Genomic DNA, 115,343 nt, shown 5'->3' with positions numbered 1-115,343 from the left:
GTGTAACGATTAAAACGCCTTGGGAAATTTTTCCTCACGTAATTGTGCATCCTCGATTAGAAATTCAATACCACAGTATCCATTATGTGGATTTAATTCGCTCATTTTTAGGTAATCCTGATAGTGTATTGGCTAAAACATTGAAACATCCTGCTAAGAATTTATCATCATCTCGTAGTACGATTTTATTTGATTATGGAGATATTTTACACGCGGTAATAAACACTAACCACGACCACGATTTTGGTGCTAAACATCAAGAAAGTTATATCAAATGGGAGGGAACAAAAGGCGCAATTGTGGCTAAAATAGGTTTGCTGATGGATTATCCTCACGGAGTGCCTGATGTTTTTGAATATTGTATTGTAGAAGAAGGTAAATCGCCCGAATGGCAAACGGTTAAATTAGAGGGATCTTGGTTTCCAGAAGCATTTATTGGTACGATGTCTAACTTAATGAGGTATAATGAAGGCTCAGATAAAGTATTAAATACTAGTGTAGAAGATGTAATTAATACAATGGCGGTTGTAGAAAGTGCTTATATTTCAAGCGATAATGGTGGGGTAAAAGTGAGTGAACAATTAAAATAATAAATTGAGCGTCATTGCGAGGAGGTACGACGAAGCAATCTGCTAAGAGCGCTGGGTAAATAAAATACAAAACCCACCACACTTTCAGAAGTATCGGAGCAAGCCCTCACAATGACGACACTAAATAAAAAATTATGTATTTCAAATCAACATTTTTTGAAGATTACCAGTTAAACGAGAAACGTGTAACCTTGGGTCGCACCATTACAGAAACTGATTTTGTGGTTCATGCTGGTCACACAGGTGATTTTTTTCCTCATCATATGGATGCAGAATGGTGTGCAACACAACCGTTCAAGCAGCGTATTGCTCACGGTACAATGATTTTTAGCATCGGAATTGGATTAACAGCATCAGAAATAAACCCTGAAGCCATGTCTAAAGGTTACGATAAATTACGTTTTGTTAAACCTGTTTTTATTGGCGATACCATTCATTCGGAAGTGACCATTTCAGAAAAAGCAGAAGCTAAAAAACCAGAATACGGAACAGTAACCGAACACGTAGAAATCATCAACCAACGCGGAGAAATCGTTTTAGTATGCGACCATCTTTTAGTTGTGAAAAAGAAGTAGTTCATTTGTTCATCAGTTCATTGGGCAGTACGCATATTAATGAACAAATGACACTAATGAACTATTGAACCAATGACACCATTGAACTAAACAAAAAACCAAAATATGAACCACACCAATCAACCTGAACTAATTACTGCTGATGAAAACTCATCTGGCAAAAAGTATTTATTGCCCTTTATCCTTGTTATCAGCCTGTTTTTCCTCTGGGGAATGGCACATAACTTAGATTCATTTCTAATACCTCACTTAAAAAAAGCCTGTGATTTAAATAACAGACAATCTACCTTGATAGATACGTCTGTTTTTTTAGCTTATTTCTTGATGGCAATTCCTGCCGGGATGATTTTAAAAAGATTCGGCTACAAAACGAGTATGATTGCAGGAATATTAGTATTTGCTACAGGAGCATTTTTATTTGTACCCGCTGCTAACTCTCTTTCATATATAACATTCTTAATAGCTTTATTTATCATTGGTTGTGGCTTAACTATTTTAGAAACAACAGCAAATCCATATGCTGCTGTTCTTGGAGAACCAGCTAAATCCACTTGGAGATTGAATTTGGCGGCTTCATTTAATGGTTTGGCTGCACCTGTCGCAGGCTATGTAGGTGCCACTTTTATCTTATCAGGAAAAAGTTACTCCAAAGTGGAGTTAGCTGCAATGACGGAGCTTAATCGAAACTCTTATTTTATGGAGGAAGCGTCGTCTGTGAAAATGCCATATATTGTATTAGGTAGTGTTTTAGTAGTTATTGCGTTAATTTTTTGTTTTATCAATTTTCCAGAAATAAAGACAAAAAGTATTGATGGAGAAGCAAAGGGTAGCTTTATTGGTTCACTAAGACATAAGCATTTAAGGTCAGCAGTTATTGCACAGTTTTTTTATGTAGGTGCTCAAGTATGTGTAACTAGCTTTTTTGTTAGAATGGCACAACAAGGGGGGGGCTTAGATGAAAAAACAGCAGGTTATTATTATGCTGTCTATGGAACTTTATTTATGGTTGGCAGATTTGCAGGAACTGCTTTATTAAGGTTTATTGCTTCACAAAAGCTACTTTCAATTTATGCTGTTGTTTCTGTTGTGCTTTGCTTAATTGCAATTCTTGGTCAAGGTCAATATGTTGTTTATGCCCTGGGAGGTTTGGGTTTCTTTATGTCTATTATGTTTCCAACTATTTTTGGTTTAGGTATTGAAGGCATTGGAGATGATACAAAACCAGGGTCATCTTGGTTAATCATGTCAATTGTTGGTGGTGCTATTATTCCCCTAGGAATGGCAACTTTAATAGATATGAATAATGATAACATCCAAATTGGTTACAGTATTCCATTAGTTTGCTTTTTAGTTATTCTTTATTTCGGATTAAAAGGTTATAAAATCGCTCATAAATAGTACAACTTCGTCATTGCAAGGAGGAACGACGAAGCAATCTATCCAGCAAGAAAGATTGCTTCGGGCGATGAAAAATCGACCTCCGAAGTATCGGAGCAGGCTCTCGCAATGACGATATATTTAAATAAAAAATGAAACCAACGTTTAGCAAAATTTTCTTATTCCTTCTGCTTTGCGTCTTTAGCTTTAAGCTTAATGCACAGCAGAATGATAATGCTAAACCTTGGGTTTTTTGGTATTGGGTACAATCAGGTATTTCTAAAAAAGAAATTACAGCCGATTTAGAAGCAATGAAAACCAACGGAATTGGCGGTGCTTACCTCATGACTATCAAAGGTGGGAAATCATCAACTCCTTCATTATATGAAAAACCAGTAGAGCAATTAACGCCCGAATGGTGGGAGATGGTAAAGTTTGCCATGGATGAAGCCAAACGCTTGGATTTGAAATTAGGCATGCACGTAAGCGATGGTTTTGCCCTTGCTGGCGGACCTTGGATTACGCCAGAACTATCTATGCAAAAGGTAGTTTCATCGAAGATAACTGTCAATGCATCAGATACTAAAATTAAATTACCTCAACCAGAAACAAAGGAAGGTTATTATAAAGATATCGCTGTTTATGCTTATCCTTCACCGATAGGAACAAACCAATCTACACGAACAATTATTCCGAAAATTACAGCTAGTAATGGTGCGGATGCAAGTGGATTAGTTAAGCAAGGTAATAAACAAAACTTTGGTTCAAGCGAACCACTTTATATTCAGTATGAATTCGAAAAGCCTTTCACTTGTCGCACAGTTAAGATTAAGGTAAGCGGTAACAATTACCAAGCACAGCGATTAAAAATTGAAGTAAGTAATGATGGTAAAACCTTCCGTTCAATTGGGAGACTAGAACCACCAAGACATGGTTGGCAAGATACTGATGAGGATGTAACGCATTCCATCGTGCCAACTACAGCTAAAATTTTCCGTTTTGTGTATGATAAAACTGGTTCTGAACCTGGCTCAGAAGATTTAGATGCTGCAAAATGGAAACCTTCTTTAAAATTGGTAAACCTAGAATTATTTGCAGAAGCTCAAATTAATCAGTTTGAAGGTAAAAATGGCTCAATTTGGCGCATCATTAGAAGAACAACAAACGAGCAATTGCCAAATAATTTATGTGTGCCATTAAATAAAATGATTAACCTAACTGCAAAGTTAAAAGCTGATGGCAGTTTAGATTGGAAAGTGCCTGCAGGTAATTGGACAATCTTAAGAATTGGGCATACCTCAACAGGGCAAACAAATGCAACTGGTGGTGCTGCAATAGGATTAGAGGTTGATAAATTTAATCCGACAGCAGTAAAATTACAGTTTAACAAATGGTATGGAGAGGCTTTAAAACGTGGTGGACCAGAAATAGCTTCTAAAGTTTTAAGCATGTTCCATGTTGATAGCTGGGAATGCGGTAGCCAGAATTGGTCAAGTAATTTTAAGGCTGAGTTTTTAAAGCGCAGAGGATATGATTTAACGCCTTATCTTCCTGTTATGACTGGTTTACCTGTGCAAAGTGCTTCAGTTTCTGAAAGCTTTTTATATGATGTGAGAAAGACCATTTCTGAATTGGTTGTCGACCAGTTTTACAAAACCCTTGCAGCTTTAGCTAAAGAAAAAGGTGTAACATTTACCGCAGAAAGTATTGCGCCAACAATGATGAGTGATGGTTTATTACATTACAAAACCGTAGATGTGCCAATGGGCGAATTTTGGTTGAACAGTCCAACTCACGATAAACCAAATGATATGTTAGATGCTATTTCTGGTGCTCATATCTATGGCAAGAACATTATTCAAGCTGAAGCTTTTACCACGGTAAGAATGGACTGGAATGAAAGTCCGATGAATATGAAAACCTTGCAAGACCGAAATTATGCCTTAGGAATAAATAAATTGGTTTATCACGTTTTTACGCATAATCCCTGGATGGATAGAAAGCCAGGAATGACTTTAGATGGTGTTGGTCTGTATTTTCAACGTGACCAGACTTGGTGGAATGCTAGTAAAGCTTGGGTTGATTATGCTACAAGAACACAAAATTTATTACAACAAGGTAAACCTGTAGTTGATATTGTTGTGTTTACAGGAGAAGAACTGCCTCGTCGCTCAGTATTGCCAGATAGATTAGTTTCTACTTTGCCAGGTCTTTTTGGAGCCGATGTAGTTGAAGCTGAAAAGAAACGTTTAGCAAACTTTGGTGAGCCTTTAAGGTCAATTCCAGCTGGCGTTTCTCATTCGGCTAATATGGCCGACCCAGAGAATTGGGTAAACCCATTGAGGGGTTATGCTTATGATAGTTTTAATCCTGATGTTTTAAGCACAGCAACCGTAAAGAATGGGGAAGTTGTATTTGCTAGTGGTGCATCTTATAAGGTTTTGGTTATTCCAGGTGATATGAAAATGAACCCAAATTACCAATATATGAGCTATGAAGTGGTAAAGAAATTGGTAGAGTTGGTAAAGGCAGGTGCAAAGATTATAGTTGGAGAAAAACCATTATATCAAATTGGATTAAAGAAAGTTAGCGATGTTGAGTTTAATGGTTTAGTTAATCAAATTTGGGGAGGAAAGTTTATTGAAATTAAGAAGGATTTTAAAGATAATTATAACTCAACTTTAGAAAAAGTAATCGGCTCTGGGAGAGTAATTCTAGCACCTTTTAAAAGGTCAAGTTTTATTGATATTGGAATAGAACCGGATTTGTCGGTAACTGAGGGCTGTACTTCAGAAATGATAACTTTTGTTAAAAACATTGCTTATACTCACCGGAAAGCCATAGATAAAGATATTTATTTTATATCTAATCAACTAACAGAAGGAAGAGCAGTTGATTTTACTTTCCGAATTAAAGATAAAATTCCTGTTGTTTTTGATGCAGTTAGTAATCAGAATACTGAAGTAAAAGAATGGTACTCTTTTGGTGAAGGTACAAGATTTAGAATGAATTTGGTTCCTAATCAATCTCTGTTCGTATTTTTTGAAAAGCCAACAGCTGATACTTCATATAATACTGGAAATAATTGGAAAATCTTTAAACCCATCCAAAATCTTTCTACAAACTGGCAAGTCAAATTCAATCCATCTTATGGTGGTCCATCAACACCTGTTGAATTTAAAACTTTAACCGACTGGACATTAAATGCAGATAGCACCATCAAATATTATTCTGGTAGAGCAACTTATACCAAAACATTCAACTTTGAAGCTAAAACAACCAATAAAGTTTGGATAGATTTAGGTGCTTTCTCCAGCATCGCTGAAGTAAAAATAAACGGAATTGATTGTGGTACTTTATGGACTGCACCATTTGAATTAGAAGTAAGCAAGGCTTTAAAACAAGGCGAAAACCAAATCGAAATACAAATAACAAATACTTGGGCTAATCGTTTAATTGGAGATAGTCATTTGCTTGTTGATAAACGAATTACAAATACTACTGCACCTTTTCGTTTAGGTGGAAAACCATTAAATCCCGCTGGTTTATTTGGGCCAGTTACCCTTAAAATTGAAGAGAAATAATGATGAAAAAACTTTATAGAAACTACGGACTTTCTGTCTTTCCGACTTTCCGACTTCTTTCTTTTAACCGCAAAGGCACAAAGAACACAAAGATTTGTTATTCAACTTCCCGACTTTCGGTCTTTCCGACTTTCGGACTAATAATATTACTCTCTCTAGCGATAACCTCCAACGCCCAACAAAACGCCATAACCTACAATACCAATAGTCCTTACGCTAAATTGAAAAGTTTAGATATGAAGGATGTAACTTGGACAAAGGGTTTCTGGGCAGACCGTTTTAAGGTGGCAACTGAAACTATGGTGCCAAATATGTGGGCAATTTATAACGACCCTAAAACCAGCCACGCTTTTAAAAACTTTGAAATTGCTGCCGGATTAGATACTGGAAGCCATAAAGGACCCTCTTTCCATGATGGCGATTATTACAAAACCTTAGAAGCAATGGCAAGTTTGTACGCTTCAACTGGTAATCCGAAATTGAATGAAATGATGGATAAAGCCATTGCGGTTATTGCTAAATCACAACGTGAAGATGGTTATATCTACACCAAAGCAATGATTGAACAACGCAAAACAGGCTCAAAAAACCAGTTTCAAGATAGGTTAAGTTTCGAAGCCTATAATATTGGGCATTTAATGACAGCTGCTTGTGTGCATTACCGTGCTACGGGGAAAACATCTCTTTTAAACGTAGCTAAAAAAGCAACAGAATATCTGTACAATTTCTATAAAACAGCATCCCCAACATTGGCTCGAAATGCAATTTGTCCTTCTCATTATATGGGTGTAATAGAAATGTATCGCACTACGAAAGAGCCAAGATATTTAGAACTGGCCAAACATCTCATCGCCATTAAAGGTAAAATTGATGATGGAACTGACGATAATCAAGATAGAATTCCATTTCTTCAACAGAAAAAAGCCACTGGTCACGCTGTTAGGGCAAGTTATTTATATGCTGGCGTAGCCGATTTATATTCAGAAACTGGAAACGATAGTTTAATGAAATCTTTAAACTTGATGTGGAATGATGTAAATAGCCACAAAATGTATGTAACTGGTGGATTAGGTTCTTTATATGACGGAACTTCGCCAGATGGAACTTCTTATAACCCTAATGACGTACAAAAAATACATCAGGCATTTGGTAGAGATTATCAATTACCAAACTTTACGGCTCATAATGAAACCTGCGCCAACATTGGTAATGTACTTTGGAATTGGAGAATGTTGCAATTAACAGGCGATGCAAAATATGCTGATGTAATGGAATTAGCTTTGCATAACAGTGTTTTATCGGGCATCAGCCTAAATGGCAAAAACTTTTTATACACCAATCCGCTAGCGCAAAGCGATAATTTACCTTTTAAACAGCGCTGGTCTAAAGATAGGGTTCCCTACATTTCTTTATCCAATTGTTGTCCGCCAAATGTGGTGCGTACAATTGCCGAAGTAAGTGCTTATGCTTACAGCGTATCCGATAAAGGAATTTGGTTTAACCTGTATGGTGGCAACAAAGTAAATACTAAACTGGCAGATGGCGCTAAAATTAGCCTTTCTGAAGTAACCAATTATCCTTGGGATGGAAATATTAAGGTTTCGGTTAATGAAACTGCTGGTAAAGCTTATTCGATGTTTTTCCGCATACCAGGATGGACGAGCAATGCGAAAATCAACATCAATGGAAAACCTTCAAATATCGTAGCAAAATCTGGAACCTATGCAGAAGTAAATAGAACCTGGAAAGTTGGCGATGTAGTTGAATTGATTTTACCAATGGAAGCTCAATTAATCGAATCAAATCCATTGGTTGAAGAAAATAGAAATCAAGTAGCTGTTAAAAGGGGGCCAGTTGTTTACTGTCTAGAATCTAATGATTTCCAAGGAAAAAATATCTTCAACGCTGTTATCCCTTCTTCAATAATGTTAAAAGCAATGCCAATTACTATTGATGGCGCACAAATGATGAGCTTGGAAGGGTTTGCAAAATTGAGAGCAAAAACAGATTGGACAAATACACTTTATCATCCAATTTCAAAAACTAATGAAACCACTCCAATAAAACTTGTTCCATATTTTGCTTGGGGCAATAGAGGTCACTCAGAAATGTCGGTTTGGTTGCCGTTAAGCAGATAAAAAATGGAAAGAATTACCGCTACATATTACATAGAAACACCGCTTGATATAGAAAAAGCTGCGCAAGTTTTGGCTGGTGAGCAATCATCAGGCACTTTTATAGCCGTTCCTGGTGAAACTGAAGAGCTGAAACAACGCTTTGCCGCTAGAGTTGAGTTTATTGAAAGATTAGATTCTTCTAGTGAACCATCAATTCCAAGCGTAAAATTGAAACCTGGCACTTACCAAAGAGCAATGGTTAAAGTTTCCTGGTCGATAGAAAATTTTGGTTACAACTTACCAGTTTTGGTTTCTACCTTACAAGGTAATTTATACGAATTAACTCAATTTACCGGCTTAAAGCTGATGGATATTGAGTTTCCTGCATCTTTTGCAAATGCTTATAAAGGTCCGAGATTCGGAATTGAAGGATGTAGGAAATTAACGAATGTTTACGAGAGACCATTAATTGGCACCATCATTAAACCAAGCATCGGAATGTCTCCTGAGCAAACTGCAACTTTGGTTAAAACATTAGCAGAAGCTGGCATCGATTTTATCAAAGATGATGAATTGTTAGGCTCATCAGCAAATTCTCCTTTTGCAAAAAGGGTTGATACAATTATGGATGTAATTAATGCACAAGCTGATAAAACTGGTAAAAAAGTAATGTACGCTTTTAATATCAGCGATGAAATGGACCAAATGCAGCGGAACTATGAGAAAGTTGTAAATGCAGGAGGAACATCGGCAATGATTAGCTTAAATAGTGTTGGCTTGGCAGGAGTCAAGAAGATTTGTGACAATGGACAATTGGCCATTCACGGACATAGAAATGGTTGGGGAATGTTAAATCGTCATCCTCTGTTAGGGATTGAGTTTCCTGCTTATCAGAAATTGTGGCGTTTATCAGGTGTTGACCAAATTCACGTGAATGGCATTCAGAATAAGTTTTGGGAGTCTGATGATTCAGTAGTGACTTCAATTGAAGCTTGTTTGAAACCATTTTTAGGTGGTTCAGTTTTGCCTGTGGTTTCTTCTGGGCAATGGGGCGGACAAGCGCCTGAGACTTATCGTAGAACGAAAACAGTTGACCTATTGTACATGGCTGGAGGCGGAATTATGGCTCATCCAGACGGGACAACTGGTGGTGTTTTGGCATTGCAACAAGCTTGGCAAGGTGCGGTTGAGGGTTTGTCTATTGAGCAAATCGCAGCTAAACATCCAGAATTTAATAGTTCAGTAAGGTTATTCGGTAAAAAATAATGGAGAACTCAACAAATAGATTGTTAATTGCTTACTACGGAGATGATTTTACGGGCTCAACTGATGCCTTAGAATTTTTGAGCAGAGCAGGAATTAAAACAATGTTATTTATTGAAGCACCAACACTAGCTCAGCTTAAAAACTATCCAGATTTACAAGCAATTGGTGTGGCAGGAATGAGCAGAACGATGTCTCCAATAGAAATGGAAGATATACTAACTCCAGCATTTGCTGATTTAGCCAAACTTAATCCCAAACACGTTCACTATAAAGTTTGCTCAACTTTTGATTCATCACCAACGATTGGAAGTATCGGCAAAGCCATAGAAATTGGTGCTGCTGTTTTCAAATCTAAGTTCGTTCCTGTATTGGTAGCAGCACCAGTTTTAGGTAGGTATATGCTGTTCGGCAACCTGTTCGCAAGAATGGGAATTGGAAGTGCAGGCGCTATTTACCGCTTGGATAGACACCCATCGATGAGCAAACATCCTGTAACACCAGCTGATGAAAGTGATATCAGGATGCATTTAGCGAAACAAACGGATAAAAGCATTGGCCTATTCAATATTTTAGATTTACATCAATATCAAGAAGCGCCAAAAGATTTAGAATTTACAAATGATATTGTCCTTTTCGATGCATTAGAAGAACAGGATTTAGCTTCAATTGGAGAAATAATTGAGGCACAAACTAGTCAAGAAAAGATACTTTTTTCTGCTGGTTCATCGGGCATAGAAATGGCATTGGGTGCTTATTGGCAACAAAGTGGATTGTTAAAATCAGAACAAAAATGGGAGATAGTCAAAGTTGATGGTCCCATTCTAATTGCTTCCGGAAGTTGTTCTGCAGTTACCTCAACGCAAATCAGCTTTGCTTTACATAAAGGATTTGCAGAAGTGGCAATTGATACAGTTTCTTTAGCTAATCTTGTTGTCTCATCAGATTTATCTGAGAATATGGATGTGCTAAAACAGGTTGCAGAAACCTATGCATCCAGAGTTGTCGAGCTGTTTAATAAAGGTAAAAACATCATCATCCATACCAGTTTAGGAACCGATGATAAACGTGTTTTAGAAACAGATAAATTATTTATAAATAAAGGTTTACACAAATCAACTACAGCTAAACTTTATGGAACTTTGTTAGGACAAATCGCAACATTGGTTGCTGAAAAAACTTCCTTAAAAAGAATTATTGTTGCTGGTGGAGATACATCCAGCTATGCTGCAAGAGCAATGGGAATAGAAGCGGTAGAAATGATAGCTCCACTTTCACCAGGAGCACCATTGTGTAAAGCTTATGCATCAAATACTGCAATTAATCATTTACAAATCGCATTTAAAGGCGGACAAGTTGGGAAAGAAGATTTCTTCCTTATGGCCGCAAAAGATATAGATTCAAACCAAATATAACCGTTATGAAAAAAACACTTGGACTTGTCCATACCTCAGCTACATTAGTTCCAGTTTTTCAAAAATTGTGTAGTGAATATTTGCCAGATGTAAACGTATTCAACATTGTTGATGATAGTCTAATTAAAGATGTAATCACTAGAAATGAGCTTACAAAACTAACAGCTAGAAGAGTAGTAGATTATGTAGGTTCGGCAGAATTAGCTGGCGCTGATATCATTTTGGTAACCTGTTCATCAATTGGTGCAGCAGTAGAGGCATCGGCAGAACTAACGACCGTTCCTGTTTTACGTGTTGACCAGCCAATGGCAGATTTAGCTGTAAAAACTGGAAAAAGAATAGGAGTGATTGCTACTTTACCAACCACTTTAGGGCCGACGAGTGATTTAGTAAAACGCAGAGCTGCAATTGCTGGGAAAGAAATAGAATTAACTTCTAAGTTATGCGAAGGTGCTTTTGAAGCATTGATGGGTGGTAATCCAGAAATACACGATGAAATGGTAGCCAAAGCATTGATCGAACTCTCTGCTCAAGTAGATGTAATTGTGTTGGCACAGGCATCAATGTCTAGAGTGGTTGATACCTTACAAGAATCACAAAAGAAAGTCCCAATTTTGGCTAGTCCGACATTGGCCATACAGCACATTGCGCAACTTTTAAATAGCTGATGATGTATCAATTCAGAAGGCTTTGTTTGTTAATTAGTATACTTGCTGGCATCGCATTAGTGATTGGTGGGTTTACAGGCAACCTCCATATTTGGCAACCTGCAGCTGTAACATTGGCTGTAAGTTTAGCCATTGGAATTGGAGCGCTGGAAAGTTTAAAAAATTACCAGTACACAGCGTGGATAATAACGGCAGTTGTTGCAGGAATGATTTATCCAATTGCATTTTTAAAATGGGGCAGTTTCGATTTAAGAAATAAATGGCTAATTCTAGTTGTTGTCCAGTTCGTAATGTTTGGTATGGGCATACAAATGGGATTAAAGGATTTTGCAGGTTTAGCCAGTAGTGGAAAAGGTGTGATTATTGGCTTGTTATGCCACTTTTCTATTATGCCTTTAATGGGTTTATTGCTCGTAAAGGTTTTTCATTTCGAAACGGAAATAGCTGCTGGCATCATTTTGATAGGTTCTTGTTCTAGCGGATTGGCCTCCAATGTGATGGTTTATATCGCCAGAGCAAATTTGGTATTATCTGTAGCAGTAACAGCAATAGCAACGCTGATAGCGCCATTTATGACTCCCTTATTGATGAAGTTATTAGCAGGGACTTTAATAGAAATTAAGTTTTTTAACATGATGTTGGAAATCATCAAAATTGTAATTGTGCCAATTGGTGCTGCTCTAGTTCACGATTATTTGAAAAGGGCCACCCCAAAAGGAATTAGCACAATTAAAATAATTTCTATTGCTTGTGTTATTTGGCTAGGGGCGTTGTATTTTGGCTTATGGGCTACTTTGGAGCAAACATTTGTCAATCAAGAGGCGATGGCATCTGTAGAAATTTTTAGTTTCTTCACAGGCGCATTTTTAGTTGGTGTGATTTATCACCTCATTACCTTAAAAATAAAAAACCTTGATGATATAATGCCTTATATTTCTATGTTTGGTATTGTGTATTTTACAACGGTTACAACAGCGGCAGGCAGAGAAAATTTAATGAAAGTTGGGTTTTTATTATTTTTAGCATCAGTTATTCATAACGGAGCTGGTTATTTGTTTGGCTATATATTAAGTAGAGTATTTGGGTTGGACAAAAAATCCTCAAGAACAGTGGCTTTTGAGGTAGGTTTACAAAATGGAGGTATGGCATCTGGACTAGCGGGTTCAATGGGTAAATTGGGTACAGTTGGTTTAGCGGCTGCGGTTTTTAGTCCTTGGATGAATATTTCAGGGTCTATCTTAGCTAACTATTGGAGAAAACAAGCATTAAAAGAGGAAGAAAATGAACAAAAAAATTCTTAATTCATTTGTAATTGTTGGGTTATTGGCATTGTCATCAACGGCGTTTGCTACAGTTAAACCTGCATCAATTTTTACCGACCATATGGTTTTACAGCAACAAAGTAATGTTGCCATTTGGGGATGGGCAAAACCATCATCAACTGTTAAAATTACCACATCGTGGAATAAAAAACTCTATACGGCATCGGCTGATGCCACAGGAAAATTTAAAATCAAAGTATCAACTCCTAAAGCTGGCGGACCATTTGAAATCAGTCTTAATGATGGCGAATTACTGGTTTTGAAAGATATTTTAATAGGAGAGGTTTGGTTTTGTGGTGGGCAATCTAATATGGAAATGCCATTGAAAGGCTTTAAAAATCAGCCCATTTTAGGTTCTAATGAAACCATTCTAAAATCTAAGAATCCTAACATCAGAATTTATACCGTACCGCGTTCATCACTTACAACCAGACAAGAAAATAGTAAACCATCAGATTGGAAAGTTGCAGGACCAGAAGCGGTTTCGAACTTCAGTGCCACTGCCTATTATTTTGGTTCGCTATTGAGTGAGATGTTGGACGTGCCAGTAGGTCTTATAGGCGATAGTTACGGCGGTTCAACTATAGAAGCTTGGATGTCGTCAGATGATTTGAAAGCTTTTCCAGAAGTTAAAATCCCATTACCAACAGACACTATTAAAGAGGTGAGCAGAACACCAACTACTTTGTACAATGGTATGTTGCATCCAGTAATTGGTTATGGCATTAAAGGCGCAATCTGGTATCAAGGGGAGTCTAATGTAGATAAGCCAGATAGGTATGAAGATTTATTCCCAGCAATGGTAAGCAATTGGAGAAAAGCTTGGGGAATGGGCGAATTTCCCTTTTATTATGCACAAATAGCTCCAAATAAATATAAGCCGATTGTTAATAACCCAAAATCAAATTCAGCTTTTTTAAGAGACGCACAGCGAAAATCCTTAACCAAAATTCCAAATAGCGGAATGGCAGTTTTAATGGATATCGGAGATGCTAACACAATTCATCCTGCAAACAAAAAAGATGTTGGTTCACGCCTTGCTTATCAAGCTTTAGCGCAAACTTATGGTGTAAAAGGATTTGGTTTTGCAAGTCCAGATTATCAATCTATAACCATTGATAAAGATAAAGCCGTAATTAACTTCAAGAATGTTCCAAACGGATTAACTTCATTTGGAAAAGATTTAACTTTATTTGAAATAGCAGGAGAAGACAAGAAGTTTTACCCTGCTACAGCTAAAATCACAGGAAGTAGTGTTACAGTCACATCATCAGAAGTTAAGGCTCCAGTTGCTGTTCGGTATGCTTTTAAGGACTTCTTAATTGGAGATTTGTTTGGTAATGATGGTTTGCCAGTTTCATCATTTAGAACTGATAGTTGGGATTATTAAAAATGAAGGTATTTACCACAAAGACACGAAGAAGATATGTTTTGGGATATAAAATCTTATATTCCCTTAAATGCCTTATATGGTTTATAACTCAGGTACTAAAATCTTTCTTTGCGTCCTTTGCTTCTTTGCGGTTAAAAACGCTCTCTGTGCTCTTCATTTCTCTGTGGTTCATAACTCAAACACAAGCACAACAACAAAACGTAATCTGGACTAGTCAAAGTAAAAACTCATCAGAATCTATGCCTGTTGGAGGTGGGGATATAGGGGTAAACGTTTGGGTTGAAAATGGAGCAGTTTATCTTTATCTATCGCGAAGCGGAACCTTCGACGAAAATAATACATTACTAAAATTAGGCAGAGTAAAACTGAAATTAAGTCCAAATCCTTTTGAAGGAAAAACCTTTAAACAAGAATTGATTTTAAAAGATGGATATGTTCAAATTACTGGGGTAAAGGATGATTTAAATGCTCAAGTAAATGTTTGGGTAGATGTTTTTAAACCTATTGTAAATCTTGAAGTTAAAGCAAATAAAAATATAATTGCTGAAGCTAGTTACGAGAGCTGGCGTTTTTATGATAAATTAACAAAAGGAAGAGAAAATCAACAAAATTCTTACAAGTGGGCGCCACAAGGTGATGTAAAAACACTAAAAGATAAAATTGCTTTTAAAGGAAATGAAATTCATTTTTATCATCAAAACACAAATCAAACTGTGTTTGATGTCACTGTAAAACAGCAAGGTTTAGAAAGTTATAAATCCACTATGTTTAATCCATTGAAAGGATTAATTTTTGGTGGTTCGATGAGCGGAAAAAATATGATCACATCAGGAATGTATGATGGCAATTATTTGGGAACTCCATTTCAAGCTTGGAAGTTAAAAAGCGCAAAACCTGCAAAATCTCATTTGGTTTTAATTGCTTTAAACATATCAAACAACTCAATTGACGAATGGAACTCAAACTTGGATGATTTAAAGTATAAATCAACTGCAAATTATCTAAAAGCGCAACAGACAACTAAAACTTGGTGGAACAATTACTGGAACAAAAGTTTCATCTACATCAATTCATCAGATACTTTAGCCAATCAGGTTGGCAAAAATTACCAATTGTTTAGGTATATGTTGGGTGCAAATGCCAAAGGTAATTGGCCTACAAAATTTAATGGTGGGCTTTTTACTTATGACCCAATACTAACCGATACCTCATTTAAATTCACACCTGATTTTAGAAATTGGGGTGGAGGAGCGCATACCGCACAAAATCAACGTTTGGTGTATTGGCCAATGTTAAAAAGCGGCGATTTTGAAATGATGAAACCTCAATTTGATTTCTATTTAAACATCCTTAAAAATGCAGAAATTAGAACAGAAGCAGCTTGGGGCCATAAAGGAGGAAGTTTTACAGAGCAAATAGAGAACTTCGGTCTGCCAAATCCCACAGAATATGGATGGAAACGCCCAGCAGATTTTAACAAGGGAATGGAATACAATGCTTGGTTGGAGTATGAATGGGATACTGTGTTAGAGTTTTGTATGATGATTTTGGAAACCGAACGTTATAATGGGGAGAATATTCAAAAATATATGCCCTTGATAGAAAGTAGCCTTACTTTTTTCAAAGAGCATTACACTTATTTAGCTAAACAAAGAGGAGCGAAGGCATTAGATGCAAACGGGTACTTGGTTTTATATCCAGGTTCTGCTGCAGAAACGTATAAAATGGCTTACAACGCCACCTCAACAATAGCTGGATTAAAAACTGTTTTACAGCGATTAATAGAATTAAAATCAGCTTCTGAAGAACAAAAGCAGAATTGGAAAGCGATGCTAAATACCATTCCGCCAATTAGTTTTAGAGAGTTTAATGGAAAACCAACTATTTCTCCTGCAAAGCTTTGGGAGCGAATTAACAATGCGGAAAGTCCACAGTTGTATCCTGTTTTTCCATGGGGGATTTATGGGGTTGGTAAACCTGGATTAGATACCGCAATAAACACTTACCAATTAGATACTGATGTTTTGAAATTCAGAAGTCACATAGGTTGGAAACAAGATAATATTTTTGCGGCTAAACTAGGTTTAACAGAAGAAGCAGCTCGATTAACAATTTTGAAATTAAAAGACTCAGGAAGAAGGTTTCCAGCTTTTTGGGGACCAGGATATGATTGGACACCAGACCATAATTGGGGCGGTTCTGGAATGATTGGCTTGCAAGAAATGTTAATGCAATGCGATGGAGCAAAGATTATGCTTTTTCCTGCTTGGCCAAAAACTTGGGATGTACATTTTAAATTGCATGCACCATACCAAACCACAGTTGAAGGAACTTTAAAAAATGGGAAAGTAGAAAGCTTAAAGGTTATGCCAGAAGTAAGAACAAAAGATATAATGCTAATGATAGAATGATTGAATTTTGAATGAGTGAATTATTAATCGTCATAAATATTCACTCATTCAATCAATCTCTCATTCAATAATTTCAAATATTATGAATTTAAACTTAAAAGATAAAGTAATCATCATTACTGGTGGTGCAAAAGGAATTGGAAAAGCAATGGCAGAGCTATTTGCTATGGAAGAAGCAATTGCTGTAGTTGTTGGTCGTAAAGCAGCTGATAACTTAATAGTTACCGATGCCATTAATGCAAATGGAGGTAAAGCTTTTCAGTTTGTAGCAGAATTGGCTAAACCCGAAGATTGTGAAGCCGTGATTAAAGCGATTATAGCGCAGTTTGGTAAAATCGACGGCTTGGTAAACAACGCAGGAGTTAACGACGGCGTAGGTCTTGAAAATGGTAATTACGAAGATTTTATGTCGTCGTTGCATAAAAATGTGGTGCATTACTATTTAATGGCTCACTATGCTTTGCCAGAATTAATTAAATCTAAAGGTGCAATTGTAAACATTACTTCAAAAACTGGAGAAACCGGACAAGGAAATACTTCAGCATATGCTGCGGCAAATGGAGGTAGAAATGCATTAACAAGGGAATGGGCAGTCGAACTATTGAAATACGGTATTCGTGTAAATGCAATCATGGTTGCCGAATGTTGGACACCTGCTTATGAAACCTGGATTGAAACTTTACCAAATGCCCAAGAGAAATTGGCAGAAATTACTGCTAAAATTCCGTTGGAAAATAGAATGACAACAGCTGAGGAAATTGCAAATATGGCTGCATTCTTAATGTCTGATAAATCTAGTCATACCACTGGACAAATTATTCATGTTGATGGCGGTTATGTGCATCTAGACAGAGCATTGGCAAACGCGTAACTTATTGTTTTGTCATTCAGAGCGCAGCGAAGAATCTATTCAGAAGATTTAAATTATCAGATTCCTCCAAAATTGGAATCACACAAAATACACCAACAATCTAGCAATAATACAATATAACAATCCATACCAATGAAAACCCTAACCTGCACAACTCCCGGTACTTTCGAATATTCAGCAACTGAAAAGCCTCAGTTAGAAAAAGGTCAGGCCATTATTAAAATTAAGCGCATTGGTATCTGCGGAACTGATTTACACGCATTTGAAGGTACACAGCCATTCTTCAACTATCCAAGAGTTTTAGGTCACGAACTTGCTGGAGAACTAGTTGAAGTTGATGGCAATGACGATTTTAAAGTTGGCGAAAAAGTAACTTTCATCCCATATTTTAATTGCGGCGAATGTATTGCTTGCAGAATGAACAAGCCAAATTGCTGTGCAAAAATTCAAGTTTGTGGCGTTCATGTTGATGGTGGAATGCGAGAATACCTTTCTGTTCCTTCTAAAACATTACTACATGGAGAAGATTTAAGCTATGATGAATTGGCTTTAGTTGAGCCTCTAGCAATTGGTGCTCATGGGGTTCGAAGAGCCGGAGTTCAACAAGATGAATTTGTTTTGGTAATTGGTGCTGGACCAATTGGTTTAGGTACAATGGAATTTGCCAGAATAGCAGGGGCGAAGGTAATCGCCTTAGACATAAACAACGATAGATTGGCGTTTTGTAAGGATAAATTAAAAGTTGCTCACACAATTAATGCCTTAGATACAGATGTGGTTGAGCAATTAAGCAAGATTACCAATGGCGATATGCCAACCGTTGTAATTGATGCGACAGGAAACCAAAAGGCAATTAACAATGCCATTAATTACATGGCTCATGGAGCAAGATTTGTGTTGATTGGTTTGCAAAAAGGCGATTTAATATTTAATCACCCAGAGTTTCATAAACGTGAATCTACTTTAATGAGCAGCAGAAATGCAACCATTGAAGATTTTGAACACGTCATAGCCTCAATGAAAAAAGGTTTGGTTAACCCTACGACTTACATTACGCATCAAGTTGATTTTGATAATGTTAAAGCTGAGTTCGCCAATTGGCTCGACCCAAAAAATGGAGTAATTAAAGCGATGGTGAAGTTGGATTAAAATATGCTCCTTGGCTGGTGGCTTGATCAGTAAGAAATAAATCTTTAAATTTCGAAAACGATTGCCACTGCTTTTGGCTAAACCTGCCCCGCTTTCCATTGCAACCAAATAAGAATTTGGTTTACATTACAATCAGGTTTATTTTTTAAAGCAAGTGGTTCTTGGCGCTTAGCAACCGAACAAAAGACCCACCAAACGCTAACCTATAAACCTTTCCCGATAGCTATCGGGAGAAACGGAAACCCCGACCTTTTCGGGTTGAAGTGGAAAGAAGGACATCTTTTGCCACGAAGATTCGCCATTTTTTTTTCAAATTCTTAATAAAATTTGTTTAGTCGAGATTGCAAATCCAGACTAAGGTTAGATTAATGAACAAAAAAGGCGATAACCAATTAAGATTATCGCCTTCTATATTATAACAATTAAGCTACCAGAACTTAACGTATATCAGCGTAATCATCAATAAAGTAATTACGATTAATACCAAAGTAGAAGGTGCAACTTTAAACATCGATTTGTCTAATTCGAATGCTTTAGGATTAACTTTAGGACCTAATAAACTCAATCCTACCATTACAATCATGGTAAACATAAAAGATAAACCCATACAAATTAAGAATGGAATTTCGTAAACGCCATCTTTATTAATGTAAGCGGTGTACAAGAAATTATCTGGTCCAAACCAAGTTGGTGCATAGTTATTAAACACTACCGAAAGTAAAAATCCAGTAACTAAACCAGCAATTGCTGCGGTTCCTGTGGTACGTTTCCAGAACATACCTAAAATAAACATCGCAAATACACCAGGACTAATAAAACCAGTATATTTTTGGATGAAAGTAAATCCTCCTTCGCCACCAATTCCTAATAAATCGTCCCAAGTTAATATTACAGAAATAATAATAGCTGCTAGGATACTCCATCTACCAACAACAACAAGTTTTTTATCATCCGCTGCTTTGTTGATGTATTTTTTGTAAATATCCAACGTCCAAATGGTAGAAATACTATTTGCCTTACCGGCCAATGAAGCTACAATTGCTGCTGTTAAGGCTGCCAATGATAGACCTTTTAATCCAGTTGGTAAAAAAGTTAGCACAGCCGAATAAGCATTGTCTGCAATTACTTTACCATCTGGTGCCATTTCGTGTTGTAGCGCCCCATTTCTGTGTAATACGTAAGCCGCAATACCTGGTAACATTACAATAATAGGCATACCTAATTTCAAAAATCCAGCAAATAAAATACCTGTTCTAGCAGTTTTTAAATCTGCACCTAATGCTCTTTGCGTAATGTATTGATTACAGCCCCAGTAGTTTAAGTTCACAATCCACTGACCAGCAAAATACATGGCAATACCAGGCAATGCTAAATATTTGTTTACATACTCTTGAGTAGAATTTGCATCAGGCTTTGCCAAAACCATTTTAAAGTGGTCTGGCGAATCTTTCATTAACATTTTGAAACCCGCAATTGCATCTCTACCCAATCCAAAGTGGTCACTTACCATAGTTAAGGCGATGTAAGTTGTAACTAAACCACCTACAATTAATACCACAACTTGAATTACATCGGTAAAGCCAATTACTTTCATACCTCCAAGCGTAATTAACAAAGAGAAAGCAGCCAAACCAATTACAATGTATTTGAAATACATTGGGTCTACCATGCTACTTATAGCTATAGAACCTAAGTATAAAATTGAGGTTAGGTTAACAAAAATGTATAAAAACAACCAAAAAACGGCCATAATTAAACTTACGGTCTCGTTATACCTCGTTTGTAGAAACTGAGGCATGGTATAGATTTTATTCTTTAAGTAAACAGGTATAAACCAAACAGCCACAATAATTAATGCGATTGCTGCTACCCACTCATAAGCTGCTACTGCGATACCAACTTGAAAACCCTGACCACTCATACCGATAAATTGTTCGGCCGAGATATTTGATGCAATTAATGATGCTCCAATTGCCCACCAGGTTAAAGAACCTTCGGCTAAGAAGAAATCATGGCTGCCAGATACTTCCTTGTTTTTTTTGCGACTGTAAATCCAATATCCGTAGCCAGATATTAGGATAAAGTAAAAGATAAATACTGCGTAATCTATCCCTGTTAAATTGTTCATAATTGGTTTAAATTTGGTTTAAGTTTAGTTATTTATAAAATACTTCATTCCAGTGAAGCTCATTTCTAAATTGATTGATTTTTGTGTCTGCACCAATATTGATGTATTCTAAACCAGCAATATTTGCAAAATCTAATAAATGTTCGGTTGTTAAGTTTTGACTATAAACTGTATGGTGAGCACCACCAGCATAAATCCAAGCTGCACAACCGGTTTTCATATCTGGTAAAGGTTTCCATAAAACTCTAGCTACTGGTAAATTTGGTAAATCATTTTCAGCTTCAACCGCTTCAACTTCGTTTACCAACAAACGGAAACGATTACCCATATCAATTAAAGATGCATTTAAAGCACTACCTCCAGCCACGTTAAATACCAAACGAGCTGGGTCTGCTTTACCACCAATGCCTAATGGATGCACCTCTAGACTTGCTTTTCCTTTTGCCAAAGAAGAATCAATCTCTAACATGTGCGAGCCTAACACCATTGAGTTTGATGGATCGAAATGATAAGTATAATCTTCCATAAAAGCATTACCACCTGCTAAACCAGCACCCATTACTTTACAAGCACGTACCAAAGCAGCAGTTTTCCAATCGCCCTCTCCTGCAAAACCGTAACCATCTTCCATTAAACGTTGTGCAGCAATTCCAGGTAACTGAATCATCCCGTGTAAATCTTCAAAAGTATCAGAGAAACCTTTAAAATTACCGTCTACCAAGAATTTTCTTAGGCCGATTTCTATTTTAGCTGCATCATAAACTGAGGAATGTCTAGTACCACCAGTTTTTAAATCGTCTGCCATTGTATAAGTTGCCTCATATTCTGCAACTAAGGCTTTAACATCAGCATCGCTTACTGCGTTAATTAGTGCTACTAAATCGCCAATACCGTAAGTGTTTACCGAAAAGCCAAATTTCATTTCAGCTTCCACTTTATCGCCATCGGTAACAGCAACATAACGCATATTGTCGCCAAAACGAGCAAACTTAGCACCTTGCCAATCGTTCCATCCAGCTGCTGCTCTTGCCCAAGTATCAATCTGACCAATAACTTCTGCATCTTGCCAATGTCCAACTACCACTTTACGGTCTTTGCGCATACGCGAAACCATGAAACCGAATTCTCTATCGCCGTGAGCACTTTGGTTTAAGTTCATGAAATCCATATCGATGGTACTCCAAGGAATATCACGATTGAATTGAGTGTGTAAGTGCAATAAAGGTTTTTGAAGGATGTTTAAACCTCTAATCCACATTTTAGCAGGAGAAAAGGTATGCATCCAAGTAATTACGCCAATACAATTTTTATCAACGTTAGCTTGTTGTAAGGTTTCAAATATCTGGTCTGGTGTTTTTACGATAGGCTTGTAAACCACAGACACTGATATTTTTCCTTCTTTATTTAATGCTTCAGCTACTTGTTGAGCGTGTATTGCAACCTGTTTTAAGGTTTCTTCTCCGTATAAATCTTGTGTTCCAGTGATGAACCAAACTTGAAGTTTCTTTAAATCAATCATTTTAATTTTATATTGGTTATTAGTTTTTTAATCTTTTTTTGAAAAGCAGGTTCCTTTTTTCATAGGTTCCTATAGTCCTGCTTTCCGTTTTACTTCTCCCGATGAAAAATCGGGATTCGTGCTCACTCCAATCAGGTTTATTTTACTTAGTCAAGCTTTTCAAACCTAAACCCGACAGGAGCGATATACTTTTTGTCATTCCAAGCGTAGCCGAAGTGAAGGACAAAAAGATTTAGCGACTGGCGGGACTGCTGTAAGTGAAAACCACTGTCCTTGCTTTACAAATATTTATTAACTCCAATCTCTCATCTCCAAACTTATTCCTGTCCATAATAAGCGCCAGCACCGTGTTTACGCTCAAAATGCTTTTGTATCAACGAATCTTTTAATCTAGGTGCACTTGGATTAATCTGTTGTGTTAATAATGCCATTTGCGCTACCGCTTCTAAAACTGCACTGTTGTAAACTGCTTTTTCTGCAGATTTACCCCAAGTAAAAGGAGCGTGGTTACCCACTAAAATCATTTCCACCTCTTTATGACTTAATTCTAGGTTTTTAAAGTGATTGATGATTTGGAAACCAGTTTCATATTCGTAATTACCTTTAATCATTTCATCATTCATTGGCGGTGCACAAGGAATATCAACTGTTAAGTGGTCTGCATGTGTTGTGCCGAAAATTGGAATAGGCAGTTGAGCTTGTGCCCAAGCTGTTGCGTAAGTAGAATGTGTGTGAACAATTCCACTAATGTCATTCCAGTTTTTGTATAAAACAGCGTGAGTTTGCGTATCCGATGAAGGCCTTAAATTTCCTTCAACCGTGTTACCTTCGAAATCTACAATCACCATTTTCTCTGGCGTTAAATCTTCATAAGGTACACCACTTGGTTTAATGGCAAATACGCCCCTTGCTCTATCAGCTGCGCTAACATTACCAAAGGTGAATAATACTAAATTCAATTTTGGCAATCGCATGTTAGCGATATAAGCTTCTTCTTTTATGTCTGTATAACTCATGATAAATAAGGATTTGCTTCCTTTTTGTTATATTTTTCTATATGCCTACCTAAAGTTTGATATTGAAGGTAATGGTGACGATACATTTTTCTCTTTTTAAGATTTGGCAGGTATTCTTTTTCAAAACCAGTGCCCATTGCTTTCATTGCAGCTTCTACATTTGGATAAATTCCCGCTACAACTGCCGCAAACATAGCAGCACCCAAAGCACAAGTATGCTCAAAACGATGAATTCTGATAGGCATTTCTAAGATATCAGCCATCATTTGCATGATATAAGGCGATTTTTTAGCTACACCACCAATGCCTATAATTCCTTTTACAGGAACATGTTGTTCTTTAAAAGTTTCTACTATGCTTTTTGCACCAAAACACGTTGCTTCAGCTAATGCTCTAAAAACCCTTGGTGCATCTGTTCCTAAGCCTAAGCCTGTAATTGCTCCTTTAAGTTCTTGATTTGCATTTGGCGTTCTTCTACCATTTAACCAGTCTACGGCAAGTTCTGCATAATCATCATCTGTTAATGCCTCAGCTTGTTTGCTTAAGGTTGATATGATTTTACCTTCAACTTCTTCTCTTAACGCGTTAGCTGTTGTTTCATCAATAATTAATGAATTATTTAATAAATTATTTAACGGCCAACTAATTAAATTTTTAAACCAAGCATACACATCGCCAAAAGCAGATTGTCCTGCTTCTAAACCAGCCATACCAGGTATTACAGAACCATTAACTTGACCGCAAATACCGCCAACTAATTTATTCTTCATATCCTTATTAGGCGCAACAAGAATATCGCAAGTACTTGTACCCATAACCTTGCTTAGGTAGTAAGGTTCAATTTGCCCACCAACGGCACCCATGTGCGCATCAAAAGCACCTACTCCAATGACAACATCAGTACTTAATCCTAATTTATTTGCCCATTCTGCACTTAATTTACCTGCTGGGATATCTGAAGTATAAGTTTCTTTGAAGGCTACCTCTCTATAACCTTTTAAAAGTGGGTCTAATTTGGTGAAGAATTCTTCTGGTGGTAATCCACCAAATTCTTCTGCCCATAAAGCTTTGTGACCAGCCGCACAACGACTACGTTTTAAATTATTTACGTCGGTTTCACCACAAAGTAAAAAAGGAATCCAATCACATTGCTCTACCCAAGAAACTGTATTTTTTCTTACAACTTTATCTACCCTAAGAATGTGAAGTAATTTTGACCAAAACCATTCTGATGAATAAATTCCACCCACATAACTTAAATAATTTGTAGGGAATTTAGTAGCGTGTTCGTTTATTTCATTAGCCTCTTTAACTGCTGTATGGTCTTTCCAAAGTACAAACATCGCATTTGGATTTTCTTCAAATTCCTTTGTTAATGATAATGGAGTTCCAGTTTTATCAACAGCAATAGGAGTAGAGCCTGTTGTATCAATAGTAATTCCTTTTATAGCGCTTGCAATGTTGCTACCTCCAGCTTTTACAATACATTCCTTTATGGTATGCTCTAAGCCTTCAATATAATCTAAAGGGTGTTGCCTAAATTGATTTTGTGTAGGATTGCAATACATACCTTTTTTCCATCGCGGATAAAAGAATACAGAAGAGGAGATTTCCTTTCCATTAGCGGTGTCTACCAATACGGACCTTACTGAATCGGTTCCATAATCTACGCCAATAACATAGCTCGTTTCGTTCATACAAATAAATAAATGTCTAATTAACGTTTATTTATTCAGAATAAAAAATTTATGTATGAATTTCTTATTGAATTTTAGAATACGCTTATCAAGAAATAGCTAATTTTCTGTAATGGGAAGTTCTACAAAGAAAGTTGTTCCAGAGCCCGGCAGGCTTTCAAACCAGATGTTGCCATTGTGTGCCTCTATGATTTGTTTTGAAATGGCCAATCCCAAGCCAAAAGATTTCTCACCATCTGTTCCTTCTCTCTGAACCTCAGCATCCATGTTGAACAACTTATCGGCTAGTTCTGGAGGGATTCCAATACCATTGTCTTTAACAGAGATGATTATGCTTAAGGGCTTTTCTTCCATGCCAACTGCAATGGTTGTACCATGTGAGCTAAACTTTATGGCGTTGGAAATAAGATTGCTCATTACCCTCCATATTTTCTCGCGACTAATGTTTATCTCTATTGGAATTGTTTTTATGGTGAGGTGCTGACTTTTTTCCTTTGCCTTGCTCTCTAACAAGGTAATGCAATATTTCAACAAAGTGTGCATCTCTACTGGTTCCTTTATCAACTTTGTTTTGTTGTGCTGAACCTGCAAAAGGTCATTGATGAAATTCAGGGTGTCTGCGCCAGAGGTATTAATCATGCTTAAAATTTCACGCTGTTCTTCATTCAAGTCATCTTCCTCAAGCATAAGAGAAGTTAGTCCAATAACACCTGCAATTGGGGTTCGCATGTCATGGGCCACAACCTGCATCATGTGTGTGTTTTCTTCCTGACTTTGTTCTAAGGCTTCCAGTGTTTTTTCCATCATCTCATTGTGACTGCTTATTTTTGCATTCAGAATGGTTAGGCTTTTCACATTTTGTTTAGTGATAAGGGCATTTCTATAAAGTAAAAAAATACTCAATGCAGAAAGCAAGGTAAGTCCAATCGCTAAAATCAGATAAACTGATTTCAATTCATCTTTTTTCTTCAATACTTCAATTTCATTAGCCTGAGCTAATTTTATAAATTCCTTGTTGAAATCTTTTTTTGCCAGATTGTTTCTTGCCAAACTTGTTGAGTCTCTAACTGCATCAAACGCTTTATAACTATAATAAGCATTCTTAACATCTCCAATCTTCTCATTATATTTCCAAATTAACTCTTTCAACCTTGTGTCAACTTCATTAAAATATTTCTTGAGTTTACTTTGCTGTATTTCTACTTTATGAATTATTAATGGTACTAATGAGCTTCTACCTGTTTCTAGATAAAGATGCCCCAATTTAATCAAGTTATATACGGGGTCTTCATTATAGGCTGAATTATCGTTTTTCGAAAGTTCTAAACTCTTTTTTAGATTAATTTCTGCCTCATTATATTTCTTTTGTTTTAGTAAGGCTGAACCAAGGTTCCCATAAATTATTGCTTTTGTTATATTGATAGATTTAATTTCAGTTGGGTATTTATCTTTTGTATTTTCAATGAAATTCAATAAGTGTAAGTGAGTTATAACAGCACTATCTAATAGATTTGATTTTTCATAAACAACAGAAACATTATTTAATGCTTGATAGATGGGGACAAAGTATTTGTCATAATTTTTATTGCCCACCTTAACACTAAATTGATAAGCTTTTTTATAGTAAATTAAAGCTTCAGGCAATTTGTTTTGATTGTATAAGACATTGCCAAGATTAATATTGATAGTAGCAATTTGCCCATAATTTTTACCATATTTAATCAAGTCATTTGCCATATAAAGATACTTGAAGGCATCATCGTAGTTATATTGGTATAGGCAAACATCAGCCTTAAGGTTATAAGCTGACGCTAATGCGTCTTTGAAATCTTTCTTATTATCATAGAATAAGTTCACTCCACTATCCGCATACTTGGTTGCACCTATATAATCTCGCTTTTGAATTAACAAATATTCACAATAAAACTTAAACCTTCTAAATAAGTCTTCCTTACTTGGGTTTGGAAATGCATTGTAAGCAGAATCTAAAGTTTTAGAAGCTAGTTTGAAATTATGATTTTGCTCAACTTGGGCTTTATTAATTACCTTATCAAAATACTCAGGATGCGCCTTTTCTTCTTCCTTAAAGTTTTGACAGGAAAAAAATAAAATGGAACAGATAAAAGATAGATATGCTAACCTTAATTTCATTTAAAAGAAATTTGTGTTTAGAAAGTTAATAAATTAAACTGATAATAAAATATTTAAGAAAGCGCTTAAAAAATTTACCGCATTAAAGAAATCACTTATTTATAGATTTTAATTATGATAAGGCTGCCTAATGCCAATTTAGTGAGTCTTAATGGCTACATCCCTAAACATAAAAAGATTATCACTTATCCTTAGCGGTTTCTTACTGGTTGTGATAATATTTTTTAGAATCACTTCCTTGGTTTTAACATAAGGGAATTTTTCTTGATATATACTGTCTTTCATTTCAGGATTGAAATTAGCGAAGATGGCTGCTCCTTTGTAATTCTCAGGATATTTAGAGTCATCGATTTTGAAATTTTCAATGATAATTGGTTCTGGCATATAGCATGTATAACCAAAGTCATGCTGACCAGTGTTGGCTCCACTAATGATTGAAGCACTAACAGGTTTGCCAGCCGCAGGTATAAATTTGCAGTTGCGAATAATCAATTCTCCCTGCCAAGTACTTCCGTAATCCGAACGTAGATTAACAAAACTACGTGAACGGACTGTAGAGTTCTCAATGGTTAAGGTTCCAGACCCAATTGCATTGATTCCCATATGTCCAAGTGTAGAATTTCTAATGGTGGCATTTGCAACACCTTGGTGGGCATCAAACCTAGAAAGTATGCAACCATCATAGAGTAGGTTTTTGCAAAAATTTGAACCTAAAATCCCCCAGTACTTACTATCGTCTATATTGTTGGTTTGGCTACAATTGATAAAGGATATATTAACGGCACGGTTCACAGAAAGGTCATAAGTACCCATAGTAACAGGTTTGCCTGCCGAACCAATAGTGTTATAGGCAAGGTGTCCGGTAAGTAAGGTGTTTTTTACAGTTACATAAGCGCATTCTCCGATGTTGATGAAACCTCCATAAGGTGCACCGTGTTCTCCTTCTTCCTTGATATAATGCTTGAGTTCCACAATAAGCACATTAGACCTTCTAATTGCAATATTTCGATTATAATAGTTGTATTTTGATTCTTCCTTATTGGCTATTGTAGTAAAACTGCCACCTGTGATTTTTAGCTCTTTCTCATCGATAGGTAAGGCTGTGATATCGGTAATTTGATCGAAATCCCAGATAATTGGCGCTTTCATATCTACCTTGCCATTTTTGTCCACAAGAAAGATGTCTGTTTTTGAAGAGCCATTGTTTTGGTTTAATCCGAAACGGATGTATTGTTTCACATTTGTATCAGTTGCCGTTATCAAACACGGACCAGGTAATGGCACATCAATTTTGGTTTGATTTTTCTTGAGCGAGGTGATCGTTTTCAGTTTAAACGATTTGAGGGAAGAACTTATAGTGAAAACAGGTGCATTACGGTTTTTTACATCGGTATCATCAATGATGAAATTTGCAGTTCCAAAATCTGTATTAGTTTGAATGATAGCGGTTCGTTCCTTTCCTCCAATATAATAAGTAGCACCAGCATCAGCTTTAACCAGAAGGCCATTCTGGTTGGCGAATGTATGTGTTGCAGCAATAGCATCTATATCATCAGTCCTTCCATCGCCTTTAGCACCAAAGTCACTGTAGCGAACCATTCCAGCTGCTTTAAACTTTAGCAAATCCTTTGGAGATACGTTTACCTGTAATTCACCATTTCCATCGCTATAAGCTTTGGTTTGCTGATCATGATTTGTAATTACAATCTTATTTTCTAACGGATTTTTTTGTTGAGCTTGTGTGTCTGTTAGTAAGGTTAAAAAAAAGAGGATTTGCAATGTATACTTCATCATAAGGATTTATTTGGTATTCAAATGGTGTGAACGTGTTTATTGGATTAAGATATGTAAAATTTGATATAGTGCAATTTTGACTGCTACTAAAATAAACATTCTAAAACTTGATGTATAAAAAAAGCCTCTAGTTTTCACTAAAGGCTTTAGTTTATGCGGAGAGTGGGGGATTCGAACCCGCGGACCCTTTGACAAGTCAACAGTTTTCAAGACTGCCGCAATCGACCACTCTGCCAACTCTCCGCGACAAAAGTACAAATCCTGTTTAAATCTGCAAACTGTGAATGAATGTTTTTTTAAAAAAGATGCTAAGCGCCTAAAACAGAGCAATAAAAAATTACGTTTTGCTTAGTTTTTCATCAACAGGAGTTGATTTTTTGAACAGATTGAAGTTCGGTCTAATGATTTTTACGCTGCGTTTTGATAAATCTACACTTGCATTTAGCTCAAAACCTACTAATAAAATCAAAGAATTTAGATAAAGCCAAATCATTACAACAATTAAAGTACCGATTGAACCGTAGATTTTATTGTAAGAACCAAAGTTGTTGATGTAGAAAGAAAATCCCCAAATGGTTAAAAAAGCAAGTATGGTAGCAAACCAGGAACCAGCACTAAAGAATTTCCATTTTTTTGCATGGGCTGGTCCGTAACGATATAAAATGGAAACTGTGATGAAGTATAATGTGCCTAATAACAACCACCTAACCACATCAATTGCAAACAACGTAATACCACCTTTATAATGTAACTCTCTTTGCAGGTAGTTTAATACAATTTCGCCCATGGCCATTGCTACAATACACACAATAACAGATAAGGCAATTACGACCGTTAAAACTACAGCTACCATTCGTTGTTTTACCCAAGTTCTGGTTTCTACTACGAGAGACGATTTGTTAAAGGCAACCATCAATTTATGAACGCCATTGGTTGCAAAAAACAAGGATAATACAAAACCCACAGAAAGTAAGCTGCCGTTTTGAATGTTTACAATTTCAATGATTGTCGTTTCAAAAGCTAAATAAGCATTATTTGGTAATACTAAAGCCAACAAATCCATCAGGGTGTCCTGAAAACCGATGCTTTTTGGTATGTAAGGAATTAAGGTAAACAAGAAAATGATGGCAGGAAAAATTGCCAGCATAAAGTTATAGGATAATGATGAAGCCTTGTTTACTAAAGCTTCTTTTCCTATCTCTTTGAAAAAGAATGTGGCAACTGTATAAAGTGGTAGAGGGCTAAAACCAGGCAATACACAAACTTTTGTCCACTCGATAAATAACGAATAGATTCTGAGTTTTAATAACTGTTTATGTACCCAATTCATTTTTTATATAAAGTATTGCCTTACGTTCTCCATAAAATTTGGAGGTGGTTGGCAAGGTCTTCTTGTTGATTTATTTACAAATACTAAAACCGTTTTACCTATATTAATTAACTCATTTGCCTCATTATAAATTTCATAATCTACAGTTAATTTTATAGAAGGTTTTTCCTTAACAATAGATTTGATGGTTAATGTTTGATTATATAATGCTGGCTTTAAAAATTTAGATTGCATCTCCAAAATCGGCAACATTACTCCTTCAGCCTCCATTGTTTCGTAGGTCATGCCAGAACAAGCTTCAAAACATTCGGTTCTTGCAACTTCGTAATATTGGGCATAGTTACTATGATGAACAACACCCATTTGGTCGGTTTCTACATAGCGAACCTTAACTTTGCTTTCAAATACAAACATTATTTATAGATATTACGTTTGTTCATTGCTGCTCTATATTTATTCGCATTAATCTCATGTTGTTCTCTTGTCTCTGCAAAAGCATGATAACCAGAGAAATCCTCCTTGGCACACATATAAATATAGTTGTTGTTTTCTCTGTTAAGAACGGCGTCAATTGCATTGATACTTGGCATCATGATTGGTCCAGGAGGCAAGCCAGCATATTTGTAGGTGTTGTATCTAGAATCTAGAGCCAAATGTGAGTTAAGCACACGTTTAATGGTAAAATCATCATTTGCAAAAATCACTGTTGGGTCTGCCTGCAATAAGATACCTTTATTTAAACGATTTAAGTATAAACCTGCAATGGTTGGCATTTCTTTGTCGTAAAGTGCTTCGGAATCTACAATAGAAGCTAAAATTGAAACTTGAATAGGCGTTAGGTTTAATGCTTTTGCTTTGTTTTTACGCTCTTCAGTCCAGAATTTGTTGTATTGTTTTACCATTTTCTCAAAAAACTCTGTCGGACTTACATTCCAATACAATTCGTAGGTGTTAGGAATGAATAGGGTATAAACATTTTCTGTCGTAAAGCCATATTTTTCTACCAAAGCTGCCGAATCTAATACTTTAATGAAAGACAAAGAATCGGCTTCCATATTTTTAGCTAAGTAAGCCGCAAAATTTTCCTTTTTTCTAATATTTTGAAATTTCAGTTTCACCGCATCCTGATTACCTGCCTTTAACTTATTGATTAGGGTACGGTTATTCATTCCTTCCTTTACAGCATAACGCCCAGGCTTTAGGCTCTTCGGCAAGTTCATCTTTTCTGCGGCCTCTTTAAATGCGTCAGGATTTTTCAATATGCCTTTTTCCAATAAATTGTGCAAAAAACCATCATAATCCATACCTGTTTTAACGTAAATGTATTTCTGGTTTCCTGTGATGTTTCCTGCTAAATAGGTTTTATAAATATTTAAACCAAAATACCCGCCTACAGCCAAGGCAACTAATATAATGGCCAATATAATTTTTGTGCTTTTTTTTGCTTTTTTATCGTGTTCTAAAATCATTTTTAATACTAATTTTTTGGTTTGTTTGAAAGGGTAATGTTTACAGGTGTGCCAATTTTAACTTTTACTAAGGTGTCTGCCACTAAAGGGAATTGGGTTACTACAATCGCAGTAGCAGAATCTGTTACTGGACCTTCCCAAGTTATAGTTCCTAGGGTTAACATAGAACCTCTTAACGCGAACTTGGCTTCATCAATTGTAAAGCCTTCTAAATTAGGTAGTTCTATATCTTCTGCGCCTCTTCCATCGCCAAGTGTTAAGTTAATTCTAGAGCCTGTCGGTAAAACTTCACCACTTCTAATTAATTGACCACCAAAATAAGCTTCTAATACTACATCTTTAGCAACATCAGGTTTGTAAGTGGTATCGCCCAATTTTAATCTATAGCTTTCTAAAATGGCTTGTGCTTCTCTTAAGGATTTATTCTCAATATCTGGGAATTTTACATTTGGCGCTTGAGCTGTATTTATAGTCAGGTAAATAGTTCTGTTTCCTTTAACAAAAGTATTGGCATCAGGGTCTTGGTCGGTCACAATCCCTGGAGGTTTATCCATTACATAAACAGAGTCTATTTCATAACGTAAACCTAAATCTTCTAATTTACTTACAGCTTGAGCCAAAGGCAAGCCTTTTAATTCTGGTACATTTAAACCTTCGCCGTGTTTGGTATAATATCTTAAACTAAAAAAGGCAATTAATAAAATACCTATAACGGTACCAATTGCCGCAATGAGATTGTTTCTAAAAGACTTTGTTTTAAGGTAGGCAATAAAGTTGCTCATTTATTTTTCTCGTGATAGATGTATAACGTTCAAATTTAGTTTAAAAAAATATTTTATCTCAATTAAAATCAAATCTGCATCAAACTAATTTATATTTTTGGATGTATATTTTTAATAACATGAAGAAAACTATTGCATTATTAACTGGCGGAACTACTGGAGAATGGGTTGTATCTGTTAAAAGCGCAGCTACCATTGCTCAAAATCTAGATTCAGATAAATTTGAAGTTTATAAAATAATGCTAAACGAAAGTGGCTGGTTTTACGAACCAGCAGACTCTGTTAAAGTAGCGATTGATAAAAACGATTTTTCATTAACCATTGCTGGCCGTAAAATTAAATTCGATGGTGTTTTTATTGCCATCCATGGTTCCCCTGGTGAAGATGGAAAATTGCAAGGGTATTTTGATATGATTGGCTTGCCATATACAACCTGCAATGCTTTAACATCTGCAATTACGATGAATAAAGGCTATACAAAAGCAATTGTAAATGGAATAAAAGACCTAAATGTTGCCAAGTCGGTACAGATTTTTAGAAACACAAGTTTCGACATCACTAACATTAAGGCTGAATTAAAATTGCCTTATTTTGTTAAGCCAAATAGTGGCGGTAGCAGTATCGGAATGACAAAAGTTAAGCATGCTGATGATTTGGAGCCTGCTTTAGAAAAAGCTTTTAAAGAAGACGACCAAATTTTAATTGAAGAATTTGTAGAAGGTCGAGAGTTTTCTGTCGGTGTTTTTAAAGCGAAAGGCGAAATAAAGGTTTTACCTGCTACGGAAGTTATTCCATCAAATGAGTTTTTTGATTTTGAAGCAAAATATACACCTGGTGCATCCGAAGAAATTACGCCTGGGAGGATGACAGATGAAGAGAAAAATAGGGTAGAGGAAGTCGTTAAGGCGGTTTACGAAAAATTGAATTGTAACGGTGTAGTGCGTATAGATTACTTTTTAGAACACGAAACAGGTAAATTCTTTTTTATAGAAATTAATACCATTCCCGGACAAACCATCACTAGTTTTATTCCTCAACAAGTTGCCGCTTACGGTATGCAATTAAAAGATTTTTATACGCAGATTGTAGAAGAGTCTATTTAATTAGGTTATTACACTGAACAAATATTTTTCTTTTTTTTGAAAATGAAAGGCAGTGGTTCTTAGCTAATAAAGCCCTGCTTTTCGTTGCAATCTTTTTCCTTAAATCCCTGAAGAGTGCTTTGGAAAATGGATTTCCACTGCTCCCGATAGCTATCGGGACTGGTTTATAAACAAAGTTTTTGCATAAACCTTTGCACAATTGCTATTGTAAGCTTGCATAGAAAACTTGCCAAGAACTACTGGCTTTGTTATATAAACCCCTGCCTGCCGGCAGGCAGGCGACAAATGGCGGGGCTATAATTGCCATAGCACACTGGCATTGTTTTTCAAATCTAAACGCCTAAAAAAAGGAATCCCAAGCAATATTTACTTGAGATTCCTTTTTAATTTTCTAAACCACTTTATGCTTCCATTTACCTTTTTTAAATAAGATAAAGGCAGCTAGCGTAATTCCGACCTCTGCAGTTGGTACAGCAATAAAAACACCTGTTGGGCCTAAATCTAAGTACTTAGCTAAAAAGTAAGCAAAAGGAATTTGAAAAAGCCAAAAGGCAATTACGTTTATCCTCGTTGGTGTCCAAGTATCGCCAGCACCGTTAAATGCACTTATTAAAACCATCCCAACTCCATAAAGTACAAAACCATAACTTAATGTCCTTAAAGCTTCAACTGCAACTTTTTTAATTGCTTCATCATTAGTGAAAAATGAAGCGAAAATTGGTCCACAGGTTAAAAATAACACGGTAACTGTTGCCATGAAAATGGTGGTATATTTCATTGTTGTAAAAACAGATTTTTCTGCTCTATCCATATGCCCAGCACCCATATTTTGCCCAACTAATGTAGCTGCAGCATTACTTAAGCCCCAAGCAGGCAACATAAAAAACATCATTAAACGTAAAGCGGTCTGATAACCAGCAGAAGCATTATCTCCACCAGTTGTTGCTACTAATTGCGCTAAAAATATCCAACTACATGAAGCAATTACGAACTGCAAAATGCCCGGAGCAGCAATTTTAATAATGGCTTTCATTTGTTCCCAATGAGGTTTAAAATAAGCTAACTTAATTTTAAGTGAACTATTTCCTCGTACTAAATGGAAAATCTGATAACTCACTCCAATTCCTCGACCTAAAGCCGTAGCAATTGCAGCACCAGTTAGACCGAAAGCAGAAATTGGACCTAAACCCCTAATAAATAATGGACACAGAATACAATTTGCAATATTGGCAATTAATAAACTTTGCATGGCGATAGATGCATTGCCAGCACCTCTAAAAATACCATTGATTAAAAATAGAAGCATAATTACTGTACTACTTCCCATCATGATTTTAACAAAAGTTGTTCCTTGTGTTGCTGTTTCTTCTGATGCGCCCATTATCAACAAAATATTCTTCGCGAATATTACGCCTACAACACTGATGATTACATTGATAATCATGGCCAAAACAATGGTTTGCATGCCAGCTTTTGCAGCAGCTTCTGGATTTTTTTCTCCAATTCTACGAGCAACAACAGCGGTTGCTGCCATACTCATGCCAATTGCAAGAGAATAAATAATGGTAAGTACAGATTCTGTTAAGCCTACTGTTTGCATGGCGTGACCACTGTTAGGTAAGTGACCTACAAAATACAAATCAACCAATGCAAAAATTGATTCGAAAATCATTTCTAGCATCATCGGGATTGCTAACAGCACAATTGCTTTTCTGATACTGATAGCTGTATAATCAGTTTCTTTGCCAATAATTGCTTGCCATAAAACTGAAAAAAAATTAGAAAGACCACCCTTGGTCTTAGAAGATTGTAACATTTGAAAAATATAAGATATAAACCATAAGATGCTTATTGTTTTAAGCATCAATTATTTGATAAAAGACTGTGGATTTAGCTGTTAACAGCCAAATTTTCCCCTCGATACTATCATGGTTCAATAGAGTTTGATGTTGCAAAAATATAAAATAAATTTAAAGAGAAAAATTTAACTTGATTATCAGTTTGTTAGGCTGACATTGGAGGTGTTATAGTTTAACGAGGTACGTTAGTAAATTATATAGTTATGTTTAATCATCCTAAAGCGACGAAGTCAACATCTAAATACTATAAGCTTTAATCATTTCGTCAGTAACCTTGCAAGAACGTTGAGTGGTTAAATCTATCATTACATATTCAAAAATCCCATCAGAAGATACTTTTCCGGTAGCTTTATTGATGATTTCGAATTGAACATTACTTCCTTTTTCGTTCATTTCTAAAATGCCTGTTCTTACCAACATTTGGTCGCCTAGTTTCAATGGGCGTTTAAAGTTGATGATAACTTTTGCTACAACCCAACCAAAACCTTGTTCCGTAAAAGTTTGCCAGCTCATTCCGTAAAATTTATCCATTTGCTCATAACGAGCAGCCAATACATAATCAAGGTATTTGCTGTTATGCACATGGTTAAACATATCTATATCGTCTGGACGAACATTTAACTCTGTTTCGAAGATGCTGAATTGATTTTTTTCCATCGTTGCAAAAGTAAACGATTTTATGATTTAGAATGTCAAAATAATGCATTTTCACCGTCGGCTCTCCGTCAAGTCACCGTCGGTTTACCGTCGAAAAGCCTATATCGACGGTCAACCGACGGTATACCGAGCTTATACGGACGGTTAAAGGTTGTGTGAAATTCCATTAGATGTTTGGGAAACAAGCCCTTTAAAAGAACTTTTACCTTTGTTAAATAAACCCCTGCCTGTCCGGCAGGCAGGCGACTTAGCGAGATGCCGCCTTCACGGCAGAAGCTAGGGCGGCACTGTAATAACCTAAAGACTTACTGTTTCTGATTTTCAAATCTTTAACTTAAAAGTAGACATCGGATGAAAATTGGAAAACTGCATATATCCATCCGATGACAGCACTTGTTTTTATACTAAACTTACCTTATCTTTGCGCTCAATTAATTAATTATAAACTTTAGTACCATTCAAGAATGTATTTAAGTCCAGAAAAGAAAGCCGAAATCTTTAAACAACACGGCGAAGTAGAAACCAACACTGGTTCTGCAGAAGGTCAAGTAGCGTTATTTACATACCGTATTGCGCACTTAACAGAACACTTAAAGAAAAATCGTAAAGATTTCTCTACTCAGTTGTCACTTCAAAAATTAGTAGGTAAACGTCGCGGTATTTTGGCGTACTTATTTAAAAAAGATATTAATCGTTATCGTGCTATCATCAAAGCTTTATCGCTTAGAGATATCATCAAATCGGTGTAATGTTAATAAAAGCCATTCTTTTAGAGTGGCTTTTTTTCGTTTAATACTCGAAGAAAATATATATAAACTCGATCTGTTCGAAAGAGGAAAAGCAGATCACAACAATTAAATATGAATGTAATAAAAAAATCGTTTGATTTAGGCGATGGAAGAATTGTAGAAATTGAAACAGGTAAATTAGCTAAACAAGCTGATGGTTCTGTTGTAGTTAAAATGGGAGATACCATGTTGTTAGCAACAGTTGTATCTACTGTAGGTGCCAAACCAGGTACAGATTTTTTACCATTATCGGTAGATTATCAAGAAAAATATGCGGCTACTGGCCGTATTCCAGGAGGATTTTTACGTCGTGAGGCAAGATTATCTGACTATGAAGTGTTAATTTCTCGTTTGGTTGATAGAGCTTTACGCCCTATGTTCCCTTCAGATTATCACTCTGATACACAAGTAATGATTTCATTAATCTCGGCTGATAAAGATATCATGCCAGATTGTTTAGCTGGTTTAGCAGCATCTGCAGCTTTATCAGTTTCTGATATTCCTTTTAACGGTCCAATATCTGAAGTACGCGTAGCTAAAATTGATGGCAAATTGGTAATCAACCCATTAGCTAGCGAATTAGAACGTGCAACTTTAGAATTTATGGTTGCTGGTTCGGCTAACGATATAGGTATGGTTGAAGGTGAGTGTGATGAAATTCAAGAAGACGAGATGGTTGAAGCTTTAAAATTTGCACATGCTGCAATTAAAGTTCAATGTGCTGTTCAAGTTGAATTAACTGAAGCTACTGGCAAAACTGTAAAACGTGAATACAACCACGAAGATCACGATGCTGATTTAAAAGCTAAGGTTTACGCTGATACTTACGATAAAGTTTACGCAGTTGCGAAATCTGGTTCTAATAAAGATGAGCGTAAAGTTGGTTTCACTGCAATTATTAATGATTTCTTCGCAGCAATGCCAGAAGATACTGCAGATTTAACTAAAGCAATGGCTAAGCATTATTACCATGATGTGCAGTACGATGCAATTAGAAATCTTTTATTAGATGAAGGAATTCGTTTAGACGGGCGTAAAACAACTGAAATTCGTCCAATTTGGAGTGAAGTAGGTTATTTACCTGCAGCTCACGGTTCTGCAGTATTTACTCGTGGCGAAACTCAATCTTTAACATCGGTTACTTTAGGTAGTAAAGACGATGAGCAAATGATTGACGGTGCTTTCTTTAATGGTTACAATAAATTCTTATTACACTATAATTTCCCTGGTTTCTCAACTGGTGAGGTTAGACCTAATAGAGGTGCTGGACGTAGAGAAATTGGTCACGGTGCTTTAGCTCAACGTTCGTTGAAAAAAGTGTTACCAGAAGGAGCAGAAAATCCATACACTATCCGTATTGTTTCTGATATTTTAGAATCAAACGGTTCATCATCAATGGCAACTGTTTGTGCTGGTACTTTAGCATTAATGGATGCTGGTATTAAAATCAAATCTCCGGTTTCTGGTATTGCAATGGGTTTAATTACTGATGAGAAAACTGGTAAATACGCTATCCTTTCAGATATTTTAGGTGATGAAGATCACTTAGGAGATATGGACTTTAAAGTAACAGGTACTAAAAATGGTATCGTTGCTTGTCAAATGGATTTAAAAATCAACGGTTTATCTTACGATGTGTTAACTAAGGCTTTATTACAAGCTAAAGAAGGTCGTTTACATATTTTAGGTGAAATGGCTAAAACCATCGCTGCACCTAATGAAGATTTAAAACCACACGCTCCACGTATCGTTTCTTTAAGTATTGATAAAGAATTTATTGGTGCGGTAATAGGCCCAGGCGGTAAAATCATTCAAGAAATGCAACGCGAAACTGGTGCATCTATCTCTATCGAAGAGGTTGGTAACAAAGGTATCGTTGAAATTTTTGCTGATAACAAAGCTGCAATTGATGCTGCCGTTGCACGTATCAATGCAATTGCTGCTAAACCAGAAATTGGTGCTACTTACCAAGGTAAAGTGAAATCTATCATGCCATTTGGTGCATTCGTAGAAATCATGCCAGGTAAAGATGGTTTATTACACATCTCTGAAATTTCATGGGAGCGTTTAGAAACTATGGATGGCGTTTTAAAAGAAGGCGATAAAATAGAAGTTAAATTGTTAGATGTAGATAAACAAGGTAAAATGAAACTTTCTCGTAAAGTTTTGTTGCCAAGACCTGAAAAACCTACAGCTCCACAAGCATAACCCCTAAATTCCCTAAAGGGAACTTTAATATACTAACCCTTTCAGTTTTACTGGAAGGGTTTTTGTTTTTCATGTTTGTCATCCAAGACTTGTACCGATTTTACATCGGTAGCGATAGCGAAGAATCTAATAGAGAGATTCCTCGTGCCTCGGAATGACAAAATTTGATTAATGGAAATTAGACCTTATCGGTTTTTTGAAAGATTTTTTGTTTTTTAGATTTGTCATTCAGAGCGAAGCGAAGAATCTCGTTTTACTGTTATCATTTTTTGAAAAGCAATTTTAGCGTTTTATAGCAATGGTAGTCTGGCTTTTCGCTGTATCTTTTTAAATTGTTCGCTTCGCTAAAAAACAATTTAAAAAGGATGCCGCTGCAATCCAGTTTATTTAAATAAGGTTTGCTAAAATTTTAAGCTTGTCATTACAAAGTTCCCTACTTCTTTTGTAACTTGCATATATTGATATGAAAAGCAAAACTAACATAGTTGAAGAACCATTAGCTGATTATAAAAAAGCTGAAGAGGACTTATTGCTTAAAGCTTTATCCAGTTCTTATACAGAGCGTTTTCATACCATGGCAAGGCTAATGAAAATGAACGTAATATTGAAATCTGCGAAGATTATCCATAAAAAAATGGATTAATTTATGGATGTTTTTGATGATGAGATACTGAAATTATGGCGCTCACTTTTAGATAATAAGGTAGAGTTCATAATGATTGGGGGAGTAGCTACAAATTTACATGGCTTTCATCGTACAACTGATGACATTGATATTTGGATAAAAGATAGCCTAGAAAATAGAAAAAACCTAAGAAAAGCTTTTAACTCGTATGGATTAGGAGATTATAAATTGTTAGAAACAATGGAATTTATTCCAGGCTGGACCGATTTTCATTTGGATAACAGTCTAAGAATGGATATAATGACATCTGTTAAGGGGTTAGAAGAATATGGTTTCGATAAAAGTTTTGAATATGCTTCAATTGCTACAATTTATGATTTAGAAATACCATTCTTACATATCAACCAATTAATTGAAGCTAAAAGAGCTGCAAATAGACCAAAAGACCAAATTGATATTATTGAACTTGAGAATATCAAAAAATTAAGAGAAGATACAAACCAATAAAATGAAACACATCATAGCTCCATCTATACTCTCTGCTGATTTTGCTAATCTGCAACGCGATATTGAAATGATAAATAATAGCGAAGCTGATTGGTTCCATGTGGATGTGATGGATGGTGTATTTGTGCCGAATATTTCTTTTGGTTTCCCTGTATTAAAAGCTGTTAAAAAGTATGCTAAAAAACCATTAGATGTTCATTTAATGATTGTAAATCCTGAAAAGTACATTCAAGAATTTGCAAATGGAGGTGCAGCTATCATTACCGTTCATTACGAGGCTTGTCCGCATTTACACAGAGTGATACAAATGATAAAAGCCGCTGGTTGTAAAGCTAGTGTGGCGCTTAATCCGCATACTCCTGTAGGTTTGCTAAAAGATATTTTGGCAGATTTAGATATGGTTTTAATCATGTCGGTAAATCCAGGTTTTGGCGGACAGCAATTTATCCCTCAATCCTTAAATAAAATAACAGAACTGAGGAAGCTGGCTAATGAAATCAACCCGAATTTAATAATTGAAGTTGATGGAGGAGTAAGCGTTTCAAATACAGCAAGTTTAATAAAAGCCGGTGCAAATGCCTTTGTTGCTGGTAATGCCATTTTTGCAGCAAGCAATCAAATCCAAATGATTGCTGATATGAAAAATATCGATGTAAGCTTACAAGAAATTTAATTAATCTTTAAATGTTGAGGGCTTATCTGTTAATCTTGACTTTACTTTTGAGCTTTACTTTGGTAAATGCTCAACCTTTGATTAGGGTTACAGGTAAAATTCAAGATTTAAAATTTAACCCGCTACAACAAGTTACAGTTGCTGTTTTAGGTCAGCAAGAAAGTACATTAACAGCCGAAGATGGCAGTTACACCATCTATTCTAAAACTACTTCATTTACGCTTAAATACAGTTTGCTAGGTTATAAACCTATCAATATAAAAATCAATGAAAAGGTTGCTGGACGTATCATTAGAGATGCCATTTTAGTACCGAATATTAACGAATTAGAGCAAGTTACTGTAACCAACAAACAAAATCAGTTAAGTAATACAAGCACCATTAATATTGCTGATTTATCTTCTTTACCATCCGTCTCCGGTAACTTTGAAGCCATTTTAAAAACACTTCCTGGAGTTTCGACTAATAACGAATTAAGCTCCCAATATAGTGTTAGAGGCGGTAATTTCGATGAAAACTTAATCTATGTAAATGATATTGAGATAAGTAGACCAATTTTAATTAGAAATGGTCAGCAAGAAGGTTTAAGTTTTATAAATGGAGATTTAGTAACCCGTGCAAAATTTTCTGCAGGAGGTTTCGAAGCTCGATATGGAGATAAGTTATCATCGGTTTTGGATGTTAAATATGATAAGCCCGATAGCAGTCAATTGGTGTTAACTACAGGTTTTTTGGGAACATCTTTAAGCTCTAAATATGTGGCTAATAAAAGTTTTCTTTTATTAGGACTAAGATATAAAAACAATAGTAGTGTATTAAATAAGCAAGATAACAAGGGTAGTTATAATCCAAATTTCGGTGATGCTCAGCTTCTTTATCAGTATAATTTTTCTGATAAATTTAGTTTAAGCGGATTGGCAAATTTTAATCTCGGGCAATTTAAATTAGTGCCAGAAGATAGGGAAACGCAGTTTGGGACATTAGACACTCAACTTAGGTTAAATATTGCTTACAATGGGCAAGAAATTGATAGCTATAGAACTGCAGGTGGTGCAGTAACTGCTATTTTCAGTCCGAAACCTAATGTAGTTATCAAATGGATAAATAGTTATTTTAATACAAAGGAGAGAGAAAGATTTGATATTGAGGGAAGATATATTTTTGATGAATTAGAAACTGGCTTTGCATCAGGGGGTTTTTCTACAGTTCGAGTAAATAGAGGGATTGGGACATACTTAAATTATGCGAGAAATAGTTTAAGTTCTCAAACATTTAGCTCGGAAATTAAGGCCGACCAAAGTTTTGAAAATCATACTTTTTCTTGGGGTGTGAGGTTTGAGCAAAATAAATTTAAAGACGACTTAAATGAATACCATCTAACAGATTCTGCGGGTTATATTTTGCCATACGACTCAAAGAAGTTCTTCTTAGAACAGTCAATCAAAATATCCAACAATGTTGATATAGATAATTACACAGCATATATCCAGGACAGTTATAACATTGCAAAAAATACAGACTTGCAATTAGGAGTGAGGGCGAGCTACAATTCATTGTCGGAGCAAATTTTAATAAGCCCGAGGTTGTTATTAGCTTATAGACCAACCAGTAACAATAAAATTTTACGTTTCTCCGCTGGTGTTTATCAGCAACCGCCAACTTATAGAAGCATAAGGGCTTATGACGGAATTTTAAACCTTAATCAGAAAGCACAACGTTCTTATAATACATCTGCAGGTTTCGATTATGCTTTTGATGGATTAGGAACGCGATTAAAATTTAGCTCGGAAGTTTATTTCAAATACATAGATAAATTAATTCCTTATGTAATTGATAATGTAAGGGTTAAATACTTATCGTCCGAAACCGCAAAAGGAAGAACTTTAGGTGCTGACTTTAGCATAGGGGGAGAGTTTGTGAAAGACTTGGTTTCTTATTTTAGGCTATCGTTTATGAAAGCTGAACAAGACATCTTAGGTGATTCTTACTACAGCGGTCAAAATTTAGTTTTTCCAGGTTATTTAAAAAGACCTACAGACCAAAGGGTTAATTTCTCAATGTTTTTTCAAGATAGGTTGTTAAAAAGCCCTACTTATAAAGTGCACTTAAATATGCTTTATGGTTCTCGTTTGCCACTTGGTTCTCCTCAAAGTGACCATTACACTGATAATTTTCAAATTCCAGCTTATAAACGAGTAGATATTGGTTTTTCTAAAGATTTTTTAGACGATTATGCACTAAGAAAACCAAAATTATTAGATAAATATTTTAGTTCGTTCATCGCTTATTTCGAAGTCTTTAATTTGCTCAATATCAATAACACAGTATCTTATTTGTGGTTAAAAGATGTAGACAATGTTCAATATGCTGTGCCTAACTATTTAACAGGCCGACAGTTCAATTTTAAATTAATTTTAAAGTTCAAAAACCATCAATAAGTCCTACTAATTTACTAGATTTACCATCATAAACCGAGCTTGCGAGCTCATTAATGCCTTTAAAGAAAAATTGAACAACAATTAATAAAACTTAATATATAATGAGACATAATTTTGGTGCAGGCCCTTGTATTTTACCACAAGAGGTATTTAAACAAGCTTCTAGAGCTGTTTTAGATTTTAAAGACGGTTTATCAATTTTAGAAATTTCGCATCGTAGCCCTGAATTTGAGGAAGTGATGGCAGAAGCTAATAAATTGGTAAAAGAACTTTTAAATGTACCATCTGGATACTCTGTTTTATTTTTACAAGGTGGCGCAAGTTTGCAATTTGCAATGGTTCCAATGAACTTATTGCCAGAGGGAAAAACAGCTGCTTATTTAGAAACTGGTGTTTGGGCAAACAAGGCGATTAAAGAGGTTAAAAATTTTGGAAAAGCAAATGTAGTTGCTACCTCTAAAGAAGCTAATTTTACTTTCATTCCTAAAGATTACGAAATCCCAGAAGATAGTGTATATTTTCATTACACTTCAAATAATACCATCTACGGGACAGAATTGTTCAATCTACCAGAGACTAACGTTCCTATAGTTTGCGACATGTCATCTGATATCATGAGCCATGTAATTGATGTCTCTAAATACGATATAATCTATGCTGGAGCTCAAAAAAACATCGGCCCTGCCGGATTAACAATTGTAATTGTTAAAGATGAAATTTTAGGCAAAAGTGGAAGAGCAATTCCATCTATGTTAGACTATGCATCTTACAAGGATAACGATTCAATGTACAATACCCCACCTGTATTTTCAATTTATGTGGCTATGCTAAACTTAAATTGGTTAAAATCTAAAGGTGGCATTGCCGAAATTGAAAAAGAAAATAAAGCAAAAGCTGATGCTCTATATAAAGAAATAGATAGAAATCCATTATTTAAAGGAACTTGTGCTGTTGAAGACCGTTCTAGAATGAATATTTGTTTTGTAATGGAAAATCCTGAACTAGAAAAGTCATTCTCCAAATTTGCCGATGATAATGGTTTTGAAGGATTGAAAGGGCACAGAAGCGTTGGTGGATTCAGAGCATCAATGTATAATGCACTTCCTATTACCAGCGTTCACGCTTTAATAGATTTAATGCAAACTTTCGAAGAAAATTATAACAAAAGCAATAAGTAGTTTAATTAAGTTTTGGAAGGTAATTGCTGTAAAAACAATGTCCTTCCAAATGAAAACATAAAAAAGATATGATTAAGATACTTGCCAACGACGGCATAGACCCAATTGGGAAACAATTATTAGAAGATGCAGGTTTTCAGGTTGATACACAAACAATTCCTCAAGACCAATTAGCCGAAGCATTATTAAATTACGATGCAATTACTGTTCGTAGCGCAACTAAAGTTAGAGCAGCATTAATTGATGCTTGTCCGAATATCAAATTAATTGGTAGAGGTGGTGTTGGAATGGATAATATCGACGTTGATTACGCTCGTGGTAAAGGTGTAAATGTAGTAAATACACCAGCTGCTTCATCTTTATCAGTAGCTGAATTGGTTTTTTCACATTTGTTTACTGGTGTTCGTTTCTTGCAAGATGCAAATCGTAAGATGCCAGTAGAGGGGGCAACCAAATTTAACGATTTGAAGAAAGCTTATGCAAAAGGTATCGAGCTAAGAGGCAAAACAATTGGTATTATTGGTTTTGGTAGAATTGGAAGAGAAACAGCAAGTGTAGCTTTAGGTTTAGGAATGAATGTTTTAGCTTATGATTTATTTCCATTTAGCGGCAACATTACTTTAAACTTGCAAGGAGGAATTAAAGTAGATATTCCTGTACAAACTGTAAGCTTAGCTGAAGTTATTGCACAGAGTGACTTTATATCATTGCATACACCATTTGCAGATAAGCCAATTTTAGGCGCTGCAGAATTTGATGCAATGAAACCAGGCGTAGGAATTGTAAACTGTTCTCGTGGTGGTACAATTGATGAAGAAGCTTTAATTAACGCTTTAGATTCAGGTAAAGTAGCTTTCGCTGGTCTAGATGTTTTCGATAACGAACCAACGCCGTTAGCTGCATTATTAACTCACCCAAAAATATCTTTAACTCCTCATATTGGGGCTTCAACTAATGAGGCTCAAGAAAGAATTGGAACTGAATTGGCTAATTTAATTATTGACCATTTTAAGAAAGACTAAAGACTAAAGACCAAAGCAAAAAGACTAAAGCGTAATTGTAACCTCCTAGGTGCTTTAATCTTTTTGCTTTAAGCTTATTATTCGAGTGAATTCATCAAAGCCCAATATTTAAAACCTAAAACCGCCTTTTGAAATGTGGTTAATTTCATTGGGTCTTTCTTGTAGTAACTTGGCAGTAAAACCTTATTCAACTTTACTAAGAGCTTAAATGCTTGTTTTTTCATATCGCTTTAGCAATTTAATCTTTTGATATAAAACATAAGCTAATGCAATACAGCCAATTAAAAAGATAAACATAAAAATATGAGCAATGCTACTTGCGCCTTCTGCTTTAGCTAAATTATCACTTAGTGTCTGATTTTGGTCTTGTAAATCTTTGATTGTCTTTCTATAGTTTAAAATACTTTCCGAAGTTGTATTTACTGCGGTTTTAACTTGCTCAACCTGCAAATCCTTGTAGTCTAATAAAATCTTAAGTTCCTTAAAAATATCATTATCATTTAATGCTATCTGTCGTAGAATTTCATTTGAGTTTCTAATATCTCTTTTAGTTTGAAAACCGAAAATACCCGTCCTAGCATTCAAGCTAGCATCATATTGCCCGAAATTTGCACTTCTTTGAGCCAGTAATGCATTTATTTTAGCACGCTGAATTTCATACGCAGACGTATCTTGTGCATTTATTTTTAAAGTTGATAAAATGATTAGCGTTAAAAAAAATAGTTTTTTTATCATCATGATGTTTTTATTGTTCTAATAAACTCCAAGCTTCGGCTTTACTACTGAAATTTGGTCTAACTTTTGCCCATGTTTCTATAAACAAATTAGACTTTCTATAGTTTTCTAAATCATCAGCACTTTGCCATTTACTGATCGTAAAAAAGATGGTTTCATCCGTTTCGTGTTGCAATAACTTAACACCTTTGCATCCCTCAAAATTTGATATCAATAGTTTGATGTTGTTAAATAGAATCTTAAATTCATCAACATAAGCAGGAGTGAAGTGCATTTTTACAATACGAACTAGCATATAATATATTAAGTTAATGTCAGTCTGAGCGAAGCTGTCCCGATTTCATCGGGAGTCGAAGACCTTTAATTAAACACTTCGACTACGCTCAGTGTGACTAACATATATGCTTTGGTCTTTCTGCTTTAGTCTTTTACCTTTTAAGGATGAAACTCAACCCTTACAATATCGCTTAGATGTAGGCCTAATAAACCACTAGCTTTGCCTTTGTTAATGGCAATTTCTAAATGGTTACTAATACCAAATAAACACAGCTTTTCTCCCTCTGGAACTTCGTTATAATGCCAGCTTAATTGAGTGATGGTTTCGCTTTTTCTAAAGTACAGAGTGAAGTCTCTATTGCGTTGTATCTTGGTAAAAAGGTCCTTAGTAATATTTGTAATTACATTACAAAAAGTATCAATATAAATTACGCTTCCTCTTATGATATCTCGCTCTATAACAGGATGTAGAAGCATCCTTTGCTCAATATCTCCTGTAGGTACGCCAATCTCTTTTAATTTGCCACCTTTAGCTAAATGAATGGCCGCTTTTACAAAAATATCTACTAATGGAAAGTGTAAATATTTTAAATCTTGCATGATATTTAACTCCACTAATTCATCAGGAGCTTCATCCAATAATAAAGAAAATATCCCGTTATCGGCACCAACAAAATAGTGGTCTTTATAACGCAAGGCGATGTATTTTGTATTCTCGCTAAATACCGAATCAATACCAATTAAGTGAACTGTATTTTTAGGGAAATATGGATAAGCATTCTTTAAAACAAAGGCAGCATAAGAAATATTAAATGATGGAACTTCATGGGTAATGTCGACAATATTAGCTGTAGGCAAGATATTCAGGATACTACCTTTCAAAGCAGCCTGATAAAAATCTTTGGAACCTAAATCTGTTGTTAAAGTTATTATCGCCATTAAAAATTCAATATTTATTCTTATTCTTGTGTATAGGCAAATCGCCTACAAATATTCAATTTTTAAATCAAAATATACACTCCTAAATAAAAATACAATATTTTGAACGAACTAAAGCTAACATTAGAAACAACAGACCAAGTACAATTTTGGGGTGCCAACAATGAGCATTATGAGTTAATCAAATCTGCTTTCCCAAAATTAAAAATTGTAGCAAGAGGAAATGACGTAAAAGCGTTGGGCGATGAGGCTGAGCTTAAGGCTTTTGAGCAAAAGTTCGAACAACTAGTTGCTCATCTTGAAAAGTACAGAACGCTTTCACATAACGATGTAGAAGCTATTTTAGGTTCTAAAAAAACTGCTGCAAAACCTGATGATGCTCCAACGGCAGCCAATACAGGTGAGGTTATCGTTTTTGGGAATCATGGCTTAATGATTAAAGCTCGTACAGCTAATCAGCGTAAAATGGTTGATAGCATAGGTAAAAACGATGTGCTCTTTGCCATCGGCCCTGCCGGAACTGGAAAAACCTATACAGCTGTAGCTTTAGCAGTAAGGGCTTTGAAGAATAAGGAAATCAAAAGAATCATTTTAACGAGACCAGCTGTAGAAGCGGGAGAGAGCCTTGGATTTTTACCAGGCGACCTAAAAGAAAAGGTAGACCCATATTTACGTCCACTTTATGATGCTTTGGACGACATGATTCCGCCAGAAAAACTAAAACTATACTTAGAAAACAGAACTATCGAAGTAGCGCCTTTGGCATTTATGCGTGGGAGAACTTTGGATAACTGTTTTGTGATTTTAGATGAGGCACAAAACTCGACAGATTTGCAATTAAAAATGTTCTTGACCCGTATGGGGCCAACAGCAAAATTTATTGTAACTGGTGATGTGACTCAAATAGATTTACCTAAAAAAGCACAGTCTGGCTTGCATAATGCGCTTCGTATTTTAGAAGAAATTAAAGGCATAGATATCATTTACTTAAATGGAGATGATGTGGTAAGGCATAAATTAGTTAAAGCAATACTTAAAGCTTACGGAGATATTCAGTAAGCACAAATTTTTTAGAGAGATCCGAAGAAAAGAATGTAAGTTTTTTCTTCGGATTTTTTGTTTTAAAGCTAATACTTTGGACTTCTTCTTTCCGACTTTTGCTCTTTGTTTTAAGTTAAGTCCTTGATAATGTATTAAACACAGTATTTGCAAAGGAAGTCTCATATCTCATATCTCACATCTCATATCTTTTTCATATTTTTATACCCGATGAAAGCAATCAAAGAAACCCATTTTAATTTCCCGCAACAAACCAATTTTTATAAAGGTAAAGTGCGTGATGTTTATACGATAGACGACCAATTGATGGCAATGGTTGTAACAGACAGGATATCAGCATTTGATGTTGTTTTGCCAGAAGCAATTCCGTTTAAAGGACAAGTTTTAAATCAAATTGCTGCTAAATTTTTAGCTGCTACAAAAGACATCGTTCCTAACTGGGTTTTATCCACACCTGATGAAATGGTTACCATTGGCAGAATATGTGAGCCTTACAAGGTTGAAATGGTAATTAGGGGATACTTAGCTGGTCATGCTTGGCGTGAATATAGCGCAGGTAGACGAAGCGTTTGTGGGGTTGAATTGCCAGAAGGACTAAAAGAAAACGATAAGTTACCTACACCAATTATCACTCCAACCACAAAGGCTGCTGTTGGCCATGATGAAGATATTTCTAAACAAGATATTTTAGCAAAAGGAATTGTCTCTTTAGTTGATTACGAAAATTTAGAGAATTATACCCAAGCTTTATACAAAAGAGGTACAGAAATGGCCGCAGAGCGAGGATTGATTTTGGTTGATACCAAATATGAGTTCGGTAAAGTTGGCGATACGATTTATTTGATTGATGAAATTCATACGCCAGACTCATCTCGTTATTTTTATGCTGATGGTTATGAAGAAAGACAAAACAATAATGAGCCTCAAAAACAATTGTCTAAAGAATTTGTACGCAAATGGTTAATTGAAAATAATTTTCAAGGTAAAGACGGGCAATTTATTCCTGAAATGACACCAGAGATTGTGAATTCAATTTCAGAGCGTTACATAGAATTATACGAGCAAATTGTTGGCGAAAAGTTTGTTAAAAACCCATCATCAAGTATTGTAAATAGAATAGAACAAAATGTGATAAATGCTATTAAGGATTTATTATCAAATTAATAATCGTTACTTTCGTTTAAATAAAATACCATATCATGAAATTCTCTACAGATAAACACGAAAAATATGTTGTTCTAAAATTGGACGAGCCAAGGTTCACCAACGACAACACGCCTGCATTAAAATCAGAATTTATTTTGTTAAATACTGAAGGCTATCGTAATATAGTTTTAGACTTATCTGTTGTAGAAGAATGTAATGATTCACAGGATTTAAGCTGTCTTTTAGTAGGAGATAGACTTTGTAAAAGTGCTGGAGGTGTTTTTGTTGTTACAGGGGTTAACAATTCAATTGCAAAAATTGTTAAGATGTCAAACCTTCATAATTCAGTTACGTTTGTAAATAAATTAGATGAAGCCACAGATTTAATCTTTATGGAAGAAATAGAGAAAGAATTACGTGGAGGTGTAGATAAAGGATAACTTCTAATGAAATTTGAAGTAACCATTTTGGGTAGCAGCTCGGCTACTCCGGTTCACAATAGAAATCCAACAGCTCAATTATTAAATTGTAATGAAAAGTTTTATTTAATTGATTGTGCCGAAGGAACGCAACAGCAGTTAATTAAGTTTAACCTTAAAGCTTCTAAAATTGACTATATTTTTATTAGTCACTTACATGGCGACCATTACTTTGGGTTAATTGGATTGCTTTCTAGTATGCATCTAAATGGTCGTATAAAACCTCTTTACATTTATGGCCCTGCGGCTTTACAAGAAATACTTGAGCTTCAGTTTAAACATTCAGATACACATTTGAAATATGAGCTGGTATATTTTTATACGGATACCACTCAAAGTGGTGTAATTTTCCAAAATAATGACGTTACTGTAGAAACGATTATTTTAAATCACCGCATTCCTTGTACTGGTTTTAAGTTTACTGAGAAAAAGCGATTAAGAAAACTCTTGATTGATAAATTGGAACAAGATAATATCCCTGTAGAATTATATCCATTATTAAAACGAGGGGTTGATTTAGATTTGCCCAATGGTGATGTCATTAAGAATTTAGATTACACTACAGATTCTGCAGAACCAAAATCTTATGCATATTGTTCGGATACCTTATTTGATGAACGCTATTTCGAAACCATAAAAGGTTGCGACACACTTTATCATGAGGCTACATTCTTGCATGAAATGTTAGATAGAGCAAAAGAAACACATCACACAACTGCACTACAAGCAGCAGAAATCGCTCAAATAGTTGGTGCTAAGAAGTTGCTGATTGGACATTTTTCATCAAGATATAAGACTTTAAGTGAGTTATTGGATGAAGCAAAAACAGTATTCCCTAAAACTGAGCTTGCTATTGAAGGATTAACCTTTGAGATATAATTTAACGAACAATACTTCTAAAGGTTAAATTAACTCTTGGTTTGTTGATCAACTTTGTTGGCGGTAAGCGATGCAGCCAATTGGTTTGAGTTTCATCCTTCATCACCAGTAAACTTCCATTTTCTAAGATTAAAGAAACAATTTGTTTAGTCTCTTTATGTTTAAATGCAAATTTCCGCTCTGCGCCAAAACTCATAGAACCGATGGCTCCATTTTTCTTTAAATCCTTTTCCCCATCGCTATGCCAAGCCATTCCTTCATCACCACTGTGATATAAATTTAATAAACACGAATTGTAGGTTTCACCAGATTTATCCTCTGCCAGTGCCTTTAATTCTAATAATTCTTTAGTCCAAATTAAAGCCTGTTTGGTTACATTAGAGTAAGTATATTCGAATGGATAATCTCCATACCAAGCCACTTTTCTTTTGGTAAGGATATGTTTTCCAAAAATCACAGCTTCATCATTTTTCCACTCAATGGTTTCTAAAAGACAATTATAATAATGATTAGCCTGTTGATTAGACATAATTTTTCCATAATAATTTACTGTTCCACCTTCTGGTAAAAGATTAATGTTTTGAGCAGGTTGAGTGTTGAATAAATCCATTTTAGAGACAAATTGTCAAACTTTTTTAAGGCAGGTTATAAGTTTGACAAAGTTTAAAATTTTTAATTAAAGAAACCATCTGTTTTTAAGACAAGGCATTGTGAAATATAATGCCCAAAGTATAACGTTCGCCGCTATGCAATTCACTTACACCATGTTTCATAATTGCTCTATAATATCCCTTTGAACCTTTAACAGGTCTAAAGTTTGTCGTGAAGATTAAAATATCACCTCTTTTAGGTTTTAAAACAATCGCTTTCGATTGTGCCCTTACATTTTGTTGAGTCAACACAAATTCTCCCCCAGTATAATCAACATCTGCATCGTTTAAAAATATAACCATTTGTATGGGAAAATAGATGTCGCCATATAAATCTTGATGAAGCGTATTAAACCCACCCTTTCCATATTTTAAAATTAGAGGAGTTGCCTTGGTTTGTCCGTTATCGTGACAGCGTTTTAAAAAATCATTATAAACTAACGGATATGAGGTATCTATGTTCAATACTTTCATCCAATTATTTGCTATTGGAGCGAGTAATGGATATAAGCTGTTTCTTAAGTTGGTAATGATGTTAGGTAAAGGATAATTGAAATATTTGTATTCGCCCAAACCAAAACGATAACGTTCCATTACTACAGTTTTTCGATATAAATCAGCTTGATTATAGTTTGCAATCAACTCATCGCATTGCTCATTGGCTAAGCTATTATTAATGATTGCATAACCATTCTGATTCATTGCTTCTGCTAAAGCATCTCTATCAATGCTTTTTATATCAAATAAAGCTTCCATGATTACAATTGTGCTAAATTAGTTTGGGCTGCTTCCCAACCTAGCATTGCAGTTTTACGAACACTTCCCCAGTGGTACTGACCAAAATTGCCAGACGATTGAATAACGCGGTGGCAAGGGATTAGAAAGGCAATGGGATTGCTGCCAATAGCTGAACCAACTGCCCTTGATGCATTTGCATTTCCAATTTTTTGGGCAATTGAACCATAGGTTGTAAAGCTTCCTTTTGGAATTTTTAACAGCATTTCCCAAACTTTTAATTGAAAAGGTGTGCCTTTTAAATGGAGTTTAAGACTTTTTGTTTCCTTCCAATTGCTGCCGAAAATCTGTAAGGCATCTTCTTGATTTTTATCAGTTAGTTTATTGAAATTTGCTTTTGGCAGTTGTTGATGAAGTTCTCCAAATGCTAAAGCTTCATCATCGGCAAATGCCATGTAACAAACACCCTTAGCTGTAGCTGCGATTAATAAATTACCAAAAGGAGTATGGTGGTAATTGTAATTTACGATTAGATTTTCTCCACCATTTTTAAATTCGCCTGGAGTCATCCCTTCAATGTTTACAAAAAGGTCATGGAGTCTTCCTGTTCCAGATAAACCTGTTTCAAAAGCTACTTCAAACAGTGTTGCTTGCTCATTTTTGAGCATATTTTTAGCATAAGATAAACTAAGGTATTGCAAGAACTTTTTCGGACTAACGCCTGCCCATTCAGTAAATAATCTTTGAAAATGAAATGGACTTAAATTTACTTTCTCTGCTATTAAATCTAAATCTGGCTGAGTCTTAAAATTCTCTTGTAAGTAACTAATTGCTTCCGCAATGCGATGGTAGTTTAACTCCTCTTGTGTGTTCATTTGATTCGTTTTGATACATACAAAAGTAGGGGATGCCTAAGTGGTATAAAACCCGATACTTGCTAATATTATAAGTCCAATAAACTTGTAGCCTTATCATCAACAAACCAATCTAGATTGCCATCAACAGGTTTAATCAGTTGCGCTGGATAAATAAAATAATCTTTTTGTTCATCTCCAATTACGTGTCTTAGGGCATTTGCTTTATTATCTCCGAAGGTGATAAAGGCAATGTTTTTAGCTTTATTGATTAGCGGTGCAGTTAAACTGATGCGATAGGTGTCTAATTTTTCAACCCAAACAGATTCTACTGTAGGGTGAATGCTTTTTATGAGCTCAGTATTTGGGAAAATTGAGGCTGTATGTGCATCATCACCCATTCCTAAAAGGATTAAATCGAATATAATTTCTTCTTCGCCAAAATGTTTGTCTAAGGCTGCTTTATAAGCTTTTGCAGCATCTGCAGCAGGTAAAGTGGTGTCGAAATAAAAAATGTGGTCTTCTGGAGTTTGTAGGTTATTAAACAAGGTTTCCTTTGCCATTAACCCATTGTAATCTTTATGGTCTGGCAAAACATATCTTTCATCACCAAAAAAGAAATATACTTTGGTCCAATCTATTTGGTCTTTAAACGTGGTTGATATCTCTTTATAAAGTTCTTTAGGAGAGTTTCCGCCAGTTAAAACAAAATCAAATCTGCCTTTTGTTGCTATAGACTCATTGGCAATTTCGATTACGTATTTAATTAAGTTCTCGTTAAGTTCAGCGATCGATTTAAAGATGTGTAAGTTCATTATTCTAAAAAAAGGTAAACGCAAAGAACGCCAAGACTTTCGCGAAGAAAATAAGCTCTTCTTCTTTGCGTAATTCTTTGTGCTCTTTGCGGTAAAAATATTATTTATCCTTTAAAGGCAAAGTAAACCAGTGGAAACCATCCTTAGCAATTAGTGCCTCAGCATCTTCTGGTCCCCAGCTATCTGCTGGGTAGTTAGGGAAGTTTAGTGATTTTTTGCTTTCCCAAGTATTGATGATTGGCATAACTAATTCCCATGCCGCTTCTACTTGGTCGCCACGCATAAATAAAGTTTGGTCGCCATTCATTGCATCTAAAAGCAAGGTTTCGTAAGCCTCAGGTGTATCAGTATCATAAGTTCCTTTGTAATCGAATACCATATCAACAGGATTTAAAACCATTTTAACACCAGGTCTTTTCGCTTGAACTTGTAAACGAATACTCATTTCTGGCTGAATGCTAATAATTAGGCGATTTTGTTGCCAAGTTTCTGTAGCTCTTGATGAAAAGATATGATGGGGAACATCCTTAAATTGGATAGTAATAATTGAAGAAGTTTGGTTCATCCTTTTTCCGGTACGTAGGTAAAAAGGAATTCCCTGCCAACGCCAGTTATCTATAAAAAATTTAACGGCTGCGAAGGTTTCTGTATTTGAATGAGGGTCAACACCTGTTTCGTGTCTATATCCTGGTACTTCTTTTCCTTCTACCCAACCTTTGCTGTACTGACCTCTAACTGCATTTGAACTAATTTCTTCAGGTTTAAATGGGCGCATTGCTCTTAAAACCTCAACTTTTCTATCTCTAATTTCATCTGCATTAAACGAAATAGGAGCTTCCATTCCAACTAAACAAAGCAATTGCAATAAGTGATTTTGGATCATGTCTCTTAATGCACCCGCTCCTTCGTAATAACCACCACGGTCTCCAACGCCTAATTGCTCTGTAACTGAAATTTGTATGTGTTCTATGTAGTTTCTATTCCACAATGGCTCAAATAACGAGTTCGCAAAGCGGAAAGCCATCATGTTCTGAACTGTTTCCTTACCTAAATAATGATCTATACGATAGATTTGTTTTTCAGTAAAGATTTTGCTCAACAATAAATTTAGTTCTTTGGCACTTTCTAAATCATTACCAAACGGTTTCTCTATTACAATTCTGCTATTATCTTCATTCTGAGTTAATTTATATTTGCATAAACATTCTGCAATTAATGGGAAGAAATTTGGTGCAACCGCTAGATAAAATATAACCTGAGTATCAGCGCCAAATTCAGACTGATACTTTTCGATCTCTGTTTTTAAACCTTCAAATGTTTCTGGAACAGTAACATCTGTTGAGCAGTAATGGATATTTTCTTCAAAACTATCCCAATTTTCTTTTTTAACCTTGCCATTTCTAGAAAATTGATTTACATTTTCTAAAATAACTTCTTGATATTTTTTATCAGTAAATTTTGTTCTTCCAGTACCAATTATTGAAAACTTTTCTGGCATATAACCTTCCGTAAATAAGTTATATAAGGCAGGGGCGAGTTTTCTTTTATTTAAATCTCCTGTGCCACCAAAAATTACAAATATGGTTGGATTAAGTTTACTTTTTTTCTTCATTTTAATAGGGATTATGAGTTCTTTTGATTCCAATCTGCGTGGAAAATTCCCTCGCTATCAATTCTTTCAAAAGTATGTGCACCAAAGAAATCTCTTTGAGCCTGTGTTAAATTAGAAGGCATTCTGCCAGTTTTTAATGTGTCAAAATAGGTTAGGGCAGAAGTGAAACAAGGAGTGGCAATACCAGCATTAATTGCAGATGAAACCACATTTCTTGTACCTTTTAAACTTTTTTTGATTTTAGCTTGAACACCAGCATCGGCAAATAAATGCTCTAAATCTGGCTGTTTTTTATAAGCTTGATAAATATCTTCTAAAAATTCTGCTCTAATGATACAACCACCACGCCAGATTTTGGCGATTTCAGATAAGTTTAATTCGTATTTATATTCTATGGATGCTTTCCACAATAAGTGCATTCCTTGTGCATAGGCATTCGCCATTGCAAAATAGAATGCTTCTTCTAAATCATCAATAAAATCTGCACTGGCTTTAATTTTTTCTGAAGCACCGTAAGCTTCTTCAAGCTGAACTCTTAATTTCTTAAGTTTTGATAGATTTCTAGTGGAAACAGCCGCATCTATACTTGGAATTGGTGTTTCAACATCCATTGCAACTTGTGAAGTCCATTTTCCAGTTCCTTTAGATTTTGCTTCATCTTTAATTTCATCCACTAATAAATTACCAGTTTTCACATCCTTAAATAAGAAAACATCTTTGGTAATTTCCATTAAAAATGATTTTAAACGACCATTGTTCCATTTCTCGAAAACTTGTTGGATTTGGTCATTATCATAATCTAAACCATTTTTCATGATTTCGTAAGCCTCTGCTAATAATTGCATAATTGCATATTCGATACCATTATGTGTCATTTTAACAAAGTGACCAGAAGCACCTGGACCAATGTAAGTTACACAAGGGTCGCCATTTGCTTTTGCAGAAACAGCCTCTAACATATCCTTAACTACAGCATAAGCTTGTTTATCTCCACCAGGCATCATACTCGGACCAAATCTAGCTCCTTCTTCACCTCCAGAAATACCCATTCCGAAGAAATGAATTCCTTTTTCGGCTAATTCAATAGATCTTCTGCTCGTATCAGTAAAGTAAGAGTTTCCACTGTCGATGATGATATCGCCTTTGGTTAATAATGGTTGTAGTTCTGAAATTACACTGTCAACAATGGCTCCGGCAGGTACTAATAAAATAATAGTACGTGGACTTTGTAAGCTATCTACAAACTCTTGTATATCTGAAAATCCTTTAAGGTCATGTGCTTTACCTTCTTCTTCAAATATTTGGAGCATTTTTTCGCTCTTGTCATATCCAGTTACAGCAAAGCCATTATCGGCCATATTTAATAGCAAGTTGCGCCCCATGGTTCCTAAACCAACCATTCCGAAAGCGAACGTAGCTTTTTTATCGTTACTCATTTTATGATTTATTTATACTTTCTAAAATTGTTTTACTTTCTTCAAATTCTTTGTGTACGAAAGCATTAAAGCCTAATTGTTTAGCAATTGAAACGTGAATTGCCCTATCGTCAAAATACATGCAGTGTTGAGCTTCTTCTTGCGCAATGCCTAGTGCAAGTTTGAAAATTGAAGGGTCTGGTTTTGAGAATCCTACTTCACATGATGAAATAAATGCATCGAATACTTGATGAAGGTTGAATTTCTTAATTCGATAATCATTAAACTCTTTTCCTTCATTATTGATAGAAAAGATTTTAATCCCTGTTCTTTTTTTCCACTCCGCTAACCAAGGTAAAAAATCTGGAAGTTCTGTAGTTCTAGAGAACATAAATTGTTTAAAATCTTCCTTTGTGAACGAGCGTTCAGCGTTAAATACAACGCAATCTAGGTATTGGTCTAAAGTTAATTTTCCGTTTTCGAATAACGTAAAGGCCACAGAATGGTCTTTTTGAAATTGGATAGGTTCTAAGTCGAATTTTTCAATGGCCAGCATTCTTGATTTATGATTCCAGCCATCGCTTAAAAGAACACCTCCAATATCTAAGAAGAGTAATTTAATGTTTGTCATTATTTCTTATTAGGATATGTAGTATGGATATGATATTTTTCTTTGGCAAGCCATAATTTTGCTCCGCCCTTAATACCGTCTTTATTAGAAACCAATTTGATATTTTTTTCTAGTTCAAAATTGATTTCATTTGAGTTTCCGCCGCCAATATACAATTTATCGTAATTAAAAACAGTTTTATATATCTCAATTAAGTATTGTAAACGTTTGTTCCACTTCTTTTTACCCACTTTAAGAAAGCCTCTATCTCCAATAAAATCATCATAATCATCGGTTTTACTAACAGGTAAATGAGCCAATTCTAAATGAGGCAATAATTCTCCGTCAAATAGTAATGAGGTTCCAAATCCTGTACCTAATGTAAATACAATCTCAAAGCCCTTGCCACTTACAATGCCTAAACCTTGTTGGTCTGCATCGTTAATTAAACGAACAGGTTTGCCGAATAAGTTGGCCACCTGTTGTGCCAAGTTTACATTTATCCATTTGTTTTCTGCAAGGTTAGGAGCGGTTTGTACAATGCCCATTTTCACATAGCCTGGAAACCCGATTGAAACCTTCTCAAAAGCTTTAAAATCGGCACAAAGTTTTTTAATAGCTTTTAAAACTTCTTCAGGAGTAGAATTTTTAGGCGTAGGTGTTTTTTTAAAATCTGTTAATAATTTACCTTTTGGACTTAGTAAACATGATTTAATATTGGTGCCACCAATGTCTATTGATAAAATATCGCCCTGTGGAACCTTGGTTTTTGCTGGCATAAGCTTTGAGTTTTAGGATAATTTTTTGATTTACCAAAGAAACAAAAAATGCAACAAATAGGTTACTTAAGACGTAATAATTGTGTAATAACTTCAGCGTTAATTATCAACAAATTTAAATAATGTTGATTAAACTTTACAAATAGCTAAGCCACCATTGTGTATGTGTCGATTTATATTTTGAAACCAAACGCAAGGACGATAAAGTATAGCTACAATACTTAACCAAATCAAATAAACGATAGGTAAAACATATCCAAAAGTTGCAGGACGGAATAAAAATGGAATGTTAGGATCTGCAATGTCTTTAGTCCCATAACCGTGGGCAAAAAAGCAAATAACCACTATAACATGGATAACATAAAAATGTAACACATAATAAAAGAATGGAACTTTGCCATAAACCATCATTATTCTGGCAAATCTGTTTTTCACATTTTCTATAACAGATAATAACATTAAAGCAGGACCTAATGTCATTCCCAAATACTGTAAGGATGGTGGATATTTGCTTACGTTTAAAAAGTCAAAAAAGTTCTTCAAGGCATCTCCATAATCTTTTCTTGGCTCTGGATTGCCGTATAAGCTAAAATACCTTAATACTAGAAAAGATACAAAAAGCCCTAAGCCAGAATAGAATAAATAACGTTTTCTTTTAACTTCATCAAACGCAGCGCTGTACCATTTGCCAATAGCAAAACCTACAAACATAACTCCTGTCCAAGGTAAAATAGTGTAAAATACACCTATAATATGTTGGTCTCCTATTGGGATGAATTGAGCTCTTGTAGTAAGCGTTAAATCAATAAAACTACCAAGAAATGTTTTTGGGTCTATTGAAATATAGTTGAGGATATTATGCCCAAAGAATAAAATCAATCCAATAACTGCTACCAAGCGATAAGAGATTCTGCTCAATAGACCTAGCAAAATCATACTCCAACCTATAGACCATATTACTTGAAGGATAACGAGATTATAAAAAGGATTAAAGGTTAAGCCAAAGGTGATAATAACAATCTCTACAAATAATAACCAAAAACCTCTTTTAATTAGAAATAAGCTGGCTTGCTTAGGGTCTTTGTTTTGCGATGATAAATAGGCAGAAATACCAGAAAGGAAGACAAAAGTTGGTGCGCAATAATGAGTAATCAACCTGGTAAAAAACAAAGGTATTGTTGTTCCGTCTGGATTCATTGGGTCGCTCATACCACTTGCATGAAAGAAATCACGAGTGTGGTCTAGGGCCATGATAACCATTACCAATCCTCTTAAAATATCAATAGATAGGATGCGTTTTTTTTCAGTTGTCATAATGGGAGCGATTTGATTTAACCTAAAATTACGATAATCAACTAAAAATTAAAACTTTAGGTTTTTTATTTATCATCGTACCAATGAGTTCTTCTGTTTCTATATTTTTGAAATATAAGGGTGATGAACCCTTAAGCTGCTTTTTGAGACAATAGTAATGATGTAAACAGTTTATCCAATTAATGGCAGCAATTTTATCTTTCCATATTTGCGGATATAGAAAAACTGTATCACTTTCTAACCTAATTACATTTTTACTTTCTAAGGCTGTAACGTTAGCAATAATTTGTGCGGTCTGTTGGGCTAAATTTCCTTTGAGATTTACTTTTTTGTTAGCATAAATCATGGTGATGAATTTTGAGCTAAAATAGGCAATCAATTTAAATCATAGGTTATCTAGTTTGCTTAGAAATAGTAAATAAATCAGATGTGTACAATTTGATGATTCTTTTGTCTTATTTGATATTTAATTGAATTTATGATAATTCTTATGGTAGGATAATTTAATATGAAACATATCGAAATTCATAAGAAATATTAAATAATCATAAAATGAAAGTTAAAATAATGTTAAAGATGTATTTTTTGGGATAAAAATATCAAATTGCTACAGGATGGCGCATAACTGGTAAGGAGCACTCATCAAATAGTTTAGACTAACTAAATATATTTAAAATGAGAAAAAATCTTTACAAATCACTGTTTTGCAGGTTGTTAAGTTTGGTCTTCCTTTTTATTATTTCTATTGGCACAGTTTCATCCCAAGAGGCCATAAGTATAATAAGAGGAAATGTTTCAGATTCGATGGGGCCACTTGCTGCTGCCTCAATAAACATTAACGGAACAAAAAATGGCACCACTGCAGATGCCAGCGGTAATTACACTTTAAAGGTACAACCAGGTAATTACACCATAACGGCCTCTTTTGTGGGTTATGGAAATGTTGCTAAACAAATTAAAGCAACAGCTGGAGCTGAAACAATTGTTAATTTTAAGTTAGAAGGTTCAACAGAACTAAAAGAAGTAACGGTAACGTATGGTAAGCAAAAATCTCGTGAAGTTACAGGTTCAATCGCCACTATTAACGCTGCTAGTTTGCAAGATATGCCTGTTGGCCAATTTGCACAGCAATTGCAAGGCAAGGTAGCTGGTGTGCAGGTAATGCAAAGTAGCGGTCAGCCAGGTAGGGGCGTAGAATTTCGTATTAGAGGTGCGGCATCATTTTATGCCAATAACCAACCCCTGTTTGTAATAGATGGTGTACCAATAACAGGAAGTATAAATAACATCAATCCTTCTGAAATTGAAAGTTACAGTATTCTGAAAGATGCATCGGCAACTGCTTTATACGGTTCAAGAGCCTCCAATGGTGTAATTTTAATTACTACCAAACACGCCACAGGCGGAGAAACTAAAATTGAGTTTAACAGTAATTACGGAATTCAGAAAATCCCAACTGGAAAATTGCCAAAAGCAATGAATGCAAGGGAATTTGCAACTTTCATGAAAGAACGTTGGGATGATGGTGTTAAATACGACCCAGCTTATACGGTGGCGGCAGATTATAGAGCTGCCTATACAGACCTAACCCAATATGGCGAAGGCACCAATTGGTTTGATTTGTTAACTAGGTCTGCACCAATTCAAAATTATGATTTGACCCTTCAATCTTCAAAAGAAAGGTCTTCATCAACCTTAATTGCAGGTTTTCAAGAACAGCAAGGAGTAGTAATCAATACAAGTACAAAACTATACTCGGTTCGTTTTAATCAAGACATCAGCCTTGCAAACAACAAACTTAAAATTGGATTTAACTTAGCACCAAGCTATCGTATAGACCATAACAATAGATTGGCAACTGATGGTGTGGGCGGTTTGTTCGAACGCTTTTTCGAGGCAAGTCCTCTGATTTCTCCCTTTGATGCCAATGGAAATTACATTAGAAATGTGGCTTCACCTGGAATGACTACCTATGTTAATCCTTTAGCTACGCTGAACCTAACTAAAGACGATTATAAGACGACCAGAATTATTGGTAACGCTTATTTGAACTTAGAAATATTAAAAGGGCTAAGCTTGAGAACGAATTTAGGAGTTGATAAAGGTGCAGAAACAAATGATTATTTCCAGTCTGGCCAAGTAACAGGTACAGCTGGACAAACGACTGGTACAAGTAAATCTGCAGATAACGGTTCTTATACCGCAGAGGCAAATTTAAACTATGCTAAAACCTACAAAGACCATACTTTCGAAGCATTGGCTGGTTATTCAATTCAAGAATATAGTGGTACAAGTAATACATTAACTGGGCTTGGTTTTGCAAGTGATGATATTCCATACCTATCTGCGGCAACGAGTTTAACCGGGGCCAGCGGATATAATGCTTACCGTTTACTGTCTACGATTGGACGTTTAAACTATAACTACAAAGGGAAATACCTATTATCAGCTGCTATTCGTAGAGATGGTTCTTCAAGGTTTGGTAAAAACGAGCAGTTCGGTAATTTCCCTTCAATATCTGCAGGATGGATTATTAGTGATGAAAGTTTCATGAAGAGTATCAAATCTATTGATATGTTAAAATTACGTGCTAGTTATGGTATAACAGGGAATAATTTCTTTGTTGGTAATTACGATGCTCAAGCAACAATTGGGAATTACTACTATGATTTTAACGGAGTAATTACTCAAGGACAAACGATTAACAGATTGGCAAATAGCGAACTGAGATGGGAAAGAAATAAACAGTTTGATATTGGTTTAGAATTAGGCTTACTGAATAACAGAATCAGTTTCACCTATGATTATTACCATAAAATATCAGACGGTTTAATTCAGCAAAGACAAATTCCAAGAGCATCTGGATTTACTCAAATTTTATTCAACGTTGGTGAAGTGGAATTCTGGGGTCATGAGTTTACCATTAACTCTACAAATACAACAGGCAAATTAAAGTGGAATACCAACTTAAATTTTTCAGTAGATAGAAATATCATTAACAATTTGGTCGACCCAGGTTTTATCAGAAGAAACGTAACCGTTACCTCAGATTATTATCGCCAACAAGTTGGACATAGCCTTGGCGAGTTTTATGGTTTCGTTTTCCAAGGACTATATAAAGACGCTGCAGATTTAGCAAATTCTGCGAAGTATTTAGCTACACCAGCAAATCCAAATGGTTCATCAGACATTGGCACCATAAAAATGAAAGATTTAAATGGCGATGGTGTAATTGATGATATTAATGACCGTACTTTCATTGGTGACCCAACTCCGAAATTTAGTGGTGGTATAACGAATAACTTCAGCTACAAAAACTTCGATTTAAACATAAATATGTCTTTCTCGGTTGGTGGCAAAATCTTAAATGCGGCTAAGTGGGCTTATCAAACCAATATGGATGGGTCTCGTTTACCATTAGCAGCAGTTGTAGACCGTTGGAGGTCTGTTGAAAATCCAGGTTCTGGTGTTTACCCTCGTACAAAAACTGGTACTACAGCAATTGGGCGTTCGGTTAACACACAGTGGTTAGAGGATGGTTCTTACTTAACGGCAAAAAACATTTCATTTGGCTACAAATTTGCTCTTAAAGACAATTTGGTTATTAAAAACCTTAGGGTTTATGCTTCAGTTCAGCAAGCTTTTGTAATTACAGGTTTCTCTGGCTTAAATCCAGAAGTAAACTTAACAGGTTCAGATGCAACACTTGGAATTGGTGTTAACGAAGAGGCCTATGCTGTTCCAAGAACATTTTCTATTGGTATTTCAACAACATTTAAATAATCACCTACAAAATGAAAAAGATATTTATCATCATTGCCTTAATAACTTTTACGGCAACATCTTGTAAAAAAAGCTTTCTTGACTTGGCTCCAGAAGATGCTTATACAGATGAAACATTTTATAAAACCGAGGCACAATTTAAGTCGGCTGTAATAGCTGCTTATGCGCCACTTAGAGATGTGTTATTGAATGATTATTTCACCTCAGAAATGCATTCAGATAATACCATCTATCAACCAATTCCTTCAAATAGGGGAACAAATTATCTAGAAAGAGAAAACATCTCAGATTTTAGAAATACATCTACCAATGCTTATGTTGCCGCAACTTGGCAACACAGTTATACGGGTATTTCTAGGTGTAATATCGTAATCGAAAGGTTAAAAACGGCTACAGGAATTCCTGCCGCTTCAGTAGCGAATATAGACGGACAAGCTAAGTTTTTAAGAGCTCTAAATTATTTCAAATTGGTTCGTTTATTTGGCGGTGTTCCTTTGTTTTTAAAAGAAGTAACCAAAGCTGATGATGCTTTTTTACCTCGTTCATCAGAAGCAGAAGTTTATGCTCAAATTATTGCTGATGCAAAAGATGCCATCACAGAACTTTCAAATCCTGTATTCACAGCAAACAAACAAACTGGTGAAGCTACAAAAGGAGCAGCAACAATGTTATTGGCCGAGGTTTATGCTACTCAGAAAAAATGGAAAGATGCAGAAGATTTATTGCTTACCCTTGCCCCAATGTGCTATGCCCTGAATACTAATTATGCTGATGCATTTACCGTTGCCAATAAAAACAGTAGAGAATCTTTATTTGAAGTTCAGTATTTAGAAGGCACAACCACAGGTACAACGCCTAATATTATTCCAACTCACTTTTTGCCTAGAGCCTCTACAAACACGGCTTTGGTAACTGGTGCTGCAGTAGCAAATAATGGAACAGGTGGTTGGAATACACCTTCAACAGATTTGATAAATACTTTCGAGCCAAATGATAAAAGATTAGATATTTCAATTGGTATAGTAGAAGGTACTTATAATGGAAGTGATTTATTGGTTTACTCGGCGAATAAAAGCATTGTTGGTTATGTGCCAGCAGCCGGCAAAATTGGCGTACCATACATTAAAAAATACCTACTAAATACATTTACTGGCACTACTGGCTCAAGTGTTAATTTTCCAATTTATAGGTATTCAGATGCTTTGTTGTTATTGGCCGAAGTACAGAACGAACAAGGGAAATCTCCTTTAACTGCTTTAAATGCAGTGAGATTTAGAGCAGGTTTGCTAAATACAACAACAACAGACCAAGGGGTTTTACGCACCATTATTGCGCATGAAAGAAGGGTAGAGCTTGCTTTTGAAAACCACAGGTGGCACGATTTAGTAAGGTCTGGTAATGCTGTAGCTGTGATTAATGCTTTTGGTGTAACAACAAGAGCGCAATTGACTTATTTGGCCTCAGATGCTTATGTTGTAGATGCACACGATTTGTTGTTTCCAATTCCGCAAACAGACATTGGCTTAAACCCTGCGTTGATACAAAACCCTGGTTATACTAATTAAATGTGATAAGAGCCATTCGTTCTTAGATGGATGGCTCTTTTTTAGAAAAGCAAATGTTGAGAAATATTCGTCATTGCGAGGATCGATTTTTCATCGTCCGAAGCAATCTCCCTTTTTCAATTTCACAATAAACGAAAGTAGATTGCCTTTTACCTCACGATGCTTTGAATAAAGGATTTAGGACCAAAAAAAATGTGCAATTATTAAGGGTTGCATAGCTCAAAAAAGCGATATGTACAATCTGTTATTTTGAATAGACTTTTTGATATTATTTAGCACAATTAACAAATGTTGAGGATTCGTTTTTTAGATTTACGTTACATGTTCTAAACTAACCAAATTATGGACACCTTTCGTAAATACATAAAATCTGATTTTGAAACCGATGAGCCACAACCCGATTGGGGAATTAAAGTGCTTGATGTTGGTCATTATATTCATCCAGCAGGTAAATCTTATCCAGATGCGCAACATCCTGAAGATTACTTTTTTGAATGGAATAAGGGTAGGGTTTTAAAAGAGTATCAATTGGTTTACATCGCTGCTGGCAAGGGCACATTTGAAGCAAAGGGCATAGGACAAGTTGATGTGCAACCAGGTACTTTATTTTTCCTTTATCCTGGAACTTGGCATCGGTTTAAGCCAGATTTAGATAGTGGCTGGACAGAATATTGGGTAGGCTTTGAGGGGCATTATGCTAATCACTTAATGAATCAGGCTTGCTTTAACCCAGAAAAGCCATTGTTACACATGGGATTTAATGCAGAGTTCATTAACATTTTTATCCAACTGATAGACACTATTAAGTTTGGTGGTTTGGGTAGTAATCAATTGGCGGCTTGTTTAACCATTCAACTTTTAGGATTAGTTTATGCATCAGCTTTGCTAAAAAACCAGTCTAACAACCGTAAAACACAATTAATAAATAATATAAAATACAGTATCCACGAGAATTTAAACAGCGATATTTCTCCTGAAGAGTTGGCTGCTAATCACAATGTAAGTTATGCTTGGTTTCGCAAAGCCTTTAAAGAAATTACAGGGCAATCTCCAGGGCAATATCAACTCAATTTAAAAATACAAAAAGCCTGTAGAATGTTAAGTGAGACAGATTTAAGTATATCAGAAATTGCCTATCAAAACGGCTTTGTATCTGAATATTATTTCTCAAGAATTTTTAAAAATAAGATGTTCAAATCTCCATCAAACTACAGAAAAGAAATTTTACCAAAAACAACAGTATAAATGACTAAACATAATTTAAAGATTGGATTATTCGGCATCGGATTAGATACTTACTGGCCACAATTTGAAGGATTAGAAGCCCGATTAAATGGCTATGTAAATGACGTAGAAAAGCGTTTGAGCAGTTTTGGTGCTGAAGTTTTAAACTTAGGTTTAGTAGACAATGCAGAGAAGGCATTTAATGCTGGTCACGATTTTAGGAAAGGCGATGTTGATGTGATATTCCTATATGTAACTACCTATGCACTTTCATCAACCGTGTTGCCTGTAGTAAGAAGGGCAAAGGTGCCTGTTATTATTTTAAATCTCGCTCCGCAAAAAGCAATCGATTATAAAAATTTCAATCAGCAAAACAACAGAACAAAGATGACTGGTGAATGGTTGGCATTTTGCTCGGCTTGCCCAGTTCCAGAAATTGCCAATGTATTTAAACGTTCTGGAATTCAGTTTCAACAAGTAACAGGTGTTTTAGAAGACGAAAAAATATGGACAGAAATTGGAGAATGGGTAGAAGCCAGTAAGGTTGCAAATATCATGAACCACAATACTTTGGGTTTAATGGGCAATTATTACAGTGGTATGTTAGATATTTATACGGATGTAACCCTCCAATGCGCTGTTTTTGGAAACCATATAGAAATTATAGAACCTGATGAACTTTCCGCTTTGCGTGATGAAGTTGCTGAAACTGAAATTGACACTAAACTAGCTGAGTTTGCCTCAGTTTTTGAAATAGATGAGTCTTGCATCCCATTTGAATTAGATAGGGCAGCAAGAACTGCAGTTGCATTGGATAAACTAGTAGCAAGATATGATTTAGGCTCAATGGCTTATTACCACAAAGGTACAGGAAATGTAAACGCAGATACGATGAGTTCTATCATTTTGGGCAATTCGCTATTAACTGCTAAAGGCATTCCGGTAGCAGGAGAGTACGAAGTTAAAAACGCACAAGCCATGAAAATAATGGACAGCTTTGGGGTTGGTGGCTCTTTTACAGAATATTATGCCCTGGATTTTGAAGATGACATTGTTTTAATGGGCCACGATGGTCCTGGGCATTTGGCAATAGCAGAAGGTAAAATTAAGGTAAAACCTTTGCAAGTTTATCATGGCAAAGTTGGAAGTGGCTTGTCTGTAGAAATGTCTGTTAAACACGGCCCCGTAACTTTACTATCTGTGGTAGAAGATAAGGGAAAATTATTCTTTTTAATAGCTGAAGGTGAATCTGTAGCTGGTCCGATTTTAGAAATTGGAAATACAAATAGCAGGTATAGGTTTTCTATAGGCGCAAGAGCTTTTGTTGAGAATTGGAATAATCAAGGCCCTGCACATCATTGTGCGGTAGGCGTTGGCCACATCAGTACTAAATTAATAAAACTGGCTAACCTGTTAGGGATTGAAGCCGTGAAGATATGTTAGCACTAAACTATTAATCTAACCAACTATATATTTTAATCCTGTTATGAAATATTATCATTTAAATTTTAAGGCTTTAAAATCCTTCAAAATCTTCGCAATTGTTATCATTTTTTCTATAACAAATCCAATCTTTGCACAAATTAAGCCGTTAACTATTAATTGGAAAACACCAACTTTTACATCTAACACAACGCCAACGCTACAGGTTGTAGTTAATCCGATGTTAAAACGTGGAGCATCCATTCATCAGTCTTCTTTTCAAGCATTAAAAGAGATGGAGGCCGATTATGTGCGTTTTGTGCCTTGGTTTCCCTATCCAAAAGCAGCAGTGGTAGAATTGAAAGAACCAACCAAAACAGAAACCTTCTGGGATTTTCAATATGCAGACCCTATAGTAGAAGATTTCATGTTCGCTACTAAAGGGCATCCAGTAGTGATGAACTTTAGCACCATTCCAGTATGGATGTTCAAAAATCCTAAGCCGGTTATCTATCCAGAAGACCCAGACCTTCCATTTTGGGAATATAACCAAGGAAAAGAACTGCGAGACCCAACTTTTAAAGAAGTAGCCAACTATTTTGCAAGGTTATTTAGTTGGTATACAAAAGGTGGTTTTACAGATGAGTTAGGGAAATTTCACGCTTCAAAATATCATTATAAATTCGATTATTGGGAAGTGCTAAATGAACCAGACTTAGAACATAAAATTTCTCCCGAACTGTACACCAAAATTTACGATGCTGTAGTTTTGGAACTTAAAAAGATTGCTCCTGAAACCAAATTTATTGGTATTTCTGTGGCTTTAGAAACTAATCCGCAATGGTTCGAACACTTTTTAAATCCTGCTAACCATAAATCAGGTGTTCCCTTAGATGGTATTTCTTATCATTTCTATGGCCGGCCAGCCTCAAAAAACCAAACTATCGATAGTTATCAATATTCATTCTTCGACCAAGCCAATGGCTTTTTAGATAGGGTAAGGTACATTGAAAATATACGTAAAAGATTAGCGCCAAAGACCATCACCCATATCAATGAAATTGGAAATATCTTAGAAAACAGGGATTTTAAAGGAGTTATTCCAGAAGATTACTGGAATTTATCAGGCGCCATGTTTGCCTATATTTTTGTTGAGCTTTCTAAAATTGGAATAGAGGTAGCTGGAGAATCGCAATTAGTAGGTTATCCAACTCAGTTTCCAGATGTAAGTATGATGAACTGGAAAAATGGCAAACCAAATGCAAGATACTGGGCTCTGAAATTGCTTAAGGAAAACTTTGGTGTGGGCGATAAATTATATACTGCAAACTCAAATAATCCAGAAATTATAGCGCAAGCCTACATAACCAAAGCTGGTAAGAGGATTTTGTTGATTAACAAAACCAATAAAGAAATGACCCTGCCATTAACAGAATTGAATGGTGCTAAATTTGAAACGGTAGATGTAACAACTGGGGACAACCCCATCGCAAAAGGAGAAATTAAAGGCGACTCATTCGTTGTAAAACCATTTGCTGTAACTGTAATAAAATTATAAATGAAAACTTCTAGAAGAAAATTCATCAAAATAGGTTCAGTGGCTGCAGCAAGCATTCCGCTACTAAATTTAGAGAGCAAAGCTGAATTGTTTGTTGAACCTACATCAAAGTATCCTGTGGTTTCTGGCTTAGAAAAAGGTTTTTTAAGTCCTCCTCAAGCGACAAAATCTGCTTGTTATTGGTGGTGGTTTAATGCAAGGGTAGATAAAGAAGGAATTACCAGAGATTTAACTGAGTTTAGGGAAAAAGGAATTGCTGAAGTGGCCATGATTAATTCGGCAGGTGGATTAAGTGGTGTTCCTTATCCAGCTGGCGTACCTTTTTTAGGCGAAGAATGGAAGGAATTATATCGCTTTGCGATGCAAGAAGCCAAACGAGTTGGAATAGATGTCGGTATAAATCTATGCTCTGGTTGGTCAATGGGCGGACCATGGATTAAGCCTGAATTTTCTGGGAGATGGTATTTACAATCGCAATTAACGGTAACTGGTCCTCAAAAATTTGCAGCTCAATTGCCATTGCCAAATCCTAGAGACAGGTATAACAACGTTTTCAATCCACCGGGTTATAAAGATTATATCGATTTACCTTTAGATAAATTGGATTATAGAGATACAGCTGTAGTTGCATTTCCAGTAACCGATGAAATAAATAATCAGATTACAGGTGAGCGCTCTTTTGTATTGCCTGCAAAAAATAACCATCGTGATGCTACAAGTTGGTCAAGGGCTTCAGATTCTATCGGACCAACTTTATATCCTTGGCAAAATCATCCAGCAGATAAGCCTATTCCTGTTTCACAAGTCATTGATTTAACTGCTAAATTTTCAAAGGATGGAACTTTAAATTGGGATGTTCCTCCGGGGAAATGGGTAATTGTTAGAACTGGACATAGGATGACGGGTTCTAAAGTGATGGTTGCTCAGCCAGAAGGCGATGGTTTATCTATTGATTGGTTTGACCATAAATCGGTTGAGATACAGTTTGAAAACCTAGGAAAGGTGTTTATAGAAGAAGCTGCAAAAGTTGGTGCCAAGCCAAAATATTTCTGCGATGATAGCTTTGAAGATGGTTTTCCAAATTGGACAGCGAACATTGTAGCTTTTTTTAAGAAATATAGAGGTTACGATCCAGTTCCATATATGCCAGCTTTATTAGGCTATATTATTGGCAGCGCCGAAGTTTCTGACCGTTTTTTACATGACTATAGAAAAACATTGGCCGATTGTATGGCTGATGAACATTATAAACGTTTTGCGGATTTATGCCATGAGCAAGGAATTTTAATGCAAAATGAATCTGCAGGCCCAAGCCGGTCTTCAACGGTAAGTATAGATGGTTTAAAAAATCTAGGCAGAAGCGATTTCCCAATGGGAGAATTTTGGTTAGGGATTAACCACGATAAGGAAGGTGGTTTAAGTGAAGATCTTTCTTTTGGGGCAACCAGAATTGTTGGAGGTGCAGATGGGCAGAATTTAACCACTAAAATGGTCGCTACTGCTTCGCATATTTATGGCAAGGAAACGGCATCTGCCGAAGCTTTTACAAGTTATAGGCATTGGGTGGATGCGCCTGGAACATTAAAACAAGCGTTAGATAGAGCCTTTTGTGAAGGAATTAACAGAATCGCCCTGCATACCTCAACAGCTTCAAAACCTAGTGATGGTAAACCTGGCTATGAATATGGTGCAGGAACACATTTCAATCCAAACGTAACTTGGTGGGAAAAATCGGGTGCCTTTTTTAAATATGTGGCTCGTTGCCAATATTTATTACGCTCAGGGAAATTTGTAGCCGATGTACTTTATTATAACGGAGATTGGGCACCAAACTTGGTTGATGTAAAAAAAATCAATCCAGATTTGGGTAGTGGTTACGATTATGATGTTTGTAATGAAGAAGTGCTTTTAACTAGGCTAAATGTTAAAAACGGTCGCCTTGTTTTACCAGATGGAATGTCTTATCGCATTTTAGTTTTACCAGATACCAAAAGAATGCCTTTAGCTGTTCTAAAAAAGTTAAAAGAATTGGTAAAAGGTGGAGCTACAATTTCAGGTATTAAGCCAGTCATGGATACTGGTTTGAGAAGCTATCCGCTTTGCGACCAAGAAATTAGACAAATTGCTACTGAACTTTGGGGTAAAATAGATGACAAGAATAAAGTAAACCATTACGGTAGTGGTAGAGTTTTCACTGGAGTTACTACAAGGAACATCTTGTTAAAAGATGGTGTAACACCTGATTTCAGATTTACAGGCAGTACCAATTTTATAGATTTCATTCATCGTACTACAAAAGAAGCTGAGGTATATTTCTTAACCAATAGGCATAACAATAAGGCTAAAACAGAAGTTATTTTTAGAATTAAAGGTCGTAGGCCACAACTGTGGGATGCTGTATCGGGCGCCATTATGAAAGCTCCAAAATATGAAAGTCATAACGAAGGAGTTTCCTTATCCTTAGAATTTGACGCCTTTCAGTCTGTTTTTGTAGTGTTTCCAAAAGATGCATCAGCTTTGCCAAAAACCAACGATTGCTTATTGTTTCAAAACAAATCAAGCTTATCAGCCTTGCAAGAACTTAATGGCGCTTGGCAAGTTAATTTTGACACTAAATGGGGCGGGCCAGAAAAGGTAACTTTTGAAATTTTACAAGATTGGAGTTTAAGCACTGACGAGCGCATCAAGTATTATTCTGGTAAAGCCTTGTACACTAAAACATTCGATTTAAATAAACCTTTTCAAAAAGGACAAAGGTTGTTTATAGATTTAGGTATAGTTAAAGACATTGCAGGTGTTAAATTAAATGGTAAAGATTTAGGCACAGTGTGGACAACACCTTGGATGCTTGAAATTACTACTGAGGTTAAACCAACGGCCAATTTGTTAGAAATTGAAGTGATTAATCAATGGCCTAATCGTTTAATTGGAGATGTGGCACTGCCAGTTGAAAAAAGATTAACCAACACCAACATTGTATTTAAAAAGACAGATAAATTATTGCCTTCGGGATTGTTAGGGCCAGTTATTTTAAAGGTAGACTATTAATTATTAGCATATTATCATATATTCACTATTAAAGTAATCATTTATATACAATACCGACATAACAGTACATAACAGTTAAATTTCAATCAATTTCTACATTAGACAAACCAAATATAAATAATTTATGCAAGCAATTTTAGGTGTTTTCTTTCATTTTATCGGTGGCTTTGCCTCTGGTAGTTTTTACATTCCGTACAAAAAAGTTAAAGGCTGGTCGTGGGAAAGTTATTGGATAGTAGGTGGTATCTTTTCATGGTTAATTGTTCCACCATTGGCAGCTTATTTAACTGTTCCAGATTTTACAGACTTTTTAAGTAGCACAACTGGAAGCGTTTTATTGCTAACTTATTTCTTTGGTGTTTTATGGGGTATTGGAGGATTAACCTATGGATTAGGCGTTCGTTACCTTGGTGTTTCACTGGGTAGTTCTATTATTTTAGGACTTTGCATGGTGCTAGGTTCAATATTACCATCAATATATTTTGATGTTTTCCCAAAAGAAGGTAAAGACACTTTTACGATGTTTTTGACAACGGATTGGGGTCAGATGGTACTATTAGGATTGGTAGTTTGTGTGATAGGAATTATCATTTGCGGTAAAGCCGGAATGATGAAAGAAAAACAGTTAAAAACAGCTGTTACCGATCCTCATGGTTTAGAAGTTAAAACTGAATATAAATTCGGATTAGGTTTATTTGTAGGTATCGTTTCAGGTGTATTAAGTGCTTGTTTCAATTTTGGTATCGAAGCTGGAAAGCCAATTTCTGATGCCGTAAATACGGTTTGGAAAGCAGCTAATCCTACTGAAACCACTAATTTCCTTTATTCAAATAACGTTACTTATATCGTTATCCTTTGGGGTGGTTTAACAACCAACTTTATTTGGTGTATGATTTTAAATGCTAGAAATAAAACTTTTGGAGATTATACCAATGCAAAAACTCCATTGTTAAAAAATTATATCTTTTCAGCATTAGCTGGAACAACATGGTTCTTACAATTCTTCTTTTATGGCATGGGCGAGAGCAAAATGGGTAATGGTGCAAGTTCTTGGATTTTGCACATGGCGTTCATCATTTTAATTGCAAACGCTTGGGGGCTAATTTTAAAAGAATGGAAAGGTGTGTCAAAAGGTACATTAATTACAATTATAGTAGGTATAGCTACGATTATCTTATCTGTATTAATTGTAGGTTACGGAAATTCAATTAAGGTTTAAAAAAATAAAAATTATATAAAAATGTCAATCGATACAAAGAGTTATAAATACGTAAGTTATTTATGGGATGATGCTGAGGCTGCAAAACTAGCAGGTGATGAAGTTGCCTTATTAATTTATCGTTCTAATTTATTAGGTGCAGATTTACGCTTAACCAATTACGGTGGTGGTAATACTTCTTGCAAGTTGCAAGAAAAAGACCCATTAACTGGTTTAGAAACCGAAGTAATGTGGGTTAAGGGTTCTGGTGGCGATTTAGGTACTTTGAAAAAAAGTGGCTTAGCGGCACTTTACGTTGATAGATTAAGAAGTCTTAAAAATATTTATCGTGGTGTAGAACACGAAGATGAAATGGTTGAATTATTTAACCACTGTATTTTCGATTTAAGTTCTAAAGCACCTTCAATTGATACGCCACTACATGGGTTCTTGCCTTTTGCGCATATCGACCACTTACACCCAGATGCAGCTATTGCAATTGCAGCAGCTAAAGATGGTAAGGCAATTACGGAAAAGCTTTTCAATGGTACAATTGGTTGGGTTGAATGGAAAAAACCAGGCTTTGAATTAGGTCTATCTCTAAAGAAATGTTTAGATGAAAATCCAGGCATTAGAGGTATCATGTTAGGTTCTCATGGTCTATTCACTTGGGGTGATACAGCTTACGAAAGTTATATCAATACTTTAGATGTAATTGAGATTTGCTCAGAATACCTAAATGAGAATTACGGTAAAAAAGGTCCAGTTTTCGGAGGACAAAAAATAGAAAGTGCCGCTGAAGATTTACGTAAAAAACAAGCAGCTGCTTTAGCACCAGTTTTACGTGGTTTATGTTCTTCGAAACAACACATGATCGGTCACTTTACTGATGATGCTAGGGTATTGGAATTCATTAACTCGAATGACTTAAGTCGCTTAGCACCAATGGGTACTAGTTGCCCAGACCACTTCTTACGTACAAAGATAAGTCCGTTGGTTTTAGATTTAGCTAGCGATGCAGATTTATCTGATGTTGCTGCTTTAAAAGCAAGTTTAACACCAGCTTTTGAAGCTTACAGACAAATGTATACGGATTATTACGAGACCTGTAAACATCCAAATAGCCCTGCTATTCGCGATACCAATCCTGTAGTAATTTTATATCCAGGTATTGGCATGTTTACTTTTTCTAAAGATAAACAAACAGCAAGGGTAGCTGCAGAATTCTATACCAATGCCATTAACGTAATGAAGGGTGCTGAAGCAATTTCTGAGTACACCTCATTGCCACATCAAGAAGCATTTAACATCGAATATTGGTTGTTAGAGGAAGCTAAATTACAACGTATGCCTAAGCCGAAACCGTTAACAGGTAAAATAGCCTTAATTACGGGTAGTGCAGGCGGAATTGGAAAAGCAATTGCTAAAAAGTTCGTTGCAGAAGGCGGTGTTGTTATTTTAAATGACATGAACGCAGAGCGATTGGAAGAAGCAGGAGCAGAGTTCTTAAAATTATATGGTAAAGATGCTTACAGCACAGCGGTTTTAAACGTAACTAGCGCTGATGATATCAATACAGCTTTCGATTCAGCAGCTTTAGCTTTCGGTGGAATTGATATTGTAATCAATAATGCAGGTTTATCAATCTCTAAATCAATTGCTGATCACGGCGAAAAAGATTGGGATTTATTGTATGATGTATTGGTGAAAGGACAATTCTTTGTTACTCAAGCTGCTACAGCAACAATGAAAAAACAAGATATTGGTGGCGACATCATTAACATTGTAAGTAAAAATGCTTTAGTAAGCGGACCAAATAATGCAGGTTACGGCAGTGCAAAAGCAGCTCAATTACATTTAAGTAGGTTAAATGCGGCAGAATTAGGTGCGGATAATATCCGTGTAAATGTGGTAAATCCAGATGCTGTAATTAGCGATAGTAATATTTGGGCAGGTGGCTGGGCAGAAGGTAGAGCAAAAGCATACGGCATTACCGTTGCAGAATTGCCTGCTTATTATGCAAAACGTACCTTGTTAAATCAAATTATATTACCAGATGATATTGCAAATGCTTGTTTTGTATTTGTAGGTGGCTTGCTAAGTAAATCTACAGGAAACATGTTAAATGTTGATGGTGGCGTAGCAATGGCATTCGCTAGATAAATTTCCAGTCCGTCATTTCGAACGAGGTACGAGGAGAAATCTCTAAGTTTGTTACCACATACCAGTGGTGAAATTAACAGATTTCTCGTCGCTTCGCTCTGTCGAAATGACGATATTTTTTAAAAACCTAATAACCAAACCGTACTCATGAACATTGAGAAAAATCAAATAGAACAACACAACGACGCTCTTTCAAGCACTCATCAACAAAGATTTAATAACTTAAAAAGTGAGTGGTCACATATCGATATTGAAGCAATCCTTAAAAAACTAGTAGATTTTCAGATTGCTATCCCTAGTTGGGCTTTAGGAACTGGAGGTACACGTTTCGGACGTTTTGCAACTGGTGGTGGTGAGCCAACAAATTTGGAACAGAAGATTGAAGATGTAGGTTTATTGCATGCTTTAAATAACTCAAGTGGTGCAATTTCTTTACACATTCCATGGGATATCCCTCAAAACCCTGAGCAAATTAAAAGTTTGGCAGCTGGCTACGGATTAAAATTCGATGCAGTAAACTCAAACACATTCCAAGACCAACCAGGTTCTCCAGTAAGTTATAAATTTGGTTCGTTGCAACATGTAGATAAAGCAGTTCGCAAGCAAGCAATTGAACATAACATCGAAGTAATTAAACAAGGTGTTGCATTAGGTTCACAGTCTTTAACCGTTTGGTTAGCAGATGGTTCTTGCTTTCCTGGTCAATTAAACTTCAGACAAGCTTTTGAGAACACTTTAAGCAGTTTGCAAGAAATTTATGCAGCATTACCATCAGATTGGAAAATGTTTGTAGAGTATAAAGCTTATGAACCTAACTTCTATTCAACAACTGTTGGAGATTGGGGTCAATCGTTATTATATGCTAACAAATTAGGCGATAAAGCTTATACCTTGGTAGATTTAGGTCACCATTTACCAAATGCAAATATTGAGCAAATTGTTTCTTTATTGTTAATGGAAGGTAAGTTAGGCGGTTTCCACTTTAACGATTCTAAATATGGTGATGATGATTTAACCACTGGAAGTATCAAACCTTATCAATTGTTCTTAATCTTTAATGAATTGGTTGAAGGTATGGATGCAAAAGGTATGGACCACGCAACTGGCTTAGGCTGGATGATTGACGCCTCTCACAATGTGAAAGATCCTCTAGAAGACTTATTACAATCAATTGAAGCCATCATGATTGCTTATGCACAAGCATTATTGGTTGATAGAAAAGCCTTGGTAGCTGCACAACAAAACAACGATGTGGTTGCTTGTCAGGAGATTTTACAACACACCTTCCGTAGCGATTTAAGAGCATTAGTAGCTGAAGCAAGATTAAGAGCAGGTGCAGCCTTGTCTCCATTAAATTTATATCGTAGTTTAGGGTGTAGAAAAACATTAATCCAGCAACGCGGACAAAATACCGTAGCTACAGGTTTATAAGAAAAATAACATGTCTAAACCCGTAATAGCAATCTTTGATGTCGGAAAAACCAATAAAAAGTTATTCCTGATTGATGAAGAGTATAACATTGTTTTCGAAAGAGCGGCTCGTTTTATAGAAACAGAAGATGAAGATGGCGAGCCTTGTGAAAACTTGGATAGCCTGATATCTTCAGTTCATGATTCTTTGGCGCAAGTGATGCAAATGAATGAGTTTGAAATTAAAGCGATTAATTTCTCTACTTATGGAGCAAGTTTTGTTTACTTGGATGAAAATGGAGAACCATTAACACCACTTTACAATTACTTAAAAGCTTATCCAGAAGATTTGCAACAAGAATTTTATGCCAAATATGGAGGTGAAGAAAAGGTTTCCCTAGAAACCGCTTCTCCTGTTTTAGGTAGCTTAAATTCTGGCTTACAGCTGTATCGCATTAAAAAAGAGCGACCAGAATTATACAATAAAATAAAATACGCCCTTCACCTGCCACAGTATTTAAGTTATTTAATTACAAATAAAGCAGTTGCTGATATTACTAGCATCGGTTGCCATACCCACTTGTGGGATTTTAGCAAAAACCAATATCACCAATGGGTAATTGATGAGGGTTTAGTTGAGAAGTTTGGCGAATTTACACCTGGAGATACAAGCTCCATAACCGAATATAAAGGTGAGAAATTTAACGTAGGGGTAGGGCTTCACGATAGTTCTGCTGCCTTAATTCCTTATTTAGCTAACTTTGATACGCCATTTGTATTGCTTTCTACTGGAACTTGGTGTATTGCTTTAAATCCTTTTAATCAAGAGCCATTAACTGCCGAACAATTAAAAAAGGATTGTTTGTGTTACATGCACTTTAAGGGGAAGGCAGTAAAAGCATCAAGGATTTTTGCAGGAAACGAACATGAGCAACAGTTAAAAAGAATTGCAGAGCATTATGACAGGGCTGCTTATCTTTTTAAGCACCTGAAATTTAATCCAGGTTTGTTCTTGAAGCTAAGCACCAAGTTGCCTGAAAATGCCAACCCACAAACAGAGTTCGCAGCAGTTTCCGCATTTGTTGCTAGGGATTTAAGTTTGTTTAAAACCGCAGAAGAAGCTTATCACCAGTTGATTTTTGATTTAGTGAAACAGCAAACCTATTCATTGAAGTTGATTTTAAATGAAGGGGTAAAAAGGATTTTTGTGGATGGTGGTTTTGGTAAGAATGCTATTTACATGCACTTATTGTCAATCGCATTCCCTCATATAGAAGTTTATGCTTCATCGGTTTCGCAAGCAACAGCAATTGGTACAGCATTAGCCATTAACGATGTGTGGAACACTAATCCAGTACCAACAGACATTATTCAATTGAAATATTATTCGGCCATACAGCGAACGTTGTAAGGTATAAACTTTTCGTCATTGCGAGCTGAAGCAAGGGTGTTTAGAAATGGGGAGCGAAGCAATCTCCCTGTTATTGGAACTGACTATAATGCAATCATACCTGTTAAAATAATCCCCAAAAGGAGCAAAAGCTAATTTTGTTCCTTTTGGGGTTCCATAAAACTATTAAGGCTGAAGCAAGTGATTTCTTTATTAGAAAAGCATCTTCAGTGGTTCTTAGGATAATTGAGCCCTTCTTTTCATTCCAAGTCCCGATGAAACCTGTGAAACAAGCAAGCACACAATTAAAAACAATGGATAATTGAGCTTAAATCGGGAGCTTTCCATTTCTCCCGATAGCTATCGGGAAAGGTTTATATAATAAAGTTAGGAGTTCTTGGGATGTGGTAATGCCTTAACATCATCTCTATGAAGGTTGGCTAAAGCAGAACCGAATGAATAGATTAAGGATTTCATTGCCGTTGGCTTTAGCCAACGGATAATAAAAAAATAAATTTAGGCTTTAGGCCACATTCTTTAACCGATATGCAACCTTAAATAGTAGCAAAAGCCTGCATTAAATAAACCTGCCTACCGCAGGCAGGCGGGATAGTAGCGAAAATCCTTTTTGTTTTTAGCCGTAGTGAAGCGAAGGCACAAAAAGATTGCAGCGTATGAGCCCGACTACAGTTAAAAAGAGCCGCTGTTCCTGATTTTCATATAACCTCAAAACAAAGCAGATTGCCACGGGCTATGAAAAATCGACCTCGCAATGACGGAGCAGGCTTTCTCAATGACGAAGTCTTTAAATCCTAAAATTTACTTACCTTAGGGAAAATATAAATACTTTGAAACCAGAAGATTTAATAGCACATATCAGCGTTGATGAGTACTCATCGACACCTAAATATAAGCAGTTAACCAACGCCATCTTATCTGCTATAGCAAGTGGTAAGTTAAAGAAAAACAGCCTTTTACCTTCTATTAACGAGCTAAGTTTCCAATTAGAAATTTCTAGGGATACCGCAGAAAAGGGCTACAGGCACTTGCGTAAATTAGGTGTGGTAGAATCTGTTCCTGGTAAGGGTTATTTTATAGTGAATACGGATTTTGCCAGAACATTAAAGATTTGTTTATTGTTCAACAAACTTTCTACACACAAAAAAATCATATACGATTCATTTACAAAAGCAATTGGGGAGCAAGCGGTAATCGATTTTTACATTTACAACAATGACTTCGCCCTGTTTAAAAAATTGCTGATTAGTAAAAAGAGCGACTATTCTCATTTTGTCATTATTCCACACTTTAATGAGGGAGGAGATAATGCACCAGATATCATTAATACTATCCCAAAAGAGAAATTAATTATCCTTGATAAGTTATTGCCGGGTATTACAGGAGAATATGGTGCAGTGTACGAAAACTTTTCTCAAGATATTTATGCGGCATTAGAGCAAGCCTTAAGTAAATTATCTAATTATCATACCTTAAAAATCATTTTCCCTAAAGACAGTTATTTCCCAAAAGAAATTTTAACAGGCTTTTATAGGTTTTGTCAGCAGTATGCCTTTAACCACAAGGTGATTCATAATATTAAGGAAGAAGAAATTAATGTGGGCGAAGTGTACATTAACCTAATGGAAGACGATCTGGTGATTTTAATTGAAAGATTAATCGCCCTACAACTAAAAATAGGGAAGGATGTGGGCGTGATTTCTTATAACGAAACGCCATTAAAACGCATTATACTGGATGGTGTAACTACCATCTCTACAGATTTTAAACAATTAGGTGAACAAGCCGCAAACTTGATATTAGAAAACAAGACAGATAAGATAGAGGTTCCATTTTATTTGAATTTGAGGAATTCTTTGTAAGCCATGGTAAAGCCGCAGATTCGCAGATTATCGTTTTCGGCTAGAAATATGCGTTTCGTCATTGCCAGCTCGACCGGCAATCGTAATGCGTTCGCTAGGTAAATAAGAATGCAATACGGTTTAAAATGCCTAATCGAATGGGCACATCCCGCACAATGAAGATATATAGTAATAAAAAAATCCAACCAATGGGGCGGGTACTTATCATGTTTAGAGCAAATTGTTTATTTCAGCGTATAATTCCAAATAGTCCTGCAATCGCCACTGGCTGTCCATTCCCTAGTACCACCTGCACTTACTAAATATACTGAACTATATCCATCGGTTGTAGTGACTGTAGCATTACCCCAAGGACTAATTGTACCTTTATAATATCCATCAACATATACTCTGATGTAAAGTCCAGTGTAATTATCAAATTTTATGGTACAACCACCTCTGGCTTTTGCAATAGGAACATCAACAGCAGGAATGTCGCTTTTAATCTTTGGATTTGCACCTCTTGATTTTACAACCGCTGTAGATTGTATCTCAACTTTCTTTATTTGCTGACCAAAAACATTAGCTCCTAAAAGCATCATGATAACAGTTAACCAGATTTGTAAGTTATTCTTCATGGTTTTAATTTAAAAATAATCTCCCAATAATTTAACAATAAAAAAGTCCCAACCATTAGGCGGGGACTTCTTTATGTTGAGAGCGAACTCGTTTATTTCAACGTGTAAACGTATGATGTTCTACAATCTCCACTTGCATTCCACTCTCTAGTACCACCCGCACTTACGCAGTAAATAGTAGTATAACCATCACCAACAGTAACTGTTCCAGCACTCCAAGGACTTACAGTACCTTTGTAGTAACCATCAACGTAAACTTTTACATAAAGTCCAGTGTAGTTGTCAAATTTAACGCTACAAGCAGCACCACGAGATTTAACTACTGGTTTAGCATCAGAAGCTTGCGCATCTACTTTAATTTTAGGGTTCGCACCTCTAGATTTAACAGCTGCTGTAGATTTAACTTCTACTGTCTTTTGAGCAAACGCACTGGTTGATGAGAATGCTACTGCCATAAATGCGATCATTGCGCATACAATTAAGTTTTTTGTTTTCATTTTTTTGTTCTTTAAAGTTTAGCTAAAACTACAGCCTATTTTCACCAAAAAAAATACCCACTTCTAGGTATTTTTGTAGGATTATTAATAAGTATTTTAGCTTTAAAATTTACCCATAAAAGCATAAAATCCTATCTTGCGGCACAATCTATTTTAATAGCCTTCAAATTGCAACAACATGTTTAAATACCTTTTTAAAAGAGACACTTTATTTGCCACTATCGCCGTATTTATAGTGATGGGCTTTTTCTCTTTTATTCCTATCAATACCCATTTCTTGGATCCTATTCATTTGGCGCTGAGCGATTTCGATTATAATGATTTAGCCTATGCTAAAATGCATAAAAACGAAAATACGCCAACAGATACCAATATCGTGATTGTTAATGTTGGCCAAGGTAATAGACAAGACATAGCGGCAATGATTGTTGCTGTTGATGCACAAAACCCAAAGGCAATAGGCGTTGATATCTTGTTTAATGACAAAAAGGATGCAGTTGGAGATAGTCTATTATCAAAGCTGTTTAGCAACAATAAAAAATTAATAGGCGCCTATAATATCAATGCACAAGGTGGAAGAGGATATTTCTATAAACAAAGTGCAAATAAAGGTTTTGCCAATTTTGTTGGTCAGGAGGAAGGAGTAATTAGGCATTTTACGCCTGTTGATAAAAAAGAACAAGTGCCTGCATTTGCTGTTGCTGTATTAAAAGTTGCAGATCCTAATAACTATAAAGGAATCTTAAAACGCAAAAGCACCACAGAAATCATTAATTACAAACGCAAAGCGGATAAATACTTAATTATTGATGGAATGGATTTAATTGCTGGCAAAGCAGTTCCAAGTGTGTTCGCTCATAAGATTGTGTTGTTGGGTTATGTTTCTAACAGTGTAAATGATGTAGAGGATAAACACTTTACACCAATGAACGAGAAATATACTGGTAGAGCATTGCCGGATATGAATGGTGTCTTTATACACGCTAATATCATCGGTATGGTGCAAGATCAGGACTATATACATAGGATGCCAGCTTGGTTGATGTGGAGCATAGCCTTTTTGCTTTGCTGGTTGCACATGTCATTATTTATTAAGGATTATTTAGACAACCATATTTGGTTTCATTTGTTAGCTAAAATAGCGCAAATCATCTCGGCGGTGTTTTTTGTGTATATTGGATTGTTGTTCTTCCATCAGTTTGATACGCAGATGAACATGACCGCTACATTAGCTGCTATTATTTTAGCGGTAGATGTATTGTACTTCTACGAGGCATTTGCTACTTGGTTACATAAGAAAAAAGGATATAAAACCATTTTTACGCACAAACATGATTAGTAAAATTTTTAGGCTTTTGCCCATCTTATTGATTTGTTTCAGTTTGCAATCACTTGCAGACGATCCTGCTTATGTTGTTTTTTATAACAGTGGCAAGGCAGCTAAAATAGTTTTAGGTAAAGCCGTTATCCTTAAAAAGGGCGACCAGCTTTATAAAACAGACCAGATTTCTATTCCAGATCAAACACAATTGGCTTTGGTTTGTGCAAACTTCTCTGTGGTTCAGTTAAAAACCAAGATGAGTAAATCAGTAAACGATTTACCTTCTTGTGCCAAACAAAGTACATCAGCTTCTACAGCTTATTTTAAATACATCTGGAACTCTTTTGCGCATAAACACATAACGCCAGATAAAGACCCAAGGTCTTATATGAAAACTTATGGTGCAGTAAGTAGGGGCAATAGCTTTTCGAAATTATATATCGACACGATTTATTACAATAATGGTCCATTAAAACTCTATTGGAAACAAGGTAGAATAGCCGAGGTTGAAGTTTACAATGCCGCACAAGATGGTGATGTGATTTTTAAGAGCAAGGCCGCTAAATACGCTAAGCTTGATTCTATTGCCTTAAAGCTAAAAAAACCAGGTAAGTATTATTGGGACTTCAAAGGTGAGCAAAGTGCGAATAAAAAAGTGTTTATCTTTTTAAATACTGTTGCTTATCAGAAATTGCGTAATAAAGTGTTGGCTAATGTAATTACTACAAGCCCTGCAGAAACTGCCTATTTAAAAGCATTCATGCTAGAAGAGAATCATTTGTTAACTGATGCTGCTTATTATTACAAACTGGCTACGCAACTGGCGCCACGTAACGAAGCTTATGCTGCTAGTTATGCTAAATTTCTTCCTTAATTGACTATAAATCAATATCAATAGCTTTTTAGGCTAGTTAAATGACTGATAATTTTAAAAATATTTGAAAATTATCCTTCAGAAATTATATCTTTGCACCATTAAATAGAATGATTTATCGTTTTGTTTAATTATGCATCCATAGCTCAGCTGGATAGAGCACCGGTTTTCTAAACCGTAGGTCATAGGTTCGAATCCTATTGGGTGTACAAAAAGCCTGGTGCGTAAGTGCTAGGCTTTTTTGTTTCTAATGCTTCGACTCCTGCACTGGGTAAAATTAGAGCTTTTTGAAATTTGCTAAAGGTTTGTGATATCTCACAGATTTGGAAGTGTCCATGGCAAACAAAAACAGTATTGAGACGCATTATACAAAAAGGTGCTTAGTATGTGCTTCATGTATGCTTCACGTATGAAACTGGTAACCATGAAATAACCCGCTTTTTATTACCCATCCCAGCCCAAGGTATTTAATAAAGAACCATCATAATTTCTATACAGACATTTATTATCATAGATCAATGGAGAGATAAAATTTGGGCACTACTTTTGAAGCTTAAAAGGTTCAAGAAATCAACCTGATTATTAATAAAATTTTAAGCTATGAGAAAATTATTTTTTGCGCTACCGGCGCTACTTTTACTCGCATCTTGCGGAGGCTCTTCAACTGATAGTGCGAAAACAACTACGGAGCAAACAGCTGCAGCACAAAAAGGTGAGACCTTAACACTAGACACTACTGGTACTTCAGTTGATTGGAAAGCTACCCACAAAGGTGGTCTAGCTCCACGATGGGGAAAAATTACCCTCAATTCAGGTTCTATCTCAGTTGATAAGGATTCATTAACTGGTGGAGAGTTTATCGTTAACTTAGGTTCGCTAAAGGTAGATCCAGCTTCTGTTACTGAAAAAGATAAAAAAGTGAGTGATTTGGAAGGACATTTGAAAAGCCCTGATTTTTTCGATGTAGCTAAATATCCTACTGCAAAGTTCGTGATTACCAAAGTTGAACCGTTTACAGGCGCTCAAACATCCAACTTGTTAGCTGACCCTAACTATTTGATTAGTGGAAACCTGACCCTGAAAGACAGTACTTTGAACATCACATTTCCAGCCAAAGTAGAAGTTTCTGCTACGGGTGTTAGTGCAACTGCTAAGTTTGTAATTGATAGAAGTGCCTGGGGAATTAATTATAAAGCCGAGGGAAGTCCTGAAAACTGGATGATATCAAAAGACGTAGAAATTGGTTTGAACCTTAAGGCTAAAAAATAAAGTACCCTTGTAAGAACAAGTAATTCTAAGATAAAAAGGCGGTGGTGAGCGTAACAGGAATTATATACTGGTCTTACAATAAAATGACCACTCTATAAGTACAATGCTAATATATTTGCTCCCGAGAGCGTTAATTTAGATAAGCGGTAGCTGGAACTCGTTTCTAGGTGTCGCTTTCTTTTTTTACGTTTAGCTTGTTAAAAACTAAAAATAGATTTAACTATCTTCTTTTAATAATCTTCATCTCATCTCCAATGCGTAATAAGCCTTGGTTAGTATGCATTATATTTTGTCCGAATAGTATTTTTTGACCAAAATTCCTGTAGGTAGCCAATGTTTTTAATGGCTCTTGACCTTTTTCTCCTGTCTGTTGATTTACGGTGATCAGCACACATCGGGTACAAGGTTTGGCGCTATAGAATTGAACTTCACCAATAGAAAATTCAGTTAGCTCATCTTCAAGGTGTGCATCACCACCAGTAAAGACGAGGTTAGGGCGAAAACGATCCATGCCAATTTGATGCGCTAACTTTGTATTCAATAGGTCTAATGAAGATTCTCCGATGATAAGGTTAGGGTAGGCGTCTGCAAAACCCACGGTTGCTTCATGCAAGGCATATCTCCGATCAACTATACGTTTTTCTGTTTGTAGCATTTTTACTAGTTTGACATCCATTTGTAGGAAGATCGAAAACCATTGGCTTACCTCGGTATTAACTTCAAAAGCTGTGCAATGATCATCCCATACAGTTACTGCGATGGGCAAATCTAGGTGTTCGGCTATCGGAAAAGAAATGTTTTGATCTGGGTGGTGTTTATGTTGCACAGTAACTGTGGTAGCAGTCATACTTGTTTGAAGGAGCGCAAGCTGGTGGTGTTTTCGTTGAGTAATGAAAGTGCCTTCTTGATCAATCAGCATCCATTCTCGGTCATGTTCAAGTCCACGAGTACTGATATTGCCCTGCTGAAGCGCAATGCCCCCCAGTGATTTGATTGGGTAGACGAATAGCTGTGAAAGGTAAAGTTTCTCCATTTTTAAAGATAAACAAGATTTGGTAGAAATAGCTTGAGTACATTCACACAAATAATTTAATGCTCATTTGTCATCCAAAAATAATAAGAAATAATAACGGAACAATCGTTCCGAATTAGATTATATATTTGTGGAACGATTATTCCAATAAGGGAATGAAGAATGTAATATGAAAAAATTAGAAAATAAAATAGCCGTAATTACAGGCGCATCAAAAGGTATTGGTGCAGGTATCGCTAAAAGTCTTGCAGCAGCAGGAGCAAGTGTAGTTGTAAATTATGCTTCGGCAAAAGCTGGTGCAGATCAGGTTGTTGAAGAAATTACTGCAGCAGGTGGCAAAGCAATCGCCATTCAGGGTAACGTAAGCAATGCAACAGATCTAGCCAAATTATTTGATGAGACCAATACGACTTTCGGTCCGGTTGATATCTTGGTAAATAATGCAGGAGTTTATCAATTTGGTGCCATCGAAGAAATTACGGCAGAAGACTTCCATCGACAGTTTGACACCAATGTACTTGGTTTGTTGTTAAGCACACAAGGCGCATTGAAACATTTCAATACAGCTGGTGGTAGCATCATTAACATTGGATCGGCTGTAACCGCCATTACACCTGTACAAAGTTCAATTTATACCGCAACCAAAGGTGCAGTTGATTCGATTACGCAAGTATTGGCTAAAGAACTAGGTACAAAAAATATCCGTGTAAACTCCATCAATCCAGGTATGGTAGAAACTGAAGGTACACATACTGCTGGTTTTATTGGTAGCGATTTTCAAAAAGAAGCCATTGCATCAACGCCTCTTGGTCGTGGTGGTAACCCAGATGATATTGCTGATATCGCAGTGTTTTTGGCATCGGAAGATGCTCGTTGGTTAACTGGAGAAATCCTGATTGCAAGTGGTGGTGTAAGGTAAATGCCTTTCATTTACAAGAATTAATTTAAAATGAATAGCTTTGCTTTATTAAGCAAAGCTATTTCTGGTTATGGCAAGAACGAAAGATTTTGATGAGAATGAGGTGCTGACCAAGGCAATCCAACTTTTTTGGCACAAGGGCTACAATGCTACGTCTATGCAAGATTTGGTAGATGCACTGGGCATTAGTCGCTCCAGTTTGTACGACACCTACAGTGATAAACACACGCTATTTCTAAAAGCATTAGAAAGCTACCAGTTAGCTGGAAATGCAAAAATTAATGAAATTATAAATCAATCTACTTCTGCAAAGGAAACGGTGATTAAATTGATGGAATTGGCCACTAATGATTTAGTAGGTGATAAACAGCAGAAAGGTTGTTTCCTGGTTAATGCTGAAGTAGAAGTAGCGCCACATGATCAACAAGTAAGCAAACTGGTTTGCCAAAACGAACGACAAATGGAAAGCGCTTTTTTTCAAGTAATTAAAAAAGGGCAGGAGCGTGGAGAAATTAAAAATACACAAGATGCGTTGATACTGGCTAAGTTTATTTTCAATGCGATGAAAGGTATGCAGGTTACAGCAAAAACGAGCGCAGATGCTACTAGTTTTGGGAATATTATTAGGTTGACGGTAGCTGTGTTGGATTAATTAGTTTTAAATCATCTATAAATACCCATCTTTCTGTCTAAGAAATATCATTGAGAGTTGCAATCCCGCAAAATAGATAAGTGATATTTCGACCATATCTGGTCTAATGATACTATGTAAACCATCAGGTATTTTAATTAATTTAGGCTAATGGAACCACTTTTTCTTTCTAAATCTCAAGCTCGTAAAATTATCCTCGATGCTGCTGGACTTGCCAGAAGGGGGCAGTTTGGTCTTGGTATTGATGCGGTATATAAGTTTATCAACCACTTAGGCTTTGTACAGTTGGATACCAATTATGTGGTAGAGCGTGCGCACCATCATGTGTTGTTTGCAAGGGTTCCAGATTATGAAATAAACTGGCTTGCTGAACTTTGTGAAGATGGTCGTGTGTATGAATACCTGACTGCTGATGCTGGCTTTTTACCTATGGACGATTTCAGGTTTTCCCTTCCCATTAAAGAAGCTTTCGGCTTGAAGGATCGACCCGTGGATAAAAGGATGGAAAATCTAATGCAGGAAATTTTGGATCAAGTGGAAAGGGATGGCGCTGTGATGGTGGGGAATTTTGAGAACGACCGGGCTGAGGCTAGCACTGGATGGTGGGACTGGCGGCCTGCAAAGGTGGCACTGGAAAGATTGTATCTAGCCGGAAAACTGATGGTGAGCCGTGACCGGAAGTTTCATAGGCGATATGACCTGCCGTTGAACTTTGTTCCGCAAGATATAGATCAGACCATGCCGACTGCTGAGCAGTTTGCCAAGTTTACGATTAGTAGGACACTTGGTGCTTTGGGAATAGCTTCGGTAAAGGAAATAGCGTGGCGAGCAAGGAGGGTTAAGGGGAACCTAGTGAAACCTGAACTGGAAAAAATGGTGGCAAAGGTTGAGGTTGTTTCAGTTAACGTTGAAGGGATAAAGGGCCCTTTGTATATGATAGCAGGGCAGGATGTAGATATTGAAGTCTCAGGCGATGTTTTTATCCTTTCGCCATTTGATATACTGAATGTGTTCCGAAATAGGTTACGTGATTTTTTTGATTTTGATTACCAGATTGAGTGTTTTGTGCCAGCACCAAAACGTTTGTACGGTTATTTCTCCCTTCCAATACTTGCTGGTGATGTATTTATTGCCAGAATGGATTCTAAGGCCGACCGAAAGAATAAGGTATTATTAGTGCATAACATTCATTTCGAGGAAGTGGAGCTGAGTAGCGAAACAATCGATAAATTTATAGCAGCGCTGAAAGATTTTGTAGCTTTCAATCAGTGCTACGATATCAGGTTTGATAGGACAAATAAGAAGGAATATTTGAAAATTATTGTTAAGGGTTTTTCTTGAAAGATGTGCTAGTCTGCCGCAATCTTTGAACGGAAATGAACTTTTATCTATTGTTCTTTTCCCGCTTCAGCATATTAATACAGCAGGTATGTTACGCCTTTGAATACGCCAAAAAGGTATAAAATTAGATAAATCACTTGTCTCTTTTAAATGGATTGGCTACATTGTTCAACTCAAAATATGAATAGTAAATTTTCTGATAACAGCCAAGTTGGAATCGTTTCAACATTCGATGAATTAATAAATACGCGATTTGAAGGAGCAATGAACGCAATTTGCTGGCAGAGAAGTTTGATAGGAGATTTTAAAGAGATTGTAACTAAGCTTCAGTTAAAAGAAAATGTGACTGATGTTTCTATTGAAGATCTTTTAACCTTGACATTATCACCAGAAGGTAGTATGGCTAGGGATATTATCTTAAATGATTTTAATTTATTGACAGATTTGGGTGCATTGCCGACTCTTAATTTACTTAAACATTATGAGCGAGATGAAGAATTTGACTTCATTTCAACTGATGTTTATTCTTTTCACGTAGATCGTTCGCCTATTGCTGCTGATACCTTTTTATGCACCTATCATGGCGCTGCCAGTGATATTATACCTAATGATCAAGTTGAGCAGAAAGTGTTAATTCCTGAAATCCGCCAAAAACTTCAGGATTTATATAAGGGCCCAGCAGCAGGTTTTGAAAGATTTTTGAAAGAAAATTTCTTCGACTTGCATTATCAATCAAAACCCAATGCTGATTCACTAAATTTAGGGCAAGGTCATCTATGGAAATTGGCAGTAGATCATCCTGAGCAAAAGGTTTTACCTTGTGTTCATCGAGCACCTATGGAAAACGAAGGTGAATACAGGCTGCTTTTGATTTGTTGATGAATAAACTCAAGAGCTAGCCATTCTTAATCTAAACATTTTTCCTTCGCAATCGATCTGCTTTGATGGTTCCTCTAATACAATATTCACAAATACAGGGTTTTCGGTTGTGGCTATCTGGCATATAACGCCATCCTATATTTTGGGGTAGTAATTTTATTTTAGTGATCTCTTTTGCTTCAATTTTCCTATCAATAATAAGCTCGTAACCCAAAGGATCTTTAATTTCCATTATTTCTGCTATAGCTTTGCCCAATGTAATATGCTTGTGGTTTTGACCATATTTACCAGCATAAACCAATTCATCAGTGTTAATTTTGAAATACACACCTACTAAAGTTTTTATCCCTGTTGATTTAAGTTCTCTAAGCCATTGGTGAGTTACATAAAAATCTGGCAAGACAGGCATACAGTAAATTCCATGGCTATATTTACCAGGCTTTATTCCATTCTTAAGAATCATTTTAGTTTGTTTTTCGTCGGCGAAGTGGATGATCGTTGGCATAGCTTGCTAATGAACTTGCAAATTAAATTTATTTTTTAAATCGGCAAAATGAGGAAGAATTTGTTATCCAATGGGAATTGAGATCGTAAAAGTTGAGCCAAGACCTGGTTTGCTATCAAGCGTTATGTTGCCATTATGTCTTGCCATGATAGAATGGGCTAGGTACAATCCGATACCAAAACCGCTGAAATGATTTTCGGCCTTGCCTTCTACACGGTAAAAACGTTCGAAAATTTTATCATGCTCTTTTTGATCTATGCCTATTCCTTGGTCAGCAACACTGATTGAAACTTTTTCTTGTTCTTTTTGAAAAATGGCAATGTTAATGGGGCTATTTTCCTTTGAGTATTTGATGGCATTAGAAATTAGGTTAATTACTACCTGAGCAATTTTATCTCTGTCAATTTCGGCAAAGAAATCTCCATCCTGATAGAGTTCGATTTTTCTAGAAGGATTAGTCAGTGTAAAATCTTGTACCACTTCCTTAACAAGTTCATTGATATCTTCTTGTTTTTTCTTTAAATCTAGTCTAGCAGATTCGATTCTACTCAAATCGAGCATGTCAGAAACTAAGTTGGTGAGTTGCATAACCAGTCTATCAACACGATCAAGTGATTGAACAAACTTTTCTGGTTTGAAGGTGTCGCGAGTAATCTCACGTTGCATAAGTTGTATGTACCCTTTTATAGAGGTAACTGGCGTTTTAAGCTCATGACTCAGCATACTGATAAAATCCGCCTTGCGCTGTTCTTCATCTTTTAATTGCTGAATATCAGTAGTAGAACCAACCCACATAGAGATGTCTTCATTTTCATCGAGTATTGGCGAGGCGATGTTAAGGTGCCAAATGTACTTTCCATTGGTATCCTTAAAACGCATTTCCATAACGAGTGGTTTCTTCGTTTTTGCAGCTTCTTGTAACTTTTGTTGGAACTCATCAATTTCATCAGGATGCATCATTTTATGATAGCCAAAATCACGAAGTTCCTCAAAACCCATTCCTGCAAAATCTAGCCAGTGTTGGTTAAAAAAAGTGACTTCGCCAGAAGGTAATGCATTAGATATTTTTGAGGGTACAAGATCGGCCAAATGGCGAAAATGGCTTTCGCTTTCTTCAATCTTTTTTCTTGCAATAACTTGCTCTGTAACTTCGAATACAAAGTTGAATACACCATCTACCTTATCGTTAATATCAAACCTTGGCAGAAAATTAAAGGTAAAGTAACGGTCTACGGTTGGTCCGCCTTCATATTCTGATATGGGGACATGTAGTTCGTGCACTTCCCAAGGAACTCCTTGATTATAGGTGTCTTGCATGGCCTTAATTAGTGGCGCTCCCTTAAGTTCGGGTACAGCTTCTAATATGGGCCTGCCAAGAAGATTTCGACCAGGTAAAATAGACTGATAGGTGGGGTTGATGAGTTCGTAAGTAAGTTCTGGCCCAGACCATACACAGATTCCGGCAGGTGCTTTCAGGAAAAATTCGTTGAGCTTGTCACGCTCTTTTTCGATAATGGATTTAGCCTCAGCAACTTTTTGTCGTTCTATAACTTGTTTGGTATTTTCAAGAACCCATACCGCAATTTTTGAAATTCCTCCATTATTATTCTTAACAGGGGCATAAACAAAGGTAACAAAAATATTTTCTGGTTTTCCGTTACGAATAAGCATAAGCTCAACTTCATCGGCGTAATAGGCATTTCCAGTTTGAGCAACACTCTTAAGTGCATCTTCGTAGTAGATACGTGCTTCTGCAAAAGGTTCCCAATACCATTTACCGATAATTGCATCCTTTGGCTTACCTGCAATCTCCAAGAACTTTTCGTTGAGTAGTTCAGCCACAAAGGTTGTAGCATCAAGAATGCAAATGCCAATTGGTGCACTTTCTACTACTAGGTTAAGATTTGCATTGTCTTGAAACTCCATTTATTGTATTGTTGTTGGCAATGAATTTACGGATATTATCTTTCAGTTTTTAGGGTCTTGCCTCACATCGCCTTACAAAAGCACTAAATTTTTATGATTATAGCTTATAAGAATGCAAAAGCCCTACATTTCTGTAAGGCTTTGATTTATCAAATAACATGTAGCGATTGTTCCAAACAAGTTTTAGTTACCTTCTGTATCAATACCTGTCACCACATTTATTTTACGCGTAAATTTACTGCCAGCTGCATCGGTAACGGTGAATTGGAAAGAACCCAATCCATCCTTAGTGGGTGTAAATTGAGCTAATCCATCCTTGTTAATTGTTACCTTTCCATTAAGCACAGCTGATGTGTTATATGTTGGTTGATCTATGTAAGCTTTACTTAGTTTTTTGAGGTCGATAGTTGATACTTTATTAACCGATGCAGTTACATATGATGTAGCCATCCATTCGAGGTAATTATCTAAGTTGGTAAATCCATCATGGTCAAGGTCAGCATTGGCATCACTAAAATCACCAATTTTTGAGTTAGGATTAAGTTTATGCAATTTTTCCCACCAGTTAGGTAAACCATCATGATCACTATCAAATGTTGCAGCACGATGTAATTCAGGGTAATTCTCCAATCCACCAACATCTTCTTGCGAATCTGGTAAGCCAGGTTTGCCAGACTTGCTTCCCGAATAGGTGTAAGTGCCATTTAATGTTTCATTAACGATTCTTATATCATGATCGTCAAAAATTGGTTGATTGCATCCTACATCAGACAATACATCTTTATAAGCATTTAAAGCGCTTTGAGTAGTAACATAGGGTTCAAAAAATGGCTTGTCTACAAAAGTTTGATAGTCGACTTTTTTGCCACTTTCGGTTCTGCCCGCTGCTTGGTTCTTTTCGTCAAATTTACCAGGCATTACATTGCCGTCAAAAAAGTAACGTTGCATGCCACCGCCATAACCCTCATGTTGTGCATTTAAAGCATACATGTAATGAGTGGCTGCGCCAGGTTTGTAATAATTTCCCACAAAATTAACTTCACGAGCTCCACCATCTGTAGTGCGGTGATCCCAGTTATAAACTACATTGTTTCTGATGTCCATTTTACCAAGGTAATCGCCATCTCCATTTACACCACCAGCTAAGCTCCAGTTTCTGCCTGCGTTGTGTGCCAACAGGTTATGGTGAAAACTACCCACTTCGCCACCAATACTGGCTGCGAATCCATGTGATTTTCCTTTTTCATAATTAGCATGACCCGCAACATTTAAAGCTTCTGATATAAGGGTGCGTTGCAAGGTAATGTTGTGCGCACCACGCGAACTGAAGCCTTCGTCTATGGTCCAGCTAATTGAACAATGGTCTACAATGCTATGATCAGCACCAGTTATGCCCATCCCATCATAAGTAGATCCACCGCCTAATCTTACTCTTACGAAACGAATGATTGCATCATCGGCCACAATGCCTAATGGTGCTCTTGAGATACATATTCCTTTTCCAGGTGCAGTTTGCCCAGCAATGGTTACATAAGGTTGACTAATGGTTAACCTCGATTTTAGCTGTATGATACCTGATACGGCAAACACAATTGTACGCGGACCAATGTTTTTGTTCAATGCTTCACGAAGGCTACCAGGCCCATCATCATTTAAGTTGGTTACTTCTACAACTTTGCCACCTCTGCCACCTCGAGCAAAACGGCCATAACCTTCTGCATCTGTAAAGGCAAGCTGCCTAGGTCTAAAATACCATAGCTTTCCTTTTGTTATTTTTCCAGCAGCATTAATTTCATCCACTCTCCAATAATAGGTTAGCATGGCATATAGCCCATCCACCTGATGGGCTGTAGTTTTAATGTTTCCTTTGAAAAGAGTTGAAGAATGGGTTGCAGCAGCAATAGCATTAGAATCTGTTCCGAAATATAAATCATGCGATACCGCATTTGCGGCAGACTTCCATTTTAATGTCATCTTGCCATTGTCGGCAGCTGCATGCTCATCGCCAAGTGTAGGACTAGGTAGACGGGCTAAGTCAATCGCGTTTGGAGTGTTCAGCTCAAAGCCATTAATGATGATGTTTTTATTGTTTGCTACTGTTGAAAGGTCAGCTTCAAAACGAATCACGATGTCCTTGCCTTTTTGTGCATTTAATTGCAGATAAGCTGTTTTGGCCTCGCTGTTCTCATGAATCCTAAACGTAGGTGCTAATTTGCCAACTTGTAATTCCCCATCTACGTAAATATTAATTGGACTAAAAACATCAGTTTTTTTACCATCTATATTGTTATGAAAAGTAAGTAGGGTTTGAGGTCCGGCTGGTAAACCGCTAATTCGCATTTCTATTTGCGCACCAGTACTACCTTCCTTAACCGATAGACCATCGCTTACTAGTCTGGCATAATTTGGTGCCTGAATACCTGTTTTATAATAGTTTGAAGTAAGTGTAGTACCAGCTTCTCCTTTTTTACTAAAAGTGATTTTAATTCCTTTATAGGTATTTTGATATGATGACCCGCTTTTGATGGCCCAAGGATTGTAGCCTAATTCATTCACTTCAGCCTGACGGCGTTCGGCGGTATTAAGGTCAATTTTTAATACGGGTTTTTGTGCGATGGCCATGGCTGGTATACAGCAGACTAAGACAAATAAGTTAGCGTAATTGGTTTTCATTTGGTTTATATTTTTATTTTTTAACCACCAAGGACCAAAAATACAAGGTGAATTTTTATGCGATTATTGTTCCTTGATGTTTTTTGCAACTGTTGATTGTTCAGTGTTTTTTTGCCGTTAGGCAAATGTTCATAAACGAAAGGTAACCAAATATTTTCTTGATTTACTTATATATAATGGTAACATTTATATATAAATTTTAATCTGTTAATGATATCTTATGGAATGTGATTTTATCGTAATCTAAGTTTTGCAATTGTTAAACTTAATTGTTACAATAATTAAGCAGGTGTTTATTTATATTTAAAAGCGAAATTTATAAATGAACACAATTATAAACCAAATATGAAAAAGAATACATTCCAGCAAATTTTCTGTACAAGTTTACTTTTGCTAATCTTTTTATGCCCATCCTTAGTTGTAAATGCACAGAATGTTGCTGCTACACCTGAAGCTGGACAAATACCCCCACATCCACCACGTTTACCTGAAACGGTTATTCCTGCATTTCCTGGCGCATGGGGAGGAGGTATGTTTACAACTGGCGGAAGAGGAGGTAAAGTAATTGCAGTTACCAATCTAAATGATAGTGGTGTAGGTAGTTTGCGAGCGGCACTTGAAGCGGAAGGTCCACGCATTGTTATTTTTCGAGTAGCGGGAACGCTTAAAGTAGAAGGAGATTTAAATATCAATCACCCTGATATTACTATTGCAGGTCAATCTGCTCCTGGTGACGGTATATGTATTGCAGGCACACTGAATATCAACACCCATAACGTTATCATTAGACACCTGCGTGTACGAAGAGGTGTTCCTGCTGGTGGGCAAGGCGACGACAACATTGGCGGTAATCCGCATCATCATATCATCATTGATCATTGTTCTACAAGTTGGGGTATGGATGAAAATATTTCACTTTATCGCCACATGAGGCCATCTTTCGATGGAAAAACACAAATCAAAGATCCTGCGGAAAACATAACTATACAATGGACTATTTCTAGTGAAGCGTTAGATGCAAAGGGCCATGCTTTTGGTGGTACTTGGGGAGGAAACCCTTCTACATTCCATCATAATCTTTTTGCAAGCAATACTGCCCGAAACCCATCGATAGGTATGTCTGGTGCGTTTGATTTTAGATACAATGTTGTTTTCAATTGGCGCCACCGTTCTATAGATGGTGGAGATGAAACTTCGATGGTTAACCTGATTAACAACTACTTTAAACCAGGTCCTGCTACTAATGAAGATATGAAGGGTGTTCTTGCTCGTATCGAACAGCGAAGCATGTATTCGCCTGGAAGTGCTTGGGCAGAAGGTAACTGGTATACCAAGGCAGCAAATCGCCCAGGTAAATGGTATGTTGCAGGTAATATCATGTACAATAACCAAGAAATAATCAATAATAATTGGGCAGGGATGAAGGGGCCAGAAAAACTCGCACGTGTAAATACAGCTTTTGAAGGCTGGCCAGTTTCGCCACACCAAACTGCCGATGTAGCATACGAGTCTGTATTAGCAAAGGCTGGAGCAACCTTACCTAAACGTGATGCTGTTGATATTCGCGTTACTGAAATGGTACGTACGGGAAAACCATTGACTACAACTGGAATCATTAAGGATATTGCAGAAGTTGGCGGCTATCCAACACTAAAGTATGATGCAGCTAAATTACTGGTAGATAGTGATGGCGATGGTATGCCAGATGCTTGGGAAGTTAAAAATAACCTTAACCAAAAAGATGCCAAGGATGGTGCTTTAGATACGGATGGGGATGGTTATACCAATGTTGAAGAATACTTGAATGGTACCAATCCAAAAGAAAAAATCAATTACCGCAATTTGGGGAATAATGTAGATACAATTAGTTAGGTAGAACGATTAATAATTGGTACCAACTAAAAGAGCCTAGCATCTTCATGATGTTAGGCTCTTTTAGTTTAAATATGTTTTTTCTAAAACTGATATAGGAATTGAATATCAGCTTTGCTTAAGGCTGTGCTAATCCATAACCATTGGTAACTTTTCCCTTCGATTGTCTGATGGTTTCGGCAGGAATTGGCCAATAATATCTTGGTGGATCGCCGGCAGCAGTTATTCCAGAAAGAAGGTTTCTTTTATAAGCAGCTTCATAATTAACCAGTTCAATTGCCCAATTGGTTTTTACATATCCACTAGCCTGTAGCGCAAGAGCTTCTGCACTTGTTGGATTGATATAGCGGAATAAACCTTGGATAGAGACATTATGATTGGTGCCCACAACCTTACTCGCAATTGTAGGAAGTGTGCTGTAATTAAACTGACCTCTCCAAGCTGGGTAAAGGGCTAAATTGGTGGAGTCAGCACAATCGAACGTTAATGGATTGGTTAAATTTACCATTTTAACCCAAATGTAATTTGAGATTTCATTGCCATTTGCAAACTGATAAAAGCCTTGAGACCTTAAGCTATTGGTCATTGTAGCCATTTCTTGCTGAACGGCAACTGCCCTTTCAGACATTGTGCCTGAACGTATCAAATCCCAACGGCGTGTTCCTTCGCCAAGTAATTCAAGTTTACGTTCTTTTAATACCGCATCCTTTAAAGCCTGACCTGATAAGGCACCAATGTTATATTTTGAGTTGCCATAAGCCCTTTCGCGAATTTGATTAACTAAAGCTGCTGCATCATTTTCTCCTAATTCAGCCTTCACTTCAGCTAACATTAAAATAACATCTGCCATTCTTAACATTGGCCAGTTCATACCAGAGTTTCTTTGTGAGGCAACAAATGGAGGATTCATTCGGTTGTCATCCCATTTGTTTGTTGAAATACCACCAGTATTTTTGTTACCAGGAACAAAAGAAAGCATCATTTCGTTACCATCTCCCTTGCTACCTGTAATGGCAACACTCACGTCTCTTCTTTTATCTGCTTTCTGAAATTCGCCATAATAAACAGTAGGAACAATACGGATAGCTGCAAACACTTTAGGTGGTGCTGCATTGGCACTACCACCATCCGATGGTCTGCCAAAAGCATAGGTATATTCACTTGTAGTGGTCAAAGCTCCTCCTTGGATATTGCCCAGTTCAAATAAAGATTCAGGACTTACTTGTAAATCATGGGCATATTGGAAATGTTTTTGGAATGGATTGTTAGCAGTACTTCTGCCATCTGTAACGATTAAAAGAGAAGATCCTTTGTTGTCGATAGCTCTCTGGAAATAGGTTTTAGCCGTTTGGTAATAGGTAAGATAGTCAGTGCGACGAGCATACACACATTTATTAGCTTCACTACCTTTTTTGTTGAAGGTTACACTTCCATATAAGTCACCAACATCAGTGCGTATGGTTTGATATCCACCTGAAAAAAGTGCAATTTGACCAATTAAGGCATTAGCGAATGTCCTTGAAAAACGTTCTGCATTTATACTTCCTTCGCCTAATTTGAACATCAATGGCTCTACTTTTTTAAGGTCGTTAATTAAGTTGTCATAAATCGTAAAACGAGAGGTTAATGCATAGTCATCAACCACTTTATTTTCATAGCCATAAGGCACGTCTCCGAAATGTTTAACCAATTCGAAATAACAAAATGCTTTCATGGTCATGGACTCACCATACAAATGGGTCCAGTTAGATGTTCTACCAGCCGCCACATCTTCTTTGTAAGCTGCTTTTTCTTCTATAAGGGATGCTAGTTTGCTAGCCCTAGAAAGCGTGGCATATAAACCATTAAATCCACCTACACTTGCATCTACAGGTAATTGATCAGCACGCATGATGGCATTTAAGTTATTAGCTGAACCATCTTCTGGATAAATTTCTGCATCAGAACCAACAGGTTCATTCCAGCGGTAACCACCCATTACACAGTTTTGGCGATAATTGGCATAACACCATGAAAGTATCTTAAATGCTTCTGCGGGTGTGGTGGTTACAAATTCATCATCCACACTAGATGGAGACCTTGCATCTAAAAAGCTCTCTTTGCATTGAGTAAGCGAGATACACAAGATAATCGCTGTAATATATTTTATTAACGTTTTCATTTTTTCAATTTTAATTGTTAAAAATTAAGATTAAGACCAAAGACAAATGACCTAGCACGTGGATATGCTCCATAATCTAAACCAGTGGTAGGGTATCTAGCACTATTTGCGTTGTCATTTACGCTAACTTCTGGGTCAAGCCCGCTGTAACCAGTAACTGTAAACACATTGAAAACACTACCATATAAGCGTAAGTTATTCAACTTCACTTTTGATAGGATAGATTTAGGTAACCTGTATCCTAAAGTAAGTGTGTTTAAGCGTAAGAAAGAGCCATCTTCAATACCGTAATCAGTAGTTACACCACCTTCGTTATAAGCTAGCGGTAAAGTAGCATTTGCATTAGCGGCGTTCAATTGGTCTGGCGTTGTTAAGCGCACCAATTGACCATTTACTACATCGTAAATTTTATAAGCATTGTTTAGGATAGAAAGCTTGTTTTCATACACACCTGCCTCTTTAGGGCCATTTAAATCTGATAATTTAGTGGCGTTATAAATGTCGTTACCATAACTCCAATTGAAGTATAGTCCTAGGTCGATATTTTTATAGGCTACACTTAAATTTAAGCCGCCTGTATGTTTTGGATTCATGTTTCCGATAACAGAAACATCTTTCTCATCTATTTTACCATCGCTATTTAAGTCTTTATATTTTGGTACCCCTGGGTAAGCTATTTGGCCAGCAGGGCGATTGGCATTCGTTATTCCATGCACAATACCAACAAAAGCACCAACATCGGTTATACCAGGCTTCAACGTATAAATACCAGCATTGTAATTGAAATCAGCAGGTGTATAAAAACCATTGTAAGTTAATCCTCTCACCAAACCAACGGGACTTCCTGTTTTAATGATATAATCTGCTCCTAATGGATATGAGGCCGTACCAGACCAGTTGGCGCCATATAGGCCAGTGATACCAGGTTTCAATTCATCAATGTTGTTTTTGTTAAAGTTAATGTTACCACCTGCGCTAACTTTCCAATTATCGCTTTGATAAACTGTTCCGAAAAGAGAGAACTCAATCCCTTTATTACTCGTTTGCCCAATATTGGCAAATGTAGAGGTAAAACCTGTGATTCCTGGAACTGGGGTATCCATTAACAAGTCTTTCGTTGTGTTCCAGTATACCTCCACCGTACCAGATAGTTTACTTTTAAATAAAGAGAAATCTGTTCCAATGTTACGTGTAACGGTGGTTTCCCATTTCAAATCTTTATTGGCTAACACGGCATCTACTTGGTAGGCAGATTGGCGGGCGTGATTAATGGCGTATTGTTGTCTCTCGTCTGTAACAGAGCCCCAAGCTTGGGTCCATAAACTTGGACTAATTCCATCATTACCTACTTCACCATAAGAGGCTCGAAGTTTTAAATTATCTAACCATTTAACATCTTTAAGGAAAGATTCTTCTGATATTCTCCAGGCAACTGCTCCGGCAGGGAAATATCCCCAGCGGTTATTAGGGGCAAATCTTGAAGAGCCATCGGCACGGAAGGTTAAGGTTAGTAAATACTTGTCTAGTAAGGTATAGTTTGCTCTTCCAAAGTAAGAAATCATGCGATTTGGAAATAACACACTAGAAGAAAAGCCAAATGAATTGGTTGGTTTATCATATTGGTTAATCTGAGCAAAAGCCGTTTCCTTAGTGAAACTTGAAGGGAAACGAGCTCCTTGTACCGATAGATTTGTTCCGCCAGAGTTTGCAATTTCATAACCTCCAGTAACATCAACTTTGTTAGCCTTATTAATATCTAGTTCATACTTCAGAATATTAGTCCAACGTGTACCCCAACCATCATTTTTGCGATAATCTGCAGCACCTGAAAATACTTTGTTACCTGTTGCATCATCTGCATAGTTATTGTAAAAAGCACCCGTCCAATATTGGCGCAATCCCCATGTAGTGTTTAAACTAAAATCTGTGTGGTAGGTTAGGCCTTTTATAATTCCCCAATTTAAGGATGCTATGGCCACCAAACTTTGATTTTTAGAATAAGGGTCGAAATCCAATAAACGTGCAAGTGGGCTGTTAGCATCCCATAAAGAATTCTTTCCATAACTTTCGATATTACCTGTTCTTAAAGCAGCCAAATCACCTAAAATATGTTCGGTTGCAATAGGTCGAAAACGGTAAGCTGAAGATAGGAGAGAGCCCGATCCAGTGGTTGTTCCTTCATCTCCAAGGGCAGTTGTACGAGTATAGCGGGTATTTAGGTCAAATGTAACATTGTCAAAAACTTTATGATTGATTTTTAAGGCTGCATTTGCACGTTTAACATAAGAGTTTACTTTCATCCCTTGGTCATCGGTATAGGTAGAAGAAAACAAGATTTTTGTTTTGTCATTTCCACCAGTCATTGTTAAGGCATGACTCCATGATTGAGATGCGTTATAAACTTTGTTTTGGATGTCATCTGATGCTAAATTTCTGTAGCTTTCAATTCCTCCTGAATTAGTTCCAGGAAACGCTCCAATGCCATATAATTTCTCAAATGGTGTTTGATAAGCCACACCATTTGCAGCAGTATTAGCCCATACATATTTTAAATAATCATACGGACTAAGCGATTCTAAATATTTAGTTGGTTCATTAGACTTAGAATAGCCATCGTAACTGATCATGGTTTTTCCGGCTTTTGCACCTTTTGTAGTTACCAATACAACACCATTAGCACCACGAGAGCCATAGATGGCCGTAGAAGATGCATCTTTTAAAACGTCGATACTTTCTACTTGGTCTCCAGCAATATCATTCAAATTGCCGGGGATTCCATCAATAAGAATTAACGGTTGATTGCTTTGAGATATTGAACCTCCGCCACGAATACGAATGGCAACATCGGCACCTGGACGACCATCTTGAGAAACAATCTTTACCCCTGGTAACTTACCTTGCATGGCCTGTGCCACACTGGCAACGGGTGTGGTAGCAATATCTTTTCCACTAACTGAAGCTACAGAACCTGTTAAATCTCTTCTTTTAACGGTGCCATATCCAATAACCACAATCTCATTCATTGTATTGTTGCTTTCTTTTAACGTAGCATCAATTGTAGTACGGTTGCCTATAACTACTTCGCTTAAGGCATAGCCGATATAGGAAAATTCTAATGTACCATCTTCTCCTGTAATTTTTAAGGTATAACGACCTTGGGTATCTGTAGTTGTTCCAAGTGTTGTGCCTTTAAGTTTTACACTGACACCTGGTATGCTTTTTCCGCTCTCATCACGAACTGTACCATTAATGGTTTTGCCAGCTTGTTGCGCAAAGAGTTGCGTGATCATGAGCAAAACAAATAAAATACTTAGGAAAAAGCTTCGATTTGTGAAACGGATTTTTTGTCGACGATGGGTATCGTCAAAAAATGATTGATTAAAATTCATACTTAATAAAGTTTATAAATGGTTTAAGAAGAGGGTAAGACCCCTCAAGGATGATTGATAGGTATTGGTAGGAAAGTAAAGTTTATCTCATAGCCCTTAAGTTTTAAGCCAACAATTTGTAATTGCCTGCATGATTTAATATTTGGTTAATTAACAATATCCCTTAAGTGCAATTGTACAGTAGGGTTATTGTTTAGCTAACCTAGTTAAAATGACCCTGATGAGAGTTTAAATTTTGATCTAAAAGGTTTAAAATTTAACCATTTGATATATGGTTAATAACGGGTGAGTTGAGGGGTAATTGAATGAATATCTAACCTTTATCTATAAATATAAAATAGGCTAATTACAATTTTATTTTTATTTAGATTGATTCCAATTAATATTTATAGTTTTGCAAAAACTTTAATTCCTTAGGCTTAAAGAAAAACCCGGTGCTCAGTCGCCAAACCAATACACCGGGTAATGTTGTTAACCAATTTTAGAATCAACTAACAATTACAAAAGTATGTACAAAATTCGTACCCCAAAGAACACACACACATTTATAGCCATTTTGGCCATTTGCCTTTTATTTGGCCCCTTGGTTTCCTTTGCTCAGCAGACTACGGGAACCTCCATTATTAAAGGAACCGTTAAGACAAGTGACGGTAAACCAGGTGAATTTGTAACGGTAGCCATTAAAGGTGGAAAATCAGCTCAGGTAGATGCCAAAGGAAATTATATCATTAAAGACATCAAAAGTGGTAGTTTTACGCTTATAGCCAGTTATATTGGTCTTGAACCTCAACAACGTCAGGTGATAATTGCTGAAGGGGAAACATCTACCCAAGACTTCACCCTTTCAGAAAGCAACCAACAATTGGAAGAGGTTGTGGTTAATGGAGGAAGTACCAACAAGTTTTCGGTAAAAAAAACAACCACCTCCGCCAAGATGCCACTAGGTAATTTAGAAAACCCGCAGGTTTATACTACCATTCCTAAAACACTACTTACAGAGCAAATGGTTACTGAATTCAGCTTATCATTAAAAAATTCTCCAGGAGTATACAAAATACAGAATAATAGAGGGATTAATAGTGATGGTGCTTCTTTTTATACCATGAGGGGTTTTCGTACAGAGGCAGCATTTGTAGATGGTGTTCCGGCGCAAACTAATGGAGAAATAGAACCTGCAAACATAGAGCGAGTTGAACTTATCAAAGGGCCATCAGGTACGCTTTTCGGCGGTGCAGTGGTATCCTTTGGCGGATTAATAAACATTGTAACCAAAAAACCACTAGACACGCTAGGAGGGGAGGTAAACTTTACCACTGGTAGTTATGGCCTTAATCGTTTAAGTGCAGATATCTATGGACCAGTAAAGGCAGATAAAAAACTGCTTTTCCGACTAAATGCGGCTTATCAGAACCAGGGTAGTTTCCAAGATGCAGGTTTTAAACGTTCTATCTTTGTTGCACCTACTTTAGAATATCGTGCAAGTGAAAAACTGAACATTAGCTTAACGGCAGGTTTCTATTCACTAGAAGGTACCAGTCCTTCAACAATTTTCCTGAATAGGGTAAGACCATATATTGCTACTACACCTGAAGAATTAAACTTCGACTGGAAACGTTCTTTTACAAGTAATGATTTAGTGATGAAAAACCCTACGATGAACATTAAGGGCCAAATTAATTACAAACTATCTGATAGTTGGACTTCTCAGACAATTTATTCTGCAAACTCACGTCGTTCTGATGGATTTTATATCTATTCATTCTTAAGAGGTGCTACCAGCGATGAAATGCTTGAACGTAACGTTTCATTACAAAACACCGTAAACACGACCACTGATATTCAACAGAATTTCATCGGCGATTTTAAGGTTGTTGGCTTGCGCAATAGAATGGTGGTTGGTCTTGATTATTTGAACCAAACTATCAACAATGATAATTCTCCCTATATCGTATTTGATAATGTTAGTGGTCGTAATCCTGCTGATGTAAACTATGTGAAAATCTCTCGTGCAGCGGTAGAAGCTAGATTAGCTGCCAGTACAGCCGCACCTACAAAAAATGCAACTAAAGCAAATATCTACAGTGCTTATGCTTCTGATGTATTGAGCTTAACCAATAGATTAACAGCGATGCTAAGTTTACGCATTGATCGTTTTCAGAACCGTGGTATACTAAATCAGGCAACTAACCAAATAGTGGTTAATTCGAAATATGAGCAAACTGCTGTATCTCCAAAGTTAGGGCTTGTATATCAAATACTACCTGATCGCATCTCGGTATTCGGAAATTACATGAATGGATTTGCGAATGTGCCACCAGTTACTCAACCAGCAGGTTCTAATGTTTCAGGTACTTTGAAACCACAACAAGCCAATCAGTATGAAGGTGGTGTTAAAACAGATCTTTTTCAAGGAAGACTTAGCTTTACGGCAAGTTATTATAACATCGAGGTTGATAACATGACACGTACAGAAGAAGTGAATGTAAGTGGTACGAATTACATTGTTACCTTGCAAAATGGAACACAGAAGAGCAAAGGAGTAGAGTTTGAATTAATTGCAAACCCTATTGATGGGCTTAATATTATTGCTGGCTATAGTTATAATGATAGTAAGCTTACAAAATCAACCTTAGCACTAGAGGGAAGACGTCCAGCTTCGGCAGGCCCTGCTACATTAATTAATTCATGGATCAGTTATGCTATCCCATCTGGCAACTTAAAAGGATTAGGTATAGGAACAGGATTAAACTACATTGGAAAACACCTAACAGGGAATTCATTAGTAACAGGCGTATTCACGCTACCAAGCTACACATTGGTAACAACAACACTATTTTATGATCAACCAAAATATCGAATTGGGGTAAAAGTAGACAACTTAACAGACGAACGTTATTTTACTGGACAGGGTACACTAAGTGCTCAATTACCAAGAACTGTTGCAGCAGGTATCACCTTTAAGTTCTAAAGATTGACTCTAAAAAAACTCATATTACAAATCCACCTCTGGCTCGGACTAACCTCTGGGCTAGTGGTGGTTATATTAGGACTAACTGGTGCAATCTATACCTTTTCTGACGAAATTAAAGATGTCGTTTACAGAGATAGACGTTATGTTAAAACTGTGCCTTCCACAAAAAAGTTATCTCTCGATACACTTTTATCTATTGCAACCCAGTCGCTAGGTAAGAAACATAAAATTACTAGGGCCGAGCTATGGCAAGATCCTGAGCGGACCTATATGTTCCGAGCTTTTAAGGTTAATAAAAAGAGTTCTGGTTATTGGAATTATTATGATTATTACTTGAAAGTTTACTTAGACCCTTATACAGGAAAGGTACTTTTTAAAGAAGATGCTAGTAAAGAGTTTTTTACGGTTGTGCTTGCCTTGCACATGAATATGTTGTTGGGAGATGAATTAGGACATTTAATCGTCAAATGGTCGACTATTTGTTTTACTATATTGCTACTTTCTGGTCTAGTGCTTTGGTGGCCAAAAAAATGGAAACGAAAGCAATTAAAAAAAAGCTTTGCCATTAAATGGAACGGAAAATTCAAAAGAGTTAATTTTGACCTTCACAATGTACTTGGTTTTTACACATTAATTCCATTGCTTATAATTGCACTTACTGGTTTAGCTTGGTCTTTTGAGTTCACTACCGATAAAAAATCAAAAATACTTTCTGATACTACTCAAAATACCAAAGCATCTGCCAACAAAATTTTAAGTCAATCACTACAAAAATCTCCTCAAACAGCCTATTTTCTTTATAATTTCCCAGCGGCAAAGAGCGGAACGGTAAATATCTCGGCTTATCAATCTAAAAACCATCTTTATGATCGCAAACAATACCGCTTTGATCAATATTCTGGTAAATTGTTATTGGAAGCCGATCCTATGGCAACAACTGGCCTAACGCCAAAACTCATTGCGCTAAACTATGATTTGCATACAGGGAGTGTTTTTGGAATGTTTGGAAAGGTTTTAGCTTTTTTGGCTAGCCTAATTGCTGTAGGTTTACCTATAACTGGTTTTATCATTTGGTTAAAAAAAGGAAACAAAGCAAGTGTTAGCCAAAAGCTAGTTGCCAAAAAATAAGACATCATCTACTCTAAATATTTGTTATTCCAATATCGAACTCAGTCCTAAACTGTTATGAGATATTGGTTTTTCCTTATTTTCATTTTTTAAGCTTAAAAATCAGTAGAAAGAGATACTATTTGGGTTGATAATGATTGTCAACTTCTTTAAGGCGTAAATCTTCATGACCGTACTTAGCTAAAGCCAAATTAAGCCATCATTTTTTAAAATAGTTAAACTGTACTTCCTCCAGTTTTGTAGGCCAACTCAAATATCCATTGTTGTTTAAGAGAATTTTATTGATAGGCTGACTAAATTATGTGTTTAAACAGATAGTTTTAGATTAAATAATTTAAGATCAGTTATTTATGTTATTTGTGTGATTAAGAATTAGATCGATAAGCACAAAAATATGTACGCTGTGTCAAAAAATATGTACGATTTGACATCCAATATTAGAGCATTATTAATGTTATTTGTACCAATTAGTAAAACGTTTTACTAGTTACTAACCAAAAAAGTATGAATAGTTTAATTCTCAATGTGATGGAGCAGGCCCATCCTAAAACTAGCCTATGTAAATTATTTAAAGCCCCAATTTTTCAGCCCGTCAGTCTCAAATTTTCATCCAAAACATAAGATTAGAACTTCTTATAACCTGAATACAGATAACCTATACCAAATATTAAACAAAAAACGGCTAATGAAAACTAATTTACTCAAAATTACAGGGCTCTGTGCGAGTGTTTTGCTCAGTACCTCTGTGTTTTCAATGCATTCTGATGGTACATTATACACAGAATCCTTGAAAATTAAAAGATTATTGCAGCGAGATCAAATGCGCAAAACAGTTACGGGTATCGTTGTTGATGACACCAATACACCCACAGGAGGGGTCGGTGTTAAAAACCTAGCGACAGGTAAAACTACGGTAACTGACGCTAACGGAAGGTTCAGCATCGAAACCAATAGCGAAAACGATGTACTTCAATTTACCTTTATTGGTTTTAAAACTCAAGAGGTTAAAGTAGGTAGCAATACTACCTTATCTATTAAACTGCTTAGTGATTCTACCAATTTAAATCAAGTTGTGGTAATAGGTTACGGATCCCTAAACAAAGACCAGATTTCTTCGGCAGTTACTAAAGTTGATTCTTCTGGTTTTAGACAGAGTGGCTCTAGAAATCCAATGGATTTACTTATTGGTAAAGTGGCTGGTTTACAAGTAACGAGAACAGGAGGTACAAATCCTAACTCAGGGGTAAGCATCCAATTGCGTGGTGTAACCTCTATCTCAGGATCTCAATCTCCATTAATTATTATAGATGGTATTCCAGGAGGAAACTTAGACCTTCTTCAACAAGATGACATTGAATCGTTTAGTATCTTAAAAGATGGTTCGGCAGCTGCTATTTATGGTACAAGAGCCAATGCTGGTGTAATTATCATCACCACTAAAAAAGGTAAAGTTGGTCCTTCTAGGTTCGATTACAATTCTTACGTGCGAACAGAGCGTTTGGTTAAAAGACCTGACTTCATGAGTGCAACCCAATTAAGGGAAAGAATTAAAAGTGGTGAATACGTAATTCCAGATTTAGGAGGTGATTTTAATTATTTCAATGATTTAATTAATGATGATAATTTATCGCATAACCATAATTTGGCAGTTTCTGGAGGTTCGCAAAACGCTAACTATAGGGTGAGTGGAAACTACAGGGATATTCAAGGTTTTGCCAAAGAAAATGCCAGAAAGGAGTATGGTTTACGTTTAAGTTTAACACAACGTGGATTAAAAGATAAACTTACAGCTCAGTTTAACGTAGCAGCTAACTTTAACAATGCAAACCGATTAGGTGGTGGCGGTTGGGAAAACGTATTAACTAAAAACCCAACCGAATCATACTTTAAACCTGATGGTTCTCCTTTATTTACACGTACCATTACGAATGAAATTGCTAGACTTTCTTTAGAGAAAAACAAGTTGCAACAACAAACTTCATCAGTTGATGGTAAATTAACCTTAGAAATTTTTCCTGGATTAACAGGATCTGTTTTCGGTGCTCACCAACGTGATTGGACAATTTCTAGTGAATATAGAGATAAAAACAGTCAGAACTCTTTAGAAGATTCGAATGCGCCTGGTGGCGGTTATGCAGCTAGAGCTACTGGTTTAAGTCAGAATTTTAACATTGAGCCAACATTAGATTATTCTAAATCTTTTGGAAAGCATAAAGTTTCTGGTCTTGCAGGGTACATGTACCGTTATGAAGTTAACGAAGGTTTTAATGCAAACAACCGTGGTTACGTAAACGATTTATTCGAAGATAATAACATGGGTAGTGTACCTGTTGTGGTAAACAGAATAGGTATTGGTAGTAATAAAAATGACAATACTTTAATTGCAGGTTTCGCAAGGGGTTTTTATTCTTATGATGATAAATATATCTTAACAGCTACCATAAGAAGAGAAGGTTCATCAAGATTTGGAGCTAACAATAAATGGGCAACATTCCCTGCTGTTTCTGGTGCGTGGAATGTTACGCAAGAGAATTTCATGAAAGATGTAAGGTGGGTAAATAATTTGAAAGTTAGATTAGGATATGGCGAAACAGGGAACTCTGGTTTTGCTAACTATGCTTCACTGGTTACCCTAGGTGGTGGTGGTATTTATTTATTCCCAACTGGAGAGTATTTGCAAACTTATGGACCAAATAGAAATCCGAACCCAAATATTAGATGGGAAAGAAAAAAAGAAACCAACTTAGGTATCGATTTTACAGTTCTTGACAATAAGCTATCAGGATCAATTGAATTATATAATCGGGTAACAAAAGATTTGTTAGATACTTACACTTCTCCACAACCTCCTTTTATTGTAAGTTCTATCAATACAAACGTAGGTACAATTTCTGCAAAAGGTATAGAGATTACTTTAAGTTATTTAGCGGTAAAAAATGAAAACTTCACTTGGGATATCGATTTTACAGGTAGTACAACTAAAAATAGACTTGATCGCTATTCAAATGATGAATACAAAAGAGATTTAAAAACTTTTGGTGGCATTGGTGGCTTTGGCGCTTTGGGTGACGCCATTCGTACTTACGAAGGAAGAGACTTAGGTGAGTTTTGGGGTAAGCGTTTTGCGGGTTTTACAGCTGATGGAAAATGGACATTCTATAACAGGAATAATGAAGTAGTTCCTAATGCTCAAATTAATACTTCAACCTTTAGAGATCAAACAGATTTAGCAGTAATTGGAAATGCAATTCCTAAATATTACTTGTCTTTAACTAACAACTTTAGGTATAAAGCATTTGATTTGAGGGTGTTTTTAAGAAGTAAACTAGATTACGATATCTTGAATACCATGGCCATCTCTTATGGTAATAAAAATGGTGCTGGAACAAACCTGTTAAATAGCACATTTACCAAATATGCTGCCATTAAGGATACTTATATGTACTCAGATTACTATTTAGAGAGAGGAAGTTTCTTGAAAGTGGATGAGGTAACGCTAGGATATACCTTTAAATTAAAAGGAGTTAGAAATTTAAGGGCTTATGTAACTGGTCAAAACTTATGGACAATTACAGGTTATACTGGTAATGATCCAGACTTTGTTTCTGATACAGGTTTAGGCCCAGGTATCGATTCAAGAAGTCCTTACCCAAGTACGAGACAATTTTTGTTCGGTGTTAATTTTGGCTTTTAATAATTAAGATAATGAAAACATATAGTAAAATAATTCTGACTTGTTTAGTTGCTGCACCAATGCTATTGATGAATAGTTGCACCAAACTAGACGAAAACGTATATGATCAGTTAATATCTGATAATTTTTATAATAACAAAAACGAAGTACTATCAGCTGTGCTAAGGCCTTATACGCACGCAAATGCTTGGGCAACTCCCTCAGGACAAGATGGCTGGTGGCGTCCTTCAGAACTTTCTGGCGACCAATTGGCTTGGCCAACAAAAGGTAAACATGGTGAAGATGGGGGTAAGTGGAAACGACTACATTACCATACTTGGTTAAGTGATGATGGACCATTAAATAATGCATGGTCACTAATGTTCTGGGGTATGGGATTGTGTAATGACCCAATTGAAAATCTAGAAAAAAGAGACATTTCTAAAATGGGAATCACACAAGTAGAAAAAGATGCCTACATCGCAGAGCTGAAATTGCTTAGGGCATTTCACTACTTAAAGTTAATGGACCTATTTGGTAACATTCCTATCGTTACTAAGGTGGGTACTCCAGCTAAACCTGCAACTGTTGCTAGAAAAGATGTATTCAATTTTATTGAAAAAGAGATCAAAGATAATATTGCAAAAGCACCATTACACTCAAAGGCAATGACAGGAAGAATGAGTCAAGCAGGTGGCTATGCAATGCTAGTTGAATTATACTTAAATGCAGAAGTATGGACAGGTACTGCACGTTGGGACGATTGTATTGCAGCTGCCGATAAATTAATCTCAGGCGCAGCTGGAGGTCAGAATGGTGCAATGGCTTTAGATCCTAATATTTTTGATCAATTTAAAAGTACTAATGATTTATCTAAAGAAGCCATATTCGCAATTGCTTACGAATATAAATTAGCAGTGTTTGAGCCCTCATGGACAGGGGAGTTCTATCACTTCCAACAAGGACCAATTTATGGTGGTACTCGTAATGGTAATGATGGTGTTGTTGTTATTCCAGGAGTATTTACAACCTATAGCGATAGCGATTTAAGAAAAAGAGGATGGTTGCTAGAAGGTCCAATGGTAAGGTTTGATAATGGTCAGCCAAACTTAGCAAGTGGTGGTAATGAGTATAGTGGTTCACAAGTGGTTTTTGTAGATAATATTCGTAAAAACAAAATTGGTTCTACAGTTTCTACCATGAGTGAAGGAGAAGAAAACAGTGGTGTGCGTTTTAATAAATACAAGCTTGGAAACTCAGTACCAGGTATTGTAAATGGTGTTGCAGTTCCAATTGATCCAAACTATAACAATACAGATTGGAACATTTACAGGTTAACCTGGATTTATTTTGCAAAAGCAGAAGCTTTGATGCGCAAAAATGGAGGAGTAGCTAATACAGAGGCTTTAACCTTAATTAATGCTTGTAAACAACGTGCTTTTGCTCCAGCAGACTTTGTTCCATATACTGCCGCAACACTTACTTACGATGAGTTTTTGGCCGAAAGAGGAAGAGAATTTATCTTCGAAGGCTTTAGAAGAGATGATCTTATTCGCTTTGGCAAATTTGCTACAGCATCATGGTGGGATCATACACCTTCACAATCTTTTAGAACATTGTTCCCAATTCCTCAGGTTCAAAGAACACTTAATGCAAATTTAGCTCAAAACCCAGGATACAATTAATAATTAACAAGCGAACAGGGGCTATAATAGCCCCTGTTTATTTAAAAAGGAATAACAATCAATAATGGAAAAATCTGTTGCTTTAGGGGTAGATATCGGTGGCTCGCATATTACGGCCGCAATGGTGAATTTAGAAGAGGGAACGGTAATCCAGAATTCCATTAAAAGAACTGCTGTGGATTCTAGGCAAAGTGCCGAAGAAATCTTTACGGCGTGGTGTAACGTAATAAATGATGCCCTTGTCGATATTAAAAATAGCGAGAGAAATATAGGTATTGCCTTTCCAGGCCCATTTGATTATGAAAATGGAATCTGTTTAATTAAGGACCAGGATAAATTCAAGGCATTATATCAAGTAAACATCAAGAAAGAACTTGCTAAGAGATTGGCCATCAATCCATCCAATATCAGGTTCCTGAACGATGCCACTGCGTTTATGCAGGGCGAGGTGTTTTGCGGTGCGGCAAAGGGATACCAAAATGCCCTTGGATTAACATTGGGCACGGGACTAGGCTCTGCCATTGCCGTTAACGGAATAGCAAGAGATGCCGACCTCTGGAACTCCAGTTTCCTAGGAGGTATAGCGGAAGACTACCTGTCAACTCGCTGGTTCGTGAACAAGTACAAAACATTAACAGGAAAGGAAGTAAAGGGAGTTAAAGAACTGGCTACAGCTGTAAAAACAGATCCTTTTGCAAGGCAAGTATTTAACGAGTTTGGCCGAGCATTGGGACATTTCCTTGTAGACTTTATCAATGCCAATAAATCAGAGATTGTTGTGCTGGGTGGGAATATTTCAAGGTCCTTTAACCTATTTGCACCTCACTTGATTGGCAATTTAGAAGCCTTTCACCTTAATACAACTGTTAAGGCGACAGCTTTAAATGAGTATGCAGCACTTATTGGTGCAGCAAGTAGCTGGAACTTAGATTCCAATAAAAAAGAAAGAAATTAAGACTTGCATAAAACATGTCCAACAATATATCACACATAATATGAAAAGAAGAACATTTATACAAAATACAGGCCTGCTTGGTGCAGGTTTACTGGTGCCAAAATGGTCGCTTGCGGCATTGCCAGATTTCCCAGTGGTTAGGGTTGAGGCTGCAAAGCGTCACTTTAGAAGCGTTGCTGTGGACAAGGCCATTGAGACCTTCAAGGCAAATGTTGCCGACAAGGAACTGGGCTGGCTATTCGAGAACTGTTTCCCAAACACATTGGATACAACGGTGACTTATGGCCTAAAAAATGGCAAGCCAGACACCTATGTGATCACAGGCGACATTGATGCCATGTGGATGAGAGACAGCTCGGCACAGGTTTGGCCGTATCTACAGTTCGTGAATGAGGAGCAAAAGATTAAGGACCTGATTGCGGGTGTCATCAACCGCCAAACACAGTATATCTTGAAAGATCCCTATGCAAATGCCTTTTACAACGATCCAAACAAGGTGGGAGAATGGAAAAGTGACAGGACGGCAATGCAACCAGGTGTTCATGAGCGCAAATGGGAAATTGATTCCTTGTGCTACCCAATCAGGCTTGCCTATAACTACTGGAAAAAAACAGGGGATAAGGTACCTTTTGACGCCAATTGGAAAAAAGCGATTGAAGCAACGCTGCAAACCTTCACTGAACAACAACGCAAAACTAGTAAAGGCCCATATCGCTTCCAACGCCAGACCACACAACCTACGGATTCGCTTCCAATGAACGGTTATGGTTTTCCTGTTAAGCCAGTAGGATTGATCTGCTCGGCCTTTCGCCCCAGTGATGATGCAACGGTTTATCCATTCTTGATCCCATCCAACTTTTTCGCTGTGAGTAGCCTTAGGCAAGCGGCAGAAATGGTGGCTGCCCTTCAGAATGATACTGTTCTTGCAGGTAAGCTAAGGGCATTGGCAACTGAGGTTGATGCCGCATTAAAGAAATATGCAACAAAAGAACATCCCGAGTTCGGAAAGATGTTTGCCTTTGAGGTTGACGGTTTTGGCAGTGCCTACATGATGGATGACAGCAATGTGCCAAGCTTGTTGTCGCTACCATACCTAGATGCCATAAAGGTTGATGACCCAATTTACAAGAATACTAGAAAATTCATCCTGTCTACCAACAACCCTTATTTCTTCAAGGGAACTGCAGCAGCGGGATTGGGTGGTCCACACGTTGGTGCAGATATGATCTGGCCAATGGCGATTACGATGCAAGGCTTGACTTCCGTTAGTGATACAGAGATAAAAAAATGCATTGCGATGTTAAAGGCTACCCATGCAGGAAAAGGATTCATGCATGAAAGCTTCCATAAGGATGATCCAAAAAACTTTACACGTAGTTGGTTTGCTTGGGCTAATACCTTGTTTGGTGAGTTCCTTTGGAAAATATACAACGAAAAACCCCATCTCTTAAAATAACATAAAATGATAAAAAGTAGTATTGTAAAAATTGGCATGGTAAGCTCTATATGGTTGTTAGGAACCATATTGGTGTTTGGCCAGCAAACAAAAGATCAAGGAGCAATTAGCCTTGCGGATTTAGTGGCATTTAAAGATCCTGGAAGTTCCTGGTCTTTGGTGAGCGATGTAAATGCAAGTTTAACAGAAACCAATAGTGTAAAAAGTTTAAAAGGAACGGGTGTTTTATTAAATACCTCATCAAGTAAAACAAGAGGAACTGATTTGTATACAGCCAAAGCTTTTGGTGACATGATTTTGGAACTTGATTATTTAGTGGCCAAGGGCGCAAATTCTGGCATTTACTTGCAAGGAAATTACGAAATCCAAATCGAAGATTCTTGGACAAAAATTAATCCAGTGTCATCTAGCAATGGGGGAGCTCATGAACGTTGGGACAATACCAAGCCTGAGGGAGAAAGGGGTTATTCTGGTAATGCCCCTCGCCAAAATGCAAGTAAGGCTCCAGGCCTATGGCAACACCTAAAGATAGTTTTTCAAGCACCTAAATTTGATGCTTCAGGCAATAAAACTGCCAATGCAAGATTAATAAGTGTCGACTTAAATGGGGTAACCATTCATGATAATGTAGAACTAACTGGTCCAACGCGTGGTGGTGTAGGTGTAGAAAAGGCTCTTGCTCCATTGCGCTTGCAAGGTGATCAGGATGTTGTAGCGTTTAGAAATATATCCATTACCGATGTTCCTGCTGCAAGCCTTCAACAAAGTCGTAGAGGTGGGGGTGGTGGCGATCCAATTTATGTTGAAGCGCCAGTAAATACAATGATTCGCAGTTTTGTAGATGTTGTGCCAGGTGTACGCTCGGTACATGCAATTTCTGTAGGCGGACCGCAACAAGTTGCTTATAGTTACGATTTAGATAATGGAACA

Annotated in this window: 85 protein-coding genes and 2 tRNA genes (2 of these 87 running past the window's edge); 53 read left to right on the top strand and 34 right to left on the bottom strand. The window is 36.4% G+C overall.

All coding sequences use genetic code 11. The annotated features are described in order from the left end of the window. The 13 genes from R2Q59_RS07105 to R2Q59_RS07045 form a co-directional block, all read left to right on the top strand. A protein-coding gene (locus R2Q59_RS07105) for a Gfo/Idh/MocA family oxidoreductase (RefSeq protein ID WP_316784737.1) crosses the window boundary here: on the top strand, positions 1-590 show its 3' portion. It extends 490 nt beyond the left edge of the window; only the last 590 of its 1,080 coding nucleotides appear in the window; its start codon lies off the left edge, out of view; the stop codon is at positions 588-590. Between the two features lie 134 nt (positions 591-724). Beyond that, a complete protein-coding gene (locus R2Q59_RS07100; protein WP_316784735.1) occupies positions 725-1,165 on the top strand; it encodes a MaoC/PaaZ C-terminal domain-containing protein in 441 nt (146 codons plus the stop codon). Between the two features lie 105 nt (positions 1,166-1,270). After that, positions 1,271-2,563, top strand: coding sequence for an L-fucose:H+ symporter permease (fucP, locus tag R2Q59_RS07095; RefSeq protein ID WP_316784733.1), 1,293 nt, complete (start codon positions 1,271-1,273; stop codon positions 2,561-2,563). Between the two features lie 131 nt (positions 2,564-2,694). Next, positions 2,695-6,126: a glycosyl hydrolase gene (locus R2Q59_RS07090; RefSeq protein ID WP_316784731.1), complete on the top strand. Its 3,432-nt coding sequence runs from the start codon at positions 2,695-2,697 to the stop codon at positions 6,124-6,126. A gap of 236 nt (positions 6,127-6,362) precedes the next feature. Then, complete coding sequence (locus R2Q59_RS07085; RefSeq protein WP_316784729.1) at positions 6,363-8,264, top strand: glycoside hydrolase family 127 protein; 1,902 nt, start codon at positions 6,363-6,365, stop codon at positions 8,262-8,264. 3 nt (positions 8,265-8,267) lie between these two features. After that, entirely contained in the window at positions 8,268-9,509 is a 1,242-nt protein-coding gene (locus R2Q59_RS07080; RefSeq protein WP_316784727.1) for a ribulose-bisphosphate carboxylase large subunit family protein, read from the top strand. Then, positions 9,509-10,921, top strand: coding sequence for a four-carbon acid sugar kinase family protein (locus R2Q59_RS07075; RefSeq protein WP_316784724.1), 1,413 nt, complete (start codon positions 9,509-9,511; stop codon positions 10,919-10,921). Before R2Q59_RS07080 ends, R2Q59_RS07075 begins: the two co-directional genes overlap by 1 nt. 5 nt (positions 10,922-10,926) lie before the next feature. Further along, complete coding sequence (locus R2Q59_RS07070; RefSeq protein ID WP_316784722.1) at positions 10,927-11,589, top strand: aspartate/glutamate racemase family protein; 663 nt, start codon at positions 10,927-10,929, stop codon at positions 11,587-11,589. Further along, a complete protein-coding gene (locus R2Q59_RS07065; protein WP_316784720.1) occupies positions 11,589-12,890 on the top strand; it encodes a bile acid:sodium symporter family protein in 1,302 nt (433 codons plus the stop codon). Before R2Q59_RS07070 ends, R2Q59_RS07065 begins: the two co-directional genes overlap by 1 nt. Then, entirely contained in the window at positions 12,871-14,301 is a 1,431-nt protein-coding gene (locus tag R2Q59_RS07060; protein WP_316784718.1) for a sialate O-acetylesterase, read from the top strand. The genes R2Q59_RS07065 and R2Q59_RS07060 overlap by 20 nt, the downstream gene beginning before the upstream one ends. 149 nt (positions 14,302-14,450) lie before the next feature. Then, positions 14,451-16,715, top strand: a complete 2,265-nt coding sequence (locus tag R2Q59_RS07055; protein WP_316784716.1) for a DUF5703 domain-containing protein — start codon at positions 14,451-14,453, stop codon at positions 16,713-16,715. 82 nt (positions 16,716-16,797) lie between these two features. Continuing rightward, positions 16,798-17,586, top strand: a complete 789-nt coding sequence (locus R2Q59_RS07050; protein WP_316784714.1) for an SDR family oxidoreductase — start codon at positions 16,798-16,800, stop codon at positions 17,584-17,586. Between the two features lie 132 nt (positions 17,587-17,718). Continuing rightward, positions 17,719-18,735, top strand: a complete 1,017-nt coding sequence (locus R2Q59_RS07045) for a zinc-binding alcohol dehydrogenase family protein (RefSeq protein WP_316784712.1) — start codon at positions 17,719-17,721, stop codon at positions 18,733-18,735. Between the two features lie 427 nt (positions 18,736-19,162). Here the strand turns inward: R2Q59_RS07045 and R2Q59_RS07040 are convergent, their stop codons facing one another. The 11 genes from R2Q59_RS07040 to R2Q59_RS06990 form a co-directional block, all read right to left on the bottom strand. Beyond that, entirely contained in the window at positions 19,163-20,863 is a 1,701-nt protein-coding gene (locus R2Q59_RS07040) for a sodium:solute symporter family transporter (protein ID WP_316767313.1), read from the bottom strand. 28 nt (positions 20,864-20,891) lie between these two features. Next, a complete protein-coding gene (gene araA / locus R2Q59_RS07035) occupies positions 20,892-22,382 on the bottom strand; it encodes an L-arabinose isomerase (RefSeq protein ID WP_316784710.1) in 1,491 nt (496 codons plus the stop codon). A gap of 317 nt (positions 22,383-22,699) precedes the next feature. Next, positions 22,700-23,398 (bottom strand): L-ribulose-5-phosphate 4-epimerase, encoded by a 699-nt coding sequence (locus R2Q59_RS07030; RefSeq protein WP_316784708.1) that lies wholly within the window; start codon positions 23,396-23,398, stop codon positions 22,700-22,702. Beyond that, positions 23,395-25,095: a ribulokinase gene (locus R2Q59_RS07025; protein ID WP_316784706.1), complete on the bottom strand. Its 1,701-nt coding sequence runs from the start codon at positions 25,093-25,095 to the stop codon at positions 23,395-23,397. The genes R2Q59_RS07030 and R2Q59_RS07025 overlap by 4 nt, the downstream gene beginning before the upstream one ends. Positions 25,096-25,194: 99 nt before the next feature. Then, positions 25,195-27,246 (bottom strand): tetratricopeptide repeat-containing sensor histidine kinase, encoded by a 2,052-nt coding sequence (locus R2Q59_RS07020; RefSeq protein ID WP_316784704.1) that lies wholly within the window; start codon positions 27,244-27,246, stop codon positions 25,195-25,197. Between the two features lie 138 nt (positions 27,247-27,384). Further along, positions 27,385-29,040, bottom strand: coding sequence for a hypothetical protein (locus tag R2Q59_RS07015; RefSeq protein WP_316784702.1), 1,656 nt, complete (start codon positions 29,038-29,040; stop codon positions 27,385-27,387). A gap of 156 nt (positions 29,041-29,196) precedes the next feature. Beyond that, positions 29,197-29,283, bottom strand: a tRNA-Ser gene (locus R2Q59_RS07010). 94 nt (positions 29,284-29,377) lie between these two features. Beyond that, positions 29,378-30,370, bottom strand: a complete 993-nt coding sequence (locus tag R2Q59_RS07005; protein WP_316784701.1) for a YihY/virulence factor BrkB family protein — start codon at positions 30,368-30,370, stop codon at positions 29,378-29,380. Positions 30,371-30,373: 3 nt separating this feature from the next. Next, a complete protein-coding gene (locus R2Q59_RS07000) occupies positions 30,374-30,784 on the bottom strand; it encodes a thioesterase family protein (RefSeq protein ID WP_316784699.1) in 411 nt (136 codons plus the stop codon). Beyond that, positions 30,784-31,839: an endolytic transglycosylase MltG gene (mltG, locus tag R2Q59_RS06995; protein ID WP_316767298.1), complete on the bottom strand. Its 1,056-nt coding sequence runs from the start codon at positions 31,837-31,839 to the stop codon at positions 30,784-30,786. Before mltG ends, R2Q59_RS07000 begins: the two co-directional genes overlap by 1 nt. Before the next feature lie 8 nt (positions 31,840-31,847). Beyond that, a complete protein-coding gene (locus R2Q59_RS06990) occupies positions 31,848-32,621 on the bottom strand; it encodes a PASTA domain-containing protein (RefSeq protein WP_316784698.1) in 774 nt (257 codons plus the stop codon). Positions 32,622-32,740: 119 nt separating this feature from the next. On the opposite strand from R2Q59_RS06990, the gene R2Q59_RS06985 reads away from it, so the two are divergent. After that, positions 32,741-33,724: a D-alanine--D-alanine ligase gene (locus tag R2Q59_RS06985; RefSeq protein ID WP_316784697.1), complete on the top strand. Its 984-nt coding sequence runs from the start codon at positions 32,741-32,743 to the stop codon at positions 33,722-33,724. Between the two features lie 391 nt (positions 33,725-34,115). On the opposite strand, the gene R2Q59_RS06980 is transcribed toward R2Q59_RS06985, so the two are convergent. Continuing rightward, a complete protein-coding gene (locus R2Q59_RS06980; protein WP_316784696.1) occupies positions 34,116-35,540 on the bottom strand; it encodes an MATE family efflux transporter in 1,425 nt (474 codons plus the stop codon). Between the two features lie 280 nt (positions 35,541-35,820). Further along, complete coding sequence (locus tag R2Q59_RS06975; protein WP_316784695.1) at positions 35,821-36,240, bottom strand: acyl-CoA thioesterase; 420 nt, start codon at positions 36,238-36,240, stop codon at positions 35,821-35,823. Between the two features lie 464 nt (positions 36,241-36,704). Between R2Q59_RS06975 and rpsO the strand changes: the two genes are divergently transcribed. From rpsO to R2Q59_RS06935, 8 genes are all read left to right on the top strand, one after another. Next, entirely contained in the window at positions 36,705-36,989 is a 285-nt protein-coding gene (rpsO, locus tag R2Q59_RS06970) for a 30S ribosomal protein S15 (RefSeq protein WP_131553977.1), read from the top strand. A 111-nt stretch (positions 36,990-37,100) separates the two neighbouring features. Beyond that, positions 37,101-39,236: a polyribonucleotide nucleotidyltransferase gene (gene pnp / locus R2Q59_RS06965; RefSeq protein WP_316784694.1), complete on the top strand. Its 2,136-nt coding sequence runs from the start codon at positions 37,101-37,103 to the stop codon at positions 39,234-39,236. A 463-nt stretch (positions 39,237-39,699) separates the two neighbouring features. Further along, positions 39,700-39,879, top strand: coding sequence for a hypothetical protein (locus R2Q59_RS06960; RefSeq protein WP_316767282.1), 180 nt, complete (start codon positions 39,700-39,702; stop codon positions 39,877-39,879). A gap of 3 nt (positions 39,880-39,882) precedes the next feature. Beyond that, on the top strand, positions 39,883-40,368 hold the full coding sequence (locus R2Q59_RS06955) for a DUF6036 family nucleotidyltransferase (RefSeq protein ID WP_316767280.1): 486 nt from the start codon (positions 39,883-39,885) through the stop codon (positions 40,366-40,368). 1 nt (position 40,369) lies between these two features. After that, a complete protein-coding gene (gene rpe / locus R2Q59_RS06950) occupies positions 40,370-41,041 on the top strand; it encodes a ribulose-phosphate 3-epimerase (protein ID WP_316767278.1) in 672 nt (223 codons plus the stop codon). A 35-nt stretch (positions 41,042-41,076) separates the two neighbouring features. After that, entirely contained in the window at positions 41,077-43,479 is a 2,403-nt protein-coding gene (locus R2Q59_RS06945; RefSeq protein WP_316784693.1) for a carboxypeptidase-like regulatory domain-containing protein, read from the top strand. 101 nt (positions 43,480-43,580) lie between these two features. After that, on the top strand, positions 43,581-44,657 hold the full coding sequence (serC, locus tag R2Q59_RS06940) for a 3-phosphoserine/phosphohydroxythreonine transaminase (RefSeq protein ID WP_316784692.1): 1,077 nt from the start codon (positions 43,581-43,583) through the stop codon (positions 44,655-44,657). A 68-nt stretch (positions 44,658-44,725) separates the two neighbouring features. Continuing rightward, the gene (locus tag R2Q59_RS06935; RefSeq protein ID WP_316767273.1) at positions 44,726-45,679 is read left to right on the top strand and encodes a D-2-hydroxyacid dehydrogenase; all 954 of its coding nucleotides are present in this window, start codon (positions 44,726-44,728) and stop codon (positions 45,677-45,679) included. Positions 45,680-45,883: 204 nt separating this feature from the next. On the opposite strand, the gene R2Q59_RS06930 is transcribed toward R2Q59_RS06935, so the two are convergent. From R2Q59_RS06930 to R2Q59_RS06920, 3 genes are all read right to left on the bottom strand, one after another. After that, positions 45,884-46,417 carry a hypothetical protein gene (locus R2Q59_RS06930; RefSeq protein WP_316767269.1) on the bottom strand — a complete coding sequence of 178 codons (534 nt, stop codon included), beginning with the start codon at positions 46,415-46,417 and terminating at the stop codon, positions 45,884-45,886. A gap of 7 nt (positions 46,418-46,424) precedes the next feature. Further along, entirely contained in the window at positions 46,425-46,709 is a 285-nt protein-coding gene (locus R2Q59_RS06925) for an antibiotic biosynthesis monooxygenase (RefSeq protein ID WP_316767267.1), read from the bottom strand. A gap of 140 nt (positions 46,710-46,849) precedes the next feature. Further along, the gene (locus R2Q59_RS06920; RefSeq protein WP_131553968.1) at positions 46,850-47,629 is read right to left on the bottom strand and encodes an S-adenosyl-l-methionine hydroxide adenosyltransferase family protein; all 780 of its coding nucleotides are present in this window, start codon (positions 47,627-47,629) and stop codon (positions 46,850-46,852) included. Between the two features lie 102 nt (positions 47,630-47,731). On the opposite strand from R2Q59_RS06920, the gene R2Q59_RS06915 reads away from it, so the two are divergent. The 4 genes from R2Q59_RS06915 to R2Q59_RS06900 all read left to right on the top strand — a co-directional run bounded on the left by R2Q59_RS06915 (position 47,732) and on the right by R2Q59_RS06900 (position 51,192). After that, the gene (locus tag R2Q59_RS06915; protein WP_316784690.1) at positions 47,732-48,688 is read left to right on the top strand and encodes a PhoH family protein; all 957 of its coding nucleotides are present in this window, start codon (positions 47,732-47,734) and stop codon (positions 48,686-48,688) included. Between the two features lie 210 nt (positions 48,689-48,898). Then, positions 48,899-49,852 (top strand): phosphoribosylaminoimidazolesuccinocarboxamide synthase, encoded by a 954-nt coding sequence (locus tag R2Q59_RS06910; protein WP_316767260.1) that lies wholly within the window; start codon positions 48,899-48,901, stop codon positions 49,850-49,852. A gap of 35 nt (positions 49,853-49,887) precedes the next feature. Further along, on the top strand, positions 49,888-50,274 hold the full coding sequence (locus R2Q59_RS06905) for an STAS domain-containing protein (RefSeq protein WP_316784688.1): 387 nt from the start codon (positions 49,888-49,890) through the stop codon (positions 50,272-50,274). A 6-nt stretch (positions 50,275-50,280) separates the two neighbouring features. Beyond that, positions 50,281-51,192 (top strand): ribonuclease Z, encoded by a 912-nt coding sequence (locus tag R2Q59_RS06900; protein ID WP_316784686.1) that lies wholly within the window; start codon positions 50,281-50,283, stop codon positions 51,190-51,192. Between the two features lies 1 nt (position 51,193). Here the strand turns inward: R2Q59_RS06900 and R2Q59_RS06895 are convergent, their stop codons facing one another. The 10 genes from R2Q59_RS06895 to R2Q59_RS06850 form a co-directional block, all read right to left on the bottom strand. Next, a complete protein-coding gene (locus tag R2Q59_RS06895; protein ID WP_316784684.1) occupies positions 51,194-51,802 on the bottom strand; it encodes an alpha-ketoglutarate-dependent dioxygenase AlkB family protein in 609 nt (202 codons plus the stop codon). An 85-nt stretch (positions 51,803-51,887) separates the two neighbouring features. Beyond that, entirely contained in the window at positions 51,888-52,598 is a 711-nt protein-coding gene (locus tag R2Q59_RS06890; RefSeq protein ID WP_316784682.1) for a 2OG-Fe(II) oxygenase, read from the bottom strand. A gap of 2 nt (positions 52,599-52,600) precedes the next feature. Continuing rightward, entirely contained in the window at positions 52,601-53,452 is an 852-nt protein-coding gene (locus R2Q59_RS06885) for a methylated-DNA--[protein]-cysteine S-methyltransferase (protein ID WP_316767251.1), read from the bottom strand. A 68-nt stretch (positions 53,453-53,520) separates the two neighbouring features. Beyond that, complete coding sequence (gene pgl / locus R2Q59_RS06880; RefSeq protein WP_316784680.1) at positions 53,521-54,246, bottom strand: 6-phosphogluconolactonase; 726 nt, start codon at positions 54,244-54,246, stop codon at positions 53,521-53,523. Positions 54,247-54,346: 100 nt separating this feature from the next. Then, complete coding sequence (gene zwf / locus R2Q59_RS06875; RefSeq protein ID WP_316784678.1) at positions 54,347-55,858, bottom strand: glucose-6-phosphate dehydrogenase; 1,512 nt, start codon at positions 55,856-55,858, stop codon at positions 54,347-54,349. 11 nt (positions 55,859-55,869) lie between these two features. Continuing rightward, positions 55,870-57,294 carry an NADP-dependent phosphogluconate dehydrogenase gene (gene gndA / locus R2Q59_RS06870; RefSeq protein WP_316784676.1) on the bottom strand — a complete coding sequence of 475 codons (1,425 nt, stop codon included), beginning with the start codon at positions 57,292-57,294 and terminating at the stop codon, positions 55,870-55,872. Position 57,295: 1 nt separating this feature from the next. Beyond that, positions 57,296-57,904, bottom strand: coding sequence for an HAD-IA family hydrolase (locus R2Q59_RS06865; RefSeq protein ID WP_316784674.1), 609 nt, complete (start codon positions 57,902-57,904; stop codon positions 57,296-57,298). Next, positions 57,904-58,662 carry an ROK family protein gene (locus R2Q59_RS06860; protein WP_316784673.1) on the bottom strand — a complete coding sequence of 253 codons (759 nt, stop codon included), beginning with the start codon at positions 58,660-58,662 and terminating at the stop codon, positions 57,904-57,906. The genes R2Q59_RS06865 and R2Q59_RS06860 overlap by 1 nt, the downstream gene beginning before the upstream one ends. 129 nt (positions 58,663-58,791) lie before the next feature. Next, positions 58,792-59,976 (bottom strand): DUF1624 domain-containing protein, encoded by a 1,185-nt coding sequence (locus tag R2Q59_RS06855; protein ID WP_316784671.1) that lies wholly within the window; start codon positions 59,974-59,976, stop codon positions 58,792-58,794. A 37-nt stretch (positions 59,977-60,013) separates the two neighbouring features. After that, the gene (locus R2Q59_RS06850) at positions 60,014-60,322 is read right to left on the bottom strand and encodes a hypothetical protein (protein ID WP_316767237.1); all 309 of its coding nucleotides are present in this window, start codon (positions 60,320-60,322) and stop codon (positions 60,014-60,016) included. 329 nt (positions 60,323-60,651) lie between these two features. Between R2Q59_RS06850 and R2Q59_RS06845 the strand changes: the two genes are divergently transcribed. From R2Q59_RS06845 to R2Q59_RS06795, 11 genes are all read left to right on the top strand, one after another. Continuing rightward, positions 60,652-63,759 carry a TonB-dependent receptor gene (locus R2Q59_RS06845; RefSeq protein WP_316784669.1) on the top strand — a complete coding sequence of 1,036 codons (3,108 nt, stop codon included), beginning with the start codon at positions 60,652-60,654 and terminating at the stop codon, positions 63,757-63,759. Between the two features lie 11 nt (positions 63,760-63,770). After that, a complete protein-coding gene (locus R2Q59_RS06840; protein WP_316784668.1) occupies positions 63,771-65,324 on the top strand; it encodes a RagB/SusD family nutrient uptake outer membrane protein in 1,554 nt (517 codons plus the stop codon). 342 nt (positions 65,325-65,666) lie between these two features. After that, positions 65,667-66,569: an AraC family transcriptional regulator gene (locus tag R2Q59_RS06835; protein WP_316784666.1), complete on the top strand. Its 903-nt coding sequence runs from the start codon at positions 65,667-65,669 to the stop codon at positions 66,567-66,569. Then, positions 66,570-67,991: an arabinose isomerase gene (locus tag R2Q59_RS06830; RefSeq protein ID WP_316784664.1), complete on the top strand. Its 1,422-nt coding sequence runs from the start codon at positions 66,570-66,572 to the stop codon at positions 67,989-67,991. Between the two features lie 43 nt (positions 67,992-68,034). After that, on the top strand, positions 68,035-69,528 hold the full coding sequence (locus R2Q59_RS06825) for a glycosyl hydrolase family 39 (protein WP_316784663.1): 1,494 nt from the start codon (positions 68,035-68,037) through the stop codon (positions 69,526-69,528). Next, on the top strand, positions 69,529-72,576 hold the full coding sequence (locus R2Q59_RS06820) for a glycosyl hydrolase (protein WP_316784661.1): 3,048 nt from the start codon (positions 69,529-69,531) through the stop codon (positions 72,574-72,576). It abuts the gene before it with no gap. A gap of 124 nt (positions 72,577-72,700) precedes the next feature. Next, on the top strand, positions 72,701-73,795 hold the full coding sequence (rhaT, locus tag R2Q59_RS06815; protein ID WP_316784658.1) for an L-rhamnose/proton symporter RhaT: 1,095 nt from the start codon (positions 72,701-72,703) through the stop codon (positions 73,793-73,795). 21 nt (positions 73,796-73,816) lie between these two features. Further along, on the top strand, positions 73,817-75,937 hold the full coding sequence (locus R2Q59_RS06810; RefSeq protein ID WP_316784657.1) for a bifunctional aldolase/short-chain dehydrogenase: 2,121 nt from the start codon (positions 73,817-73,819) through the stop codon (positions 75,935-75,937). 147 nt (positions 75,938-76,084) lie between these two features. After that, positions 76,085-77,368, top strand: a complete 1,284-nt coding sequence (locus R2Q59_RS06805; protein ID WP_316767219.1) for a sugar isomerase — start codon at positions 76,085-76,087, stop codon at positions 77,366-77,368. Positions 77,369-77,378: 10 nt separating this feature from the next. Continuing rightward, entirely contained in the window at positions 77,379-78,758 is a 1,380-nt protein-coding gene (locus R2Q59_RS06800) for an FGGY-family carbohydrate kinase (RefSeq protein WP_316784655.1), read from the top strand. Between the two features lie 827 nt (positions 78,759-79,585). Beyond that, positions 79,586-80,617, top strand: a complete 1,032-nt coding sequence (locus tag R2Q59_RS06795; protein WP_316767214.1) for a GntR family transcriptional regulator — start codon at positions 79,586-79,588, stop codon at positions 80,615-80,617. Between the two features lie 224 nt (positions 80,618-80,841). On the opposite strand, the gene R2Q59_RS06790 is transcribed toward R2Q59_RS06795, so the two are convergent. After that, positions 80,842-81,234, bottom strand: a complete 393-nt coding sequence (locus tag R2Q59_RS06790; RefSeq protein ID WP_316784652.1) for a hypothetical protein — start codon at positions 81,232-81,234, stop codon at positions 80,842-80,844. A 92-nt stretch (positions 81,235-81,326) separates the two neighbouring features. After that, positions 81,327-81,731: a hypothetical protein gene (locus R2Q59_RS06785; protein WP_316767210.1), complete on the bottom strand. Its 405-nt coding sequence runs from the start codon at positions 81,729-81,731 to the stop codon at positions 81,327-81,329. 178 nt (positions 81,732-81,909) lie between these two features. On the opposite strand from R2Q59_RS06785, the gene R2Q59_RS06780 reads away from it, so the two are divergent. From R2Q59_RS06780 to R2Q59_RS06765, 4 genes are all read left to right on the top strand, one after another. Further along, complete coding sequence (locus R2Q59_RS06780) at positions 81,910-83,070, top strand: CHASE2 domain-containing protein (protein ID WP_316784650.1); 1,161 nt, start codon at positions 81,910-81,912, stop codon at positions 83,068-83,070. Beyond that, entirely contained in the window at positions 83,063-83,926 is an 864-nt protein-coding gene (locus R2Q59_RS06775; RefSeq protein ID WP_316784648.1) for a hypothetical protein, read from the top strand. Before R2Q59_RS06780 ends, R2Q59_RS06775 begins: the two co-directional genes overlap by 8 nt. Before the next feature lie 135 nt (positions 83,927-84,061). Further along, positions 84,062-84,135: transfer RNA gene (locus R2Q59_RS06770), tRNA-Arg, on the top strand. A 391-nt stretch (positions 84,136-84,526) separates the two neighbouring features. Beyond that, positions 84,527-85,195: a YceI family protein gene (locus tag R2Q59_RS06765; protein ID WP_316784646.1), complete on the top strand. Its 669-nt coding sequence runs from the start codon at positions 84,527-84,529 to the stop codon at positions 85,193-85,195. 220 nt (positions 85,196-85,415) lie between these two features. Here R2Q59_RS06765 and R2Q59_RS06760 read toward each other — a convergent pair whose 3' ends face one another. After that, complete coding sequence (locus R2Q59_RS06760) at positions 85,416-86,228, bottom strand: MOSC domain-containing protein (protein ID WP_316784644.1); 813 nt, start codon at positions 86,226-86,228, stop codon at positions 85,416-85,418. A 169-nt stretch (positions 86,229-86,397) separates the two neighbouring features. Between R2Q59_RS06760 and R2Q59_RS06755 the strand changes: the two genes are divergently transcribed. The 4 genes from R2Q59_RS06755 to R2Q59_RS06740 all read left to right on the top strand — a co-directional run bounded on the left by R2Q59_RS06755 (position 86,398) and on the right by R2Q59_RS06740 (position 90,019). Next, complete coding sequence (locus R2Q59_RS06755; protein ID WP_316767173.1) at positions 86,398-87,147, top strand: glucose 1-dehydrogenase; 750 nt, start codon at positions 86,398-86,400, stop codon at positions 87,145-87,147. Between the two features lie 70 nt (positions 87,148-87,217). Further along, positions 87,218-87,799, top strand: coding sequence for a TetR/AcrR family transcriptional regulator (locus R2Q59_RS06750; protein ID WP_316784643.1), 582 nt, complete (start codon positions 87,218-87,220; stop codon positions 87,797-87,799). 150 nt (positions 87,800-87,949) lie between these two features. Next, positions 87,950-89,140, top strand: a complete 1,191-nt coding sequence (locus tag R2Q59_RS06745) for a winged helix-turn-helix domain-containing protein (RefSeq protein WP_316784641.1) — start codon at positions 87,950-87,952, stop codon at positions 89,138-89,140. A gap of 180 nt (positions 89,141-89,320) precedes the next feature. Then, complete coding sequence (locus R2Q59_RS06740) at positions 89,321-90,019, top strand: DUF1826 domain-containing protein (protein WP_316784639.1); 699 nt, start codon at positions 89,321-89,323, stop codon at positions 90,017-90,019. 31 nt (positions 90,020-90,050) lie between these two features. Here R2Q59_RS06740 and R2Q59_RS06735 read toward each other — a convergent pair whose 3' ends face one another. The 3 genes from R2Q59_RS06735 to R2Q59_RS06725 all read right to left on the bottom strand — a co-directional run bounded on the left by R2Q59_RS06735 (position 90,051) and on the right by R2Q59_RS06725 (position 95,123). Beyond that, positions 90,051-90,482, bottom strand: a complete 432-nt coding sequence (locus R2Q59_RS06735; protein WP_316784638.1) for a hypothetical protein — start codon at positions 90,480-90,482, stop codon at positions 90,051-90,053. Positions 90,483-90,587: 105 nt separating this feature from the next. Then, positions 90,588-92,450 carry an ATP-binding protein gene (locus R2Q59_RS06730; protein ID WP_316784635.1) on the bottom strand — a complete coding sequence of 621 codons (1,863 nt, stop codon included), beginning with the start codon at positions 92,448-92,450 and terminating at the stop codon, positions 90,588-90,590. Between the two features lie 183 nt (positions 92,451-92,633). Further along, positions 92,634-95,123, bottom strand: coding sequence for an Ig-like domain-containing protein (locus R2Q59_RS06725; RefSeq protein WP_316784633.1), 2,490 nt, complete (start codon positions 95,121-95,123; stop codon positions 92,634-92,636). 345 nt (positions 95,124-95,468) lie between these two features. On the opposite strand from R2Q59_RS06725, the gene R2Q59_RS06720 reads away from it, so the two are divergent. After that, positions 95,469-96,995, top strand: coding sequence for a polysaccharide lyase (locus R2Q59_RS06720; RefSeq protein WP_316784630.1), 1,527 nt, complete (start codon positions 95,469-95,471; stop codon positions 96,993-96,995). 118 nt (positions 96,996-97,113) lie between these two features. On the opposite strand, the gene R2Q59_RS06715 is transcribed toward R2Q59_RS06720, so the two are convergent. After that, positions 97,114-99,156 (bottom strand): RagB/SusD family nutrient uptake outer membrane protein, encoded by a 2,043-nt coding sequence (locus R2Q59_RS06715; protein WP_316767157.1) that lies wholly within the window; start codon positions 99,154-99,156, stop codon positions 97,114-97,116. A gap of 17 nt (positions 99,157-99,173) precedes the next feature. Then, positions 99,174-102,446 (bottom strand): TonB-dependent receptor, encoded by a 3,273-nt coding sequence (locus R2Q59_RS06710; RefSeq protein ID WP_316784628.1) that lies wholly within the window; start codon positions 102,444-102,446, stop codon positions 99,174-99,176. A 607-nt stretch (positions 102,447-103,053) separates the two neighbouring features. On the opposite strand from R2Q59_RS06710, the gene R2Q59_RS06705 reads away from it, so the two are divergent. The 7 genes from R2Q59_RS06705 to R2Q59_RS06675 form a co-directional block, all read left to right on the top strand. Further along, positions 103,054-105,513, top strand: a complete 2,460-nt coding sequence (locus R2Q59_RS06705; protein WP_316784626.1) for a TonB-dependent receptor — start codon at positions 103,054-103,056, stop codon at positions 105,511-105,513. Positions 105,514-105,516: 3 nt separating this feature from the next. Then, complete coding sequence (locus R2Q59_RS06700; RefSeq protein WP_316784623.1) at positions 105,517-106,644, top strand: PepSY-associated TM helix domain-containing protein; 1,128 nt, start codon at positions 105,517-105,519, stop codon at positions 106,642-106,644. A 685-nt stretch (positions 106,645-107,329) separates the two neighbouring features. Next, a complete protein-coding gene (locus R2Q59_RS06695; protein WP_316784621.1) occupies positions 107,330-110,338 on the top strand; it encodes a SusC/RagA family TonB-linked outer membrane protein in 3,009 nt (1,002 codons plus the stop codon). A gap of 11 nt (positions 110,339-110,349) precedes the next feature. Continuing rightward, entirely contained in the window at positions 110,350-112,002 is a 1,653-nt protein-coding gene (locus R2Q59_RS06690; RefSeq protein WP_316784617.1) for a RagB/SusD family nutrient uptake outer membrane protein, read from the top strand. Between the two features lie 64 nt (positions 112,003-112,066). Further along, entirely contained in the window at positions 112,067-112,957 is an 891-nt protein-coding gene (locus R2Q59_RS06685) for an ROK family protein (RefSeq protein WP_316784615.1), read from the top strand. 40 nt (positions 112,958-112,997) lie between these two features. Further along, the gene (locus R2Q59_RS06680) at positions 112,998-114,413 is read left to right on the top strand and encodes a glycoside hydrolase family 125 protein (RefSeq protein ID WP_316767144.1); all 1,416 of its coding nucleotides are present in this window, start codon (positions 112,998-113,000) and stop codon (positions 114,411-114,413) included. Positions 114,414-114,419: 6 nt separating this feature from the next. Continuing rightward, positions 114,420-115,343: the 5' portion of a DUF1080 domain-containing protein gene (locus tag R2Q59_RS06675; protein ID WP_316784613.1), read on the top strand. Its footprint extends 513 nt past the window's final position; only the first 924 of its 1,437 coding nucleotides appear in the window; the start codon lies at positions 114,420-114,422; its stop codon lies beyond the right edge, outside the window.

The sequence above is a fragment of the Pedobacter frigiditerrae genome (assembly GCF_032678705.1).
GTDB classification, from domain to species: Bacteria; Bacteroidota; Bacteroidia; order Sphingobacteriales; family Sphingobacteriaceae; genus Pedobacter; species Pedobacter frigiditerrae_A.
Note: the sequence above shows the minus strand (reverse complement) of the source record. Positions and strands in the feature narration are given on the sequence as shown.

Excerpts from the sequence above, each read along its gene's own strand:
- R2Q59_RS07100 (WP_316784735.1), top strand. The coding sequence starts at position 725 with ATGTATTTCAAATCAACATTTTTTGAAGATTACCAGTTAAACGAGAAA.
- fucP (WP_316784733.1), top strand. The coding sequence starts at position 1,271 with ATGAACCACACCAATCAACCTGAACTAATTACTGCTGATGAAAACTCA.
- R2Q59_RS07090 (WP_316784731.1), top strand. The coding sequence starts at position 2,695 with ATGAAACCAACGTTTAGCAAAATTTTCTTATTCCTTCTGCTTTGCGTC.
- R2Q59_RS07085 (WP_316784729.1), top strand. The coding sequence starts at position 6,363 with ATGAAGGATGTAACTTGGACAAAGGGTTTCTGGGCAGACCGTTTTAAG.
- R2Q59_RS07080 (WP_316784727.1), top strand. The coding sequence starts at position 8,268 with ATGGAAAGAATTACCGCTACATATTACATAGAAACACCGCTTGATATA.
- R2Q59_RS07075 (WP_316784724.1), top strand. The coding sequence starts at position 9,509 with ATGGAGAACTCAACAAATAGATTGTTAATTGCTTACTACGGAGATGAT.
- R2Q59_RS07070 (WP_316784722.1), top strand. The coding sequence starts at position 10,927 with ATGAAAAAAACACTTGGACTTGTCCATACCTCAGCTACATTAGTTCCA.
- R2Q59_RS07065 (WP_316784720.1), top strand. The coding sequence starts at position 11,589 with ATGATGTATCAATTCAGAAGGCTTTGTTTGTTAATTAGTATACTTGCT.
- R2Q59_RS07060 (WP_316784718.1), top strand. The coding sequence starts at position 12,871 with ATGAACAAAAAAATTCTTAATTCATTTGTAATTGTTGGGTTATTGGCA.
- R2Q59_RS07050 (WP_316784714.1), top strand. The coding sequence starts at position 16,798 with ATGAATTTAAACTTAAAAGATAAAGTAATCATCATTACTGGTGGTGCA.
- R2Q59_RS07045 (WP_316784712.1), top strand. The coding sequence starts at position 17,719 with ATGAAAACCCTAACCTGCACAACTCCCGGTACTTTCGAATATTCAGCA.
- R2Q59_RS07040 (WP_316767313.1), bottom strand. The coding sequence starts at position 20,863 with ATGAACAATTTAACAGGGATAGATTACGCAGTATTTATCTTTTACTTT.
- araA (WP_316784710.1), bottom strand. The coding sequence starts at position 22,382 with ATGATTGATTTAAAGAAACTTCAAGTTTGGTTCATCACTGGAACACAA.
- R2Q59_RS07030 (WP_316784708.1), bottom strand. The coding sequence starts at position 23,398 with ATGAGTTATACAGACATAAAAGAAGAAGCTTATATCGCTAACATGCGA.
- R2Q59_RS07025 (WP_316784706.1), bottom strand. The coding sequence starts at position 25,095 with ATGAACGAAACGAGCTATGTTATTGGCGTAGATTATGGAACCGATTCA.
- R2Q59_RS07020 (WP_316784704.1), bottom strand. The coding sequence starts at position 27,246 with ATGAAATTAAGGTTAGCATATCTATCTTTTATCTGTTCCATTTTATTT.
- R2Q59_RS07015 (WP_316784702.1), bottom strand. The coding sequence starts at position 29,040 with ATGATGAAGTATACATTGCAAATCCTCTTTTTTTTAACCTTACTAACA.
- R2Q59_RS07005 (WP_316784701.1), bottom strand. The coding sequence starts at position 30,370 with ATGAATTGGGTACATAAACAGTTATTAAAACTCAGAATCTATTCGTTA.
- R2Q59_RS07000 (WP_316784699.1), bottom strand. The coding sequence starts at position 30,784 with ATGTTTGTATTTGAAAGCAAAGTTAAGGTTCGCTATGTAGAAACCGAC.
- mltG (WP_316767298.1), bottom strand. The coding sequence starts at position 31,839 with ATGATTTTAGAACACGATAAAAAAGCAAAAAAAAGCACAAAAATTATA.
- R2Q59_RS06990 (WP_316784698.1), bottom strand. The coding sequence starts at position 32,621 with ATGAGCAACTTTATTGCCTACCTTAAAACAAAGTCTTTTAGAAACAAT.
- R2Q59_RS06985 (WP_316784697.1), top strand. The coding sequence starts at position 32,741 with ATGAAGAAAACTATTGCATTATTAACTGGCGGAACTACTGGAGAATGG.
- R2Q59_RS06980 (WP_316784696.1), bottom strand. The coding sequence starts at position 35,540 with ATGTTACAATCTTCTAAGACCAAGGGTGGTCTTTCTAATTTTTTTTCA.
- R2Q59_RS06975 (WP_316784695.1), bottom strand. The coding sequence starts at position 36,240 with ATGGAAAAAAATCAATTCAGCATCTTCGAAACAGAGTTAAATGTTCGT.
- rpsO (WP_131553977.1), top strand. The coding sequence starts at position 36,705 with ATGTATTTAAGTCCAGAAAAGAAAGCCGAAATCTTTAAACAACACGGC.
- pnp (WP_316784694.1), top strand. The coding sequence starts at position 37,101 with ATGAATGTAATAAAAAAATCGTTTGATTTAGGCGATGGAAGAATTGTA.
- R2Q59_RS06960 (WP_316767282.1), top strand. The coding sequence starts at position 39,700 with ATGAAAAGCAAAACTAACATAGTTGAAGAACCATTAGCTGATTATAAA.
- R2Q59_RS06955 (WP_316767280.1), top strand. The coding sequence starts at position 39,883 with ATGGATGTTTTTGATGATGAGATACTGAAATTATGGCGCTCACTTTTA.
- rpe (WP_316767278.1), top strand. The coding sequence starts at position 40,370 with ATGAAACACATCATAGCTCCATCTATACTCTCTGCTGATTTTGCTAAT.
- serC (WP_316784692.1), top strand. The coding sequence starts at position 43,581 with ATGAGACATAATTTTGGTGCAGGCCCTTGTATTTTACCACAAGAGGTA.
- R2Q59_RS06935 (WP_316767273.1), top strand. The coding sequence starts at position 44,726 with ATGATTAAGATACTTGCCAACGACGGCATAGACCCAATTGGGAAACAA.
- R2Q59_RS06930 (WP_316767269.1), bottom strand. The coding sequence starts at position 46,417 with ATGATGATAAAAAAACTATTTTTTTTAACGCTAATCATTTTATCAACT.
- R2Q59_RS06925 (WP_316767267.1), bottom strand. The coding sequence starts at position 46,709 with ATGCTAGTTCGTATTGTAAAAATGCACTTCACTCCTGCTTATGTTGAT.
- R2Q59_RS06920 (WP_131553968.1), bottom strand. The coding sequence starts at position 47,629 with ATGGCGATAATAACTTTAACAACAGATTTAGGTTCCAAAGATTTTTAT.
- R2Q59_RS06910 (WP_316767260.1), top strand. The coding sequence starts at position 48,899 with ATGAAAGCAATCAAAGAAACCCATTTTAATTTCCCGCAACAAACCAAT.
- R2Q59_RS06905 (WP_316784688.1), top strand. The coding sequence starts at position 49,888 with ATGAAATTCTCTACAGATAAACACGAAAAATATGTTGTTCTAAAATTG.
- R2Q59_RS06900 (WP_316784686.1), top strand. The coding sequence starts at position 50,281 with ATGAAATTTGAAGTAACCATTTTGGGTAGCAGCTCGGCTACTCCGGTT.
- R2Q59_RS06895 (WP_316784684.1), bottom strand. The coding sequence starts at position 51,802 with ATGGATTTATTCAACACTCAACCTGCTCAAAACATTAATCTTTTACCA.
- R2Q59_RS06890 (WP_316784682.1), bottom strand. The coding sequence starts at position 52,598 with ATGGAAGCTTTATTTGATATAAAAAGCATTGATAGAGATGCTTTAGCA.
- R2Q59_RS06885 (WP_316767251.1), bottom strand. The coding sequence starts at position 53,452 with ATGAACACACAAGAGGAGTTAAACTACCATCGCATTGCGGAAGCAATT.
- pgl (WP_316784680.1), bottom strand. The coding sequence starts at position 54,246 with ATGAACTTACACATCTTTAAATCGATCGCTGAACTTAACGAGAACTTA.
- zwf (WP_316784678.1), bottom strand. The coding sequence starts at position 55,858 with ATGAAGAAAAAAAGTAAACTTAATCCAACCATATTTGTAATTTTTGGT.
- gndA (WP_316784676.1), bottom strand. The coding sequence starts at position 57,294 with ATGAGTAACGATAAAAAAGCTACGTTCGCTTTCGGAATGGTTGGTTTA.
- R2Q59_RS06865 (WP_316784674.1), bottom strand. The coding sequence starts at position 57,904 with ATGACAAACATTAAATTACTCTTCTTAGATATTGGAGGTGTTCTTTTA.
- R2Q59_RS06860 (WP_316784673.1), bottom strand. The coding sequence starts at position 58,662 with ATGCCAGCAAAAACCAAGGTTCCACAGGGCGATATTTTATCAATAGAC.
- R2Q59_RS06855 (WP_316784671.1), bottom strand. The coding sequence starts at position 59,976 with ATGACAACTGAAAAAAAACGCATCCTATCTATTGATATTTTAAGAGGA.
- R2Q59_RS06850 (WP_316767237.1), bottom strand. The coding sequence starts at position 60,322 with ATGATTTATGCTAACAAAAAAGTAAATCTCAAAGGAAATTTAGCCCAA.
- R2Q59_RS06845 (WP_316784669.1), top strand. The coding sequence starts at position 60,652 with ATGAGAAAAAATCTTTACAAATCACTGTTTTGCAGGTTGTTAAGTTTG.
- R2Q59_RS06840 (WP_316784668.1), top strand. The coding sequence starts at position 63,771 with ATGAAAAAGATATTTATCATCATTGCCTTAATAACTTTTACGGCAACA.
- R2Q59_RS06835 (WP_316784666.1), top strand. The coding sequence starts at position 65,667 with ATGGACACCTTTCGTAAATACATAAAATCTGATTTTGAAACCGATGAG.
- R2Q59_RS06830 (WP_316784664.1), top strand. The coding sequence starts at position 66,570 with ATGACTAAACATAATTTAAAGATTGGATTATTCGGCATCGGATTAGAT.
- R2Q59_RS06825 (WP_316784663.1), top strand. The coding sequence starts at position 68,035 with ATGAAATATTATCATTTAAATTTTAAGGCTTTAAAATCCTTCAAAATC.
- R2Q59_RS06820 (WP_316784661.1), top strand. The coding sequence starts at position 69,529 with ATGAAAACTTCTAGAAGAAAATTCATCAAAATAGGTTCAGTGGCTGCA.
- rhaT (WP_316784658.1), top strand. The coding sequence starts at position 72,701 with ATGCAAGCAATTTTAGGTGTTTTCTTTCATTTTATCGGTGGCTTTGCC.
- R2Q59_RS06810 (WP_316784657.1), top strand. The coding sequence starts at position 73,817 with ATGTCAATCGATACAAAGAGTTATAAATACGTAAGTTATTTATGGGAT.
- R2Q59_RS06805 (WP_316767219.1), top strand. The coding sequence starts at position 76,085 with ATGAACATTGAGAAAAATCAAATAGAACAACACAACGACGCTCTTTCA.
- R2Q59_RS06800 (WP_316784655.1), top strand. The coding sequence starts at position 77,379 with ATGTCTAAACCCGTAATAGCAATCTTTGATGTCGGAAAAACCAATAAA.
- R2Q59_RS06790 (WP_316784652.1), bottom strand. The coding sequence starts at position 81,234 with ATGAAGAATAACTTACAAATCTGGTTAACTGTTATCATGATGCTTTTA.
- R2Q59_RS06785 (WP_316767210.1), bottom strand. The coding sequence starts at position 81,731 with ATGAAAACAAAAAACTTAATTGTATGCGCAATGATCGCATTTATGGCA.
- R2Q59_RS06780 (WP_316784650.1), top strand. The coding sequence starts at position 81,910 with ATGTTTAAATACCTTTTTAAAAGAGACACTTTATTTGCCACTATCGCC.
- R2Q59_RS06775 (WP_316784648.1), top strand. The coding sequence starts at position 83,063 with ATGATTAGTAAAATTTTTAGGCTTTTGCCCATCTTATTGATTTGTTTC.
- R2Q59_RS06765 (WP_316784646.1), top strand. The coding sequence starts at position 84,527 with ATGAGAAAATTATTTTTTGCGCTACCGGCGCTACTTTTACTCGCATCT.
- R2Q59_RS06760 (WP_316784644.1), bottom strand. The coding sequence starts at position 86,228 with ATGGAGAAACTTTACCTTTCACAGCTATTCGTCTACCCAATCAAATCA.
- R2Q59_RS06755 (WP_316767173.1), top strand. The coding sequence starts at position 86,398 with ATGAAAAAATTAGAAAATAAAATAGCCGTAATTACAGGCGCATCAAAA.
- R2Q59_RS06750 (WP_316784643.1), top strand. The coding sequence starts at position 87,218 with ATGGCAAGAACGAAAGATTTTGATGAGAATGAGGTGCTGACCAAGGCA.
- R2Q59_RS06745 (WP_316784641.1), top strand. The coding sequence starts at position 87,950 with ATGGAACCACTTTTTCTTTCTAAATCTCAAGCTCGTAAAATTATCCTC.
- R2Q59_RS06740 (WP_316784639.1), top strand. The coding sequence starts at position 89,321 with ATGAATAGTAAATTTTCTGATAACAGCCAAGTTGGAATCGTTTCAACA.
- R2Q59_RS06735 (WP_316784638.1), bottom strand. The coding sequence starts at position 90,482 with ATGATTCTTAAGAATGGAATAAAGCCTGGTAAATATAGCCATGGAATT.
- R2Q59_RS06730 (WP_316784635.1), bottom strand. The coding sequence starts at position 92,450 with ATGGAGTTTCAAGACAATGCAAATCTTAACCTAGTAGTAGAAAGTGCA.
- R2Q59_RS06725 (WP_316784633.1), bottom strand. The coding sequence starts at position 95,123 with ATGAAAACCAATTACGCTAACTTATTTGTCTTAGTCTGCTGTATACCA.
- R2Q59_RS06720 (WP_316784630.1), top strand. The coding sequence starts at position 95,469 with ATGAAAAAGAATACATTCCAGCAAATTTTCTGTACAAGTTTACTTTTG.
- R2Q59_RS06715 (WP_316767157.1), bottom strand. The coding sequence starts at position 99,156 with ATGAAAACGTTAATAAAATATATTACAGCGATTATCTTGTGTATCTCG.
- R2Q59_RS06710 (WP_316784628.1), bottom strand. The coding sequence starts at position 102,446 with ATGATCACGCAACTCTTTGCGCAACAAGCTGGCAAAACCATTAATGGT.
- R2Q59_RS06705 (WP_316784626.1), top strand. The coding sequence starts at position 103,054 with ATGTACAAAATTCGTACCCCAAAGAACACACACACATTTATAGCCATT.
- R2Q59_RS06695 (WP_316784621.1), top strand. The coding sequence starts at position 107,330 with ATGAAAACTAATTTACTCAAAATTACAGGGCTCTGTGCGAGTGTTTTG.
- R2Q59_RS06690 (WP_316784617.1), top strand. The coding sequence starts at position 110,350 with ATGAAAACATATAGTAAAATAATTCTGACTTGTTTAGTTGCTGCACCA.
- R2Q59_RS06685 (WP_316784615.1), top strand. The coding sequence starts at position 112,067 with ATGGAAAAATCTGTTGCTTTAGGGGTAGATATCGGTGGCTCGCATATT.
- R2Q59_RS06680 (WP_316767144.1), top strand. The coding sequence starts at position 112,998 with ATGAAAAGAAGAACATTTATACAAAATACAGGCCTGCTTGGTGCAGGT.